Annotated in this window: 71 protein-coding genes, 1 rRNA gene and 2 pseudogenes (1 of these 74 running past the window's edge); 45 read left to right on the forward strand and 29 right to left on the reverse strand. The window is 60.2% G+C overall.

The window, feature by feature from the left end; all coding sequences use genetic code 11:
• Positions 1–192 precede the first annotated feature (192 nt).
• Positions 193–308, forward strand: a 5S ribosomal RNA gene (gene rrf / locus FBY01_RS18355).
• Positions 309–422: 114 nt separating this feature from the next.
• Here rrf and FBY01_RS18360 read toward each other — a convergent pair.
• A complete protein-coding gene (locus FBY01_RS18360; RefSeq protein ID WP_010458390.1) occupies positions 423–1346 on the reverse strand; it encodes a TIGR03571 family LLM class oxidoreductase in 924 nt (307 codons plus the stop codon).
• Positions 1347–1619: 273 nt separating this feature from the next.
• Here FBY01_RS18360 and mrdA point away from each other — a divergent pair, with 273 nt between their 5' ends.
• The 6 genes and pseudogenes from mrdA to FBY01_RS18390 all read left to right on the forward strand — a co-directional run bounded on the left by mrdA (position 1620) and on the right by FBY01_RS18390 (position 9684).
• Positions 1620–3512, forward strand: a complete 1893-nt coding sequence (gene mrdA, locus FBY01_RS18365) for a penicillin-binding protein 2 (RefSeq protein WP_145308869.1) — start codon at positions 1620–1622, stop codon at positions 3510–3512.
• Positions 3513–3655: 143 nt separating this feature from the next.
• Positions 3656–3862, forward strand: a pseudogene (locus FBY01_RS18370) (histone deacetylase family protein); the annotation flags it as partial.
• A gap of 246 nt (positions 3863–4108) precedes the next feature.
• Entirely contained in the window at positions 4109–6013 is a 1905-nt protein-coding gene (locus tag FBY01_RS18375; RefSeq protein WP_145308871.1) for a sigma-54-dependent Fis family transcriptional regulator, read from the forward strand.
• Positions 6013–7731, forward strand: a complete 1719-nt coding sequence (locus tag FBY01_RS18380) for an ABC transporter ATP-binding protein (protein WP_010458394.1) — start codon at positions 6013–6015, stop codon at positions 7729–7731. Before FBY01_RS18375 ends, FBY01_RS18380 begins: the two co-directional genes overlap by 1 nt.
• Positions 7721–8398, forward strand: a complete 678-nt coding sequence (locus tag FBY01_RS18385; protein ID WP_010458395.1) for a S8 family serine peptidase — start codon at positions 7721–7723, stop codon at positions 8396–8398. Before FBY01_RS18380 ends, FBY01_RS18385 begins: the two co-directional genes overlap by 11 nt.
• On the forward strand, positions 8395–9684 hold the full coding sequence (locus FBY01_RS18390) for an NAD(P)/FAD-dependent oxidoreductase (RefSeq protein ID WP_010458396.1): 1290 nt from the start codon (positions 8395–8397) through the stop codon (positions 9682–9684). The genes FBY01_RS18385 and FBY01_RS18390 overlap by 4 nt, the downstream gene beginning before the upstream one ends.
• A 50-nt stretch (positions 9685–9734) precedes the next feature.
• Here the strand turns inward: FBY01_RS18390 and FBY01_RS18395 are convergent, their stop codons facing one another.
• Positions 9735–11225 carry an aldehyde dehydrogenase gene (locus tag FBY01_RS18395; protein ID WP_145308873.1) on the reverse strand — a complete coding sequence of 497 codons (1491 nt, stop codon included), beginning with the start codon at positions 11223–11225 and terminating at the stop codon, positions 9735–9737.
• Between the two features lie 274 nt (positions 11226–11499).
• Here FBY01_RS18395 and FBY01_RS18400 point away from each other — a divergent pair, with 274 nt between their 5' ends.
• Positions 11500–11754: a DUF1652 domain-containing protein gene (locus tag FBY01_RS18400; protein WP_077748918.1), complete on the forward strand. Its 255-nt coding sequence runs from the start codon at positions 11500–11502 to the stop codon at positions 11752–11754.
• Between the two features lie 45 nt (positions 11755–11799).
• Here FBY01_RS18400 and FBY01_RS18405 read toward each other — a convergent pair whose 3' ends face one another.
• Positions 11800–12156 (reverse strand): hypothetical protein, encoded by a 357-nt coding sequence (locus FBY01_RS18405; RefSeq protein ID WP_083374665.1) that lies wholly within the window; start codon positions 12154–12156, stop codon positions 11800–11802.
• A 345-nt stretch (positions 12157–12501) separates the two neighbouring features.
• Between FBY01_RS18405 and peaA the strand changes: the two genes are divergently transcribed.
• From peaA to peaD, 4 genes are all read left to right on the forward strand, one after another.
• On the forward strand, positions 12502–14082 hold the full coding sequence (peaA, locus tag FBY01_RS18410) for a quinohemoprotein amine dehydrogenase subunit alpha (RefSeq protein WP_145308875.1): 1581 nt from the start codon (positions 12502–12504) through the stop codon (positions 14080–14082).
• Positions 14083–14163: 81 nt separating this feature from the next.
• Complete coding sequence (gene peaB, locus FBY01_RS18415) at positions 14164–15594, forward strand: quinohemoprotein amine dehydrogenase maturation protein (protein ID WP_010458403.1); 1431 nt, start codon at positions 14164–14166, stop codon at positions 15592–15594.
• 1 nt (position 15595) lies between these two features.
• Positions 15596–15919 carry a quinohemoprotein amine dehydrogenase subunit gamma gene (gene qhpC, locus FBY01_RS18420; protein WP_008027961.1) on the forward strand — a complete coding sequence of 108 codons (324 nt, stop codon included), beginning with the start codon at positions 15596–15598 and terminating at the stop codon, positions 15917–15919.
• Positions 15920–15943: 24 nt separating this feature from the next.
• Positions 15944–17062, forward strand: a complete 1119-nt coding sequence (gene peaD / locus FBY01_RS18425; protein ID WP_145308877.1) for a quinohemoprotein amine dehydrogenase subunit beta — start codon at positions 15944–15946, stop codon at positions 17060–17062.
• 135 nt (positions 17063–17197) lie between these two features.
• Here the strand turns inward: peaD and FBY01_RS18430 are convergent, their stop codons facing one another.
• Complete coding sequence (locus FBY01_RS18430) at positions 17198–17599, reverse strand: lysozyme inhibitor LprI family protein (protein ID WP_145308879.1); 402 nt, start codon at positions 17597–17599, stop codon at positions 17198–17200.
• Positions 17600–17872: 273 nt separating this feature from the next.
• On the opposite strand from FBY01_RS18430, the gene FBY01_RS18435 reads away from it, so the two are divergent.
• Positions 17873–18361, forward strand: coding sequence for an SRPBCC family protein (locus FBY01_RS18435; protein WP_077748914.1), 489 nt, complete (start codon positions 17873–17875; stop codon positions 18359–18361).
• 7 nt (positions 18362–18368) lie between these two features.
• Complete coding sequence (locus FBY01_RS18440; RefSeq protein ID WP_145308881.1) at positions 18369–19169, forward strand: aminoglycoside phosphotransferase family protein; 801 nt, start codon at positions 18369–18371, stop codon at positions 19167–19169.
• A 468-nt stretch (positions 19170–19637) separates the two neighbouring features.
• On the opposite strand, the gene inhA is transcribed toward FBY01_RS18440, so the two are convergent.
• Positions 19638–20315 (reverse strand): isonitrile hydratase, encoded by a 678-nt coding sequence (gene inhA / locus FBY01_RS18445; protein WP_145308882.1) that lies wholly within the window; start codon positions 20313–20315, stop codon positions 19638–19640.
• An 88-nt stretch (positions 20316–20403) separates the two neighbouring features.
• Here inhA and FBY01_RS18450 point away from each other — a divergent pair, with 88 nt between their 5' ends.
• Positions 20404–21387: a GlxA family transcriptional regulator gene (locus FBY01_RS18450; protein ID WP_145308884.1), complete on the forward strand. Its 984-nt coding sequence runs from the start codon at positions 20404–20406 to the stop codon at positions 21385–21387.
• On the opposite strand, the gene FBY01_RS18455 is transcribed toward FBY01_RS18450, so the two are convergent.
• The 4 genes from FBY01_RS18455 to FBY01_RS18470 all read right to left on the reverse strand — a co-directional run bounded on the left by FBY01_RS18455 (position 21356) and on the right by FBY01_RS18470 (position 25640).
• The gene (locus tag FBY01_RS18455) at positions 21356–22258 is read right to left on the reverse strand and encodes an alpha/beta fold hydrolase (RefSeq protein ID WP_145308886.1); all 903 of its coding nucleotides are present in this window, start codon (positions 22256–22258) and stop codon (positions 21356–21358) included. The two genes, FBY01_RS18450 and FBY01_RS18455, sit on opposite strands and share 32 nt — an antisense overlap.
• Before the next feature lie 58 nt (positions 22259–22316).
• The gene (locus tag FBY01_RS18460) at positions 22317–22706 is read right to left on the reverse strand and encodes a hypothetical protein (RefSeq protein ID WP_145308888.1); all 390 of its coding nucleotides are present in this window, start codon (positions 22704–22706) and stop codon (positions 22317–22319) included.
• Between the two features lie 326 nt (positions 22707–23032).
• Positions 23033–24859, reverse strand: a complete 1827-nt coding sequence (locus FBY01_RS18465; protein WP_145308890.1) for a glycoside hydrolase family 15 protein — start codon at positions 24857–24859, stop codon at positions 23033–23035.
• Positions 24852–25640, reverse strand: coding sequence for a glucose 1-dehydrogenase (locus FBY01_RS18470; protein ID WP_145308892.1), 789 nt, complete (start codon positions 25638–25640; stop codon positions 24852–24854). Before FBY01_RS18470 ends, FBY01_RS18465 begins: the two co-directional genes overlap by 8 nt.
• 232 nt (positions 25641–25872) lie before the next feature.
• Here FBY01_RS18470 and FBY01_RS18475 point away from each other — a divergent pair, with 232 nt between their 5' ends.
• From FBY01_RS18475 to FBY01_RS18500, 5 genes are all read left to right on the forward strand, one after another.
• Positions 25873–27045: an MFS transporter gene (locus FBY01_RS18475; protein WP_145308894.1), complete on the forward strand. Its 1173-nt coding sequence runs from the start codon at positions 25873–25875 to the stop codon at positions 27043–27045.
• A gap of 206 nt (positions 27046–27251) precedes the next feature.
• Positions 27252–27986: a thioesterase II family protein gene (locus FBY01_RS18485; protein WP_083374655.1), complete on the forward strand. Its 735-nt coding sequence runs from the start codon at positions 27252–27254 to the stop codon at positions 27984–27986.
• A 189-nt stretch (positions 27987–28175) separates the two neighbouring features.
• Positions 28176–39155, forward strand: a complete 10980-nt coding sequence (locus FBY01_RS18490) for a non-ribosomal peptide synthetase (RefSeq protein WP_145308896.1) — start codon at positions 28176–28178, stop codon at positions 39153–39155.
• Positions 39155–50917: a non-ribosomal peptide synthase/polyketide synthase gene (locus FBY01_RS18495; RefSeq protein WP_145308898.1), complete on the forward strand. Its 11763-nt coding sequence runs from the start codon at positions 39155–39157 to the stop codon at positions 50915–50917. The genes FBY01_RS18490 and FBY01_RS18495 overlap by 1 nt, the downstream gene beginning before the upstream one ends.
• Before the next feature lie 128 nt (positions 50918–51045).
• Positions 51046–52002 (forward strand): alpha/beta hydrolase, encoded by a 957-nt coding sequence (locus FBY01_RS18500; RefSeq protein ID WP_145308900.1) that lies wholly within the window; start codon positions 51046–51048, stop codon positions 52000–52002.
• Between the two features lie 257 nt (positions 52003–52259).
• Here the strand turns inward: FBY01_RS18500 and FBY01_RS18505 are convergent, their stop codons facing one another.
• From FBY01_RS18505 to pvdM, 5 genes are all read right to left on the reverse strand, one after another.
• Entirely contained in the window at positions 52260–54725 is a 2466-nt protein-coding gene (locus tag FBY01_RS18505) for a TonB-dependent siderophore receptor (protein ID WP_145308902.1), read from the reverse strand.
• 260 nt (positions 54726–54985) lie between these two features.
• A complete protein-coding gene (locus tag FBY01_RS18515) occupies positions 54986–56635 on the reverse strand; it encodes a cyclic peptide export ABC transporter (protein WP_083374651.1) in 1650 nt (549 codons plus the stop codon).
• Between the two features lie 234 nt (positions 56636–56869).
• Positions 56870–57748 (reverse strand): formylglycine-generating enzyme family protein, encoded by an 879-nt coding sequence (locus FBY01_RS18520; RefSeq protein ID WP_145308907.1) that lies wholly within the window; start codon positions 57746–57748, stop codon positions 56870–56872.
• A 73-nt stretch (positions 57749–57821) separates the two neighbouring features.
• Positions 57822–59102 (reverse strand): aminotransferase class V-fold PLP-dependent enzyme, encoded by a 1281-nt coding sequence (locus tag FBY01_RS18525; protein ID WP_145308909.1) that lies wholly within the window; start codon positions 59100–59102, stop codon positions 57822–57824.
• A gap of 30 nt (positions 59103–59132) precedes the next feature.
• Positions 59133–60482 (reverse strand): pyoverdine-tailoring dipeptidase-like protein PvdM, encoded by a 1350-nt coding sequence (pvdM, locus tag FBY01_RS18530; RefSeq protein ID WP_145308911.1) that lies wholly within the window; start codon positions 60480–60482, stop codon positions 59133–59135.
• A 242-nt stretch (positions 60483–60724) separates the two neighbouring features.
• On the opposite strand from pvdM, the gene FBY01_RS18535 reads away from it, so the two are divergent.
• On the forward strand, positions 60725–62353 hold the full coding sequence (locus FBY01_RS18535; protein ID WP_083374647.1) for a PvdJ/PvdD/PvdP-like protein: 1629 nt from the start codon (positions 60725–60727) through the stop codon (positions 62351–62353).
• A gap of 113 nt (positions 62354–62466) precedes the next feature.
• Here the strand turns inward: FBY01_RS18535 and FBY01_RS18540 are convergent, their stop codons facing one another.
• From FBY01_RS18540 to FBY01_RS18550, 3 genes are read right to left on the reverse strand one after another with little or no spacing between them, the layout of a single operon-like run.
• Positions 62467–63861 carry an efflux transporter outer membrane subunit gene (locus FBY01_RS18540; RefSeq protein ID WP_145308913.1) on the reverse strand — a complete coding sequence of 465 codons (1395 nt, stop codon included), beginning with the start codon at positions 63859–63861 and terminating at the stop codon, positions 62467–62469.
• 7 nt (positions 63862–63868) lie between these two features.
• Positions 63869–65842, reverse strand: a complete 1974-nt coding sequence (locus FBY01_RS18545; RefSeq protein WP_145308915.1) for a MacB family efflux pump subunit — start codon at positions 65840–65842, stop codon at positions 63869–63871.
• Positions 65843–67015 carry an efflux RND transporter periplasmic adaptor subunit gene (locus FBY01_RS18550; protein ID WP_010458456.1) on the reverse strand — a complete coding sequence of 391 codons (1173 nt, stop codon included), beginning with the start codon at positions 67013–67015 and terminating at the stop codon, positions 65843–65845.
• A gap of 321 nt (positions 67016–67336) precedes the next feature.
• On the opposite strand from FBY01_RS18550, the gene FBY01_RS18555 reads away from it, so the two are divergent.
• The 6 genes and pseudogenes from FBY01_RS18555 to FBY01_RS18585 all read left to right on the forward strand — a co-directional run bounded on the left by FBY01_RS18555 (position 67337) and on the right by FBY01_RS18585 (position 74489).
• Positions 67337–67819 (forward strand): sigma-70 family RNA polymerase sigma factor, encoded by a 483-nt coding sequence (locus FBY01_RS18555; RefSeq protein ID WP_042932216.1) that lies wholly within the window; start codon positions 67337–67339, stop codon positions 67817–67819.
• 122 nt (positions 67820–67941) lie between these two features.
• The gene (locus tag FBY01_RS18560) at positions 67942–69279 is read left to right on the forward strand and encodes a lysine N(6)-hydroxylase/L-ornithine N(5)-oxygenase family protein (protein ID WP_010458465.1); all 1338 of its coding nucleotides are present in this window, start codon (positions 67942–67944) and stop codon (positions 69277–69279) included.
• A 378-nt stretch (positions 69280–69657) separates the two neighbouring features.
• A pseudogene (locus FBY01_RS18570) lies at positions 69658–69993 on the forward strand (cation transporting ATPase C-terminal domain-containing protein); the annotation flags it as partial.
• A 103-nt stretch (positions 69994–70096) separates the two neighbouring features.
• Positions 70097–70507, forward strand: coding sequence for a chemotaxis protein CheY (locus FBY01_RS18575; RefSeq protein ID WP_077748891.1), 411 nt, complete (start codon positions 70097–70099; stop codon positions 70505–70507).
• A 142-nt stretch (positions 70508–70649) separates the two neighbouring features.
• On the forward strand, positions 70650–71270 hold the full coding sequence (locus tag FBY01_RS18580; protein WP_042932214.1) for a response regulator transcription factor: 621 nt from the start codon (positions 70650–70652) through the stop codon (positions 71268–71270).
• Positions 71271–71306: 36 nt separating this feature from the next.
• Positions 71307–74489, forward strand: a complete 3183-nt coding sequence (locus tag FBY01_RS18585; RefSeq protein ID WP_256664425.1) for a transporter substrate-binding domain-containing protein — start codon at positions 71307–71309, stop codon at positions 74487–74489.
• A gap of 3 nt (positions 74490–74492) precedes the next feature.
• Here the strand turns inward: FBY01_RS18585 and dkgB are convergent, their stop codons facing one another.
• Entirely contained in the window at positions 74493–75296 is an 804-nt protein-coding gene (dkgB, locus tag FBY01_RS18590) for a 2,5-didehydrogluconate reductase DkgB (RefSeq protein WP_145308921.1), read from the reverse strand.
• Between the two features lie 233 nt (positions 75297–75529).
• Positions 75530–76069, reverse strand: coding sequence for a PaaI family thioesterase (locus tag FBY01_RS18595; protein WP_145308923.1), 540 nt, complete (start codon positions 76067–76069; stop codon positions 75530–75532).
• 262 nt (positions 76070–76331) lie between these two features.
• Here FBY01_RS18595 and FBY01_RS18600 point away from each other — a divergent pair, with 262 nt between their 5' ends.
• From FBY01_RS18600 to FBY01_RS18650, 10 genes are all read left to right on the forward strand, one after another.
• On the forward strand, positions 76332–77198 hold the full coding sequence (locus tag FBY01_RS18600; protein ID WP_145308926.1) for a pirin family protein: 867 nt from the start codon (positions 76332–76334) through the stop codon (positions 77196–77198).
• Positions 77199–77313: 115 nt separating this feature from the next.
• Positions 77314–78756, forward strand: coding sequence for a mechanosensitive ion channel domain-containing protein (locus FBY01_RS18605; RefSeq protein ID WP_010458478.1), 1443 nt, complete (start codon positions 77314–77316; stop codon positions 78754–78756).
• 173 nt (positions 78757–78929) lie between these two features.
• Positions 78930–79370: a carboxymuconolactone decarboxylase family protein gene (locus FBY01_RS18610; protein ID WP_010458479.1), complete on the forward strand. Its 441-nt coding sequence runs from the start codon at positions 78930–78932 to the stop codon at positions 79368–79370.
• A gap of 197 nt (positions 79371–79567) precedes the next feature.
• Positions 79568–81430, forward strand: coding sequence for a DUF3857 and transglutaminase domain-containing protein (locus tag FBY01_RS18615; protein WP_145308928.1), 1863 nt, complete (start codon positions 79568–79570; stop codon positions 81428–81430).
• A 921-nt stretch (positions 81431–82351) separates the two neighbouring features.
• On the forward strand, positions 82352–84094 hold the full coding sequence (locus tag FBY01_RS18625; RefSeq protein WP_145308932.1) for a hypothetical protein: 1743 nt from the start codon (positions 82352–82354) through the stop codon (positions 84092–84094).
• On the forward strand, positions 84084–84575 hold the full coding sequence (locus tag FBY01_RS18630) for a toxin-activating lysine-acyltransferase (protein ID WP_178113270.1): 492 nt from the start codon (positions 84084–84086) through the stop codon (positions 84573–84575). The genes FBY01_RS18625 and FBY01_RS18630 overlap by 11 nt, the downstream gene beginning before the upstream one ends.
• 160 nt (positions 84576–84735) lie before the next feature.
• Positions 84736–85950 carry an HlyD family secretion protein gene (locus FBY01_RS18635; protein ID WP_145309043.1) on the forward strand — a complete coding sequence of 405 codons (1215 nt, stop codon included), beginning with the start codon at positions 84736–84738 and terminating at the stop codon, positions 85948–85950.
• Between the two features lie 8 nt (positions 85951–85958).
• The gene (locus tag FBY01_RS18640) at positions 85959–88133 is read left to right on the forward strand and encodes a peptidase domain-containing ABC transporter (RefSeq protein ID WP_145308936.1); all 2175 of its coding nucleotides are present in this window, start codon (positions 85959–85961) and stop codon (positions 88131–88133) included.
• Positions 88134–88138: 5 nt separating this feature from the next.
• Complete coding sequence (locus tag FBY01_RS18645) at positions 88139–89551, forward strand: TolC family protein (protein WP_145309045.1); 1413 nt, start codon at positions 88139–88141, stop codon at positions 89549–89551.
• A gap of 214 nt (positions 89552–89765) precedes the next feature.
• Positions 89766–90818 (forward strand): ABC transporter ATP-binding protein/permease, encoded by a 1053-nt coding sequence (locus tag FBY01_RS18650; protein ID WP_178113271.1) that lies wholly within the window; start codon positions 89766–89768, stop codon positions 90816–90818.
• Between the two features lie 56 nt (positions 90819–90874).
• Here the strand turns inward: FBY01_RS18650 and FBY01_RS18655 are convergent, their stop codons facing one another.
• Together FBY01_RS18655 and FBY01_RS18660 are read right to left on the reverse strand one after the other, a co-directional pair.
• Positions 90875–92467 carry a DHA2 family efflux MFS transporter permease subunit gene (locus FBY01_RS18655; RefSeq protein WP_083374640.1) on the reverse strand — a complete coding sequence of 531 codons (1593 nt, stop codon included), beginning with the start codon at positions 92465–92467 and terminating at the stop codon, positions 90875–90877.
• Positions 92464–93585 carry an HlyD family secretion protein gene (locus FBY01_RS18660; protein WP_145308940.1) on the reverse strand — a complete coding sequence of 374 codons (1122 nt, stop codon included), beginning with the start codon at positions 93583–93585 and terminating at the stop codon, positions 92464–92466. The genes FBY01_RS18655 and FBY01_RS18660 overlap by 4 nt, the downstream gene beginning before the upstream one ends.
• 252 nt (positions 93586–93837) lie before the next feature.
• Between FBY01_RS18660 and FBY01_RS18665 the strand changes: the two genes are divergently transcribed.
• On the forward strand, positions 93838–95565 hold the full coding sequence (locus tag FBY01_RS18665; protein ID WP_145308942.1) for a ShlB/FhaC/HecB family hemolysin secretion/activation protein: 1728 nt from the start codon (positions 93838–93840) through the stop codon (positions 95563–95565).
• 105 nt (positions 95566–95670) lie between these two features.
• A complete protein-coding gene (locus FBY01_RS18670; protein WP_145308944.1) occupies positions 95671–100182 on the forward strand; it encodes a hemagglutinin repeat-containing protein in 4512 nt (1503 codons plus the stop codon).
• A 49-nt stretch (positions 100183–100231) separates the two neighbouring features.
• Here FBY01_RS18670 and FBY01_RS18675 read toward each other — a convergent pair whose 3' ends face one another.
• From FBY01_RS18675 to FBY01_RS18700, 6 genes are all read right to left on the reverse strand, one after another.
• A complete protein-coding gene (locus FBY01_RS18675) occupies positions 100232–100993 on the reverse strand; it encodes an SDR family NAD(P)-dependent oxidoreductase (RefSeq protein ID WP_010458484.1) in 762 nt (253 codons plus the stop codon).
• A gap of 3 nt (positions 100994–100996) precedes the next feature.
• Positions 100997–101818 (reverse strand): ABC transporter permease, encoded by an 822-nt coding sequence (locus FBY01_RS18680; RefSeq protein WP_010458485.1) that lies wholly within the window; start codon positions 101816–101818, stop codon positions 100997–100999.
• A gap of 10 nt (positions 101819–101828) precedes the next feature.
• Positions 101829–103094, reverse strand: coding sequence for an ABC transporter permease (locus FBY01_RS18685; protein WP_010458486.1), 1266 nt, complete (start codon positions 103092–103094; stop codon positions 101829–101831).
• Between the two features lie 72 nt (positions 103095–103166).
• A complete protein-coding gene (locus tag FBY01_RS18690; RefSeq protein WP_010458487.1) occupies positions 103167–104207 on the reverse strand; it encodes an ABC transporter substrate-binding protein in 1041 nt (346 codons plus the stop codon).
• A 170-nt stretch (positions 104208–104377) separates the two neighbouring features.
• On the reverse strand, positions 104378–105484 hold the full coding sequence (locus FBY01_RS18695; RefSeq protein WP_145308946.1) for an ABC transporter ATP-binding protein: 1107 nt from the start codon (positions 105482–105484) through the stop codon (positions 104378–104380).
• On the reverse strand, positions 105481–106869 hold the full coding sequence (locus FBY01_RS18700) for an aminotransferase (RefSeq protein ID WP_077748926.1): 1389 nt from the start codon (positions 106867–106869) through the stop codon (positions 105481–105483). The genes FBY01_RS18695 and FBY01_RS18700 overlap by 4 nt, the downstream gene beginning before the upstream one ends.
• 193 nt (positions 106870–107062) lie before the next feature.
• On the opposite strand from FBY01_RS18700, the gene FBY01_RS18705 reads away from it, so the two are divergent.
• From FBY01_RS18705 to FBY01_RS18720, 4 genes are all read left to right on the forward strand, one after another.
• Positions 107063–107950, forward strand: coding sequence for a transketolase (locus FBY01_RS18705; RefSeq protein WP_010458491.1), 888 nt, complete (start codon positions 107063–107065; stop codon positions 107948–107950).
• On the forward strand, positions 107947–108945 hold the full coding sequence (locus FBY01_RS18710) for a transketolase family protein (protein ID WP_010458493.1): 999 nt from the start codon (positions 107947–107949) through the stop codon (positions 108943–108945). Before FBY01_RS18705 ends, FBY01_RS18710 begins: the two co-directional genes overlap by 4 nt.
• The gene (locus tag FBY01_RS18715) at positions 108935–110227 is read left to right on the forward strand and encodes an aspartate aminotransferase family protein (protein WP_145308948.1); all 1293 of its coding nucleotides are present in this window, start codon (positions 108935–108937) and stop codon (positions 110225–110227) included. The genes FBY01_RS18710 and FBY01_RS18715 overlap by 11 nt, the downstream gene beginning before the upstream one ends.
• 170 nt (positions 110228–110397) lie before the next feature.
• The gene (locus FBY01_RS18720) at positions 110398–111066 is read left to right on the forward strand and encodes a GntR family transcriptional regulator (RefSeq protein WP_010458497.1); all 669 of its coding nucleotides are present in this window, start codon (positions 110398–110400) and stop codon (positions 111064–111066) included.
• A gap of 196 nt (positions 111067–111262) precedes the next feature.
• Here the strand turns inward: FBY01_RS18720 and FBY01_RS18725 are convergent, their stop codons facing one another.
• Positions 111263–112444, reverse strand: coding sequence for an acetyl-CoA C-acyltransferase family protein (locus FBY01_RS18725; RefSeq protein WP_010458498.1), 1182 nt, complete (start codon positions 112442–112444; stop codon positions 111263–111265).
• A complete protein-coding gene (locus FBY01_RS18730; protein ID WP_010458500.1) occupies positions 112441–113223 on the reverse strand; it encodes an enoyl-CoA hydratase in 783 nt (260 codons plus the stop codon). The genes FBY01_RS18725 and FBY01_RS18730 overlap by 4 nt, the downstream gene beginning before the upstream one ends.
• Positions 113224–113451: 228 nt before the next feature.
• On the opposite strand from FBY01_RS18730, the gene FBY01_RS18735 reads away from it, so the two are divergent.
• Together FBY01_RS18735 and FBY01_RS18740 are read left to right on the forward strand one after the other, a co-directional pair.
• Positions 113452–114555 carry a polyamine ABC transporter substrate-binding protein gene (locus FBY01_RS18735; protein WP_010458502.1) on the forward strand — a complete coding sequence of 368 codons (1104 nt, stop codon included), beginning with the start codon at positions 113452–113454 and terminating at the stop codon, positions 114553–114555.
• A gap of 31 nt (positions 114556–114586) precedes the next feature.
• A protein-coding gene (locus tag FBY01_RS18740; protein WP_145308950.1) for an aminotransferase crosses the window boundary here: on the forward strand, positions 114587–115343 show its 5' portion. 662 nt of this gene lie beyond the right edge of the window; the window shows 757 of its 1419 coding nt (coding positions 1–757); its start codon is at positions 114587–114589; its stop codon lies off the right edge, out of view.

Raw genomic sequence — 115343 nt, forward strand, 5'->3', positions numbered from 1 at the left:
TAACCAATACTAATTGCCCGTGAGGCTTGACCATATAACACCCAAGCAATTTGCTGACCTGAAAGGGCACCAGATTGCGGTGTGTGAAGACGAAATGAACCGAAAGTTCGATTGTTCACAAACACCGAGATCTATCACATACCCATTCGCTGGAGCGTGTGCCGTAAGGCAAACGACCTGGCTACCGAATTTCTTGACGACCATAGAGCATTGGAACCACCTGATCCCATCCCGAACTCAGCAGTGAAACGATGCATCGCCGATGGTAGTGTGGGGTTTCCCCATGTGAGAGTAGGTCATCGTCAAGATTAAATTCCGAAACCCCTATCTGCGTATGCAGGTAGGGGTTTTGTTTTGTCCGCAGGAAAGTGGTGTGACAAAAAAGGATAGCCGACGGGCTATCCCAGGTTTCAGCAGCATCGTTAGTGAAACTTCGGCAGAACGTATTCAGCTATCTCTTCAATAACCTCTGCCACAGGGCGTTCGCTACGACGCATGTGCAAGCCGACATGCTGCACACCAGCCTCACGTAACGCCTGAAGCTCATCAATCAAGGCCAGCCGTCCACAACTGCCACCGAAGCGCACACGTCGCATGGGGGTATGAGGATTAGCAGTCAGGTCCAAGTGTACGAAGCTGATATAAGGCTTATCGCCTCCAACTTCCCGCCACAGCCCCACTCGACGTCGGTGCTCATCCGGCGTACCAGGGTAGGCGAGCCAACCATCCATATGCTCACCAATCCAGGCCGGTGATTGTTGACCAAGACCTGCAACCAGCAGTGGCATAGGCTGATCTCGCTCCGGCAACAGGCGAGCGCCCTCAGGTAAACGACCTTCTCCCTGGCTGCGGATCAATTCAACCGTATCGCGAAAGATCTCCCCGCGCTGATCGTAATCCACCCCAAACAACGGATACTCCATCGGCCGGTCACCACTGGCCACCCCAAGGAGCAGACGCCCGTCACTCAGTTCATCAACACTGTTGGCGGCCTTGAGCGTTAGCCAAGGCTGACGCAATGGCAGCACAACCGCTGCTGTACCGAGCATGATGTTCTCCGTAATCCCGGCCAAATACCCAAGGTAAGAAAAGGTCTCAAAGACCTGTGCAGCGTCGCCAAAGTTGGGGTCGTAAACCGGCACATCACGTACCCAAAGTGCGCGAAAACCGGCGTTGTCAGCCAAACGTGCCATCGCCGCGTGCTGCTTCAAGTCGGGGACGCCAAAAGGCCGATCCTGAGCGATCCGCAGCCGCTGTCCATCACTGGACCAATCGTTATCCAGCGGCAGTTCCAGTCCGATGGAAAATCCATTCGAGCCGAGTAATCGTTGAAATCGTGGATGCATGAAAAGACTCCCAAACAACAAAATGGAATGACATGCACCCAGTATCTACAGGCTCATCTACAAGAAAAATGCATGAATCGGAATATCAATCTTGAGCAAAACGCACAAGTCAAAGAAAAAGCCGACCGTTGTTTTGACCCTCAAGGACAACCATTCGAGAAAATCCCACTAAAGTGACTGCACAGTTTTTGGTATGGTGCAGCTCGTTTTTTAACGGATTGATTTGCAGGCCTAAGGATCGCCCTCTTTTTTAGTCATAGAGCCGCTACAGAAATGCCCGAACCGATACCCATCAAGGACCACGAAAAAGAGACGCGTCTGGTCAACAAGCGGCTGATCGCCTGCGCCTTGTTCGTCGCCGCCATTTCCTGCGCGCTTGTGGTGCGCATGTATGTCCTGCAAGTGGTCGAATACGACTATCACTCGACCATCTCCGAAAACAACCGCGTCCATGTCCTGCCGATCACCCCGACCCGCGGGCTGATCTACGACCGCAACGGCGTAGTCCTCGCGGATAACCGTCCCAGTTTCAACCTCACCATCACCCGCGAGCGCGCCTCCGATGTCAAAGAGGAGCTCGATGAGGTGGTCAACCTCCTGCACTTGCCAGCCGAAGACCGGACACTGTTCGACAAGGCCATGAAACAGGCGCGCCACCCGTTCGTGCCGGTTACTCTGTTCTACGAGCTCAGTGAACAGCAAATCGCGGTTCTCGCGGTCAATGAGTTCCGTCTGCCGGGGATCGATGTCGAGCCCCAGTTCGTGCGCCATTACCCGTTTGGCGCACACTTTGCGCACTCGATCGGTTACGTTGGTCGTATCAACGAAAAAGAATCCCAAGCCCTCGACACGGTGGAGTATCGCGGCACCCAATCCATCGGCAAGACCGGCATTGAAAAATTCTACGAGTCGCAATTGCACGGCCAGGTGGGTTACGAAGAAGTCGAAACCAATGCCCAGGGCCGCGTACTGCGAGTGCTCAAGCACACCGATCCGATCCCCGGCAAAAACATTGTCCTGAGCCTGGACGTCAAACTTCAGGAAGCGGCCGAGGAAGCCTTGGGTGATCGTCGTGGTTCGGTGGTGGCGCTCGATCCGTCGACCGGTGAAGTACTGGCCATGGTCAGCAAGCCCAGTTTCGACCCGAACCTGTTCGTCACCGGCATCAGCTTCAAGGAATACGCGGCGCTGCACGACTCCATCGATCGGCCGCTGTTCAACCGCGTTCTGCGCGGCCTCTACGCGCCAGGTTCGACCATCAAACCCGAGGTGGCCATTGCCGGCCTCGACGCTGGCGTCGTCACCCCTCAGACCCGCGTCTTTGACCCCGGTTATTACCAGCTCCCGGACTTTGATCACAAATACCGTAACTGGAACCACAGCGGCGACGGCTGGGTCGACATGGACGCGGCGATCATGCGCTCCAACGACACCTACTTCTATGACCTGGCCCACAAGCTGGGCATCGATCGCCTGCACGACTACATGGCCATGTTCGGCCTCGGCGAAAAAGTCTCGCTGGACATGTTCGAAGAGTCTGCCGGCTTGATGCCGTCGCAAGCGTGGAAGCGTGCCACGCGCCGTCAGGCCTGGTTCCCGGGCGAAACCGTGATCCTTGGCATCGGCCAGGGTTATATGCAGGTCACGCCGCTGCAGCTGGCCCAGGCCACCGCGCTGATTGCCAACAAAGGTGTGTGGAACCGACCGCACCTGGCAAAGACCGTGGATGGCGTAGCGCCGGTGGACGAGCACCCTATGCCGAACATCCTGCTCAAGGATCCGCGTGACTGGGAGCAGGTCAACCATGGCATGCAGATGGTGATGCACGACGCCCGCGGGATTGCCAGAGCCGCCGCGCAGGGCGCTCAGTACCGCATTGCCGGCAAGAGTGGTACCGCGCAAGTCGTCGCGATCAAGCAAGGCGAGCGCTACAACCGGGCGAAAACCCTGGAGCGCAACCGCGACAATGCCTTGTTCGTCGGCTTCGCCCCGGCCGAGCACCCGAAGATCGTCATCTCGGTGATGATTGAAAACGGTGAGGCCGGTGGTCGCGTCGCCGGCCCTGTGGTGCGGCAGATCATGGACGCCTGGTTACTCGATCAGGACGGCCATCTCAAGCCGCAATACGCCACGCCGAGCAAAGCTCCGGGCGACCCTCACGTCTAAGCGCTCAAAGCTTCACAGCACAGTCTCGCGAATACTGAGCATGTGCTGTGAAGCTCGAGGAAGACCGTTTCGGCTTGACTCATCTCCTGCTCGCGGGTTCACAACAGCTGAATATCGAAACCCACCACCCCATCCTCCGGCGGCTGGTGCTGTCCCAGGGGTTCGATATTTTCGAACAGGACCCGCAGCGCAAAGTGGCAGTGACCCGTGAAGGGTTTGCGGTGTTGGGCGAACGGATTCGTAGCCTTGGGTTGCCGTGTCTGATTGTGCAGGAGGGCGGGTATCACCTGGAGAGTCTTGAGGACAATGCCCGGGCGTTTTTTGTGAATGCCGAGGTGTGGCAGCTCTGAGATCATTGGGGCCAGGTACGTCGCCTTCGCGGGCAAGCCTCGCTCCTACAGGTTTTTTGCCTGGAGGGAAATTTTGGTTCGCCTCAACCCTGTAGGAGCGAGGCTTGCCCGCGAAGAACGATGACTCGGTCCACCTGACAGAACACAAGTGCTGTAAGGCACTTGCCATCGCCCTGACGTTAACGTAAAGATTGCGGCAGGGCGCTGAACTTGAAAGGCGCAAAGCGGACCGATCCGGAGCGCTTGATGACGCTAATAAAAACACCTTCTCCCAAGCTGCACCGCGAAGCCCGGCTGGCCCGGGAAAAACTCCATCTGGAGGGCGAAGTCCCCGATGGTGTTCTGCGGGCAGAAATCGATGCGTCGTGGCGGCGAAGCCTCAGCCATGGCGTGCATTTCAACGCCAAGCACGAACTGGCGCTGGAATCGAGCGCCAGCCTCGACGTGCTGTTGGCAAGCAATCGCCTGCTGATCGACGCCGCATTACCGGCCATCGACTACCTGGCTGAACGCCAAGGCAAGGAAGGCCTGATCATCCTCGCCAACTCCGACGCCACCATCCTCGCCGTCGAAGGACGCGCCGACCGCCTCAAGAACAGCGGCCTGCAAGACATCACCCTGGGCGCCTGCTGGAGCGAAGCCGCTCGTGGTACCAACGCACTGGGCACCGCACTGGTGGAAGCCCGGCCGACGATGATCGATTGCGGCGAGCATTACCTCGATCGTCTCAGCGATTTCTCCTGCACATCGGTGCCGATCCATTGCCCCCAAGGCGACATCCTCGGCGTCCTTGACCTGACCCGCGAAGGCCCCCTCGGCCGCGTTCATGACAGCACCGCGTTGCTGGCCATGGCCGTCAGCCAGATTGAAAGCCGCGTGTTCAACGCCAGTTACCCGGACGAAATCGTCCTCGCGTTCCACAGCCGTCGGCAATACCTTGAATCCCCTTGGCAGGGCCTGCTGGCGGTGAGTCTCGGCGGACAGATCCTGGCGGTCAGCGCGCAAGCCTGTCAGTTGCTGCGTGCCGAGCGTTCGGCCCTGGTCGGTCGGCGTTGCGAAGAGTTTCTCGGTGTCGATGGCCTGCAATTGCTGTCCCGTCTGCATCAAGGTGGCGTCGGCAGTTTGCAGACCGCCAAAGGCGAATTCTTCTACAAAACCCTGCGGGCGCCGCAACGTTCCATCAACGTCAGCACACCGCCGCGCAGCCCCGCGAAAACCGCCAAGCCACAACCGGATCTCGAATCCCTGGCCGGCAGTAACGTGCGTTATGCCCGGGCCTTGCGCATGGCCCGCCAAGGGCTGGCCAATGAATTGCCGGTGTTGCTGCTCGGTGAAACCGGCACCGGTAAAGAAGTCATCGCCCGTGCGCTGCACATGGCCGGAACCCGCTGTGACAAACCTTTCGTTGCGGTGAACTGCGCGGCAATCCCTGAAGGCCTGATCGAGTCGGAACTGTTCGGCTACCGCGAAGGCGCCTTCACCGGCTCCCGTCGTGGCGGCATGATCGGACGACTGCAACAGGCCCACGGCGGCACCTTGTTCCTCGACGAAATCGGTGACATGCCGCTGGCCTTGCAGGCCCGTCTGCTGCGGGTGTTGCAGGACCGTAAAGTGGCGCCGCTGGGCGCGGGCGAAGAACAAGACATCGATGTCGCGCTGATCTGCGCCACCCACCGAGACCTCAAGCGTCTGGTCGAAGAAAAGCACTTCCGTGAAGACCTGTTCTACCGGGTCAACGGCATCAGCGTGATGCTCCCGGCCCTGCGCGAGCGCGAGGATTTCAGCAGTTTGGTTGCTCGTCTGCTGGCCAAACTTGATGCCCCGACGATGGTCCTGCATGACGATCTGAGCCACTTGCTCGACGGCTATCATTGGCCGGGCAACATTCGCCAACTGGAAATGGTCCTGCGCACCGCGCTGGCCATGCGCGAACCCGGGGACACGGTGCTCACCCTCGACCACCTGCCCGACAGCATGCTCGACGAACTGACCGCCACTCAACGCCCGGCATCGGGCAGCATTCGCGAAAACGAACTGGAGCTGATCCGCCAGGCCCTGGACAGCCATCAGGGCAACGTCTCGGCCGCCGCCGACGCCTTGGGCATCAGCCGCGCGACCCTGTATCGCAAGCTCAAACAGTTGCGTTCGTGATGCAGCGCTTGATCGTTCGGCTGATCGACAGCCAGAACCCCGAAGCCCTGCAAGCGGCGTTGCGTTGGCTCTACAGTTTTGTGCGCCCGCATCGATTGGCGATTGCCGGGCTGCTCGGCTTGTCGGTCTGCGCTTCGTCGCTGGTGCTGGTGCAGCCGTGGCTGACCAAACTGTTGATCGACGATGGCTTGCTGGCGAAAAACTTCCCCATGCTGGTATTGATTGCCGGATTGATGATTCTCGCCGGGCTGCTCGGCACAGCGCTGTCGGGGATCAATCGCTACCTGCACACGCGACTGTCCGGGCGGATTCTGTTCTCGCTGCGCGACGACCTTTATCGACATCTGCAAACCCTGTCACCGAGCTTCTATGGACAGCGGCGCATCGGTGATCTGATGTCGCGCCTGGATGGCGACGTCGCGGAGATCCAGCGCTTCGCTGTGGATTCGCTGTTCTCGGCGGTATCGAGCGTGGTTGGCCTGGTGGTGGCGGTGGCGATGCTGCTGACCCTGTCGTGGAAACTTTCACTGCTGGCATTGGTGCTGATTCCCCTCGACATCCTCTGGCTGCGCTGGATGCGGCGTAAAGTCGAGCGCGATGTACGGCAGTTGCGCGAGCGCTCGGCGGACATGTCCTCGTTCATGGTCGAGACCTTGCCGGTAATGAAATTCATCCAGTCTGCCGGCCAGCAACAACGTGAATCGCGCCGTCTGGAGTCGCTTGGTCAAGGCTATATGAGCCAGCTGCTGCGCCTGCAAGTCACCGAGTTTTTTACCCAGGCGGTGCCCGGCACGCTGACGTCATTGTCCCGGGCCTGTGCGTTTTTGATTGGCGGTTATTGGGTGGTGCAGGGGACCTGGCAACTGGGCGCGCTGATCGCGTTTTCCACGTACCTGGGGATGGCGGTCGGACCGGTTCAGAGCCTGCTCGGGCTCTATGTGGCGATTCAGCGGATGACCGTCAGCCTCGGCCGGGTCATGGAACTGCGCGGTGAAGAACCGACCGTGCTAACACCGGTTGAACCCAAGCCGATGCCGACCTCTGGCGAGTTGCGTTTCGACGACGTGCACTTCAGCCATCCCGGTCGTCCGACGACCTTGCGCGGCATCGAAGCGCGAATTCCCTATGGCTTGAAAGTCGCCCTGAGCGGCGGCTCCGGCGTCGGTAAATCAACGCTGATCGATCTGCTGCAACGCCATCACGATCCGCAAGCTGGCCGGGTGCTGCTGGGCGAGGTCGATCTGCGTGAACTGGACCTGTTCCAGCTGCGTCGGCGGATAGCCGTGGTCAGTCAGGACATCGTACTGTTTCGCGGCAGCCTGGCCGACAACCTCGCTTACGCGGTGCCGGACGCCAGCCGTGAAGCGATTGCCGAAGTCGCAAGGCTGGCGCAACTCGACAGCCTGATCGAATCGTTGCCCGAAGGTCTCGACAGTCCGTTGGGCGAACGCGGCCAGCAGTTGTCCGGCGGGCAGAAACAGCGGATCGCCATCGCCCGGGCGTTGTTGCAGGATCCGCTGATTCTGGTGTTGGATGAAGCGACCTCGGCGGTGGATGAAGCCACCGAGCGCGAAGTCATCGAGGCCATCGACCGACTGTTTGCCGGGCGCACGCGGATCCTGATCAGCCATCGTCCTTCCACGCTGGCTGATGCTGATGTGCGTTTTGAATTGCTCGACGGCGTACTCATTTCAAAAGCGGTGCTGCATGAAGCCTGAGCTAAGGATTGGCGTAGTCGACAGCGGACATTCGGCGGCGCAACGGGTGCAGGTGATCGCCGGACGGCGCTTTTCGCTGCTGGAAGATGGCCTGGCCGAAAGCGACTTGCGTGACGACCCGCTGGGCCACGGCAGCGCGGTGATCGAAGCCATCGGGCGGCGAGCCCCTGCGGCGGTGTTTTGCGTGGGGCAGGTGTTTGACCAGCGCGGCGTCACCAGCGCCTTGCAGATTGCCAGCGCTATCGACTGGCTGGTGGCGCAGGATGTTCGCTTGATTAATTTGAGCCTTGGATTACGCCAGGATCGCAGCCTGTTGCGCGAAGCCTGCGCAGCGGCGGTGGCGCGGGGCATTTTGTTGTGTGCCTCCAGCCCGGCCCAGGGCGAGGGTGTGTATCCGGCGAATTATCCACAGGTGCTGCGCGTCACCGGCGATGCGCGTTGCGCCGAGCATGAATGGTCGTGGCTCAACAGTGCCCAGGCCGATTTCGCGGCGTGCGTGCATGGGACCTATCCGGGACAGTCCGGTGCGAGCCTTGGGTGTGCGGCGTTGAGCGGACATATTGCGAGTTTCCTGGTTGCCCATCCCGACGCGAGTAACGAGCACGTCATCGAGTGGCTGCGCGAGAACGCCCGCTATCGCGGCCCTGAACGGCGCTTCGGCGCATGATTGTGATTCTTGGCGCTGGACCCGCCGGGGCGGCAGTCGCCCTGGGTTTGCGGCGACTCGGTTATGCGGTGACCCTGGTCAGCGAGTGGCGCCGGTTTGCGGCACTGGAAGGCGTTTCGCTTCGGGTGCTGGAGGCCCTGCGCGGCGCGGGCCTGCAGCAGGCGTTGGCGGATGCGGCGTTGCCCTCCCAGCGGCAGGTGTCGTGGAACGGTCAGCAACATGCGCAGAACATCGAATTTCTGTTGGATCGCCCGAGTTTCGACCGAGGTTTGCGCGAAGACCTGCGTCTGGCAGGTGTTGAGCTGATCGAAGGGCGGGTGCTGAGCGTTCAGGCCTCGGCGGTGGGGCATCGGGTCGAGATTGAAGGGCGCCAGGCGCTGTTTGCGGATTTTCTGGTAGAAGCCCGCGGACGCCAGGCGCCCGCACTGGGCAAAGGCCTGCGCGGGCCGGAGACGGTCAGCCTGCTCAATCGTTGGCAAGGCACGCCGGGCAGCACCGCCAGCGCGGTGGAAAGCCTTGAGGACGGCTGGGCGTGGATGGCGCGGCGGGCCGACGGTCAGTGTTATTGGCAATGGACGGTGGACGTGACCAGCGCGCAATTGCCGGGCAAGGCGACGTTGCTGGATTACTGCCGCGCACGGCGTCAGGGTTCTGCATGGGCGCGTGAGTTTTTCGGCGCCGGGCCTGAGACCGATCTCCAACTGCATGCGCGCAGCAGCACGGCGATTTTGAGTCCGCAGGTCTGTGGTGATCACTGGATCCGGGTCGGCGATGCCGCGATGGCGGTGGATCCGCTGTCGGGCAATGGCATTTTCCAGTCCTTGTCTTCAGCGTTACAGGCGCCCACGGTGATCAACACGTTAGTGCGTAAACCGGAGCGGGCGGCGCTGGCCCAACGGTTTCATCAGCAGCGGGTGGAGCAGCTTTTTTTGCGCTTTGCGCGGATCGGTCGCGACTTTTACGCCGATGAGCAGAGGTGGCTGGAGCAGCCGTTCTGGCAGGCACGGCGGCAGTGGCCGGATGCTGAAGTTGCCCATGCCGAGGCGGATTTTGCGGCGTTGAGGATTGAGCGGGCGCCGGTGTTGAAAGATGGGTTTGTCGATGACGCCGAGGTGGTGATCACGGCGGATCAGCCGCTGGGGATCTGGCATGTGCAGGGGGTTGAACTGGCGCCGTTGGTGCGGCGGTTGCGGACCGAACCGGCCGAGCAGGTGCTGGCGGGGTTGACGGTGGAGCAGGGGCGGATGGTTCGGAGTTGGTTACTGTCGCAAGGCTTCAAACCCTAACCGATCGTTCCCGCGCAGAGCGTGGGAACGATCAGCGAAGAACGGCGCTATTACAACTTGATCAACACCGACTTCAACTCGGTGTAATGCTCAATCGCCGCATACCCCATCTCCCGCCCGACCCCGGACATTTTGTACCCGCCAAACGGCAACGCCGGATCGAGCGCGCTGTGGCAGTTGACCCACACCGACCCCGATTTGATTCGCGGAATCATCCGGTGCACCGCCGCCAGGTCGTTCGACCAGATACTCGCGCCCAGCCCATAAGGACTGTCATTGGCCATGCGCAACACATCGGCTTCATCATCGAACGGAATCGCCACCAGCACCGGGCCGAAGATCTCTTCCTGCACTAGCGAGTGCTTCTGGTCGACATCGACAATCACCGTCGGCTTGACGAAAAACCCTGGCCCGAACTGCTCGCCGCCGCAGGCGATGGTCGCGCCACTTTCCCGGCCTTTTTCGATGTACCCGTACACCCGTTCCTGCTGGCGAGCGGAAATCAGCGGCCCCATCTCGACGCTTGGGTCCAGACCGTTGCCGAGTTTCATGGCATTGGCGATGTCGGCGATGTCCGCCACCACATTGTCGAGATGCTTGCGCTGCACATACAGCCTGGAACCGGCGCAGCACACCTGGCCCTGATTGAAGAAAATTGCGCTGGCGGCCCCGGCTGCGGCTGTTTTCAGGTCGGCATCGGCCATGACGATGGTTGGTGATTTGCCGCCCAGTTCAAGCGTGACACGGGTCATGGACTCCATGGCGATCTTGCCGATCTGCTTGCCCACGGCGGTGGAGCCGGTGAAGGTCAGCTTGTCCACCAGAGGGTTGTGGGTCAGCGCCGAGCCGGCGGTGATGCCGGTGCCGGTGACCACGTTGAACACGCCCTCGGGGTACCCGGCTTCCAGCACCAGTTCGGCCAGTTTCAGCGCGGTCAGCGGGGTTTCGTCGGCGGGTTTGAGCACCACGGTGCAGCCGGTGGCCAGGGCCGGGCCGAGTTTCCAGCAAGCCAGCAGCAGCGGGAAGTTCCAGGCAACGATGGCACCCACCACACCTACCGCTTCGCGGCGGATGAAACTGTGGAACTGATCGTTGGGCATCAGCGGCAACGACACTTCAACGCTCGAGCCTTCGATCTTGGTCGCCCAGCCCGCCATGTAGCGCAGGAAGTCGATGGATAACTGCACGTCCATCACCTGGGCCACCGCTGCGCTTTTGCCGTTGTTCAGGCATTCCAGTTGCGCCAGCAGTTCGGCGTCGCGTTCCATCAGGTCGGCGAGTTTCCACAACAGGTTCTGCCGCTCTCGTGGGCGGGTGCGGGTCCAGGTCGAATCATCGAAGGCCTGACGAGCGGCCAGCACGGCGCGGTCGACGTCCTCGGGCGTTGCCCTTGGCACGACGCACAGCACTTCCCCGGTGGCCGGGTTGTGCAGGGGCATGGTCTGGCCGTCGGCAGCCTCGACCCAGTCACCGCCGATAAGCATGCGCGGGGCGCGCTGGATGAACGCCGAGGTGGCGGGAAGCAAATAAGGGAGGGGCATGGCGAGACCTCTTGTTGTTCGTGAGAACGGAGGCTTTCGCAATGGCTGTGCCAAGTGCCAAGAAAGGCAGGGACGCCCTTGGTCGGCGGGGTTTTGGCGGCTCATGGGAACAGCGGACACAGAGGGGGTTGTTGCAAATTGCGACAACTATGAGACGACGAGCGACCTGCTGCGACCTTGAGACACCCACTTTAGGAGACTAGAATTTTCTGGCTCGGTGGATGAAGCGATGGTCCGTTCATCCGGCCAACCATCTGGCGTGAGGGAGGTAACGATGTTCCTTTCAACCCTGGAAATTCAAAACATCATTGAACACAGTATGTTGCCCGCTGTGTGCACATGCGTTATGGAGGCAGACCAGTCCCTGACGATCCGGGTCTGTGACTGCATGACAGGAAAAGTGGAACTGATCGCCACTAACGTCCCCATATGGAACTTGAACAGTCCCCATGACATTGCTGTACTTGTGGCGGATATTCAGCAAAAAATCGAGGCTCATAAAAGCATTTCCTCGACATTGGCCAGTTGAACCGGCGTTCCCCGCAACACGCAAGTGTTGCGGGGACGTGGCGGATCAGGAATGTATCTTCCGCGAAATCTCTTCAAACGTGGCGCCATCTACGGCAGCCAACAGCTTTTTGTCATCATTGAGCGTCGCCAGAAAGGTCACTTCGGTCTCCTTGCCGGCCAACATGAACCCGGCGAGGGCGCCGATGGGCCCCAGCAACATCGCGCCCGCCACGCCGAAGCCGATGGCGTCCTTGATGTTGTTGATCGATTCCTGGTTAGCGACTTCCACACGCTTGAACGCTGAGAGCGGGAGGGTGATGCCGGGCCACGGGTGAAGCGACGTTCTAAGGGTAAAAACGCCGTCTCTGTACTCTCCATCACCCTGCAGAAAGTCCCCCGCCAGGACAGTGATGCTTGCCATTTTGTTTTCCCCTGACTGGCAATCGGTGAATCACCATTTCGCACCCGCCTGCATTGGCCGTCAATCGTCGGGCGATGAACTGTTCCGGCCGGGGCATCTATGCTTGTCTCAGGTTGCAACACCTGTCGCGATATTAGACGCAGGCGAACCCGCCCAGCCTCGATTCGCGGGCCTTGTCTTCGTGTAACTGCTTGATAAGAAAGGCTATCGGCAAGCTGGCACGCTCCGTGTATTGCTCATTGCAGACGTTTCTCTTGCCTCCGTCAGCGGTGCGCCGCCGACGGCAGAAACCATAAAAACGATAAGCCACAAAAATAAGAAAGCACTGTGCGAGGTTCGACGTTGATGAAGAGAAGACTCCGATCAGGCCTGAGCGCCAGTCTGCTGGCCGTGGCCGCGTGTGTGGCGCTGCATTCGCCATACAGCCTGGCAGCCCGCGACGCCCAGACCATCCTCAAGGAAACCTGTCAGGGCTGTCACACCCCCGAAGCTGACAATGCCCTGAGCCGCATCAGCCACCAGCGAAAAACCCCGGAAGGCTGGCTGATGAGCATCGCCCGGATGCAGACCATGCACGGTTTGCAGATCAGCGATGACGACCGCCGCACTCTGGTCAAATACCTGGCCGACACCCAAGGCCTGGCGCCGAGTGAAACCGATGGCGTGCGCTATGCGCTGGAGCGCCGACTCAATACCGTCGAGAAGTTCGACGACCAGACCAGCCAGATGTGCGGCCGCTGCCACTCCGGTGCGCGAGTCGCTTTGCAACGGCGTCCGGCCCAGGAATGGGAGCGCCTGGTGAACTTCCACCTCGGCCAATGGCCGTCACTGGAATATCAGGCGCTGTCTCGTGACCGCGACTGGTTCGACCTGGCTCGAAAAGACATGGTGCCGCTGTTGGCCAAGCGTTACCCGCTGGACAACCCGGCCTGGAAAAAATGGCTGAGCAGCGCACCGAAAGCCGAAGCGCTGGTCGGCGACTGGAGCTTCAGCGGTCACTTGCCGGGCAAGGGTGAATTGGCCGGGGTGATGAGCGTCTCGGCCGATGGCAGCGACACCTTCAAGGTCGGCGTCAAAGGCCGATACGCCGACGGCAGCCCGTTCAACGGCGAGGGCAGCGCGATTCTCTACACCGGTTACGAATGGCGCGGCAACGTGACCATCGACGGCGTGACCATGCGCCAGGTGTTCGCGGCCCAGGGCAATGCCATGCAGGGGCGGATGTTCGAGGCCGAGCACGATGAGCGCGGTCTGGACTTCGTCGCCACCAAACACGGCAGCAGTCGTTTGCTGGCGGTGCAGCCGGGTTATTTGAAGGCAGGTACCGAAACGGAAGTGACCCTGATCGGCAGCGGTCTCACCGGTAAACCGAACTTCGGCAAAGGCGTGGACGTGGTGGAAGTCGTCGAGCAAAGCCCTGATCGCATCAAGGTCAAACTCAAGGCGGCCGCCAGCGCCCAGCCGGGGCTGCGCAACGTCACCGTTGGCACGCTGAAAGGTCCGACCCTGTCGGTCTACAGCAAGATCAACCAAGTCAAAGTCGTGCCCGAGTTCTCGGTGGCACGGATCGGCGAGGGCGGTGGTTCGACGCCGAAAGTCCAGGGCCGTTTCGATGCCGAAGCCTGGGGCAAGGGTGCAGATGGCAAGCCGTATCGCATCGGCGTGTTCCCGGCGCAGTGGTCGGTCGAAGCCTTCGACGATCGCGCCAAGGAAGACGAAGACGTCAAGTTCGCCGGCACCATGCAGGCCGACAGCGGCGTGTTCACACCGGGCGATGCCGGGCCGAACCCGCAACGCAAGATGTCCACCAACAATGCCGGCAACCTCAAGGTGATCGCCGCCGTCGACGACGCAGGGAAATCCCTGACCGGCGAAGGCCACATGATCGTCACCGTGCAACGCTGGAACAATCCACCCATTCCATGAGTTCGCTGATCCCTAAGGCTTCAGACACTTTTTTGGAATGACCGCAGGCCCCGTCAACCGGGGTTTGCACAGGAGGTTGCAATGGGCGCTATTTTGAATCTGGTCGAACGGAACCTGCACGAAGTGCACGTCGATGCCGACCGCATGCTGTTTCATATCCCCAGCAGTTCGCTGTTCGCCAGCGATGAGCTGACGGGCACCATCATCGATACCTTGCGCGGTCCCGGCTGTTCGTCGGAGGACCTGATCCAGCGCTTGGCATCGCGTTTCAACGGCGAGGAAATCACTGAGACCCTGCGCGAGCTGATGTCCCTGGAACTGGTCAGCGACGGCTCGCCGCTGACCCCGGACATCGGCACCAAACGGGTCGAGCGCACGGCGATCAATACCGTGGTGCTTAACGTCAACACCGGCTGCAATCTGAGCTGCACCTACTGCTACAAGGAAGACCTCGACAAGCCCTCGGCCGGCAAGAAAATGGACGTCGAAACAGCCGTCGCGTCGGTGGAAATGCTGCTGCGCGAATCGCCGGATGAAGAGCGCTTCACCGTGGTGTTTTTCGGTGGCGAGCCGCTGAGTAATCGCAAGCTGATCGAGTACATGGTCGACTATTGCGAGAAGCGCTTCCGCGAGGCGGGCAAGTTCGTCGAGTTCGTCATGACCACCAACGCGACGCTGCTCACCGAAGAGACCGTGGACTACCTGAATGCCCACCGCTTTGGCCTGTCAGTCAGTATCGACGGACCGAAAACCGTGCACGACCGCAACCGAATCACCGTGGGCGGGCAGGGCACTTACGACGTGGTGCGGCGCAAGGCCGAGATGCTGCTGTCGCGCTACAACAGTCGTCCGGTGGGTGCCCGGGTCACGTTGACCACCGGCGTCACCGACGTCGAAACCATCTGGGATCACCTGTTCAACGAACTGGGTTTTGCCGAGGTCGGCTTCGCCCCGGTGACCTCCGGTGACATCAGCACCTTCAACCTGTCCAGCGACGAGCTGATCGAAGTCTTCGCCAGTATGAAGAGACTTGGTCGGCGTTACCTGGAAGCGGCTCTGGAACACCGCAACATCGGTTTCTCCAATCTGCACCAGCTGATCACCGACATCCACGAAGGTCACAAAAAAGCCCTGCCTTGCGGCGCGGGCCTGAAGATGTTGGCAGTGGATCACAAGGGCGAATTGAACCTGTGTCATCGCTTTACCGGGTCGAGCCTGCCGACCTTCGGCAACGTCCACAGCGGTGTAAAACAGGTGGAGTTGAATGACTTCCTGTCCCAGCGCCTGGACCGTACCAACACCGGCTGCGAAGACTGCCAGATCCGCAACCTGTGCTCCGGCGGCTGCTACCACGAGAGTTACGCCCGGTACGGCGACCCGACCCACCCGACCTATCACTACTGCGAACTGATGCGTGACTGGGTCGACTTCGGCATCGAGGTCTACACCCGGATCATGGCCCACAACCCTGCGTTTATCAGCAGCTACATCACTCCGCGCAAGGCTCACTGATATGAAACATCTCAAGGCAATCAATAACAAAGCGTTGAAACTGGATGAGGCCGCGGCCGAAAACCGTATCGAAGAAGTGGTGGCGATGAGCTCTGTCGCGGGCTGTGCCTCGACCACTGACCCAGGTTGGGAAATCGATGCGTTTGGCGGGGTGTCGTCGCTGTGCCAGCCGATGGAAGCCGACCTGTATGGCTGCTCCGACCCTTGCTGGTGGCCTGCCCAGGTGCCCGACATGATGAGCACCTACCCGGACTGGAACAAGGATGCCCAGGCGTCCAACGACAACTGGCGCAACCTCGGCACTGTCTTCCCGAAAGACAAGTGATCGGACATGAAGAAGGATTCCAGCATGCATCGCATTAAAGCCTGCGGCCTGGCCGCGTTCGCCGTCCTGAGCGTCTGTTCAATCAACGTTCTGGCCGATGGAAACACTGCATTACAAGCGGGTCACGAGTACATGGTGACCACCAATTACCCGAACAATCTGCACGTGCTCGACCTGGCGACGGACACCTTGTTCAAGACCTGCAAGATGCCGGACGCCTTCGGTCCGGGCACTGTGCAGTTATCGCCGGATCGCAAGACCGCTTACGTGTTGAACAATCACTACGCGGATGTCTACGGCGTCGAGCTGGACAGCTGCAAGCAAGTGTTCCACGCCAGCATCACCCAGAAACCCGGGGAGAAAGCGAAGTCGATGTTCGCCTTTACCCTTAGCCACGACGGCAAGGAACTGTTTGCCATCGCCAACCCGACGTTGATGCTCAACGACCGCTACGAAGTGCAGCAACCGCGGCTCGATGTCTACGCCACCGACGCCGGCCTGGACGCCAAGCCCGTGCGCAGTTTCCCGGCGCCACGGCAGCTGACCATCATGCAGAGCGGTGACGACGGCACGCTGTACGTGGCGGGGGCGGATGTCTATAAGGTCGACGTGAAGACCGGCAAGTTCGACGTGCTGATCCCCAGTCGTCATTGGAAACGGGCGAACTACAGCGCGCCGGACGTGCTTTACGTGTGGAACCAGCAGACCTATCGCCATGATTTCTCGCTGCTCTACACCGCCGCGAAATTCAAGGACAAGAAACAGGATCCGGCCACCGCTGAATACCTCTACGGGCTGTTCAGCATCGACCTGAAAACCGGCAAGACCGAAACCACCGACTTCGGCCCTCTGACGGAAATCTACTTCAGCGGCATGCGCTCGCCCAAGGATCCGAACCTGATGTTCGGCGTGCTCAACCGCCTGGCCAAGTACGACATCAAGGAGAAGAAAATGCTCCAGGCGGCAACGCTGGATCATTCCTACTACTGCATTTCCTTCAACAAGGACGGCAGCAAGATCTACCTGGCGGGGACGTTTAATGATGTGGCGATCTTTGATCCGGAGAGCATGAAACAGATCGGCAACATCAAGTTGCCGGGGGGGGACATGGCGATCACGACGGCGCAGATATTTGTCCGGTAACGTGTGGCGTCTGAACTGACGCCTTCGCGGGCAAGCCTCGCTCCTACACGGTCGCCTCGCACCCAATAGTGCGATCACTGCGAACCTGTAGGAGCGAGGCGTGCCCGCGAAGAGGCCCTCAGCGTCACCGAAGTGTTACACCCCAGGTACCGGGCAACCCATATCCCCTTCCTGACACTTCAGATAATTCTTGAAAGTCTCCACCCGCGCCTTGGTCAATTCATTCACGCAGTTGCTGTAGATCAGCGGATACACACTCCCGCCTTCCACCCCGGCACTCGCGAACTTGCACTCGGCATCCCGAAACGCAATCCACGAACGCTGTGCCCCGAGCAGCAGCTTTTTGCTGTCCGGGTTGCTCTTCAAGCGCTGGGTGATCTGCTGGTAAAGCGCATTCAACTCTTTGTCCGCCGCCTTGTGCTGCTGCGCCGCGCATTGATTCATCGTGGCCTGGTCGGTGGCGTTGTCACAGTCCGCCGCGTGGGCGACGGTGGTGAACAGCAAAGGGGTCAGGGCCAGGAGGAAGCGTGGGTGCATAGTGATTCTCGCTGTGATGGGTAAACGTTGAGATGCAGTGTAGCGAAGAGGGTGGTCAACCAATAACGAAGTCAGGTGTAACCTCTTTAGCCAAGGGGCTAGCCTGCGTCAACGGTCCGCGTACTGTGCCAGGCATTCGGCTGCGAGCCAGAACTTCCCACTGGAAATGCAGCCGAATATTTCAGACATGCTTGATAACAACGCCCCCTTGATACAACTTTAAGGTTGGTCTTGTGGTCTTACAGGCCTACTGTTCAGTACAGGAGGTGACTTATGAACCCAGCATCAGATCGCATCGAAAGGAAAATCCTGCTCAAAGTACCGCGCTCGCAGGTGTGGCGCGTGCTGGCCAATGCCGAGGCCTTCGGGCAGTGGTTTGGCGTGGCGCTGGAGGGCAAGCGCTTTGTCGCCGGTGAATGGACGCAGGGGCAGATTACTTACCCGGGTTATGAGTACCTGCTGTGGAATGTGCTGGTGGAGCGGGTCGAGCCGGAGCGGGTGTTTTCGTTTCGCTGGCATCCCTATGCGGTGGAGCCGGACACCGATTATTCCCAGGAACCCACCACGCTGGTGAAGTTCGAGCTCGAAGACATGGATGAGGGCACGTTGCTGAAGGTCACCGAGTCCGGTTTTGATCACATCCCGCAGACGCGCAGGCTCAAGGCGTTCCGTATGGACAGCCGTGGCTGGGATGAGCAGATGAGCAATATCGAAGAATTTCTGAAAACCGGCGCCAAGGCTCGCGAGCGTCAGGAAGAGTAAAGGCTGCATGTTTGAAACCTGGTTGAAACGCTGGGCCCTGGCGCCGGACGGCGAACCGATCATCACGCCCGGCAGTCGTTTGCTGCCGGTACGGATGGGGGATTTGCCGGCCATGTTGAAGGTCGCCGTCGATGCCGAGGAAAAGTTCGGCAATCTACTGATGACCTGGTGGGACGGCGAGGGCGCCGCGCGGGTTTACGCTCATCATGGCGATGCGTTGGTGCTGGAACGTGCCGAGGGCGATCGATCGCTGATGCACATGGCGCTCAACGGCCAGGATGACGAGGCCAGCCGGATACTGTGCACAACGCTGGCTCGTTTACACGCCCCGCGTTCATCATCGCCGCCGCCCCTGATTCCCTTATGGTCATGGTTCGCTTCCTTGCGCATGGCCGCCGAACAGCAGGGCGGCACTTACTTGCTCAGTCTGAAAGCCGCCGAAGCGCTGCTCGCCGAGCCGCAGGATGTGGTGGTTTTGCACGGCGATATGCATCACGACAATGTTCTGGATTTCGGCCCGCGAGGCTGGCTCGCTATCGATCCGAAGCGGGTGATCGGCGAGCGCGGGTTCGACTACGCCAACCTGATCTGCAATCCCGATTTGCCGACGGCTAATGATCCGCAGCGCTTCAAAAAACAGATCGAGGTCGTGGCCCAGGCCGCGGGGCTGGAGCGTCAACGGCTGCTGCAATGGGTGTTGGGGTTTGCCGGGTTGTCGGCGGCCTGGTTTCTCGAGGATAAGGATGAGCTTGCGGCGCAAGGTCAGCTGCAGGCCGCTGAACTCGCGGCTTTCATGCTGATTGGCTGACGCGTCTAAGGGTTTTCGGAAGGGCGGGTATAGCGAATGTCTTACACGCGATGGTAGCTATGTCGTCTATTGCACATTGGATCCGAAGCGTAATCTAGCTTCATCAACTGAAGCACAGGAAGTGCTCCAGGATCACGGATGATCGACCATTAGCAAGGATTCGCTGCCGACAGGGAGTCGATATGGTCTTGGGAAAACCCGCTTCGGCGGGTTTTTTTTCGCCTTTTGAAAACTGTAGTGTTCGTGTGGATTTTTGATCTTATGGTCAAAGGCTTACACCGGCTGACGGGTATGTCGTCTTTTGGTGCTTCACCATTGCGCTTATTCTGGATCCATCAACTGAAGCACAGGGAGTGCTCAGGATCAGGGATGATCGACCATTGGCCAGGATGGCTGCCGACAGGATGTCGAAAATGGTCTTGAGAAACCCGCCGAGGCGGGTTTTTTTTCGCCTGTCGAAAAGTACTGCTACAGCCTGGCCGCCGCCCGTCCAGTGATCTGCGCCCTTTGCTGCAGGGATGGCGCCGCCCGCCGATGCGCTTCTGCCAATACGCTCGGCGGCGCTGTTTCAGGGCTGCCGGACTGGAACGGCGGTGCCGGCGCGTATTCCAGCTGCAACTGCACCAGCTCGGCCGTGTCCTTATCGAACAACTCGGCCGCCAGGGTCAGGGCAAAATCGATCCCTGCGGTAATCCCGCCACCGGTCAGCAGATTTCCGTCACGCACGACGCGATCCTTCACCGGTATTGCCCCCAAAGGCCCCAGCAATTCGTGATAAGCCCAGTGCGTGGTCGCGCGTTTGCCTTTCAGCAGACCGGCCGCGCCGAGCACCAGCGCGCCGGTGCACACCGACGTGACATAACGCGCGTTAGCCGCTTGGGCCTTGATAAACGCCAATGTCTGCTCATCCTCCATCAACGGCCCGACGCCGCTGCCCCCGGGAATGCAGATCACATCGAGTGGCGGGCAATCATCGAAGGTCGTGGTCGACTTCAGCACCAGCCCGGTGCTCGAAGTAACCGGCACCAGGTCCTTCCAGATCAGATGCACCTTCACGTCCGGCAGCGAGGCCAGCACGTCGTAAGGGCCGGTGAGGTCCAGTTGTTGAACCTGTGGAAACAACAGAAAACCGATCTGCAACGTCATGGTGTTTTCTCATGAAGTGGGTGGACGGCTTCACTCTAGGCTCGTAGGATCTGGCGTATACGCCAATAACCCCACGAATTACGCCAATATGCCAAAAACCATTCATGTGCTCGCGTTCGCCAATGTGCAATTGCTCGACGTCACCGGGCCGTTGCAGGTGTTTGCGTCGGCCAACGACATCGCCCGTCAACAAGGCTTGCCGGCGCCCTACGCGCCGACGGTAATTGCCAGCGGTGGCGGGGTGGTGATGTCGTCGGCGGGGCTGGCGCTGTTAGCCGAGCCGTTGCCCGAGCAAGGCAGCGACACCTTGATCATCGCCGGTGGTTGGGGTGTTTACGCGGCGGCGGAGGATGAGTCGCTGGTGGCCTGGGTGCGTGAACAGGCGACGGCATGTCGGCGGGTTTCATCGGTGTGCACCGGGGCGTTCTTGCTGGCGGCCAGTGGTTGGCTTGACGGGCGGCGTGTGGTGACGCACTGGACCCGTTGCGAGCAATTGGCGCAGAAACATCCCCGGTTGCGGGTCGAGCCCAACCCGATCTTTATCAATGACGGCCCGGTCTGGACCTCGGCCGGCGTTACGGCCGGCATCGATCTTTCATTGGCGATGGTCGAAGAGGATCTCGGTCGCACCATGGCCCTGGACGTCGCTCGGCAACTGGTGGTGTTCCTCAAGCGCCCGGGCGGTCAGTCGCAGTTCAGCGTGACCTTGTCTCTGCAAAAGGAAGGCAGCCGGTTCGACGAACTTCATGCCTGGATCAGCGAAAATCTCACCATGGACCTGGGCATTCCGACACTCGCCTTGCAGGCCGGCATGAGCGAACGCAGCTTCGTTCGCCATTACCGCGCCGACACCGGCCAGACGCCGGCGCGGGCCATCGAGCTGATCCGGGTCGAGACCGCGCGACGCTTGCTCAGTGATACCGGTCTGCCGATCAAACGGGTGGCGGTGCAGTGCGGGTTCGGCAGTGAAGAAACGCTTCGCCGCAGTTTTCTGCGGGCCATGGGCGTAACGCCGCAAGCCTATCGCGAGCGGTTTTCTGTCAGCGCTGAAGCAGATCCAGTAATGCCTTGAGCGTCGCTTCGGGTGCTTCTTCGGGAATGTTGTGGCCGACGCCCGCCAGCACTCGCCGCTCATAAAACCCAGAGAAATGTTCAATGTCCTCATCAATCTCCTCGGCCGGTCCGACGCCATCGTCGGCACCACACAGGGAAATCGTCGGGACGCTGATCGACGGTTGCCGGGTCAGCGCTTCTTCCATCCACGCCAGTGCCGGGTCCCCTGGCGCATACATGAAGCGGTGACGGTACGAGTGAATCACCACCTCGACGAAATCCGGGTTGTCGAAGGCTGGCGCGCTCAGTGGGTAGCGCTCAGGACCTTTGGCCCAGGTCGGTGACCATAATTTCCAGAGCAATTCGCACAAGTCCCGGCGATTTTTCGTCAGGCCCTCGACACCGCGCGGGGTGTGAAAGTAATACTGATACCAGAGGCGATGCTCGGTTTCCGGGGCCTGTGGCTGGGTGGAGCCGGGAATATTCTGCAGGTTGTAGCCATCGCCCGTCACCAGACAGCGAACCCGCTCCGGCCAAAGCGCCGCGACGATGCATGCCGCCCGACCGCCCCAGTCGTAGCCGCAAAGGGCGGCCTTCGGGAGGGCCAGCGCGTCCATCAAGTCCAGCAGATCCTGGGCGAAGGCGGCTTGCTGGCCGGAGCGCAGGGTGTCGGGGCTGTTGAAGCGGGTCGGGCCGTAGCCGCGCAGGTACGGAACGATAACGCGGTAGCCCCGAGCGGCGAGGGCCGGGGCGATTTCGTCGTAGCCGCGTGGAGAGTAAGGGAAGCCGTGAAGGAGGAGGATCGGGTCGCCGGCGGCAGGGCCGTGTTCTTCGTAGGCGACCGTCAACGTCGGGGTCTTGATGTTCTGGATCAACGCTTCAGTGTTCATCGGACACTCCAGAGGTGTTTGTCAGACGGATGATGCAAAGAGACCAGGTTCCGCCAACTCAGACTTCGACTTCGGCCACCTGATTGAAGTACTTCGACCGGTCCGGCGTAAACGTCACCACCATCCTCGTCCGCGAACACGTCAGAGGCCGCTCTTCACTCAGATCAACATCCAGATCCTCCCCACGCAAACCCTGCCACTGGGCCAGGTATTTGAGGGATCCGTACTTTTCGAGTTTCTTCAGGCTGCGGCTGACGCCACCTTTCCAGCCCAGCACCGGCAACTTACCGACGAGGCAGCGTTGGGCGAGTTCGGGGAAACGGGCGGCGCGTTGGCGGCCGATTTCCCAGCATTTGATCAGGCCTTTGTCGTGGGCCTCCCACAGTTCATCGCGGTTCAGGCCTGAACGCAGAGGGGTGTCGATGGGGCGGTGGATACGCTGGCTCATTCTGGTTCCTTGAATTCGGGTTTTATCGGGCAGCTCCGCTGCACCCGTTGACGGACGATGGTAGGGGGGGATGTAACGGCTGGCAACAAACGTTTTCGGGCCGTTGGAATGAGCGGTTTCGGGTGATTGGGCAGGTTTGTTTAATGGTTGTAGGAGTCTGGACCCTACCGCTCACTTTTTCCGCGGGTATTCAGCCAGTCCTGTGCGATGGCTGATGACGTCTTCGCGAGCAGGCTCGCTCCCACAGGTTTGGTGTCGTTCACAAATAGCGTGTTTGACACAAATTCTGTGGGAGCGAGCCTGCTCGCGATAGGGGCAACGCGGACTCAAGGCTGCCAGTAATTTTTCTCCCCACTCAATTTCCGATCCAGAAAGCTGGCCGCGCTGATCAGCGCCAGGTGCGTCAACGCTTGCGGCGTGTTGCCCAGGTGTCGCCCATGGCTGTCGAACTCTTCGGCGTATAAGCCCAGCGGGTTGGCGTACCTGAGCAATTGTTCAAACTCCAGGTGCGCCTTTTCCACCTGGCCTGCCCGGGCCAGGCATTCGACGTACCAGAACGAACACGCAGCAAAGGCGCCTTCGGTGCCGTTGAGGCCGTCGATCTGGCTGTCTTCGTTGCGATAGCGGTAGACCATGCCGTCGCGCACCAGGGTTTTCTGGATGGCTTCGAGGGTCGATAACCAGCGCGGGTCCTTGGCGCTGACGAAGCGCACCAGCGGCATCAGCAACATCGAACCATCCAGCGTGGTGCCGCCGATGTGCTGCACGAAATGCCCGCGTTCTTCGTTCCAGAAGTTGTCCCAGATGTCGGCGTAGATCGCTTGACGGGTCTGATCCCAGCGGGAAAACGGCGCGGGCAGGGAGCGTTTGGAGGCGAGTCGAATGGCCCGGTCCAGGGCCACCCAGCACATCAGTCGCGAGTGCAGGAAGTGATGCTGTTCGCCGCGCATTTCCCAGATGCCCACATCCTCTTGCTGCCAGGTTTCACAGACTTGGTCCACCACGCCCACGGCGTGTTTCCAGCCTTCATGGGAGATCGCGTCGCCGTATTTGTTGACCAGGTACACCGCGTCCATCAGCTCGCCGAAGATGTCGAGCTGGACCTGGTCATACGCTTGATTGCCAATGCGCACTGGCGTCGCGCCGCCATGGCCGGACAGATGCGAGAGCTCGGTTTCCGGCAGTTCCTGGCGCCCGTCGATGGCGTAGAGGATGTTGAGTTTCATCGGTTTGCCGTGGCAATCGCTGACCCGCCCGCGCAGCCAGCGCATGTAATCGTTGGCTTCCTGAACGAAGCCCAGGCGCATGAACGCATAGACGGTGAACGAGGCATCGCGGATCCAGGTGTAGCGGTAGTCCCAGTTGCGTTCGCCGCCGGGTGTTTCCGGCAGGCCGAACGTGGCCGCCGCGAGGATCGCGCCGTGTTTGCGCGAGGTCAGCAGCTTCAGGGCCAGGGCTGAGCGGTTGACCATTTCCCGCCAGCGACCACGGTAGTTGGACTGACCGCTCCAGTCGCGCCAGAACTTCAGCGTGCGTTCCAGGCACAACCCGGCCGCGCCTTCGTTGAAACGTGGGTCGTCGATGCCGCCGAGCAGGAATTCCGCGCTCTGATCCTGTTTGAGGGTGAATTCAGCGACGGCCGCGTTGCCGTCGATACGCAAGGTCTGATCCGATGCCAGGCGCAGAGAGGGCTGATCATCGGCCTCGAATGCCACGTCTTTGGCATCCATGCGTGCGTGGGTCCTGGCGCGAGCGTAGTCATGCCGCACGGCGCAGCGCATGTGAAACGTTGCCTGGCCGCTGACCACCCGGACCCGGCGCATCAGCACCGGCAGATCATCTTCGCTGTCGCCGATGGGCAGCAGGTCGGTGACCTCGACCACGGCGCGCTCGCTCAGCCAGCGGGTTTGCAGCACGTTGGTGTCGGGCAGGTAAATCTGTTCGCGGCGCGCATCAGGCAAGTCCGGCGATAGCTGGAAAATGCCTGCCTCGGGCGTGTCCAGCAGCGAGCAGAAGATCGACGGGCTGTCGAATTCCGGCCAGCAGAAAAAGTCGACGCTGCCCTTGTCATTGACCAGCGCCGCGCTGCGCATGTCGCCGATGATGCCGTGGGCGTCGATGTTGCTTTGTCGCTCGGGATGATGATCAGCCATTGCCGCGAAACTCCGGATAGAGGCTCATGCCGCCGTCGATGAACAGGGTGGTGCCGACGATGTAGTCCGACGCATCGGAGGCGAGGAAGACCAGCGCGTTGGCGATGTCCTCGACTTCACCGACCCGACCGTAAGGAATAAGTTTGAGCAGTTGCTCCTCGTTGGCATCGCGATTGATGTCTGTACGAATCGCCCCCGGTGCGATGCCATTGATGCGGATGCGCTGGTGGCTGACTTCCTGGGCGAGGGTTTGCATCAGCATGTCGACGCCGCCCTTGGACGCGGCGTAATTGACGTGGCCGGCCCAGGGAATGCGCTGGTGCACCGAGCTCATATGAATAATCTTGCCGGCGGCCCGGGACACGCCTTCGCGAATACCCTGACGGTTGAAAATACGCAGGGCGGCGCGGGCGCAGAGGAACTGTCCGGTGAGGTTGACGCCGATCACCTGGTTCCAGTCGGCGAGGGTCATGTCCACCGCCTTGGCGTCTTTTTGCATACCCGAATTGGCCACCAGAATGTCCAGCGAACCGAACGCCTTGAGGGTTTGCGCGAACAGCCGTTCGACGTCTTCTTCTTTGGAAACGTCGGCACCGATGGCGATAGCCCGACCGCCTTCAGCGTTGATCTGCCGGGCCAGTTCTTCGGCGGGTTCAGCCTGGGAATGGTAGTTGATCACCACCGCGGCCCCGGCGGCGGCCAATGCCTTGGCGGCGCCTGCGCCGATGCCTGAGCTGGCACCGGTGATGAGGGCGACTTGTTGGTCGAGGGAAATCTGCATCAGCGTGAGCGCCTTGAGTGTGAGGGCTTAATTAGCTGACTGACGGGGGCTGGCGAGAGTTCACGTCGAACCATGAAAGTTTCGTCACCTGACCGCGTGACACCTGATCGTTCCCACGCCGAGCGGGGGGAACGATCAACGTGTGAGGCCTTCACATTCAACCAACAATTGCCTGCTTTCCCCTCGGTTCGCCTTATGGCAACTTGCTCGCCCTGACTGAGACTCGCACCCCATGACCAACCCCTACCGCGACCTGTTCAAAGCCCCTGGCAGCCGAGCGTTCGTGCTGGCCGGGATGATCGCGCGCATGCCCATTTCCATGACTGGCATCGGCCTGATCACCATGCTCTCGCAACTGCAAGGCGGCTACGGTCTGGCCGGTGCGGTGGCGGCGACGTTTGCCCTGGCCACGGCGTTTTGTGCACCGCAAGTCTCGCGGCTGGTGGATCGCTTTGGTCAAGGCCGGGTTCTGCCGGTTTCGGCGTTGATCGGTGGTGGGGCGTTGTTGCTGGTGTTGATTTGCACCCGCTTGCAGGCGCCGATCTGGACGTTGTTTGTGTGCGCCGCGCTGGCCGGTTGCATGCCGAGCATGTCGGCGATGGTCCGTGCGCGCTGGACCGAGGTGTATCGCGGCCAGCCGGAGCTGCAAACCGCTTACGCGCTGGAATCAGTGCTGGACGAAGTCTGCTTTATTGTCGGGCCGCCGCTGTCGGTGGGGTTGTGCGTGGTGGCGTTTCCCGAGGCCGGTCCGTTGGCGGCGTTGCTGATGCTGGCGATCGGGGTGACGGCGTTTGTCCTGCAACGGGACACCGAGCCGGCGGTGCATCCCCATGAAGAACACCATCAGGGCTCGATTATCCGTTCGCTCGACATTCAATTGCTGATGCTGTTGATGGTCGCCATGGGCACCATCGTTGGCGTGGTGGATGTGGTCAGCGTGGCCTTCGCCCAGCAGCAGGGCCAGCCGGCAGCAGCGAGCATTGTGTTGTCGGTGTATGCCATTGGTTCCTGCCTGGCGGGATTGGCGTTCGGGGTGTTGCGCTCGAAAGTGCCGCTGCCGCGATTGTTCTTGTATGGCGGGGTGGCGACGGCGGTTACCACGCTGCCGTTGCTGCTGGCGACGAACATTCTCGGGCTGTCGCTGGCGGTGTTTGTCGCCGGTCTGTTCTTTGCGCCGACGCTGATTGTGGCAATGGCGTTGGTGGAGCGCATCGTGCCGCCAGCCAAACTGACTGAAGGCCTGACCTGGCTGGTCACCGGGTTGAGTATTGGCGTGGCAATCGGTGCGGCCGGTTCGGGTTGGCTGATCGATGCATTTGGGGCCCGTAGTGGATTCTGGCTGGCAATTGCTGCCGGTGCGGTGATTCTCGGTTCCGCAGTCCAAAGCTATCGCCACCTGAGATAAGCGAAACACAGAACCTGTGGCGAGGGAGCTCGCTCCCGCTGGGTCGTGAAGCGGCCCCAAAAAACCCGTTTTACGACTGCTGCGCAGCCGAGCGGGAGCAAGCTCTCTCGCCACGATGTCAGTGTTCGGCACTTCTACAACCTTGGGACTAATTCAAGGCCGGCCTCATCCGTTCCCTTGATAGACAACTTTTCGAGGTAAGCCCGGTGACCCAGCTGACATTGCTGTGCCTGCCCTATTCAGGCGCGAGCGCCATGGTCTACAGCCGCTGGCGGCGCAAGCTGCCGGAATGGCTCACGCTGCAGCCGGTGGAACTGCCGGGGCGTGGCGCACGGTATGGCGAGCCGTTGCACACCGACATGCGACGCCTGGCGCTGCAACTCGCCCAGGAACAAAAAGCCACGCTCAAGGCGCCATACGCATTGTTCGGTCATAGCCTGGGCGCGTTGCTGGCCTGTGAAATGGCCCATGCGTTTCGCTCGCTGGGGTGCCCGGAGCCGGTGGCCCTGTTCGCCTCGGGCACGGCTGCACCCACCATGCGGGCCGACTACGATCGCGGCTTCGCCCAGCCCAGGACCGATGCCGAATTGATCGATCAACTGCGCACCCTCAATGGCACCAGCGAAGAAGTGCTGGCCAATAAAGAGCTGATGAGCCTGACACTGCCGGTCCTGCGCGCGGACTTCCTGCTGTGCGGGCGCTTCGAACCGCAGCAGCGTCCCTTGCTCAAGTGCCCGGTGCATGTGCTCGGTGGTAAGGATGATCGGGCCACCACCGAGCAGTTGATCGGCTGGAGCAAGGAAACCCACGGTAGTTTTTCGGTGGACATGCTCGCGGGCGGGCACTTCTTTATCCATGAGCACGAAGCCAAGGTGTTGCGGGTGATCAAGGATCAGCTTGAGGTTCACCATCGGCGGCACGCCATGGCTGCCAGCGCCTGACGCAATCCCGGGCGTCGCTCAATCCCTGTGGGAGCAAGCTCGCTCCCACAATGATTCTTATCCCTCTGACACCCCGCGTTTTACCTCCTGCCTGATACTTGTTCTCATTCGCTAATTTTTCCGGTCTGCATTCGTTTTATAGGGACGACGTGCCTTTGTGCTTCCCGCCACTGATCCGGATGCTTAGAAATGAATGCTGAAGACTCCTTGAAACTTGCTCGCCGGTTTATCGGGTTGCCCCTGGAAAAGCGCCAGATGTTCCTTGCGGCCTTGCAAAAGGAAGGCGTTGATTTCGCCCGGTTCCCCATTCCAGCCGGCGTCGGCGCCGAAGATCGCCAGGCGCTGTCGTATGCCCAGCAACGCATGTGGTTTCTCTGGCAACTGGACCCACAAAGCGGCGCCTACAACCTGCCCGGTGCGGTGCGCCTGACCGGGCGTTTGAGCCTGCCGGCGCTGGAGCAAGCCTTCGCCAGCCTGGTGGCGCGTCACGAAACCCTGCGCACGGTGTTCCAGCGCCAGGCCGACGACACGTTGCTGCAAGTGCCGGCCAGCGCGCCGCTGGTCATCGATCATGTGGATTTCAGCGCCTTGCCAGCCACGGAGCGCGAAGTGGCAGTCGCCAAGGCAGCCGAGCAGCAATCGGTGTTGCCGTTTGATCTGTCAGTCGGCCCGCTGCTGCGCGTCACCTTGCTCAGGCTCGCCGAGGAAGAACACGTCCTGCTGCTGACCCTGCACCACATCGTGTCCGACGGCTGGTCGATGAACGTGCTGATCGACGAATTCATCCGCTGCTACGACGCCTTTGAGGCGGGCGCGCAACCGCAAATCGCGCCATTGCCGATCCAGTACAGCGACTACGCGTTGTGGCAACGCCGCTGGCTCGAGGCGGGCGAACAGGCGCGTCAACTCGACTACTGGCAAGCGCAACTGGGTGATGAGCACCCGGTGCTGGAACTGCCCACCGATCACCCGCGCCCGGCGATGCCGAGCTATCGCGGCACCCGTTACGAGTTTGCGGTCGACCCGCAACTGGCCGAGCAACTGCGGGCCACGGCGCAGAAACACAGCGTCACCCTGTTCATGCTGTTGCTCGGCGCCTTCAACGCGCTGCTGCATCGCTATACCGGGCAGACCGACATCCGCGTCGGCGTGCCGATTGCCAACCGTAACCGCGCCGAGATCGAAGGCCTGATCGGCTTCTTCGTCAACACCCAGGTGTTGCGCACGAAGCTCGATGGTCAGACCCGCGTCGACGAGTTGCTGCGCGCCATCAAGGAAACCGCCCTTGGCGCCCAGGCCCATCAGGACCTGCCATTCGAGCGCCTGGTCGAGGCGCTGAAACTGGAACGCAGCCTCAGCCACACGCCGCTGTTCCAGGTGATGTACAACCACCAGCCGCAGGTCGCGGACATTTCCACGGTCAGCACCGCCTCCGGCCTGGCGCTGGGCGTAATCGAGTGGGAAGGGCGCACCACGCAGTTCGACCTGACCCTCGATACGTATGAAAAGGGCGGCAAACTGCACGCGGCGCTGACCTACGCCAACGACCTGTTCGACGCCGCGACCATCGCGCGCATGGCGCAGCACTGGACGCATCTATTGCAGGGCATGGTCAGCGATTCGCAGCAGCGCATCAGCGATCTGCCGCTGCTGGAAAGCACTGAATACCAGCGCATCGTGCATGACTGGAATCGCGCTGACGAAAGCTTCGCGCAGGATTTGTGCATTCATGAACTGATCAGCCAGCAAGTCGCGGCCAGGACGGACGCGTTGGCGGTGACCTTCGCCACCCAGCATCTGACCTACGCCGAACTCGACGCTCAGGCCAATCGCCTGGCCCACCGGCTGATCGAACTGGGGGTCGGCCCGGAAGTCCGGGTCGGCGTGGCGATGCAGCGTTCCGACAGCTTGCTGGTCGCGCTGCTTGCCGTCCTCAAGGCCGGTGGCGCCTACGTGCCACTGGACCCGGATTACCCGGCCGAACGCGTCGCCTACATGCTCGAAGACAGCCGCGCCCTGGTGCTGCTGACCGAGCATTCGGTCGCCGCGACATTGGCCGTGGCAGCCGATACCCAGGTGTTGCTGATGGACGATATGACCTGGGCCGCTTACCCGAGCAGCGCGCCGGTCACCCGCGTCACGCCGGACAACCTGGCCTACGTGATTTACACCTCCGGCTCCACCGGAAAACCCAAGGGCGTGTCCATCGCCCATCGCAACGTGCTGGCGCTGATCGACTGGTCTAAATCGGTGTACAGCCGCGAAGACATCCAGGGCGTGCTGGCCTCGACCTCGGTGTGCTTCGACCTGTCGGTATGGGAATTGTTTGTGACCCTGGCCAACGGCGGCTCGGTGATCATCGCCCGCAACGCCCTGGAGTTGCCGCAGCTGCCGGCCCGGGATCAGGTGCGCCTGATCAACACCGTGCCGTCGGCAATCAACGCCTTGCAGCGCGACGGACAGATCCCGCCGAGCGTGCGCATCATCAACCTCGCCGGCGAGCCGCTGAAGCAGAGCCTGGTGGACGCGTTGTATGAGCAGTCGACCGTCGCACACGTCTACGATCTGTACGGGCCGTCGGAGGACACCACCTATTCGACCTGGACCCGCCGTGCAGCGGGCGGTCGCGCGAACATCGGCCGTCCCCTCAAGCACACCGCCAGCTATTTGCTGGACGCCGACCTGCAACCGGTGCCCCAAGGCGTGTCCGCCGAGCTGTACCTGGCGGGCGCCGGCATCACCCGCGGTTACCTCGCACGCCCAGGCATGACTGCCGAAAAATACGTGCCGAACCCGTTCGCCAGCAACGGCGAGCGCTTGTACCGCACCGGCGACTTGACCCGTTATCAGGTCGACGGTTCGTTGCAATACGTCGGGCGCATTGACCATCAGGTCAAGGTCCGTGGCTTCCGTATCGAGCTGGGCGAAATCGAAGCACGGCTGTTGCAGCAAGCGGACGTGCGTGAACTGGCTGTGTTGGCGCAGGACGGCGTCAACGGGCAGCAACTGGTGGCCTACATCGTGCCGACCGATCCGGCGTTGGTCGATGACGCCGATGCGCAAGCCACCCTGCGTGAAACCCTGAAAGCGGCATTGCGCCTACACCTGCCGGACTACATGGTCCCGGCGTTCCTGCTGTTCCTCGCGCAGCTGCCGCTGACCCCCAACGGCAAACTCGACCGCAAGGCCTTGCCGGCGATTGACGGCGCGCAGCAACAGCGCGAGCACGTCGCTCCGCGCACAACGATGGAAAAAGCCCTCGCCGCGATCTGGCAGGACGTGCTGGCCATCGACAACGTCGGCCTTGAAGACAACTTCTTCGAACTGGGCGGCGACTCCATCGTCTCGATGCAAGTGGTCAGCCGTGCGCGCCAGGCCGGGATCGTGTTGAGCCCCAAGGACCTGTTCCAGCACCAGACCGTCCGCAGCCTGGCCCAGGCTGCCCGCAGCGGCGAGCACGCGTTGATCGATCAAGGTCCGGCGACTGGCGCGGTGGCGCTGGCGCCGGTGCAACAGGGGTTCTTCGAGCAAGCAATTCCCGAGCGTCAGCACTGGAACCAATCGCTGTTGCTGGTGCCGCGCGAGGCGTTGAACGTCGAGGCGCTGGACCGCGCGCTTGAGCAGTTGCTGACCCATCACGACAGCTTGCGCCTGCGTTACGAGCAGACCGCTGAAGGCTGGCAGCAGGTCTATGCGGCGCCGACCACCGAGTCAGTGTTGTGGCAGCGTCAGGCGCAATCGGTCGAAGCACTCAATGCGCTGTGCGACGAAGCCCAGCGCAGCCTCGATCTGCAAAATGGCCCGTTGATCCGGGCGCTGCTGGTGGCGATGGCGGACGGTTCTCAGCGTTTACTGCTGGTCATCCATCACCTGGCGGTGGACGGTGTTTCCTGGCGCGTGTTGCTGGAAGATTTACAGCAGTTCTACAGCGGCAGCCCCGTGAAGAGGGCGAAAACCAGCACTTATCAGCGCTGGGTCGCCCGACTGCAAGAACATTTGCCCGCGTTTGAAAACAGCCTCGGTCACTGGCAGGCCCAGCTGCGCGACGCACCGACCGATTTGCCGTGTGACCGTCCGAACGGCGCGCTGCAAAACCGCTTCGAACACAAACTCGAGATCAAACTCGATGCCGAGCAAACCCGCAAACTGCTGCAACAGGCTCCGGCGGCATATCGCACCCAGGTCAACGACCTGCTGCTGACCGCACTGGCACGGGTGGTGTGCCGCTGGAGCGGGCAGGGCAGCACGCTGATTCAGCTCGAAGGCCATGGTCGTGAAGACCTGTTTGACGACATCGATCTGACCCGCACCGTCGGCTGGTTCACCAGCCTGTTCCCGGTCAACCTGATGCCGTCGAGTGACCTCGGTGCGTCGATCAAGACCATCAAGGAACAACTGCGTGCCGTGCCGGACAAAGGCCTCGGCTACGGCGCGCTGCGTTACCTCGGCGACCCGGCGATGCGCGCCGATCTGGCCGCGTTGCCGCAACCGCGCATCACCTTTAACTACCTCGGGCAGTTCGACCGCCAGTTCGACGGCGCCGCGCTGTTCGTGCCGTCCACCGAAGGCAATGGCGTGGCCCAGGATCCGTCGGCGCCGCTGGGCAACTGGCTGACGGTCGAAGGCCAGGTCTACGGTGGCGAGTTGGCGCTGAGCTGGGGTTTCAGTCGCGAGATGTTCAACACCGCGACCATCCAGCGTCTGGCAGACGATTACGCCCAAGAACTCAACGCGCTGATCGAACACTGCTGCGGCGTTGAAGTGCCTCAGGCCACGCCGTCGGATTTCCCGTTGGCACGCATCAGTCAGGTGCAACTCGACGAATTGTCGGTCGCGCCCCTTAAAGACCTGTATCCCCTGTCGCCAATGCAGCAGGGCATGCTGTTCCACACGCTGTACGAACCGCAAGTCGGCGCCTACATCAGTCAGTTACGTCTGGACATTCAGGGCCTCGATCCGCAGCGATTCGCTCAGGCCTGGCAAACCGCGCTGGAGCGTCACGACATCCTGCGCAGCCGCTTCCACTGGCAAGGCCTCGACACCGCGCATCAGGCGATTGTCCGCCACGTCGCGTTGCCGCTTGAAGTGCTGGACGCCACCGACACCGACACCGACACCGATGCGCTGGCCGACGCCGAACGTGCCCAAGGTTTTGAATTGGGCAGTGCGCCGCTGTTTCGCTTGACGCTGGTGCGCATGGGCGCCAATGACTGGCACCTGATCTACACCAGCCACCATATTTTGATGGACGGCTGGAGCAACGCGCAGTTGCTCGCCGAAGTGATCCAGCATTACGCCGCTGGCCAGGCGCTGCCGGCACCGACCGGGCAATACCGTGATTATCTGGGCTGGTTGCAGCAGCAATCGGCTGCCGAAGGCGAGCAGTTCTGGAAAGCCGTTTTGGCACCGCTGGAAGCGCCGACGTTGCTGGCCGAAGCCTTGCGCCCGCCAGTGGGCGCCGAGGGCAGCGAGGAATTCCGCGTCGCCCTTGATAGCCGCGCCACCCAGCGTCTGATCGAGTTTGCCCGCCAGCAGAAAGTCACTCTCAACACCGTGCTGCAAGGGGCGTGGAGCCTGTTGCTGCATCGTTGCACCGGCCAGGATTGCGTGGTGTTTGGGGCCACGGTTGCCGGGCGTTCCGCGCCGTTGCCGGGGATCGAAGCGCAACTCGGCTTATTCATCAATACGTTGCCGCTGGTCTGTGCGATGAAGCCGGATTGCACCGTCAGCCAATGGCTGGGCGAGCTGCAAGGGCTGAACCTGGCCATGCGCGAGTTCGAGCACGTGCCGCTTTACGACATTCAGGGCTGGGCGGGGCAGCAGGGGGCGGCGCTGTTCGACAGCCTGTTGGTGTTCGAAAACTTCCCGGTGGCCGAAGCGTTGAAACAGGGCGCACCGGCCGGGTTGTCGTTCGGCAATTTGCACAATCACGAGCGCACCCACTATCCGCTGACGTTGGGCATCGAGTTGGGCGAAGGCCTGAGCCTGGACTTCAGCTACGACGCAGCGCGTTTCAGCGCGGCGCAAGTTGCCGGCTTGTCGGCCAATTTGCAGCACCTGCTCATGCAACTTGTCACCCAGCCGGACGCCGCACTTGGCGCGCTGGAACTGCTCGACGTCGACGGCAAAAACGCGCTGCTCGCGATCAGCCAACCGCCGACAATCGAGTTGTCCACAACACTTCTGGCCCACGAGCAGATCGCCGCGCAGGCCGCCGCGACCCCGGACGCGCTGGCGTTGCAGGTTGACGGCCAGTCCCTGAGCTACGCGCAATTGAACACCCAGGCCAACCGTCTGGCCCATCGTCTGATGGCCAACGGTGCCGGTCCGGGCAAGCGTGTCGGCCTGGCGCTGCACCGTGGTCCGCAGCTGATCGTCAGCCTGCTGGCGGTGCTCAAAAGTGGCGCCGCCTACGTGCCGCTCGATCCGAAATACCCGAACGAACGCCTGGCCTACATGATCGATGACAGCCGTCTCGACGTGCTGCTGTGCGAATCCGGTCTGCTGGAGGAGGTGCCGGGCGTGCGCCGTCTCAGCCTTGAGGACGGCACCGACTACCCCGACAGCAATCCGCACCACCACGCGGTCGCCGACGATCTGGCCTACATCATCTATACCTCCGGCTCCACCGGCCAACCCAAAGGCGTGGCCATCGCCCATGCCGCGTTGCGCGAGTTCTGCCAGAGCGCCGCCGACTATTCGGTGCTGTCGGCGTCGGACCGGGTGTTGCAATTCGCGACCTTCAGCTTCGACGGTTTCGTCGAGCAATGTTTCCCGGCGTTGTGCGTCGGCGCGGCGTTGATCATGCGCGGCGATGACGTGTGGGACGCCGGTCGCCTCGCCGCCGAAATCGTCCAGCACGGCGTGACCGTGGCGGACTTGCCGGCCGCTTACTGGTACTTGCTCGCTCGCGAATGCGCGAGCGGCGTGGTCAGCGGTCTCGGTGCTTTGCGCCAGGTCCACGTCGGAGGCGAAGCGATGTCGGTCGAAGGTTTGCGCCTGTGGCATCAGGCCGGATTGAGCCACATGCGACTGCTCAACACCTATGGCCCGACCGAAGCGACCGTGGTGTCCAGCGTGCATGAGTGCCGTCTCGACGATGCCAGCGATGCGTTTGGCATTCCGATTGGTCGTGCCATCGCCGGCCGTGCGCTGTATGTGCTGGATGCGGCGGGTCAGTTGCTGCCGTCCGGCGGTGTCGGCGAACTGTGCATCGGCGCTCCGGCCTGCCTCGCGCAAAGCTACTTCAATCGTCCGGCGCTGACCGCTGAACGTTTCCTGCCGGACCCGTTTGCCCGTGAACCGGGCGCGCGTCTGTACCGCAGCGGCGATCTGGCGCGCTACAACGCTCAAGGGCAGCTGGAATACGTCGGCCGCATCGACCATCAAGTGAAGATCCGCGGTTTCCGCATCGAAATGGGCGAGATCGAAGCCTGCCTGCAAGCCCGTGAAGACGTGCGTGAAGCGGCGGTCATCGCCCAGGACGGCACGCAACTGGTGGCGTACATCGTGGCCGGCGATTCGCTGTCGTCCGAAGTTGATTATCTGGAAGGCCTGAAAGCCGCTCTGCATCAGTCGCTGCCGGAATACATGGTGCCGAATCACTTGGTCCTGCTGCCGAAGCTGCCGCTCAACAACAACGGCAAACTGGATCGCAAAGCCTTGCCGCGTGCTGAAGCTGGCGATGCCCAGCGTGACTTCGTGGCCCCGGTCGAAGGGCTGGAAACGCAACTCGCGCTGATCTGGCAGGACGTGTTGCAGGTCGGGCAAGTTGGCCGCAACGACAACTTCTTCGCGCTCGGCGGGCACTCGTTGCTGGTGCTTCAGGTGATCTCGCGGGTGCGGCAGCAGTTGCAGCTCGAACTGTCGGTGAGCAGCCTGTTCTCCGCCGCGAACCTGGCAGAATTTGCCGGGCGTGCCGCGCTGGGAAATATCAGCGGTCAACCTTTGCTACAACGTGCCGTGATCGATCAGCCGCAGGTTTTGTCTTTTGCCCAACAGCGCCAATGGATTCTCTGGCAACTGGACCCGCAAAGCCCGGCCTACAACATTCCTGCCGCACTGCGCCTCATAGGCCCGCTGAACCGCGAAGCCCTGCGCGAAGCCTTCGCCCGGTTGCAGGCCCGTCACCAAACCCTGCGCACGACCTTCGAACAAGATGGTCTGCAGGCACGCCCGGTGCTGCACGACAATCTGGCGTTGCAACTGGAGGAACGCACACTCGATCAGGTGTCGGTCGACACGGCCGTGGCCGAAGAAATCGCTCGTCCGTTCGACCTGCACAACGGTCCGCTATGGCGCATGTTGCTGTTGCAAGTGAACACTGACGAGCACGTGCTGGTCCTCACCGTCCATCACATCGCTGCCGACGGCTGGTCGATGCAGGTCATGGTCGATGAGTTCAGCTCCTTGTATCAGGCGGCTGCCTGCGGGCGCGCCGCCGGTTTGGCTGACCTGCCGGTGAACTACAGCGACTACGCCCGCTGGCAGCGCGACTGGCTGGAAGCGGGCGAGGGTGCACGCCAACTGACGTGGTGGCGTGAGCAACTGGCCGGCAGCCAGGCGCCGCTGGAATTGCCCAGCGAACTGACCCGTCCGGCCCGCCGCAGCGAGCGCGGTGCCAGCCTGATGCTCAACGTGGATCGCGAGTTGCTCGCCGGTTTACGTCAACGTGCCCAGGAACAGCAAGTGACGTTGTTCATGCTGTTGCTGGCGAGTTTCCAGACCTTGCTGCATCGCCAGAGCGGGCGGTCGCGCATCAACGTTGGCGTGCCGAGCGCCGGTCGTTCGCGTCTCGAAACCGAAGGCCTGATCGGCTTCTTCATCAACACCCAGGTGCTGCGTGCCGAGATCGATGGGCAGCAGCCGTTCAGCACCTTGTTGCAACAGGTCAAACAGGTTGCATTGGGCGCGCAAGCGAATCAGGACTTGCCGTTCGAGCAGCTGGTCGACGCCTTGCAACCGGACCGCAGCCTCAATCACAGCCCGTTGTTCCAGGTGCTCTACAACCATCAGCAGCCGTTGGGCGCGAGTGTCGAACGCACGGTTGCCGACCTGAACGTCGAGCGTCTGCACTGGCAGCAACACACCACGCAGTTCGATCTGGTCCTCGATACTCAGGAGCAGGGCGAAGCACTGGATGCCAGCCTGACCTACGCCACGGATGTGTATGACGAAGCGTCGATGCAGCGCCTTGGCGAGCAGTGGCTGAACCTGCTGCGCGCGGTAGTCAGCGATCCGCAGCAACGCGTCGCCGAACTGCCCCTGATTGACGGGGCGCAGCAAGAGGCTTTGGTGCAGCACTGGAACCCCGCATTCCAGGCGCAACCGACGTCGCCGACCTTGCATCAGTTGTTCGAAGCGCAAGCCGCACAACGGCCGAATGCCGTCGCCCTGGTCTACGAAGGCGAGCAATTGACCTACGCCGCACTCAACGCCCAGGCCAACCGCTTGGCGCGCACACTGCGCGAGCAGGGCGTCGGGCCAGAAGTGCGCGTGGGCATCGCCACCGAGCGGGCGATGCCATTGGTGATCGGGTTGCTGGCGATTCTCAAGGCCGGCGGCGCCTACGTGCCGCTCGACCCGCATTACCCGGCCGAACGCCTGAGCTACATGATCGAAGACAGCGGCATCACGCTGCTACTGACCCAGCAACACTTGATCGACAGTCTGCCGGCCCGAGACGGCGTGCAGGTGCTGAGCCTGGAATCGTTGCAGCTGGATGGGGTCAGTGACGCCAACCTGCCAGCGCTGGCGACCCCGGACAACCTCGCCTACGTGATCTACACCTCCGGTTCCACCGGTCGTCCTAAAGGCGCATTGCTCAGCCATGGCAACGTCGGGCGTCTGCTCACGGCCACGGCTGGCGAGTTTGGCTTCGGTCCGGACGATGTCTGGACGCTGTTCCATTCCTACGCCTTCGACTTCTCGGTGTGGGAGCTGTTTGGTTCGCTGTGCACCGGCGGGCGTCTGGTGATCGTGCCGTATGACATCAGCCGCGAGCCGCAGCAATTCCATCGCTTGCTCTGTGATGAGGGCGTGACGGTGTTGAACCAGACGCCGAGCGCGTTCCGCCAGTTGTTGCCGATTGCCTGTGCCAGCCCACGAAGCATGGCGTTGCGTCAGGTGATTTTCGGCGGCGAAGCCCTCGAAGTCGCGAGCCTGCGTCCGTGGTTCGAGCGCTTCGGCGACCAACAGCCAACCCTGGTCAACATGTACGGCATCACCGAAACCACGGTGCACGTGACCTACCGTGCGATCCGCCTGGCCGACCTCGACGGCAAGGCCCAAAGCCCGATCGGCCTGCCGATCCGCGACCTGCGCTGGTACTTGCTCGACAGTCAGCTGCAACCGGTGCCGGTGGGTGTGGCGGGCGAGTTGTACATCGCCGGCGCCGGTCTGGCGCGGGGTTATCACGGCCGTTTCGGCCTGACCGCCGAGCGTTTTGTGCCGAGCCCGTTCGAGGCTTCGCAGCGTCTTTATCGCAGCGGCGATCTGGCGCGTCAGCGTGCCGATGGCAGCATCGACTACCTCGGCCGGATCGACCAGCAAGTAAAAATCCGCGGTTTCCGCATCGAATTGGGTGAAATCGAAGCTGCGCTGCTGGCCCAACCGGGCGTGCGCCAAGCGGTGTTGAGCGTGCATGCCTGCGACGGCGGGCCGCAGCTGTGCGCCTACGTCGTGGCCGAGCAAACCCCGCATGACCCGATCGCCTGGCGCGACAACCTACGCACCGCGCTCAAGGTGGATCTGCCGGACTACATGGTGCCGAGCCACTGGTTGCTGCTGGATGCCTTGCCATTGACCGGCAACGGCAAGCTCGACCGCAAGGCGCTGCCGGTGCCCGATGCCCAGGAATGGCAACGGCCGTTCGAAGCCCCCGAGGGCGACCTCGAACAGCAACTGGCCGCGATCTGGGCCGACGTGCTGGGCGTGGCGCAGATAGGCCGACGCGACAACTTCTTTGAATTGGGCGGGCATTCATTGCTCGCGGCCCAGGCCAGTGCCCGTGTGGAACTGGAACTGGGCATCGAGCTGCCGCTGCGCGCGCTGTTCGAATCCACCGACCTTCAGGCTTATGCCGCCATGGCCGGGCAACACGCCCCGGCTGACAACGATGCACGTCTTGATGCGCTTGAGTCGCTTCTCGACGAGATGGAGATCAACTGATGGAACACACCACTGCCCAGCGTATCGCCAGCCGCTTCGCCGGCCTGCCGGCTGATAAGCGCCGCGAGTTTCTGCAACGCATGCAAGAGCAGGGCGTGAGCTTCGGCCAGTTGCCGATTCCGCCGGCTGCGGAGCTGCAAGCAACGTTCGAATTGTCATACGCGCAGCAGCGCCAATGGTTCCTCTGGCAACTTGATCCACACAGTTCGGCGTACAACATTCCGGCCGCGCTGCGTTTGCACGGGCCGCTGAACGTTGCTGCGTTGCAGCAGAGTTTCGATGGGCTGCTGCAGCGGCATCAGAGTTTGCGCAGCCGGTTCGTCGAGGACGACGGGCAAGTGGTGCAGACGCTGGCCGAGTTCACCTCGCTGCCCATCGAGCAGATCGACCTGCGCGGCGAACCTCAGGATCAGCGCTTCGATCAGGCGATGAACAGCGTCGAACAGGACATCGCCCGGCCGTTCGATCTGCAACACGGTCCGCTGTTGCGGGTCAGCCTGTTGCAACTTGATGCCGAAGACCACGTGCTGTTGCTGACCTTGCACCACATCGTCACCGATGGCTGGTCGATGGGCGTGCTGGTGGAAGAGTTTTCCCGGCTCTACGCCGCGCATTGCCAAGGTCAGAACACGGTGCTGGAGGCACTGCCGATCCAGTATTCAGACTATGCGATGTGGCAACGACGCTGGATGGAGGCGGGCGAGCTGGAACGTCAACTCAACTGGTGGCGCGACCGCCTGGGCAGCGAACAACCGCTGCTCGAATTACCGACCGACCGTCCGCGCCCGGCGCAACCGAGCCAGCGCGGTGCGCGTCTGGATTTCGCCCTCGATGCCACGTTGGCCAGCGGTCTGATGAGCCTGGCCAAGCAGCGCGGTGTCACGCCGTTCATGCTGTTGCTGGCGAGCTTCCAGGCCTTGCTCTATCGCTACAGCGGCCAGGCCGACGTGCGTGTCGGTGTGCCGATTGCCAACCGTAATCGCGCGGAAACCCGTGGCTTGATCGGGTTCTTCGTCAACACCCAGGTGATGCGTGCGGAACTGGACGGACGTCTGCCGTTCAGCCAATTGCTCGACCAGACCCGCGCCGCCTCGCTGGATGCCCAGGATTATCAGGACTTGCCGTTCGAGCGTCTGGTGCAGGCGCTGCAAGGTGAACGCAGCCTCAGTCACAGCCCGCTGTTCCAGGTGATGTTCAACCACCAGCAAGCCACACCGGCGGCGGTCAGCGGCTTGCTCGCCGGCCTGCGCGTCGAGGCATTGAACGCCACGGCGCACACCACCCAGTTCGACCTGCAACTGGACACCCAGGAGGAGGGCGACAAGCTGTTCGCCAGCCTGACTTACGCCACCGATCTGTTCGACGCTGAACGCATCGAACACCTCGCGCGGCACTGGCGCAATTTGTTGGCCGGTGTTCTGGCCAACCCGCAATGCCCGCTCGCCGAGTTACCGTTGCTGGACGCCGATGAGCGTCTGCGCATCCTCGACGAGCTCAACGACACCGCTCAGGCCTATCCGGGCGAAGTCTGCGTGCAGCGCCATTTCGAAGAACGCGTAGTTGAACACCCAGAGGCGACGGCGCTGGTGTTCCAGGGCCAGTCCCTGAGTTACGCCGAGCTGAACCGGCGCGCCAACCGTTTGGCCCACCACTTGCGTGCCCAGGGTGTCGGCCCGGACGTGCTGGTGGGGATTGCCTGCGACCGTTCGTTTGAAATGGTTGTCGGCCTGCTGGCGATTCTCAAGGCGGGCGGTGCATATGTGCCGCTGGACCCGGAGTACCCGGTTGATCGCCTGAGCTACATGATCGAAGACAGCGGCATTACGTTGTTGCTGACCCAGGAATATCTGCTGGCGCAACTGCCGACCCCGGACAACGTGCGCACCTTGTGCCTGCACGCCGACGCCGATTGGCTGAACGACTTGCCGGGCACTGACCTGCCCAACCTTGCGGTCGCGGAAAACCTCGCTTATGTGATTTACACCTCCGGCTCCACCGGCAAACCCAAGGGGGCCGGTAACCGCCATGTGGCGCTGCATAACCGTCTGGCGTGGATGCAGCAAGCCTACAACTTGCAGCCGAGCGACCGCGTGCTGCAAAAGACGCCGTTCAGTTTCGACGTGTCGGTGTGGGAATTTTTCTGGCCGCTGATGAAGGGCGCCACCCTGGTGCTCGCCGCGCCGGGCGAGCACCGTGATCCGCAACGCCTGGCCGCGTTGATCGTCGAGCAGGCGATCACCACGCTGCACTTCGTGCCGTCGATGCTCTCGGCGTTCATCGCTGCCGACGAAGCGCTGGCCTGCACCTCGTTGCAGCGGATCATTTGCAGCGGTGAAGCGCTGCCGATGGAACTGCAACGCCAGACCTTGCGCAGCCTGCCGCAAGCCAATCTCTACAACCTCTATGGTCCGACCGAAGCGGCCATCGACGTGACCCACTGGACCTGCGTGGAAGAAGGGCGTGACAGCGTGCCGATTGGCCGGCCGATTGCCAACTTGCGCACCTGCATCCTCGACAGCGAACTGCAACCGTTGCCACTGGGCGCGGTGGGCGAGTTGTACCTGGGCGGCGTCGGCCTGGCGCGCGGTTACCACCGTCGTGGCGCGCTGACCGCCGAGCGTTTCGTGGTCGACCCGTTTGGCAGCGGCGAGCGTCTGTACCGCACCGGTGACCTGGCACGCTATCGCACGGACGGTGCCATCGACTACTGCGGGCGCATCGACCACCAAGTGAAGATTCGCGGTTTGCGCATCGAACTGGGCGAAATCGAAGCGCGCCTGCAAGAGCATGCAGACGTGCAGGAAGCCGTAGTGTTGGCCCTCGATGGCCCGGGCGGCAAGCAGTTGGTCGCGTACATCGTGCCGCAGGACCGAGCCTTGGTCAGCGCCGATGCCGAGCAACAAGGCGCGTGGCGTGAAACCCTGAAAAGCCATTTGCTGGCGAGCCTGCCGGATTACATGGTGCCGGCGCAGACCGTGCTGATCGAGCAAATGCCCCTGAGCCCCAACGGCAAACTCGAGCGCAAACGCCTGCCCGCGCCGACCGCACAGGTCAGCCAACGCGCCTTCGAAGCGCCACGCAGCGAACATGAACAGGTGCTGGCGCAGATCTGGCAGGACGTGCTGGGCGTGGAGCAGGTCGGGCGTCAGGACAATTTCTTTGAACTGGGCGGCGACTCGATCATTTCGATTCAGGTGGTCAGCCGTGCGCGCCGCGCCGGCCTGAGCCTGCAACCCCGCGACCTGTTCCAGCAGCAAACCTTGCAAGCCCTGGCCGCCGTGGTCAAGGAACAGGCCGCCCCGCTGGCGCAGCAAGGGCCGGTGGAAGGCCTGCAAAAACTCACGCCGATCCAGCGCTGGTTCTTCGACGAGCCGATCCCGCAACGCGCGCACTGGAACCAGGCGGTGCTGCTGACGCCACGCGAAACCCTTGAATTGCCACGCCTGCAAGCCGCGCTGCAACGTTTGCTCAAGCAGCATGATGCCCTGCGTCTGCGCTTCAGTCAGGTCGATGGCCAATGGTCGGCGCGTTATGTCGGGGCTGACAGCTGCGATGTGATCGACATGCTCTGGACCGCCCGCGTGGCCAACGATGCTTCGCTGGAATCGGTGTGCGACGAGGCGCAGCGCAGCCTCAGTCTGCAAGACGGTCCGCTGCTGCGCATCGCGTTGATCGCTCAGGCGGATGGTTCGCAGCGGTTGCTGTTGGTGATCCATCACCTGGCGGTGGACGGGGTATCGTGGCGGGTGTTGCTGGAAGATTTGCAAGCCGCTTATCAAGGGCAAGACCTGCCACCGAAGACCAGCGCTTTCCAGGCCTGGGCCGACAAACTTGACGCCTACGCCCGCTCCGAAGCCGCTGCCAGCGAACTGGACTGGTGGCAAGCGCAGCTGAGCGTCGCCAATGATTCGCTGCCCTCCGCCAATGCCCAAGCCAGTCAGGCCGGGCATCTGCGCCAAGGCGTGAGCATCGGCCTGGACCGCGATCAAACCACCAGGCTGCTGCAACAGGCGCCAGCGATTTACCGCACACAGGTCAACGACCTGCTGCTGACCGCGCTGGCCCGAACCCTCAGCCGCTGGACCGGTGACGCTTCGGCGCTGATTCAACTCGAAGGCCATGGTCGCGAAGAGCTGTTCGACGACATCGACCTGACCCGCACCGTCGGCTGGTTCTCCAGTCTGTTTCCGGTGCGCCTGACGCCGACCGCCGACCTGGCGGGCTCGATCAAGGCCATCAAGCAGCAACTGCGCGAAATCCCCGGAAAAGGCCTGGGCTACGGCCTGCTGCGCTACCTGGGCGATGCCTCGACCCAAGCGGCGTTGGCCGGTTTGCCGCAAGCACGCGTGACGTTCAACTACCTCGGGCAGTTCGACCAGAGCTTCGCCGAAGACGCCCTGTTCACCCCGGCCAAGGAGTCCAGCGGCGCCGCGCAATCGGCGGACGCACCGTTGCCGAACTGGCTGTCGGTGGACGGCCAGGTGTATGGCGGCGAACTGAAACTCGACTGGACCTTCAGCCGCGAATGCTTCGACACACGTGAAATCGAAGCGCTGGCCGCCGATTACCAACGTGAATTGCTGGGGCTGATCGACCATTGCCTGAGCGACGGTGCGGGAGGCGTGACCCTGGCAGACTTCCCGCTGGCGCGCCTGACCCAGGCGCAACTCGATGGCTTGCCGGTGCCGCCGGCGCAGATCGAAGACCTGTATCCGCTGTCGCCGATGCAGGCCGGTCTGTTGTTCCACAGCCTCTATGAATCGGCGTCTGGCGCCTACGTCAATCAGCTCAGCGTCCAAGCCCGTGGCCTCGACGCCGAGCGTCTTGGCCGCGCCTGGCAAGCGGTGCTCGACACCCATCCGATCCTGCGCAGCAGCTTCCACTTCCCCGACGGTTTCGAAGCGCCGGTGCAAGTGGTCCATCGTCATCTGCAACTGCCGATGACGTGTCTCGACTGGTGTGGCCGCAGCGATCAGGCCGACGCATTGATTGAACTGATCGACAACGAGCGCCTGCAACTCGATTCGACCCGGGCGCCATTGATGCGCCTGACCCTGGTGCGGCTGGACGATGAGCGTCAGCAATTGATCTACACCCACCATCACCTGTTGCTGGATGGCTGGAGTAATTCGCTGCTGCTGAGCGAAGTCTTGCAGCGTTATGCCGGGCAGGATGTGCAGGCGCCGACCGGGCGTTTCGCCGATTACATCGGCTGGCTGCAACGTCAGGATGCCCACGCCGACGAGGTCTTCTGGCGCGAGCAGCTGGCGACCCTCGACAACCCGACGTTACTGGCGCAGAGCCTGGCCCATGGCGACGGTAAAAATCAGCCGGCCGTAGAATTTGCCGACCATCGCCAGACCTTCGATGTCGCCACCAGCCAGCGTTTCAGCGAGTTTGCCCGTCAGCAAAAAGTCACCCTCAACACCTTGGTGCAAGGCGCCTGGGCACTGTTGCTGCAACGCTACAGCGGCCAGCGCAGTGTCGCGTTCGGCGCGACTGTGGCGGGGCGGCCGGTGGATTTGCCGGGTGCCGAAAGCCAGCTGGGCCTGTTCATTAACACGTTGCCGGTGATCAGCAGCCCGGACGCGGTGGAAAGCGTCGGCCAGTGGCTGACCCGGTTGCAGGCACAAAACCTCGAACTGCGTGAGCATGAATTCACCGCATTGGGGGACATTCAGCGCTGGGCCGGGCGTGCCGGTGAGCCGCTGTTCGACAGCCTGCTGGTGTTCGAAAACTTCCCGGTGGCCGAAGCGCTGCAACAAGGCGCGCCGGCCGGTTTGAGCTTCTCGGTTCCGCAGAACCATGAACGCACTAACTTCCCGCTGACCCTGGCGGCCACCGCCGAAAGCCAGTTGAGCCTGAACTGGAGTTACCAGTGCGCCCATTTCAGCGGCGAAGCGATTGTTCGGATGAGCGAGCATCTGGCCGCGCTGCTGGCGGCGATGGTCGCCGCGCCAAACGCGGCATTGAGTGAACTGGACCTGCTGACCGCGCCGGAACGCGCGCAACAGTTGGTCGAATGGAACCCGGCATTCACGGCCGCGCAAAACCCGCTCTGTGTGCATCAGTTGATCGAGGCCCAAGCGGTCATTCGCCCGGACGCCACCGCGCTGATCTTCAACGATCTGCAATTGAGCTTCGATCAGCTCAACCGTCGCGCCAACCAATTGGCCCATCGTCTTCGCGCACTGGGCATTGGTCCGGAAGTGCGGGTTGGCCTGGCGATGCAGCGCTCACCGGAAATGATCGTCGGCCTGCTGGCGATCCTCAAGGCCGGCGGCGCCTACGTGCCGCTGGACCCGGCTTACCCGACGGAACGCCTGTGCTACCTGATGGAAGACAGCGGCATTTCGCTGATGATCAGCCAGTCGTGGCTGCGGGAAAAACTGCCGTTGCCCGAAGGCCTGCCGGTGCTGGAAATCGACCGCGAGCCGCTGGCGTCCATGGCGGACACCAACCCGATCAACCTGACCTGCGGCGAAAACCTCGCGTACCTGATTTACACCTCAGGCTCCACCGGGCGGCCCAAAGGCGTCAGTGTGGCCCACGGTCCGCTGGCCATGCATTGCCTGTCGATCGGCGAGTTGTACGGCATGACCCCGGACGACCGCGAGTTGCAATTCGCCTCGATCAGTTTCGACGGCGCCCACGAACGCTGGCTGACGCCGCTGGTGTTCGGTTCGGCAGTCATGCCCCGCGATGACGAGTTGTGGAGCGTGGAGCGCACCTGCGCCGAGATCGAAAAACACGGCATCACCATTGCCTGTTTTACCCCGACTTATCTGTCGCAGATCGCCGACTTCATGGGCGAAGCGGGGCGTGATTTGCCGATCCGTTCGTACACCCCGTGCGGCGAGGGCATGGCCAAGCACGCGTTCGATGAAGTCCAGCAAGTGCTGCAACCCAAGCGCTTGATCAACGGCTACGGCCCGACCGAGACGGTGATCACGCCACTGATCTGGCTGGCGTACCCGGATACCGGGTTCGACTCGGCGTTCATGCCGATTGGCCGGCCGGTGGGCAACCGCAGCGCCTACATTCTGGACGGCGGCTTGCAGCCGCTGCCGGTTGGCGTCGCGGGCGAGTTGTACCTGGGCGGCGAGGGCGTCGCCCGGGGTTACCATCAACGTCCGAACCTGACCGCTGAACGCTTCGTGCCGGATCCATTCGTGCCGGGTGCGCGTTTGTACCGCAGCGGCGACCTCGCACGGTTCCGCGCCGATGGCGTCGTTGAATACCTCGGCCGTATCGATCAGCAAGTGAAGATTCGCGGGTTCCGTATCGAACTCGGCGAAATCGAAGCCTGCCTGCTGGAACACGAAGGCGTGCGTGAATCGTTCGTGATCGACCGTGAAGGTCCGGTGAGCCGCCAGTTGGTCGGTTACGTGGTGCCCCGTGATCCGCTTGCCGATGAGCAGGCTCTGCGTGAAGCGCTGACGGCTCATCTGCGCAGCCGATTGCCGGCGCACATGTTGCCGGCGCACTTGATGTGCCTGGCCGCGTTGCCGCTGACGCCGAACGGTAAGCTTGATCGCCAAGGCCTGCCGGCGCCGGAAGCCACTCGGCAGAACCACGATCACGTGGCCGCCGCAACACCGGCCGAAGTGTTGCTGGTTGAGATCTGGCAGGAACTGCTGGGGCTGGAGTCGGTGGGCGTCACCGAGAACTTCTTTGAGCTGGGCGGTGATTCGATCATTTCGCTGCAAGCGGTGAGCCGTGCCGGGCAGCGTGGGCTGGTGTTCAGTCCGAAGCAGCTGTTCGAGCAGCAGACCATTCGTGCTTTGGCCTCCGTGGCCAGCAGCCGTGAAGCAAGATTGATCGAAGCGCCAAACGTCGAAGCTTTCTCACTGGTGCCGCACATCGACATCGCTGCCCGTGAAGGTCTGCAAGACTTGTATCCGCTGTCGCCGATGCAGCAAGGCATGCTGTTCCATTGCCTGGATTCACCGGAGCTCAACCCCTACGTCAACCAGTTGAGCGTGGCAGTCGACGGCTTGCAGGTGCCGCGTTTCCGCGCGGCCTGGCAGACGCTGGTCGAGCGGCATGAAGTGCTGCGCGCCGCGTTCCGCTGGCGCGATGGCTTGGCCGATCCGCTGAAAGCGGTGTTCGCCGACGTCGAGTTGCCGATCGAAGAACTCGACTGGCGTGACCGCTCCGACACCGAGCAGGCGCTGGGCGAACTGGCCGCAGCGGAACAGGCCAAGGGCTTCGACCTGAGTTGCCCGCCGTTGATGCGTTTCATCCTGGTGCGCCTGGGTGATGACCGTTACCAGATGATCTGGATCTACCATCACCTCTTGCTCGACGGCTGGAGCGCTTCGCGTCTGTTGGGCGACATGCTGCGCCTGTACCACAACGACAGCCTGCCGAGCCTGACCGGGCGCTACGCCGACTACATCGCCTGGCTGCAACGCCAGGACGGCGCGCAAGCCGAAGGCTTCTGGCGTGAGCGCCTGGCGCTGCTCGAAGAACCGACCATTCTGGCCAAAGCTTCCGGTGCCGAAGGTTCCGGCCACGGCGTGATGTACAGCCACCTCGACGCCGAGGCGACGCGCAAACTGCACAGCTTCGCCAAGCGTCAACGCGTGACACTGAACACGCTGGTGCAAGGCGCGTGGCTGTTGCTGCTGCAACGCCACAGCGGCCAGCGCAGTGTCGCGTTCGGCGCCACGGTGGCGGGGCGCCCGACCGGGTTGGCCGGTGCGCAGGACATGCTCGGTCTGTTCATCAACACCTTGCCGGTGATTCAGACCCTTGATCCGCAGCAGCCGGTGGGCGAGTGGCTGCGCGACTTGCAGGATTACAACCTGATGGTGCGTGACTACGAACACACGCCGTTGTCGGACATTCAGCGCTGGGCCGGGCAGGGTGGCCAGGGTTTGTTCGACAGCATCATCGTGTTCGAAAACCATCCGGTGGACCGCGCCCTGAAAGGCGGCGAGGAAGGCGAGCTACGCTTTGCCGAAGTCGGCAGTGGCGGGGTGACCAACTTCCCGATGGACTTGATGGTCAGCGCCAACGAAGAAGGCCTGGAAGTTGAGTACCTGTTCCTGCGTGATCGCTTCAGTGACGTGGAAGTCGAGCGGATTCGTGCGCAATTGGAAGGATTGCTGCGTGCGTTGCCGGAGGATGCTACGCGTCTGCTTGGCAATATTGGCTTGCCTGAGGCGCGTTTGAGCCTGCCGCAGGTGTCAGATGACAGCGCTGATTTGCTTCACGCGTTTAATCAACACGTCAAAGCGCAGCCGCAGAGAATCGCCTTGATCTGCGAAGGTCGGCACGTCAGTTATGCACAGCTTGAGGCGCAGGCCAATGGGTTGGCGCAGCAACTGATCGGTCGCGGCATCGGCCCGGAAAGTCTGGTGGCGGTGGCGTTACCGCGTTCCGAACGCACCATCGTTGCGTTCCTCGCGGTGCTTAAAGCAGGGGCGGCGTATCTGCCTTTGGACCTCGCGTACCCGGCCGAGCGGCTGGCTTATATGTTGAGCGATTCGGCGGCCAGCCTGTTGCTCTGTGACAGCAATCTGGGGGATCGACTGACCCTGGCCGACAGCCCGCCACGTCTGCTGCTCGACCAGTTGAGCGTTGCCGACCACGCTGAATGCCCGGTTTCCCAGCCGTTGCCGGGGCACTTGGCGTATTTGATTTACACCTCCGGTTCCACGGGCCAGCCCAAAGGCGTGGCGGTGGCACGTGGGCCGATTGCCCGGCATTGCCGCGGCATCATCGAGCTCTACGAACTGGCACCGCGCAGCCGTGAGCTGCACTTCATGTCGTTCGCCTTCGACGGTGCGCAGGAGCGTTGGCTGAGTGTGATGCTGGCCGGTGGCAGCCTGGTGATCCGCGAGGACAGTTTATGGACCCCGGAGCAAACCCTCGAAGTGATGCAGCGTCATGGCGTCACCGTCGCCTGCTTCCCGCCGGCCTACTTGCAACAGATGGCCGAAGTGGCCGAACGCCTTGGCAATCCACCGGCGGTCGAGGTGTATTGCTTTGGCGGTGATGCGGTGCCGGAGGCGAGCTTCGAGCAGGTCAAGCGCGCCTTGCGTCCGCAGCGTCTGGTCAACGGTTATGGCCCGACCGAAACCGTGGTCACGCCGCTGCTGTGGCGTGCCGAGGCCAGCGAAACCTGCGACGCGGCGTATGCGCCGATTGGGCGTGGCGTGGCCGGGCGTGGTGTGTATGTGCTGGACGCCGACCTCAATCCGCTGCCGGTCGGTGTCAGCGGCGAGTTGTACCTGGGCGGCGAATGCCTGGCGCGCGGTTACCACCAGCATCCCGGCATGAGCGCCGAGCGTTTCATCCCCGATCCGTTCGAGGCCGGTGGCCGCATGTACCGCACCGGCGACCTGGTGCGCCAGCGCGAGTGCGGGTTGATCGACTATCTGGGGCGTCTTGACCAGCAGGTGAAGATCCGTGGTTTCCGCATCGAGCCGGGCGAGATCGAAGCGCGTCTGCGCGAATGCGTTGGGGTGCAGGATGCCGCCGTGGTGGTACACGACACGCCGACCGGCAAGCAATTGGTCGGTTATGTGGTGGCGGCCGGTGCTGTCGGGCTGGATCGTCGCTTGAAATCTGAGCTGCAAGCGCAACTGCCTGACTACATGGTGCCGCCACGGATCCTGGTGCTGGAACGCTTTCCGCTGTCGGCCAACGGCAAGCTCGACCGTCGCGCACTGCCAATGCCTGAATGGGCGCTCGGTGGTTATCGCGCGCCGCGCAACGATCTGGAAAAGGCGCTGACCGCGATCTGGCAAGAGGTGCTCGGCGTGCCGCAAGTGGGCATCGACGACAACTTCTTCGAACTGGGTGGCGACTCGTTGCAGGTGCTCAAAGTCATCTCGCGGGTGCGCAGTCAGCCGCAACTGGGCTTCGAGTTGAAGCTGCGGGATCTGATGCAGAAACCGTGCATTGCCGAACTCAGTGGTTATCAGGTGACCGAACCCACGTCTGCGCCGGACCCTTTGCTGGCGCTGAATGCGCGGATCCCGAATGTGCCGGCGCTGTTTTGCCTGCACGCCGGTTTCGGCACGGTGTTCGACTACGAACCGTTGGCGCGGCGTCTGGAAGGACGGCGCACGGTGTACGGCGTGCAATGCCGCATGCTGCTTGACCCGCACTGGCAGGACGAATCGCTGCTCGCCATGGCGCAAGCCTATGCGCAGCGGATTCGCAGTCAACAGGCCAAAGGACCGTATTACTTGCTGGGCTGGTCGTTGGGCGGCGCGTTGACGCAGTTGGTTGCGCATGAACTGGAAGCGCAAGGTGAGACCGTGACGTTTGCCGGGTTGGTCGACAGCTACGTGGCCGGCACCGCAGAGGCGGGGGACTGGCGCGAGGACCTCGGTGATTTCCTGAAGTTTGTGCTCGGTTTGCCCGCCGATGAGGCTCAGGCGTTGATTGCGCGCAAAGCCGCTGGCTTGAGTGAACGCGAGGGCTCCACCGCCGTGATTGAAGCCGCCTTGCACGGTTCCAATGAACAGGCCGCATTGGGCGCGGGGGAGCTCACGCAGATCTTTGCCACCGGCTCACGCCTCAAGCAACTGGCGCTGGCGCATCGGCAACTGCCGACGATCAAGGCCTCGGCCCATCGTTGGTGGGTGGCCGGGCGCGACGACGAACGTCGGGTGTTCGAGGGCCAGGTCGGCAGTCATGGCGTTGATCGCCTGTTGGCCGGCGGGCACTACGAGCTGTTGCGTGGTGATGAGTTGCTTGATGAGCTTGAGGACTTACTGGAACGCCGTTTGGCCATTGCGTAACTCATTTTTGTAGGAGCGAGTCTTGCCCGCGAAGGCGATCTCAAGGACGCCTTCGCGGGCAAGCCTCGCTCCTACAGATCACGGCTTTTCTCGCATTTTTTTACTTGTTTATTTAAAGGATTCGTCCCATGGCCGTGTTGCCAGAACTTGAAGCATTTCTCGAACTCGCCGAGTTCGGCCGGATGACCGGTAAAAGTCGCGCGATGCATGAACAATCGCCGCAACAGGCACGGATCGATTTTGAAGCCTCCTCGGGGTTTCTCGATGTGCCGCTGGACAGCGTGGCCTGCGAGGACTTCACCATTGCCGCGCGGGATGGCCACAGTCTGTCGGCAAGGGTGTATCGCGATGGGCAAGCGGTCGACGGCTTGCAGCCGGTGTTGCTGTATTTTCATGGCGGCGGCTATGTGGTCGGCAGCCTCGATTCCCATGATGCGCTGTGCCGGCGACTGGCCTCGCAAGGCGGGTTTGCGTTGTTGACCGTGGATTACCGACTGGCGCCACAATGGCGTTTCCCGACGCCGGTGCAGGACGCTTGCGATGCGGGCAACTGGCTGGTGCGCGAGGGCGCTGCGCGTGGGCTGGATGCGAACCGGGTGGCGCTGGTCGGTGACAGCGTGGGCGCGACATTGGCCACGGTGTTGTCGATCATGGCAGTGCGTGAACCAGAGGAACTGGCGTTGAAACCCAAGGCCCAGGTGTTGCTGTATCCGGTGACGGATGCGACGACGAAACGCGCCTCGCACCGGGATTTTGCCGAGGGCTATTTGCTGGAGACGCCGACGCTGGACTGGTTCTACGCGCATTACGGGCGCACGCCGGATGACCTGGCGGATTGGCGTTGCTCGCCGTTGCTGGCGGCGGATTTATCAGGCTTGGCACCGGCGCTGGTGTACTTGGCCGGGCACGATCCGCTGCATGATGAAGGGCTGGCGTATGCCGAGCGGTTGCGTGCGGCGGGGAATGAAGTGACATTGCTGGAACAGCCGGGGATGACCCATGACTTCATGCGCATGGCCGGGTTGCTGGGGGAAGTGGAAGGGATTCACTCGGAAGTGGCGGGGTGGGTGCGTTCGCGGATCTGAATTGCCATGAAAAAAACCGCCATGCCTGGATCAGGGGTGGCGGCTTTTTTTGTGTCCGGTTCAGGGGATTTCTGGTGGGCGACAATTGCCTTCGCGGGCAAGCCTCGCTCCTACAGGTTGGCACCATGCCACAACTCGACGCAAACCTGTAGGAGCGAGGCTTGCCCGCGAAGGCGGACTCCCATTCACCACAAAATCCCTGGCCAAAAAAATGCCCGCATCTGACGACACGGGCATTTTTCATTTCAGCTCACGACTCAGAAATCATACTTCGCGGTGACCTGCACGTTACGCGGCTCGCCGTAGAACGTGGTGTCGAAGTTGCCCAGGCCCGTCAGGTAGTTCTTGTCGAAGACGTTGTTGGCATTGACGGTGAAGCTCAGGTGGTCGTCGTACTGGTAACGGGTCATCAGGTCCACGAGGGTGTAGCCACCTTGCTTGATCTGGGTGTAGTCGCCCGCGCTGGCGCTGTAGATCTTGCCGTAGAACGCGCTCTGCCAGCTCACGCCGCCACCGACGGTGAACTGGTTCATCACGCCCGGCAGTCGATAGGTGGTGAAGGTACGCACAACGTGTTCAGGGCGCGTGGTGGACAGCGGGTAGCCGAAGATCCGTTGCTCGTCCTGGTCACGGGTCCGGGCGTAGGTGTAGCCCGCGGACAGGTTCCAGCCCTCGGCCAGTTCACCGGCCAGTTCCAGTTCCACACCCTTGGTGGTCGCGCCGTCGATGGCTTTGTAGATACCTTCGTTGGTGACCGGGTTGGTGCCGATCGATTCAGCGACGTTGTCCTGTTCGATGCGGAAGAAGGCCAGGCTGGCGTTCAGTTTGCCTTCGAAGTAGGCCGCTTTCAGACCGGTCTCGTAGGCGTTGCCTTCAACCGGCTGCAGGGTCGAGCCGTTGGCGTCCTTGTAGATTTGCGGCTGGTAGATATTGGTGTAGCTGGCGTACGCGGAGTACGTGTCGTTGAGGTCGTAAACCACACCGGCATACGGGGTGACGACGCCGTGTTCCTTGTAGCTGGCGTGGGTGTCGGTCTGGTTGGCGCCCGGGTTGTAGTTGTAGTCTTCGTTGTACTTGAAGGTGCTCAGGCGGGTGCCGAGGATGAACGACAGGTCATCGGTCGGGCGCAGGCGCGTGGCCAGGTAAACGCCGTTCTGGCTCTGGGTACGTTCGTATTTGCCGTTCTTCGGGAATTCCTGTTTCGGCAGTTCGCCGTTCCAGTCATAGATGCTGCCTGGTACTTGGCCGGACGCACTGGTGTCATAAGTCGAACCGGTCTGGCGCGAGTGGGACGCCATGACACCGGCGACCAGTTCGTGCTCGCGACCGCCCAGGCTGAAGGGGCCGGAGACGTTCACGTCAGCGGTGTTCTGAACGCGATGACCTTCCCAGCGACCCCAGTAAAGGAACATGCCTTCACCGGTGGCGCGGTCCGGGTTGCCGCCGCTGGCCGAGGCCAGTTGGGTGTCGTGATCGGTGGTTTTCTGGTCCAGGCTGACTTTGAGTTTCCAGTCATTGGCCAGCGCTTGCTCCAGCGATGCGAAGTAGGTAGTGCTGTCGAAATCACGACGGCTCCAGTCGGCAGCCGGGTTGAAGTGACGCGGGAACTCGGTACGACCGCCATCGGCGAAGTACGTCGGGTTGCCGGTCCACGACGAACCGCGCGGGGTGGCGCTGGATTTGTCGATGCCGAAGGTCAGCAGGGTGTCGTCGGTAAGGTCGGCTTCGAGTACGCCGTAAAACAGGTCTTTCTTCTGGCTGTAGTGATCCAGGTAGGAGTTGGCGTCCTGGTATGTGGTGACGAAGCGACCGCGGACGTTGCCGGAATCAGTCAGCGAACCGGAAATATCACCTTCAGCACGGTACTTGTCCCAGCGGCCGGCGGTGGCGCTGACCGAGGCCTTGAATTCCTTGGTCGGCTTCTTGCGGATCAGGTTGACCGTGGCGGACGGATCGCCGGTGCCGGTCATCAGGCCGGTAGCGCCTTTGATGACTTCGATGTGGTCGAGGCTGGCCGAGTCGTCGCTGTTGTTCGGGTTTTCACCGTAGACACCGTCGTAGATGGTGTTGACGCCATCGTACTGGAAGTTGGTGATGGCCTGGCCACGGGCGGAAAATTCGGTACGGTCACTGTCGTACTTCTGCGACGTGATGCCGGGGGTGTTGCGCAAGGCGTCGGCAACGCTGGTGACGCCGCGATCGTCCATCTGCTGGCGGGTGACCACGGTTACCGATTGCGGTGTTTCGCGAAGGGTCAGCGGCAGCTTGGTCGCGGTGGTGGTGGCGCCAGTGGTGTAGGAGCCGGTGTCTTCAGTGGTCAGGCCCAGGGCCTGGCCGGAAATCGTGGTCGCGCCCAGTTGCAGGCCCGAACCGCCGCCGGAGACCAGCGTGACGCTGTTGCCGTTGATCTGGAACGAAATGCCGGTGCCTTTGAGCAGGGCGCTCAGGGCTTCGGACGGCTCCAGCGAACCTGACACTGCACGGGACTTGATACCCGCCACCTGATCCGGGCTGTAGAGGATCTGCAGGTTGGTCTGCATGCCCAGCTCGGTCAGCGCGTTGGAAAGCGGCTGGACGGCAATGTTCACTTTTACAGGTGCAGCATTGGCCATCGAGCTCCCCAGCAAGGTGGCGGTCAGCAGCACGCTGGTAAACAGGGTGCGATGCAATGTCGGGCGCTGTACGGCCAGCGCGAGAGGTGTGCGGCGTGGTAGAGGTCGCATTACTTACCTGAGCTCCTGAAAAGTGAGGTGCAGAGTTTTTGTTAATAAGAATGATTATTAGACGCGGCGCGAAGCAAAAACCGGAAAGAAAGACGTCAATTAATTTTCAGAAAGAAGAAACCGTGGCGAGGGGTTCGCCCAAATGTCGGCCAGTTAAGAGAAACAACGGTGGGAGCGAGCCTGCTCGCGATGGGGGTATTTCATTCACCATTGAAGGTGACTGATCCACCGCTATCGCGAGCAGGCTCGCTCCCGCAGGGTCAGGCCGGTGCCAGCTCGGTGACGACCCGGCCGCTCTCCATGCGCACCAACTGGTCGGCCACGTCGAAGTAACGGTCATCGTGGGAGATCACGATGATGGTTTTGCCCAGGCGCTTGAGGTCCGGCAGCAGCTCGGTGTAGAAAATCCGGCGGAAGGTCGGGTCCTGGTCGGCCGCCCATTCATCGAACACCAGTACCGGGCGTTCTTCGAGCCAGGCATTGACCAGCGCCAGGCGCTTGCGCTGGCCGGTGGAAAGGTCGGTGGTGGTGAAATTGCCGTCCTTGACGCTGACCTTGTGCGCGATTTCCAGGCGTTGCAGGTATTTGTTGGCGTCTTCGGGGATGTGCGTGTCGCCCTGGACCACGTCATCGAACAGGTAATAATCAGCGAAGATCGTGGTGAACAACTGGCGATAGTCATCACGATTTTGCGCATCAATCGCCTCGCCGTTGACCCGGATCTCGCCCTGTTGCGGCGTGTACAAACCCAGCAGTAACTTGATCAGCGTGGTCTTGCCGCAACCGTTCTCACCGACAATAAACGTGATGTCGCCTTGCTTGATCGTCAGGTTGACCGGGCCCAACTGGAAGGGTGCAGCGCCTTCGACAGCCGGAAAGGCGAAACGCACATCGGCCAGTTTCAGTTCGTGCACGGCTTGCTTGACGTTGCCCTGATCGCTGAGCAGCAAGTGCGGCTCAGGGGTGGAAAACTGCTCGGACAACTCGGCGATCCGGCGGAAGGCGATCTGCGCACGGCTGACAATCGGCAACGTGCTGATCAAATGCTCCAGCGGGCCTTTCATATACAACAGCACCAGCACGAAGCCGCTCATCACGGTCTTGTCGGCGCTTGGCCAGAAGGATTGCAGCGCCAGCACCAGGCCGATGACCACGAAGAACAGCATCGAGCCGAAGGTCTTGGCGATCACGAAGGTGTTGACCGAGCGCACCTGGGTCTTGCAGATGAAATCGGCTGTCGCCTTGATCCCCGACACGAACATGCGTTGGCGACGCGGACGGTGGATTCGTAGTTCCTTGGCGCCATCGGCAATCGCGTTGTAGTGCTTTTGCAGCTCGTCTTCAGCGTCACGGGCGGCCATGAAACCCTGCACACCCTTGCTCTGGGCATAAGCCTGGATCGCGGTGCCGATCAGGATCGCGGCGACCATGATCAGGAACATCGGCCACGACAGGATGGCCAGGTAACCCATGCAACCGAGGGTCACGGTGAGGGAAATCGCCAGGGGGGCGAAGGCGAAGGCGAAGTCGCTGATGGTATCGACGTCGTGGGTCAGGACCGGAATCAAGCGGTGGCTGCGATAGCGTTCGATCTGCTCGATGGGGGCCGACAGGACTTTTTCACCGAGCTGTTTGCGCAGCCTGGCAATGATGTGCTGGCCGACGTAGTTGGTGCCGATGTCCGAGCAGATCGAGCTCAACAGCGCCAGCAGGCACAGGCCGGCAAACAAGGCGACTACGCCTTGGGTCAGGCCGGTGTCCGAATGCAGGGCGTTGTTGATGGTCGCCAGCAGTACCGTGACACTCAAGCCGCCGACCATGCCCAGGAAAATGGACGCGGCGACGATGAGTCGAAACGGTTTCAACAGGGCGAACAACTCGCCGATGGCGCCACGGGGAGGCTGGGTCATGGAAGACAGTTCCTTGGGTATAAAGGCAGATACCCAGTAGAACGTCTGATCGAGGGGTTAATTTACAGGGTCGCCGACTGGCGGCGTTCGCCGGGCATAGCGAAAATACCTGACACCACACTAAACCTTGTGGGAGCGAGCCTGCTCGCGAAAGCGGTGAGTCAGCTGACATCAATGTCGACTGTTAAACAGCCTTCGCGAGCAGGCTCGCTCCCACAGGATCGGGATTATGGTTTAGAGATCACGCACGATACGGAAACCTATCCAGTCGCCACGCTCTTGCGGGTACTGGCTGTTGCGGTTGCCGGAGCGGGAGAACACTGGCGCTTCACCCCAGTCGTTGCCGCGAATGCGCACCGCTTCGCAGTTGGGTTCTACCCAGGCACTGCCATCGGTGGGCGCGCCGACGTAGTTGGGGTGTTCGCAGTCTTCGACCCATTCGTAGACATTGCCGTGCATGTCGTACAGGCCGAACGCATTCGGTGCATAGCTGCCGACCGGCGAGCTGTAGCTGTAACCGTCCGCCGGGCCGTAGGTGTTGGCGTGTTGGCTGATGCTGTATTCCTTGCCTTCATCGAACGGGAAGGGGAACGGACCCTTGGTGCCGCCGCGCGCGGCGTATTCGCGTTGAGCTTCGCTGACCATGTGGTACTTCTGCCCGGTCTTCTTCGAGAGCCAGGTGATGTAGTTCTTCACGTCATCGAAATTCATGCACACCGCCGGCTGACGCGGGCCTTGCGGGTAACGCGGTTTGCTGGCGACGCACTCGCGACCCGGTCGGGTATCCCCATTGGCGATGGTCACGCCACTCTCGCGCACGTAGCTGTCCCATTCACCGGCGGTGACCTGGAAGCGGCTCATGGCGAAGGGTTTGGCGAAGGTCACCTCGTGCATCGGGCTTTCGTCGGGCTCGCGACCGACTTCATCGTCCGGCGTACCCATGGTGAACGTACCGGCGGGCAGCACGACCATTTCCGGGCAATCGCGGCAGTCCTTGAATACTTTGCCGGGTTGCGGGGTGGTGGCCGCCTGGGCGGTGGTTGGCAGCAGACCGGCGAGGAGGGCGGACAAGGCGAGGGCCTTGAGAGGCACGGTTAATAGATCTCGGTTCATTTGTCGTCTCGATTCAAAGAAAACTGGCGTCTCTGTGGCGAGGGAGCAAGCTCCCTCGCCACAAGGGGCCGCATCAGACGGTTTTGCTCAGCAAGGCCATGACGCGGTCGATATGGTTTTCGGTGTTGAGCAGGCCGGGCGCGATTCGGATCACCGGGCCGACGTCGCGGTCCACCGAGTCGCAAACCACGCGGTTTTTCATCAACTGGACTGCGATTTTTTCGCAGTCGCGGTCCTTGACCCGGAAGAAGGTGAACCCGGCCGACAGGTCCGGGCTCCTGGGCGTGACCAATTCAATCTGCGGGTGTTCCAACAGCCGGTTTTTCGCATAGGTATTGAGGGCGTGAATGCGCGCCTGGACCTCGGCCTTGCCCAGTTCCAGGTGCAGCTTGAACGCCTCGTCCAGGGCCCAGCGATGTTCGAAGCTGTGATAACCGCCGGGGGTCATGATGGTCGAGAACGTGGTCGCTTCGGAGAAGGTCGGAATCGTCGGCGTCACATCCTTGAGCTCGGCTGAACGGGCGCAGATGATCCCGGTGCCGCGCGGGCCGAACATCCATTTGTGGGTGCCAGCGATGAAAAAGTCGCAGTGCATGTCTGGGAAGTCGAGCTCTTCGACGCCGAAACCGTGCACGCCATCGACCACATACAGGATGCGGTCCTTTTCCTCACGATTGCGATTGCGTTCCGCCACCAGCTTGCCGATCTCACCAATCGGCAGCTTCACGCCGCTGCCGGACTGCACCCAGGTCATTCCCAGCACGCGGGTCTCAGGGCGAATGCCTTTGGCAATCGAACCCAGCACCTCATCCGCCGACACGGTTTGGCTGTTCTCGAACAGCTTGAGCTTGCGCACCTTGACCCCGTCCTTTTGCTGGCGATAGCCCAGAGCGTAATTGGTGGCGTAGTGTTCGTGCTCGCTGGTGAGGATTTCCTGATCCGGGCGCACATGGATGCCGCCGTAGATCAGCGACAGACCTTCTGTGGTGCTGCCGGTCAGTGCGATTTGCTCAGGCTTGGCCTTGAGGTAACGACCGGCCCAGACGCGCACCGCGTGCTCGCGTTTTTCGGTTTCGCCCAGGTCCCAATCCATTGCCAGCCCCGGGTTGCGGTCGAGGTTGGCGCGGTGGCGTTCAATCGCCTCACGCACCGGACGTGGGTGGGACGTCACCAGGAAATTGGCGAAGTGCAGGTAGTCCGGATCCTGGTCGAACAATGAACGCAATTGCGTCCATTTGTCCTTGGACAGCGGCGGTGGATTGGCAGCCAGTGCCGGCAGATTCACGGCAGCACTCAGGGGCAGGCCAGCCGCGAGAATACCGGCCTGCTTGAGAAATGAACGGCGGTTAGTCATGAGCTCGGTTCGCTTTTGCAAAAGAGGACATCAGTTTTTTGCCACCGGTCTGGACGACTTCTGCACCTGGTCCCAGACCCGCAGGAAATTCCCGCCCCAAAGCTTGGCGATATCGGCCTCGCTGTAGCCGCGACTGATCAGCTCGGCCGTCACGTTGCGAGTTTCGCTGACATCCTTCCAGCCCTCCAGACCGCCGCCGTCGTTGAAATCGGAACTGATGCCGACGTGGTCGATACCGATTTTTTTCACCGCGTAATCAATCGCGTCGCCGTAGTCCTTGAGGGTGGCTTTCGGTTCTTCGTCGACGATGGCGTAGAGCTGGCTGGCGTACTCGCCGAAACGTTGTTCGGACCAGACGGTGATCACCGGGTCGCCCGGCATCAGCGCCATCTCCAGGCCTTGCAGCGGTTGCAGGTCGAAGCGTGCGCGCAGGGCGTTGAGTTTGTCTTGGGTGGCCTGGCTCAGCGGACGGATGTAGGTCGGGAAGCCGACAATCTGCACCACGCCGCCGCTGTTCTTGATCAGCTGCATTTCCTGGTCGCTGAGGTTGCGCGGGATGTCCACCAGGGCGCGCGGTGCCGAGTGCGAGGCGACCATCGGCGTGCGGGTCAACTGGGCGACTTGCTCCAGGGCTTTGGTCGACATCTGCGACACGTCGATGATCACGCCCAGATCGTTGAGACGATGCACCGCTTGTTTGCCGATCTCCGACAGGCCCCCAAGGGCGTCGCGCGAATCATTGAAGAACGGCAGCGGTCGGGACGAATCCGCCCAGGCGTTGTTACCCACGTAACTGAAACCGAACATGCGCATGCCACGAGCGGCCCAGGTGTCCAGCGCGGTCAGGTCGTTGCCCAGCGGGTAGGCGTTGAGCATGCTCATGAAGATCGCGAACTTGCCTTCGCCGTGCAGGCGACGGAAATCGTCCGGGGTGTAGGCAATGGCAACCTGGTTGGGGAAGTCGCGAACCATCGTGCTGATGATTTTGTAGCGGGTTTCCTGCTCGAACCGGGCTTCGTCGACGAAGCCGGCGGTGGGGCGATGCGGGGCGTTGGCGCCGTTCCAGATTTCCGGCCAGCCGAAAATCGTCAGGGCCGCGCCGGACAAGCGACCGCGGCCGGTCTTGACCAGGTCGAATTGCCCGGTGCCGTCCTTGTCCGCTTCATTGCCGGCGGTGCCGAAGTCCAGCGGTACGGTGACGTGGCTGTCGAACGAGAGGATGCGCTCTTGCAACTCATCGGCCTGTTTCATCACCTTGGCCGGGTAGCCTGGATTGTCCTTGAACCAGTAATCCCAGGCCGCATAGCCTGCCCCGGCACTGATCGCCAGGGCCAGCGGCAGGCCGATGTAGAGAGCCTTTTTCGAACGTGGTTTTGTCATTGCCATCTCAGTCAGGTTCGTCGCCCCGGTGCGGGCGCAGGGGCCTTTGCTATCTGGGAAGAACGAGTGGCCCGGTTGGAAATTTAGTGGGACTGAAGGCCTCTTCGCGGGCAAGCCTCGCTCCTACGGGTTAATGCCGGACCTGTAGGAGCGAGGCTCGCCCGCGAAGCTTTTAAATTTTTGCAGGCAACAAACGTTCTAGCTTGGATAAAGCCTGCTTCATGGCTGACACAGGTAGGGCAATGACGATTTCTCGACGATGGTTCATGGCAGGCCTGGCGCTCACCGGCGCCGCCGTGCCTGCGGCTTTTTATGGGCATCGCGAATGGACGAAACCGGATCCGACGATCACCCCCGGCGAAGCTTCATTCGATGTGGCGGATGTCGCCGGCCAGCAGTTGGCGAACACCTTGCGTGGCGTCTGGCAGATTCGTTTCGAAGGGCGTGACGCCGGTATCGAAGGCTTGCCACGGGACGGGCTGGAAGTGTTTCTCGACGTCGGCCACAAAGGTCGCGGCCTGATCGGATTCCTCGACACCGCCCAGCGTTTACGCTCCAGCGATGAGCCGCGCTACCGGGTGCTGGGCGATCTGGCAGACGCCAAACCGGCCGAGCTGAGCTGGCGGCTGGTCAGTGCCACCGCCGCCAGCGGCACGCCAGATTACGAATTCAGCATGTCGCTGGACGAAGTCTGGGCCGGTTTCGGCAACGCCGGCAGCGGCACCCTCAGTGGCCGGGTGTTGAACCTCGATCGCCCGTTGATGATGACCGCGCAAGACAATCGCTTCATCGCGGTCAAGCGGGTGTTTCCCGAAGCTCGCGAGCGAACCGGTCTCAACGCGCCGCTGCTGGCGTGGCTGGTGTCCGCCGAACATCGGCTGTTTCACCAGCTCTGGCATGCCTCCCGGGACAAGTGGCACACCCTCTCCGAAGACAAGCGCAACGCCCTGCGCGGTATCGGCTGGCAGCCCGGCCCGCGGGACAAGGAGCGTGATGCCCGTGGCGCGCGAAAGGATCGCAACGGTTCGGGCGTGGACTTTTTCTTCATGCATCGGCACATGCTGGGCACGGCGCGTTCGATGCAGGATTTGCCGTCATGGCAGCATTTTCCACTGCCGCAGCCGGAACTGGCCCGGGATCGCATCGGTTTCGCCAATTACTGCGACAACCATGACGGCACCGCGTTGCCACCGACCTGGCAGGCCGACGACGATGCCGAATATTCGCAATGGGTCAGCGACATCAAGACGGCCGAGACGTATCACAGCAACTTCCAGGTCTGGGAGTCACGCTATCGGGATCCGCGTTATCTGTCGAAACTCACCCTTGGGCAGTTTGGTTCAGAGGTCGAGCTGGGGCTGCACGACTGGCTGCACATGCGCTGGGCGTCGGTGCCGCGAGATCCGTCCAATGGCCAGCCGGTGCCGTTCGCGAGGGATCCGGCGGACTTTTCCGCGCGCTGGTATGCGCCGGAAAACGACTTCCTCGGCGACCCGTTTTCATCCCACGTGAACCCGGTGTTCTGGCATTTTCACGGCTGGATCGACGATCGCCTGGAAGACTGGTTTCGCGCCCACGAGCGTTTTCATCCGGGGGAGGTGAGTCGGCTGGAGGTCAACGGTGTGGCGTGGTTTGCGCCGGGGCGCTGGGTCGAGGTGGCTGATCCGTGGCTGGGGCCGAGCACCCATGGTTGCAGCACGACGCCGGGGTTGCAGATGGGCAAGTCGGTCGAGATGGACCCGGAAACCATGAAACTGGCGTTGCGCATCACCTTTGGTGAAGACGATAAAAAGCTGGCGGACCTGTTCCGCAAAGTGCCGCAGCGGCCTTGGTATGCGCGGCATTTGAAGGCCAGGCCGATTACCAGCTAAACCGATAGACCGGGTTATCGTTCTTCGCGGGCAAGCCTCGCTCCTACAAGGGCATCATATGTACCTGTAGGAGCGAGGCTTGCCCGCGAAGAGGCCCTCACTGGCAACTCAAATCACAGAACCTGCCACCCGCCACCCAACGCCTTGTACAGCGCAATACTGGCCTGCAACCGCGACAACCGCAGCTGCACATTCAGATCCTGCGCCGCATACAGCGTGCGCTGGGTCTCCAGCACGGTCAGCAAATCCTCGGCTCCGGCCTGATAACGGCTTTGCGCGAAATTGAAGGCGGTCTGCGCCTGGCTCAGTTCTTCGCTTTGCCACTGTCGCTGTGTATCCAGCCCGCGAATGCTGTTGAGGGCTTTTTCCACGTCGGCGAAACCGTTGATGATCGCCCCGCGATAGGTTTCCAGCAGTTCTTCCTGGCGGGCCGTGGCTTTGTCGCGCTCGGCGCCCAAGCGACCATTGTTGAAGATCGGCGCAAGCAATCCGGCGGTGAGGTTGTAGAAAGGACTGCGCAGAATATCTGCCGCCCGGTTCGCCCCCGACCCCAGTTCGGCACTCAACGTCACCTTCGGCAGCATCGCCGCGCGGGCGACGGTGACGTCGGCTTGTGCGGCGGCCAGTTGCGCTTCGGCGCGGGCGATGTCCGGGCGGCGGGTGAGCAGTTCGCTGGGGGCGCCGGCCGCGATGGTCGGCCATGACAGCTGATCAAAGCGCTCCTGACCCAGCGCCAGTTGCTGAACCGGCCGGCCGAGCAGGGCGGCCAGACCGATCAGCGCGTCTTGAGCCTGTTGCTGCACCAGCGGCAACTGCCGTTGTTGCGCGGCCACCAGGCTCTTCTGCTGCGCCAGCTCAAGTGCCGTTGCGGACCCTGAATCGAATCGCGTCTGCACCAGTTTCAATACGTTCTGCGCGTTGGCCAGGTTCAGCTCGGCGATGCGGCTTTGCTCGCGCAGCGACAAGGCCTGCGCGTAGGTGTTGGCGACGCCGCTGAGCAGCGTCAATTCCACGGTGGCCTGATCAAACTCGCTGGCCTGCAAAGCGAATTGCGCGCTGTCACGGGAGGCCCGTTGACCGCCCCAGAAATCGATTTCGTAAGTGGCGCTGAGGCTGGCGTTGAAGTAATCGACGGCCTTGTTTTCGCTGTCGGCGTCGAGCTGGCTGTAACCGTTGCCGCGCAGCAGTTTTTGCCGATTGGCGTTGAGGCCAGCCTTGACCTCCGGCAGCAGCGAGCCACCGGCAACCACCGTCTCGGCCTGCGCCTGGCGCACCCGCGCGATGGCCGCGGCCAGGTCGTAACTGCCGACCCGCGCCTGTTCGATCAGTTGATCCAGCTGCGGGCTGCCAAACTGCTTCCACCATTGCAGGTGGTTGCGGGTGGCGTCTTGCGTGTGCGGCGATTGCCAGGCGTCGGGCGGCTGGAGGCCGCTGTCCGGGCGCTGGGCGGGCGTGCCGCAGGCGCCGAGCAACAGGCAGAGGGTCAGTAAACTCAGTTGCGGCTTCATGGAGAGATCATTCACTGGTAAGGGCCGTGACCGGGTCGAGTCGGGCAGCTTTGCGGGCCGGCATGAAGCCGAAGACAACACCGGTGACCAGGGCGCAGGCGAAGGCGCCGAGCACCGCTATCAAAGAGAACGCGACCGCGACTTCGCTGAGAATCAGCACGCCGCCGACGATCAGCGCCAGGGCAATCCCGGCGAGACCGCCGACCACCGAAAGCATCACCGCTTCCGTCAGGAACTGGCGCAGGATGTCGCGCTGACGGGCGCCGGTGGCCATGCGGATACCGATCTCCCGCGTGCGCTCGCGCACGGTCATCAGCATGATGTTCATCACCCCGATGCCGCCGACCAGCAGCGAGATGGCGGCAATCGAGCCCAGCATCAGTGACAAGGTGTTTTGCGTGCGCGCTTCGGCCTGGATCATCGCGGCGTTGTTGGTCAGTTCGAAATCCTTCTTGCCGTTGTGCAGGCGCAGCATCAATTGCTCGATGGCGATTTCGGTCTCCTTGACCTTGCGTGCGTCGGCAGCGGCGATAGCCACGTATTCGGGATTATGCGTGCCGAACAGCCGCACACTGGCGGCGGAGTAGGGGATGGCGATGCGGTCGTCGCTGTCGGAGTCGCCGGAGCTGGCGCCTTTTTCGGCGAGCACGCCGACCACCTGGAACGGCACGTTTTCGATCAGGATGTACTGGCCGATCGGGTTGGCCACGTCCTTGAGCAACTTGGTCCGCACCTTGTGGCCAATCACTGCCACTGCGGCGGCGTTACGTTCATCGTCCTGGGTGAAATAGCTGCCTTGCACCACCGGCCAGTTGAAGATGGCCGGGAAATTGGTGTCGTTGCCGCCGACGTAGCTCAAGTGGTCGAGGTTGCCGAAACGCACCCCGGCCTCCTGGCCGTTGACCGGCATGATCCGCGTCACCTGCGGCAGGCTTCCCACCGCCGCGACGTCATCGAGGGTGACGATGCCTCGCGGTGTTCGCGGGTTGGGTGATGAGCCACCTAAATAAATGATGTTGGAGCCGAAGGCGCCCATTTGCGCCATGACCTGGCGTTTGCTGCCTTCGCCGACGGCCAGCATGACCACCACCGACGCCACGCCGATGATGATGCCGAGCAGCGTCAGCGCGGTGCGAAAGCGGTTGATCCACATCACCCGCCACGCCGCTTGTACGGCGTCGATCAGTTCGCCTTTCCAGGCCCCGGTCGCTTCGGCGCCTTCGGTCAGGCGCTTGCGCAGATCCACCGCTTGCAGCGCACCGGGGTTGGCCGAGGTTTGTGCTTGAGGGTTGTCCACCGCGCTGTCGCTGATGATCAGCCCGTCGCGGATTTCGATGATGCGCTTGGCCCGGGCCGCGACTTCGCGGTCGTGGGTGATGAGGATGACCACGTGGCCCTGGCTCGCCAGTTCGTCGAGCAGGGTCATGACCTCGGCGCCGCTGTGGCTGTCGAGGGCGCCGGTGGGTTCGTCGGCGAGGATGATGTGGCCGCCGTTCATCAAGGCGCGGGCAATCGACACCCGTTGTTGCTGGCCGCCGGAGAGCTGGTGCGGGCGGTTGCCGGTGCGCGACGCCAGACCCAGGCGGTCGAGCAGGGCGGCGGCGCGGGCATGGCGTTCGGCGGCGGGCAGGCCTGCGTAGATGGCTGGCATCTCGACGTTTTCCTGGGCCGAGCCGGACGGGATCAGGTGATAACCCTGGAACACAAAGCCAAAGGCTTCGCGGCGCAGCCAGGCCAGCTCGTCGCTGTCGAGGGCGGCGACGTTTTGCCCGGCGAAACGGTATTCGCCCGAGGTCGGGCGGTCGAGGCAACCGAGGATGTTCATCAGCGTCGATTTGCCGGAGCCGGACGCGCCGACAATCGCCACGAATTCCCCGGCGTGAATCGACAGGTCGATGCCGCGCAACACGTGAACTTGCGGTGAATCGCCGCCGCCGTAGGCTTTGCGGATGTCCTGCAGGTCGATCAGAGGCGTCTGCATTCAGCCGCCACTCCCGTCGGCCGTGCCGATCAGCAGGTGATCGCCTTCCTGCAAACCGTCGAGGATCTGCACCCGCAGACGATCGCTGATGCCGGTGCGCACGTCGCGCTGCTGGATACTGCCGTTTTCAGCGACGACCTGGGCAATTTGCCTATTCGCTTCAGTGCCGGCCTGCAGCGCCGCGACCGGCGCGGTCAGGGTGTTTTTTGCCTGATCCGAAACGAAGAACACCTGGGTGGTCATTTCCGCCATCAGCGCGTTGTCGGCGTTATCGACGTCCAGCAACACCGTATACAGCACCACGCGCGCGCTGCCGCTTTTGCTCGAACTGGCCGGGCTGCCGCCGCCCTGGCTAGTCTGGTCCAGTGGCTTGGGCGGCACCGGCAGAATCTGCCGCACGGTGCTGCTCCAACGCCGGTTGCCGCTGCTGAGGGTGGTGAACCAGGCGGTCATGCCGGGTTTGACGTGGCCGATGTCGGCTTCCGAAACTTCGGCCCACACCGTCATGGGCGACAACTTGGCGATGCGCAGAATCAACGGTGTTTGCTGCTGGGCGTTGAGGGTCTGGCCGACCCGGGCGTCGAGGGCGACCACGGTGCCGGCCATCGGTGCGTAAATCCGCGTGTAACCGAGTTCGGCCTGATCGCTGCGCAGGCTGGCCTGGGCCTGACGGATCTGCGCCTGGAACATGTCGATGCGCGCCTGGGTGGCACGCAGTTCGGCCTGGGCGGTTTGCACGTCTTCCTCGCGGGTCGCGCCGCCGGCCTTGAGGTTCTGCTGGCGCTGGAATTTCTGCCGGGCCAGTTCATGCTGGGCTCGTTGTTCCTGGAGCTGCGCCTTGAGGTTCTCGATGGAGAACCGGCCGGCGTCGAGCTTGGCCTGCTGGGTGGACGGATCGATCTCCACCAGCAGCTGGCCTTCCTTGACCACGTCGCCGACCTCCACATGAATCTTCTGGATCTGCCCGGACGCCTGCGCACCCACGTCGACATAACGCCGGGGCTGCAGGGTGCCCAACGCGGTGACGCTGCTTTCAATGTCGCCACGACTGACTTGCACGGTGGCGAATTTATCCCGGCCCGGTGGGATCACTTGCCAGGCGGCGATGGCGATAACGGGGATCAGACAAAGTGCTACAAGCAGGGCGCGTCGGGTCTGTCGGGGACGTTTCATGCAGGGTTCCGGCCAATGGGTATCGGCCCGTCGTTCATCCTGCGCACGAAAAGCGGCGGCAGGCGAACGCTGTCGGGGAGCCGACAGACACGGGGAGCTGTCCTGTAAACGAGGAATGTCGCGGGGAATTTAGTTGCAGACACATACCGTTACAGGTGTAGCGCATGACTATTTATCAGGTAAGTCAAAGCAACACTTTAAATCTATATGAGAATTACTATAAATTACGCGACTCGAACTGCCACCATCTTGCCACTGCCCATTTGTGCGGTCGCGGAAGTGGCTCAAGGATAGAAACCGCACCCTGTGCGGCCGGGAGTCATGTTGGAAAACTACTATCGCGAGCTGGTGTGTTTCCTGAACGCCAGGCTAGGCAACCGTCAGGTGGCCGAAGATGTGGTGCATGACGCTTATCTGCGGGTGCTGGAGCGTTCCAGTGACACACCGATCGAGCAGCCCCGGGCCTTCCTTTATCGCACCGCGCTGAACCTGGTGATCGACGATCATCGCCGCAACGCCTTGCGCCAGGTTGAATCGCTGGACGTGCTCGACAACGAAGAGCGCTACTTCACCCCGTCCCCGCACAACTGCCTCGATCATGGCCAGCGCCTGGAAATGCTCCAGCGTGCCCTGGCGGAATTGCCGCGGCTGTGTCGCGAAAGTTTTCTGCTGCGCAAGATCGACGGCCTGTCGCACCCGGAAATTGCAGAGCACCTCGGTATCTCGCGCGCGCTGGTGGAGAAGCACATCGTCAATGCCATGAAGCATTGCCGCGTGCGGATGCGACAGTGGGACGCCCATTGATCCCTTCTCTCTAAATTTTTTTTCATTGTCCTCGTTCCTACTCAACAGACGACCTGCTGTCCTGCATCAGGTCACTTAGGCTTATTCCCCTTGTTGAGGGGTTCATCCAGAGGACACTGGAAATGACACAGGCAATTGCATCGCCCATCGTTCACGACCTGATCGGCGTCGGTTTCGGCCCTTCGAACCTGGCGCTGGCCATCGCTCTGCAAGAGCGCGGGCCGAGCCAGGGCGAGCTGGATGTTCTGTTTCTCGACAAGCAGGCGGACTATCGCTGGCACGGCAACACCCTGGTGACCCAGAGCGAGTTGCAGATCTCCTTCCTCAAGGACCTGGTGACCCTGCGCAACCCGACCAGCCCGTATTCGTTCGTTAACTACCTTAAGCATCACGGGCGTCTGGTGGACTTCATCAACCTCGGCACCTTCTACCCGTGCCGCATGGAGTACAACGACTACCTGCGCTGGGTCGCCGGCCAGTTTGAAGCCCAGAGCCGCTATGGCGAAGAAGTGCTGACCATCGAGCCGGTGCTGCACAACCAGCAGGTCGAGGCGCTGCGGGTGATCTCTCGCGATACCCAAGGGCAGCAACACGTGCGCACCGCCCGTTCGGTGGTGGTCAGTGCCGGCGGTACGCCGCGCATTCCCGAAGCGTTCAAGGCGCTCAAGGATGACGGCCGCGTGTTCCACCACTCGCAGTACCTGGCGCAGATGGCCAAACAGCCTTGCGTGAACAATCAGCCGATGAGCATCGCAATCATCGGCGGCGGCCAGAGCGCGGCGGAAGCCTTCATCGATTTGAACGACAGCTTCCCGTCGGTGCAGGTCGACATGATCCTGCGTGGCTCGGCGCTGAAGCCGGCGGATGACAGCCCGTTCGTCAACGAAGTGTTCTCGCCGGAGTTCACCGACCTGGTGTTCCAGCAGGCGAGCAGCGAGCGTGAGCGTCTGGTCAACGAGTACCACAACACCAACTATTCGGTGGTGGACATTGACCTGATCGAACGCATCTACGGCATCTTCTATCGCCAGAAAGTCTCGGGTATCGCGCGTCACACCTTCCGTACGCTGACCACCATCGAAAAAGCCACCGCCACCGAGCGCGGCATCGAGCTGGCGGTGCGCAACAATGCCACCGGTGAAGTCTCGGTTCGTCTGTACGATGCCGTGGTATTGGCCACCGGTTACGAGCGCCAGATGCACCGCAAACTGCTGGCGCCGCTGGAGCAATACCTGGGTGATTTCGAGGTGGATCGCAACTACAAGCTGATCACCGACGAGCGCTGCAAGGCCGGCATCTATATGCAGGGCTTCTGCCAGGCGAGCCACGGTTTGAGCGACACGCTGTTGTCGATCCTGCCGATACGCGCGGATGAGATTGCCGGTTCGTTGTATGACCATGGCAAGCACCGTGGGCATAGCCGGTCGGTGGTGGATTTGTTGTTGGCCACTGCCAGCTAAATCTTCTGTGTCTGTTGACCCGTCATCGCGAGCAGGCTCGCTCCCACAATGGACCTGTGTTTGCGGGCCTGTTGCGGGAGCGAGCCTGCTCGCGATGGGCCCTGAAGAACACCACAAATACTGAAAGCTGAACCCTTCCTGAAGAACCCCGCAATTCCCCCACCCGCCGCCGTTCCTTCGTTTACTCTCCAGAAATCGGGGCGTAAGCATCGCGCGTTTTCATCAATAGCGGAGACCCTCAGTGGGGACTTGTTCGAGTGACAGTAGTCGGCCGGTTTCGATAACCGGCACCTTCCCGGCAAGATAACGCGCAGCCTGTTGCCGTTGTCTCGCCGATAAGCGAGCAGCGGAAATCCCGATCGCGGCCAGCCTTGGACCTGGTACGTATTCGACGCCAATACCCCGGTCCATCAAACGCTCTTCCAGTCCGGCTGGTTCGTGGTCGGGCTGCTGACCCAGACCTTGATCGTGCACATGATCCGCACGCCGAAAATCCCGTTCCTGAAAAGCCGCGCGGCCATGCCGTTGATGGTCATGACCGGGGTCATCATGGCCGTGGGGATATTCCTGCCGATGGGGCCGTTGGCGCACTACTTCAAGCTTCAGGCGTTGCCGTCGCTGTATTTCGTGTTCCTGCCGCTGATTCTGCTGGCGTACATGGGGCTGACTCAGGCAGTGAAGGGTTTCTACATTCGGCGGTTTGGATGGCAGTAATGGCCGGAAACTGCGGTCTTTTAGGAAAAGTCCTACAGAAACATCTGTGCGCCTCCCGTAGCCTCGCCGCTTCAAAAATCAGCTATTCACACATGAGGCTACGATGCCGAATAAAGCCTTGCGCATCTTGATCGCCGACGAGCAACACTTTCACCGGATGCTGATCGAGCGGCTGTTCAATCAGCTCGATTATTACCGCGTGGCGCCGGTGCAGGACCTTGCTTCAATGCTGACTCTGGTCGAGTACGGTTGCGAGCCGTTCGACCTGGTGGTCGTCAATGCCGCGCTGGCGGCAGGCGAACTGGATTTGCTCAGCTATTTTCTCGATAACCGGCAGGTTCGCCACGCACTGATTTTCGACGGCCAACGGGCACAGTTGCCGACGATCCCGGCCAACTCGCAACCCAAGGTTCAGGTGAGTCACGCGGCGCTGCCTGATCTGCGTTGTATTCAGACGTTGCTGGCGATCATTGATCCATCGTCGCAGGAGCGTAATCAGCGGTACGCCGGGTGATTGCCGCATACCGTTCGTCGGTACTGTCATTTCTGACAGGTAGATTCTGCCTTTCTCCCATGCAACAGTCCTGGCGCAGCCGTTGCGTCTGCCCCGGCGTTATCCGACGGGCATTCGTTGAGTTTTTGCACAGGGAGTTGCCATGAAGAGAGCGATGATTGTGGACGATCATCCGGTGGTTCGCGCCGCAGTGAAACTTGTACTTGGGCGGGAAGGCTTCAAGCAGATTCATGAGGCGGCCAGCGTTGGGGAAGCGTTGACCACACTCCGTGAGCAACAAGTGGATCTGCTGATCCTGGATCTGGTGATGCCCGGCGGCAACGGCCTGGACCTGCTGGAGCGAATCAAGGCCTGCGACTGGAAATGCGTAGTGCTGGTGTTCACCTCGCTCGATCCACTGTTTTTCCAGGAGCGATGCATGCGCGGCGGCGCGTTGGCGTATGTCTCAAAAAACAACAGCCTGGAGCAATTGCAAAAGGCTGTGCACGCGTTGATGGCGGGCTACACCTACTTTTCGCAGTTGCTGTCCAGACCGATGAACCCGCTGCAACACAGCGAAAAAAAGTTGATCGATACACTGTCCAACCGCGAGTTGACCATCTTGCAATACCTTGCCCGAGGCTTTTCCAACAAAGCGATCGCCGAAGCCATGAACCTGAGCCACAAAACCGTCAGCACCTACAAAACACGCTTGGTCATAAAACTGGGGGTTGTGGCGGCAGTGCATCTGCGGGACTTCGCCATACGCAATAACCTGATCTGAGTGCGCCTGACCGTGCGTGTATGTCTGCTGAGCCTCATGTTGTGTCTCGTGCCGGCGGTATCGGCTATCGCCGGCGAGCCTGAGCGCTTGCAGTTGCTGGGGCGTTCCACGGTGGAGGGCTACGCGGTCGATCTGGATGAACAAGACCGGCAATGGCTGCGCAACAAGCGTGTGTTGCGCCTCGGGGTGAGCGGACCGGACTACCCGCCGTTCGAAGTGACGCGCAATCACGACGAGCTGGAAGGCATCACCGCCGATTACGCCATACTCGTTGCGCAACTGCTGAACGTACAGATCGAAGTGCTGCGTTATGTCACCCGAGAAGCGGCCATGGAGGCGCTTAGATTCGGCGAACTGGATCTGCTGGGCACTTCGAACAACTTTGAACTGGCCGACCCCGAGCTGATCCTGTCCAGCGCTTATGCTGAAGACCAGCCGATGCTGGTCACCCGACGGGACGAGCACATGCCCGTGGATCTGGCGGGTAAGCGCATTGCCATGGCCGATGATTACCTGCCGGCGCAGACCGTTGAATCGTTCTATCCCCAGGCCAGCCTGCAACGCTATCCTTCGACGCTCGATGCGCTCGGGGCGGTGGCGTATGGGCAGGTTGACGTATCCCTCGTAGACATCTTCAGCGCCAATTACCTGATCAACAATAACTACCTCAATGACATTCAACTGATGGGGCCGGCCAGCCTCGACGCTAACCCGTTCGGCTTCGCGCTGGCTCGGGACAACCTGGCGCTGAAGGACCTCATCGACAAGGCGCTGGTGGCGATCCCCATGGAGCAGCGCTCGATCATCGAGCAGCGCTGGAGCGCCGGCAGGGCGAAAGTGGCGGGACAGCAGCGCGTGGACCTGAGTGAGAGTGAACAGCGCTGGCTGGATCAGCATCCGACGGTCAATGTGGGGGTTGTGGAGAATTTTGCGCCCTTGACGTTCTACGATCCCGAGGGCCGATTCAGCGGGTTGGCGGCGCAAATGCTGACGCTCATCAGCCAGCGCAGCGGTTTGAATTTCAACGTGTTGCGAGGCCAATCCCTGGACCAGCAGATCCAGAGACTCAAGGCCGGTGAGATTGACATCTTGCCCGCCATCATTCCCACGACCGAAGGCGTATCCGGGCTGCACTTTACCCGGTCCTATGCAGTCAATCCCTACACGCTGGTCAGTGCGACCACCTCCGGTAGTCCACAGACGCTGGGCGATCTGGCCGGTAAACGCCTGGCGATTTATCCCCGTCACCCCATGCGCGCGTTCATTCAGGTGCGGTCACCGCAGGTGCAGATGGTGGACGTACAAAACCCGGCCGAAGGTCTGGAGTCGGTGGCGAAGGGACAGGCCGATGCCGCGCTCAGTTCGTTGTTCATGACCCGTTACCTGATTGCCCGGTATTACCAGGGACGTTTACGCATCAGCAGTACCGTGGGCGATGAACCGGCGCGCATCTCGATGGCAACCGGCCGTGATGAATCGGTGTTGAACTCGATTTTGAACAAGGCCTTGCTGAGCATTTCGCCCGAGGAAATGGACGATCTGGTCGCCCGCTGGAGCAGTGATGCGGTGGTCGATGACAGTTATTGGCTGCGCCATCGGCGAGCTATTTTGCAGGGGTTTGCGGCGGCCGGGGCGTTGTTGTTGCTGGCCTTGGGATGGATCGCCTGGCAGCGTCGGCAAATTCGCCAACGCCAGCAGTGGCTGCAGCAGTTGCAGCAGGCCAAGGACGTTGCGGACGATGCCAACCGTGCCAAAACCACTTTTTTGGCAACCATGAGCCATGAAATCCGCACACCGATGAGTGCCCTGATCGGGTTTTTGGAAATGGCCTGGAAGCGGGCAGAAGAGGGCGTTGCCGATCGCCGATCCCTTGAGGTCGCCGCTACGGCTGCTCAGCAGTTGCTGGCGTTGATCGGCGACATTCTGGATATCGCGCGCATTGAGTCCGGGCGTTTATCGCTGACGCCCGAACGTGCCAATTTGCGTGATCTGGTGGCGTCGATCTGTCGGGTCTTTGAAGGACTTGCCCGGGAAAGGCACTTGGCGTGGCGCGTCGATCTGGACCCGCGCAGCGACCGTGAGGTGCTGATCGACCCCACGCGCTTCAAGCAGGTGCTGTCCAACCTGTTGAGCAACGCGATCAAGTTCACCCGTGAGGGTGAGGTGAGTTTGACGTTAAGTGTGGTGCCCGGATTGTCAGGGCATCTGGGGGTCAATGTGCGCATTGAAGACACCGGCATCGGCATCAGCGCAGCTGACCAGAAACGCTTGTTCAGTCCGTTCGTTCAGGCCGGTAACAGCCAGCAATCCGCAAGCATGGGGTCCGGGCTGGGGTTGGTGATCAGTCAGGCGTTGTGCGAAATGATGGGGGGGCGGCTGGTGCTGCGCAGCGTCCTCGGCCAAGGCTCGCAAGTCGACATCAGCCTTTCGCTGATGGCGTTGAAGCCGTTACCACCCTGTGCATCAGTCGACAGCGGATCACCGATACCCACGCGGCCACTGACCATTCTGGTGATTGACGATTACCCGGCCAATCGCCTGTTGCTCTCAAGCCAGCTGAGCTACCTGGGGCATCGCGTGATGGAGGCCGAAGAGGGAGAGCGAGGGCTGGAACTGTGGCGTACACACGAGTTTGATGTGGTCATCACTGACTGCAATATGCCGAAGCTCAGCGGTTATGAATTGACCGGTGAGATACGCGATGAAGAGCGCGCGTATGGCCTGCTGCCGACGCTGATCCTGGGTTTTACCGCCAATGCGCAGCCTGAGGAAAAGGTCCGGTGCCTGGAAGCTGGCATGGACGATTGTCTGTTCAAGCCGATTCGGCTGGCGGATCTGAGTAGTTGGTTGGCCGACCGGTTTGCAGAGACGACGAACGAACAACCCCCATCATCCGAGATCGATTTGAGCGAGCTGGAGCAATACGTCGGAGAAGACCGGACGTTGATCAATCAATTGCTGCGTGAACTGGCAATAACCAATCGCAACGACCGCGAACATCTGCTTCAAGCACACGCCGACAACAATCTCCCGGGGCTGCGAGACCTGGCGCACCGTATCAAGGGCGGTGCGCGCATGGTCCGTGCCCAACGGTTGATCGAAAGGTGCAAGGCGCTGGAACGTGCCTGCGCCGAAGGTCGTGCGACATCGATCGACGAAGCCGTCGATCAATTGCAGGACGCCATGCGAAGTCTCGATCAGAGCCTTGAGACGGGCTGACACTTAATCCCAGTGCGGCGCGATACCTTTGGGGCTGGTCAATCGATGGCCGCGATCCAGGCTGGCGATCAACGCCATGTCGGCTTCGCTCAACGGCAGGTCACAGGCTTTCAGATTGCTTTGCAGGTTGGCGCGTTTGGTGGAAGAGGGGATAACCGCGTACCCCGACTGCATGGCCCAGGCCAGCGTGACTTGGGCCGGAGTAGCCTGAAGACGAGCGGCGATTTGCTGGATGACCGGGTCTTTCAACACTTCGCCGTAGGCCAGGGTCATGTAGGACGTGATCTGGATGCCCTGGCGCCGGGCAAACTCAACGACCTTGCGGTTCTGCAGGTACGGGTGCAGCTCGATCTGGTTGGTCGCGATGTTCTCGGCACCGACCGCTGCAATCGCTTTTTGCATCAGCTCGACGGTGAAGTTGGAGACGCCGATCTGCCGGGTCAGGCCCAGTCGCTTGGCTTCGAGCAAGGCGCCCATGAACTCTTCGACCGGCACTTGATCGTCCGGGGACGGCCAGTGGATCAGCGTCAGGTCCAGGTAATCGGTCTGCAGTTTGCGCAGGCTTTCTTTGAGGCTGTCGATCAACCGGTCTTTGGCGAAATTGGCGATCCAGATTTTACTGGTGATGAACAATTCTTCACGGGCGATACCGCTGGCGGCGATGGCCTCGCCGACCTCGGCTTCGTTTTCGTAGATTTGCGCGGTGTCGATCACTCGGTAACCCAGCGCGAGGCCGGTGCTCACCGAATCGATGACCACTTGGCCTTGCAAGCGAAAGGTACCAAGACCGAAGGCGGGAATAGACATCAATGACTCCAAGGGTTGCAGTGGGAATGGACAGGAGTATCCCCGGCTGCCTCCCTGGGAAAAACCGCTGGATGGGCAAAGCAATGTTTACCGCAAGTCATGAATCGGGGGGCCGCCTGGAGGATTGAGGGTGTCTGGTCTGCCTTCTTCGCGGGCAAGCCTCGCTCCTACAGGGCGGCGTTGCGTTTGTAGGCGCGAGCCTGCTCGCGATGGCCACAACTCGGTCTCGGAATTTACCCCCGAGCCTCAAGAATCATGCAAGTCGTCGACCCCGTCGCATACAACCGCCCATCCACATCATAAATCCGCCCCTCAGCCAGCGCGGTGGAGCGGCCCAGATGCACAATTTTCCCTTCGGCCCGGACCGGTCCGCTGGCGCCGGTCAACGCCCGGACGTAGCTGATGCGCAAGTCCAGCGTCGTATACCCCTGGCCCTTCTTGAGCTGTGTATGAATCGCACAGCCCATGCACGAATCCAGCAAGGTCGCCGCGTAGCCGCCATGCACGCTGCCCAGCGGGTTGTAGTGCCGCGAATCCGGCGTGCCCTGGAAAATGAACAGCCCGGCCGACCATTCGATGGGGATGAAATCCATCAAGGCGCCGATGGGCGGTGAAGGCAGTGCGCCGTCGCCGATACCCTGGAAAAACTCGGCGGGTGACAGCGCGCTGACCTCAGCCATGGACAGGCTGCCCGGTCCGGCCAGACGCGAGCGCATGGCCTGTTCCTGGGCGATCCATTGGGCGAGGGTGGCGTCGCGGTTGGGGCTTTGCATGATGAGTTCCTCGAACGAGAGCGGATATTATGGTTGTAATCCTGATCGATATTATGTCCGAAATAAAAACTCCGCCAGCCCCGCGTGTCGAGTCGTCACACGCTATCGCCCAGGCGCAATTCCTCGCCGATTACCGGCCCTGTCGAAACCTTTGCCATCGTTCTCCAGGTAGAACGCTCAGGCTGATTTTTGCCGTCTAGTGGATTGAAGCGTTCGGTCTTAAGCTGAGTCCATTGCGTCAAACAACGAATTTGGAGGCAGGATGAAAAACATCATCGGTATTTACACCAGCCCGCGCACCCACTGGGTCGGCGACGGTTTCCCGGTTCGCACACTGTTTTCCTATGACAACCTGGCCAAACACATCAGCCCGTTTTTGCTGCTCGATCATGCTGGCCCCGCCGAATTCACCCCGACCACCGAGCGTCGTGGCGTGGGTCAGCATCCGCACCGCGGTTTCGAAACCGTGACCATCGTTTACAAGGGCGAAGTGGAGCACCGCGACTCCACCGGCAGCGGCGGCAGGATTGGCCCCGGCGATGTGCAATGGATGACCGCGGCGTCGGGGATTCTCCACGAGGAATTTCACTCCGAAGAGTTCGCCAGGACCGGCGGCACCCTGGAAATGGTGCAGCTGTGGGTCAACCTGCCGGCCAGGGACAAAATGGCCGATGCCGGTTATCAGACGATTCTCGATGGCGACATCCCGAACCTCCCGCTCAAGGACAAGGCTGGCAGCTTGCGCTTGATCGCGGGCGAGTTTGAGGGGCACACCGGTCCGGCGCGCACGTTCACGTCGATCGACGTCTGGGACCTGCGCCTCAACGGCGGCAAGTTGTTGACCCTCGACCTGCATGAAGGCCGTAACACCGCGCTGGTGGTGTTGCGCGGCACGGTTGAGGTCAACGGCCTGGAACTTATACGCGAAGGGCAGTTGGCGTTGTTCGAACGCGATGGCCATCAGCTCAGCCTGGAAGCCAATGATGACGCCGTGGTGTTGCTGCTCAGCGGCGAGCCGATCGACGAACCGATTGTCGGTCACGGCCCGTTCGTGATGAACAGCGAGCAAGAGATTCATCAGGCCTTTGCTGACTTCCAGTCGGGCCGTTTCGGCCAGATGAGCGATTGAGCTCATTGTCTTGACGCTGGGCTGTGCCAACACTTATCCCGCAGTTTTTTGAGGTGTTATCAGATCCGCATTTACTCCTACACTGTGCCCATCCGTACATGGCTGGAGTTGTTTGATGCTGTCACTGCTTACCAATCACCCCTTGATTAGCGCGCTGGTCCTGATCCTGATTGATCTCGGCTTGTGGCGCTTGATCAGTGCCAACGGCAGCAACTGGAAACTGGTCGTGCGGCTGGTGATTTTTGCGCTGTTCAGTGTCTTGTTGTTCAACGAAGGCATGAACCCGCTGGAGCCGGCACCCTGGGCCGATAACGTACCGCTGCACCTGGCGGCCACGGGGTTGCAGATCGGCTGGTGGCTGTTCGGCGCGCGCACACTGACGGTGTTGATCGGTGCAGTGATGATGCAACGGGTCGGGCACACGGGGCGGTTGCTGCAGGATCTGCTCGGTGCGGTGATCTTTCTGATCGCCGTCATCGCCGCCCTGGCCTATGTGCTCGAACTGCCGGTCAAAGGCGTGCTCGCGACCTCCGGTGCGTTGGCGATCATCGTCGGCCTGGCCTTGCAAAGCACCCTCAGCGACGTGTTCTCCGGGATCGTCCTCAACACCACCAAACCCTATCAACTGGATGACTGGATCTCCATCGACGGCACCGAAGGCCGGGTCACCGACATCGATTGGCGCGCCACGCGCCTGCAAACGTCCCAGGGCAGCATGGTGGTGATTCCCAACTCGCTGGCGGCCAAGGCCAAGATCATCAATTTCAGCCGGCCGAGCGATATGTTCGGCGTCTCGATCAGCCTGCAACTGAGCCCGCACGCGCGCCCGCAAACGGTGCTCGACGCGTTGGAGCGGGCGATGCAGGGTTGCCGTTATCTGCTGAGCAAACCGGCACCAAGTGTGGCGTTGAAAGGCTCGAGCGCCAGTGGCGTGGAGTACGAAATCAGTGGCTTCGTGGTCTCCATGGATCAGAAACGCATGGTGCGCAATCTGCTGTTCGACCTGGCGTACCGGCACTTGCAGGCGTCTGGTGTCAGCCTGTTGTCGAGCGTCGAATCCAACGCGCCTGCCGTCCTGTCACGGCCACGGGCGTTGCTGGACAGTTCGAACATTTTCTCGACCCTGCGTCAGGAAGAGAAAGACACCTTCAGCCAGAACATGACCCTGCAAACCTTCCGCGCCGGTGACATGATCCTGCCGGCGGGTGAGGTCAGCGATCACCTGTTCATCATCGAATCGGGTGTGGTCTCGGTGCAGTTGAGCCGGGGCGGGGTCAAGTTCGAATCCGGGCGCATGGGCCCGGGCGAGGTGATCGGCGAGGGCGGGATTTTGTCCGATACCGCGCTGCCGGCGGAGTTCAGCGCCAAGACCGCCTGCAGCTTGTATCGCATCGAGAAGGACTACCTCAAACCGTGCCTGGATGCGCGTCATGACATCAGCGAAGCGATGACGGCGTTGCTGGATTTCCGCTTGCACAAGGCGCAGGCCCTGACCCAGGAAGTGCCGAAGGTGGTGGAGAAGAAAGGGTTTTTGCGCTGGTTGCGCAGTCGGGCGTAGGGATCTTCGGGGATGAGCACTGCGCGGTTCGTGAGCAGGCAAACCACGTTTCAGCTCGCCAATCCATCATCGGCACATCCAATGGTCTCCTTGACTTTGGTGATATTGGTTATTTGTGAGAGGGGTGTGGGGGATTAACTTAGCTCCACCCCCACTTGCTCCTGGAGTCCACCATGAAACCACGCATCGATTTCTACACTGCGTCCCCTGACGCACTCAAAGCCATGATCGCGCTGGAAGGCGCGGTTTCGAAGCTGCCGCTGGAAAAGACCCTGATCGAACTGGTCAAGCTGCGCACCTCGCAAATCAACGGCTGCGCCTTCTGCCTGGACATGCACAGCGCCGATGCGCGCAAGGGCGGTGAAGACGAGCGCCGTCTGTACACACTGTCGGCCTGGCGGGAAACGCCGTTCTTCACCCCGCGTGAACGTGCGGCGCTGGCGTGGACCGAGTCCCTGACGCTGCTGAGTCAGACTCACGCGCCGGATGAGGACTACGAACTGGCGGCGTCCGAGTTCAGCCCTAAGGAATTGGTCGACCTGACCGTGGCCATTACCACCATCAACGCCTGGAATCGCCTGGCGGTGGGTTTCCGCAAAATGCCTCAAGCCTGATCAGTGAGCGTCTGCTGACGGCGCGGCCGGTGGCTGCACCTTGCGCATCAAGGGCACCATCGCCGTGGCGGGGAGAAAGCAGACTCATCATTAAGGCCCTGAGCGATGAACCTGTTGCTGAGTGTTTCAAAATTGATACAAATGATGGCTTATTGCTGTATATTGCGAACGTGTCTCATTTATAAAGATGGATCTTTATGCGGTTCGCAGTTTATTTCCCTGTACGGTTGGCTGGCTCGATAGCAGTATTTGTTTTTGCGTTGAACGCGGCGCTCGCCAAGGATGAGGGTACCGATTCCTCAATCACGATCGAGAAAGACGTTCGAACCCATGTCATCAACGCAGACGGCAGCTTTGTCGCCACTAATGACATCGTGGTACTGATCAATGAAGAACGCGCCATCAACGCGTATTCGCAACGTCCGTTGAGCTACAACCGGACACTGGAAAGCCTGGATGTCGTCGAGGCTTACACCCAGAAGCCGGATGGCCGGAGAATATCGGTCAATGCTGATCAGATCAAAGAACAACAGGAGCGCGGCTCATCCGATGCGCCAATGTTCCAGGACACACGGGTCAAGGTCGTCATCTTTCCTGAAGTCGCTGTCGGCGATCGCTTAATCATTCAATTCAAAACACATCGCACCACTGCATTGTTCCCGCAGCAGTTCGAGGCGTTGTCGCAACCCACATTTCATCCTACCGAGCAGTACACCCTTATTTATGACTTGCCGCAAAGCATGCCGTTGCATGCCGATGGTCGAGGCTTCAAAGCCAGCGAGCCTGTGGTTGCGGCGGGACGCAAAATATACCGTTGGAACTATGTTCCCGGCAAAATAGATCGTATTGAAAGTGGCTCCGTCTCCTACCAGGACTACGGTCAATATCTGGCCGTTTCGACGTTCACTGACTTCAAAGTCTTTGCCCAAGCCTACGACTCTCGGGCGAAGAGCCGTGTGACGGCAGAAATCAGCGAGCTGGCAAAAACGATAACAGCCAATCTTGATAACCCTCGGGACAAGGCAATTGCCTTGAGCGACTGGGTCCGAAAGAACATCCGCTATGTTGCAGTCTATGTGGGGGCGGGTGGTGTAGTTCCAAATGCTGTCGACAGCATTCTGGCCAATCGCTATGGGGACTGTAAGGATCACGTAGTGTTATTGCAGTCATTGCTCGACGCCGTAGCTATAGAAAGCACGCCTGCGCTTATCAACTCTGGTAATGCCTATACCTTACCCAAGGTCCCGACGCTGGGAGTGCTCGATCACGTCATCACCTACATCCCGAATCTGGACCTGTATCTGGACTCCACAGCAGAGGGAATTGCAGGCGGTTATCTGCCCATTTTTGACCTGGATAAACCCGTCGTTTTCAGCAAGTCAGGAACGCAGGGACGTACACCCTCTACCCAGGAAGGAAAAGTAGAGAACAATACGGTGTTCAAGGTGAGCGCCAATGGTGATGCCGACTTCACTCATTCATCCCGAATCACAGGCTGGGCGGCAGAATCCAATCGTTACGCCATTAAGTCCATGAACCCTGTTGATCGAAACCAGTTGGTGCAAAAAGTTCTGGCGAGCTACGGCCAGACGGGTAAAGGAGAGTTCAGCGCGACCGAACTTGAGGCGAGCGATAACGAACTCGCAATACGAATGGTCGGTCGGTCGGAGAAGCTGGTCGGATTTCCAGGGCCTACGGGCGTTTCCACGATGAGCAGCTTCGCGGGTGGTATTGCGCAAAACGTCTTTGCTTTCGCAGCGGAGAGCGATCGTGTTCAAGCCTTCACCTGTATCTCGGGAATCACAGAAGAGCAGGCGCGCTTTGAGTTTGCCAAAGAGGTCAATATTGTCGCGGTGCCTAAGTCGATGACGTTGCGCCATGAAAAATTCGAATATACGTCTAGCTACTTCAAAGAGCCTGACGCTGTGGTGGTCCGTCGATATTTGAAGTTTAACAACCCCAGTGCGTTGTGCAGTCCTGATGATTTCAAAGGTATGAGTTCGGTTATTGGCTCAATGGTAAGTGATTTGAGGTCACAGATTGTGGTTCAAACTCAATAGCGACTAGTAAGTTAAAAGGCAGGATCTTTAAACTCTTGGTTTAAGTGGCCAGGAGTTGGATTCGTTTGTCCGAAATTTTTTGCTTGTATATAAGTTGTTGTTTTACGTGAATTGTATTGACTGTTGATACCTTTTGTATTTTAAAATAGTCAGGCTGATTTGGAATTAGCATATTTTGGCTTTTACAATGGAAAGGAAGTAGTGTTATGCGCGAGTTAACTCGAAATGAAGTTGAGGCTGTTAGTGGTGCTATCGGTCCTCCTGGTGCGATAGCGGGCGCTGCTGGCGGAGTTATGGCATATGTTGGAACTCAAGCAGGTGCTGGGCAGACCGCAACTTGGTCTGGTGCGGGCCAGGCTGCAGTAGGCGGGGCGGTATTAGGATTCTTTACGCCTGCAACAACTGCTCAAGCTGTAGGGGCCGGTATCGCCGGGTTCTACGGCGGTTTTGCTGGCGGTCTTGTATCGCGTGGCACTGATGCCGGACGCTAAACGTCAACAAGGGCTCGCCCATTAATAAATAGATGGGTAAATATGTCGGTCGGGCCTCAATCTTGGATGGAGGCTCGATTGAAAAGTCATTATTGCTACATTCTTGGTAGTAGTCCAAAGAGAAGAGTATGGAGTCATTTAGTTGGTTTGAGTTTTACACAAGGCTTGGTTGTGTGCTGGTGGTGTGGGGGCTGACGTTTCTAGTTGCATATTCCTTAAAAAGGTTCTTTGGTTTTGATTTTCCGCAACCTGTCAAAGCATTTCTTGTTCCCTTTGTGATGATTGTTTCATTTTTTGCCTACTCATTGCTGGGTTTTTAGATTTGCAGGCGGAGCGGAAGGTAAAGCTGATTCTGCGTATGGCGATAAGTGGTGTGTTTGTTTGATGCGGCATTGACAAGTTTAAGATGTTTTATTTAAAGGAGGCGAGGGTGGTACAGGAAGGTAAATTATCTGACTTTCCAGAAGTGTTGGTGGAGTTTGCTGCAAGCAAAGTGTTGGGGGCTCAGGTCGTATTGTTTCATCAGAAGCTGGCCAAGGGGGGGGATCAGGATCAAATACTACGTGATTATAGTTATCTCATAGATCGGGCTGACTCAACGATAGAAGATAGCGATACTTCAAAAAAGTTTTTTTTTGCTGAGCGCTATGGCGGTGACTTCATTTCACGAAATGGCGGCGGCGGTCGGTGTGGCTATGATGGTTTATTTCAGCTGAAGGGAATTGGACGAACGCCACTGGTGGGCGCACACAAAGACGCCATTCATTCCAATGGAATGCTCGATTTAGAATCCGCAATCCATGAGGCCATTTGGGGGGAGGTTATCCAGATAGCCTTACCTTATGGCGCAGCCCGAACAGTGGCTGTGATAAGGCTGAACGAAAGCTTTGTACTTGACGGTACAACTCATACCAGGGCTTTGCTTGTTAGAGAGGCGGTTGTAAGACCTGCTCATTTCGAGCGTGCAACTCTGTTTAAAGAAGACGTACCCTTGGGGGCGCCATTAAGCAATGATGCGCTGCGGGTGCGGCGAGCCATGCAGCGTATTCATGAGTTCCTACCTCAATCGGGTGATTCTGATTTTACGAATGTATCCGACCGGACTTCAATTGATTCATTTCGATGCGGAATAGTCGAACTGGCAAAACGTTATGCGAAGCAGTTTGCAGTTGCAAGATGTAAGAACATTATGCACATGATGATGTCATCTTCAAATTTGACGATAGCCGGTGGTTGGCTAGACCTAAATAGCGTGACGGTTGTGTCGCCGATCTCGGTCAGAGAAAAGCGACTTTTTCAACGGTTCGAGGCTGAACATCTTTCAGCAATTAAAAGCATTGAAAATATTTGCTACTACGCAAAAAAATATTTGGTGTTATCTGACGAATATGCGAGTGAGGTTTTTCACAGCGCAATGGTTGAGTTTCAGCAGTGCTATGAGTTGGCGCTGAGGAAAAACTCGCTGATACGTGCTGGGTTTCCACATTGTGTAGTCGAAGCAATGGCAGGGACGCAAGAGTTTATGCACTTCTCAGATGTACTGATAATGTTGATTAAACAACAAACGTACGAGCTGGGCAATGAACAAGCTTTCGGTGGGGTGCGTTTTTTTTCAGTGCAAGAGCGTCCTTGTGTTAGAAGTGTCTCCGTCGATAAAGCTGCATCAAACATCAGCATAGACTGGCGCGTTTCCAATCGTCACTTGAGTGATCAACTGGACAAGGCGTTTGAGTTTTTTTTTGCGGCGGCTATGCAAAAAACAGATATTTCCATGATCAATTTAATACGTGTTTTGAGCATCAATTTAACCAGGTTCTCTGTAACGCCTGTGCTTTTACAAAATGTTAAGTTGTATGATTTTATTAAAGAGTCGATTCGTAACGCGAAAACCGATTTGGACTTTAGAGAGCAGATAAACGATTTGGCGGATGAATCTAAGGATGCAGCGGACATATGCCTGAAGACAGATATAAAGTTCGCAGCGTTAATGTGGAAAAGCGGATGCAATTTCATTGAGTACGATGGGGTTCTTGATGCGTTTCTAGTGATGCATGAGGGGACTCAACAGTTGACAACCTGGACGCAACTCGTCGCGCTGTCAAAAGAACTTCCGATGGCAAGAAATGTTGTTGATTTTTATGGTGCGGTGCAGGGGGCTTTACTTGAAGTATGACATCGCGACTGAGTGTACAAATGCAAACACTAAAGAACGAGCGACTTTGATAGGTTATGCTGTAATGGTGCTTCTGCAATCAAAGAAGTATTCGCTCTTTCAAGTGTTGACCATTCGGTGTTGGATAGAGCAAGCCATTACGCTGGGTCAGATAAAATTTTTCTTTGATTGGGATGGCACTCCGATTGGTTACGTTACATGGGCATATCTTGCAGAAGATGTAGAGAGTAGGTTGCTGGGTGATAATAATTTCTCATTGCATTTTTCGGAATGGAATGAAGGTGGTAATTTATGGGTGATTGACTTTTGTATGCCGACGGGAAGCGTAAAGGAGGCGGCGCGTTACTTTCTTGAAGAGATACGATCGTTTTACGTTGGACGATTATCCTGGGTCCGCAGGGATCCAAATTACAGCGTAAAAAAAATATGTCGGTACGAAATTGGTAGTAGCACCTTTGTATCTGAGAATTTAAGGCGTTAACGCTGTGCCCAGGAAACTTTAATGGGCAAGCATTTTCTATTTAAACGTTGCAGGGCATGGTCGGGGTTTCAGGTGTGTATTGTTCTTAAGGGGTGAGTTTTTGAATCGTCAATCCTCACTTTTTCGTGCGGAAGCACTTGAGTCGCGGAAGGTAAAGTGGATGGGGGAGGTCGTGTTGGTTCCTCCGTTGTCGTTTACTTGTCTCACTGCCGTTGCCGTTGTTCTGGCCTTATCGGTGATCATGTTTTTTGTTTGGGGAAGTTATACAAAGCGCAGCACGATTATTGGGCAATTACTACCTTCATCCGGGCAAGTGAAAGTACGAGTGCCTCAATACGGTGTTGTGTTGGAAAAGTTTGTGCAAGAGGGGCAGTTCGTCGAAAAGGGGGCGCGCTTGCTTAGTATTTCCAGTGAACGATATGGTTCAGATGCTCAGCCTGTGCAGGCGGAAGTCAGTGTTCAACTCCGCTTGCGACGGCACTCAGTGCTTGAGGCACTTGGAAAGCAAAAACGTCTCCAGTTCGACGAGCGCAAAAGTTTAGCCAGCAAAGTTGTCAGTTTGCAGGGTGAACTATCGATTTTAGTCCGGCAAACCGCAAGCCAGCAAGAATTGGTGGCTCTGGCTACCGACGCCGCAAGTCGTTATAGCGGTTTAATGGAAAAAGGTTACATTTCCATGGATCAGCTTCAGCAGCGCCAGAGTGAGCTGCTGGGGCAGCGACAATCCCTCCAGTCTTTAGAGCGGGAGCGGACTGCGCTGCAGCAGCAGTTGGTAGAGCGTCGCAATGAACTATCGAGCCTGGATTCCCGGCATGCCAATGAGTTATCCAATCTGGAGCGTTCCTTGTCTCTTATTGATCAGGAAGTGGCGGAGAGCGAAGCTAAACGCATGTTGCTTATCACCGCTCCCGAGTCGGGGATTGTCACGGCGGTCATGGCGGAGGTGGGCCAGACACTGGATGGTTCACGTGCCGTTATGAGCATTGTTCCGGCCAACAGCAAATTGATTGCAGAGCTCTATGCCCCGAGCAAATCAATTGGCTTTATCAAGGTTGGGGATCCGGTCCTTGTTCGTTATCAAGCTTATCCATATCAAAAATTTGGCCAGCACCATGGGCAGATACAGTCAATTTCACGGGTGACTATTTCGTCTGCCGAGCTGGCAAATATGAGCAATAGCATTCCTGGGCTTGGTAAAGATGGCGAACAATTTTATCGCATTCAAGTCAGTCTGAAGGAGCAGGGCGTTTTAGCGTATGGGGAGTTACGGGCGCTGCAGAATGGGATGTTACTTGAGGCGGATGTCCTTCAGGAAACTCGCCACCTTTATGAGTGGGTGCTCGAGCCACTCTATAGTCTTACCGGCAAACTATAGGACTATTGATGATAGTTTTTGATTCAATCAACCTGAGGTTTGGAAAGCGCTTGCCCCTGGTTCTCCAGACCGAGGCGACCGAGTGTGGGCTTGCTTGTCTTGCCATGATTGCTGCTTATCACGGTTATCATTCAAGCTTGATGGAGTTGCGGCAGCGATTCACGATTTCACTCAAGGGCACAACGCTGCAGCAGATTGTCCAAATTGCTCAGCAAATTGAGTTGGGATCTCGAGCGGTAAGAGTGGATCTGGAGGAATTGGGTAAACTAAAGCTGCCGTGTATTTTGCATTGGGATTTCAACCATTTCGTGGTGTTGGAGTCGGTGAGTGGACAACGTGCCACGCTATTCGATCCCGCGCATGGCACACGTGTTTTGTGTATGGATGATATCTCTCGTTCATTTACCGGCGTCGCACTGGAGCTTTGGCCTGAACATAATTTTGCCGTTCAATCAGAGCCTCCTCGCGTCAAACTAATGGGGATGTTAGGGCGCGTGAGCGGCCTGTATCAATCCCTTACGCAGGTTCTGTTGTTGACGTTGGCACTTGAAGTGTTTTCGTTGGTCAGTCCATTTCTTCTTCAATGGACTATCGATAACGTCCTTGTTAGCGAGGACAGAGATTTACTGACAACACTCGTCATTGGCTTCGGTGTCCTGATGCTGATGCAGCAGTTGGTCGGGGCGGTCCGTGCATGGGTCATGATGCACATGAGTACACTGCTCAGTGTTCAATGGCGATCCAACGTATTCAGCCATCTGCTGCGTTTACCGACGCAGTACTTTGAAAAGCGCCATCTAGGCGATGTCGTATCGCGATTCGGCGCGGTCGACACTATTCAGCATACGCTGACCGCCTCCTTTTTTTCGACTGTTGTCGATGGTTTGATGACCATCGCCACGTTAGCCATGATGTTTCTGTACAGTCCTGCGCTGGCGAGTATTACTGTGGTTGCCATGCTTTTATATGGATTGGGTCGTTGGGTCTGGTATCACCCACTGCGTAACGCAACCGCGGAGCAGATTATCCATACAGCGAGGCAGGAGAGCCATTTCCTTGAGACTGTTCGCGGTATTCGACCGCTCAAGTTATTCCAGCGTCTGCACGTACGCCAACAGACGTGGCTTGGTCTTCTGATTGAGCAAATAAATGCCGGGCTTCGGGCTCAGAAGTTGCAACTGCTGTACGTTCAACTCAATGGTTTGCTGTTTGGTGTGGAGAACCTGCTGACTCTCTGGATCGGTGCTCAGATGGTAATGGGTGGTCAGTTTACCGTGGGAGTGCTAATGGCATTTGTCGCCTATAAAACACAATTTGTCAGCCGTGTAGGCAGCCTCATTGATAATCTGTTTGAACTGCACATGTTGCAACTGCAGGGGGAGCGGCTGGCCGACATCGTCATGCATCCACCTGAGGAAAATACCGCGAATGTTGACAGTGAGGCACTTCAAAAGCGAGAAGCACATATCGATATAAGGGGGTTGAAATACCGCTATTCAGATCAAGAGCCTTTTGTTTTGAATGGCGTGGATTTGCACATTAAAGAAGGTGAGTCAGTTGCGATCACTGGTGCGTCGGGGAGCGGTAAAAGTACTTTGGTCAGTCTGTTGCTAGGTGTTTTCCCGCCCAGTGATGGAGAAATTAGCGTGGCGGGTTTGCCTCTTTCCCAACTGGGGACGGATGGACTCCGTGAGCTTGTCGGAACGGTCATGCAGGACGACGTGTTGTTTGCTGGGTCGCTCGCGGAAAATATCAGCTTCTTCGATTCTCAAGCGAATATGCGCAGCATTATCGAGTGTGCGCAAATGGCGGCCATCCATGATGATATTCAGGCGATGCCAATGGCGTACAACACTCTTGTGGGGGATATGGGGACCATTCTATCCGGCGGACAGAAGCAGCGTGTATTACTGGCGCGGGCACTTTATAAAAAACCCCGAATTCTTCTTCTGGATGAAGCAACCAGTCATCTTGATGTCGCGTGTGAGGAGCGAGTGAACCAAGCAATTCGTTCTCTCAAGATAACGCGGATTATTATCGCGCACCGTCCCGACACCATCGCTTCTGCCGATCGCGTGGTGATGCTGGATGCCGGAAAGATTGCGTGGGATGAACCGGCTAGCAGTATCAGAGAATGGTCGACCGTTGCGCAGTCGAATGTTGTGGTGGCGGAGGCTCCATGAACTGCATGTCTCGTGGTTTTTTGAGTGCAGCGATGTTGTTCGGTTCGTCGTACTCGTACGCTTTTGAACACGATATCTTTGCCACAACTAAGAGTGTCTCTAGCCAGCGTGTTCAAGATCTTAATGGGGTAGGTGCTCCATGCCTGTTTGCTCCATTGCCGGAGCAGCTTTCGCTTGAAGAAACAATTGAGCGGATTCTTTGCCACGACCCGCAAACGCGTCTTGCCTGGGCAGAAGCCAAAGCACAGGCTGCCAAGGTGGGTATTGGTAAGTCAGCTTACTTGCCTAGATTGGATGGCAGTATCAGTCGTCATCAAGGTAATACTAAAACAAGGTATGACGATTACCCTGATCTTGCCAGTGACGGCAATACGCTGAGCAGTACCAACCGACTTGGTTTGAATTGGGTTTTGTTCGACTTTGGTCGTCGAGGTGCTGCACTGCGCAATGCTCAGGAGCTCTTGCAGGCGGCTAATGCCCATCAGAACGCAACGCTCCAAAACACGTTTGTGCTGGCTGCGCAGATCTATTATGAAGCGCTGGCCGCACAACAAAATTTAAATATCTCTACGTCTGTCGCAGAGCTGGCCGCAGAAAACCTGAAGGCGGCCGATGCCAAATATAAATCAGGTGCGACCGCGCTCTCTGATCGGCTCCAGGCTCAGACCGCTTTTTCTCAAGCGCGCCTGCGTCAACTGAGGGATGCCGGTAACCTTAGAAAGACCATGGGGCTGATCGCGTTATATATGGGGTTAGCGCCGGAAACGACGTTGCGGTTGAATGGGGACCTGACTCAGTTACCTGACGTTCACTTCGTGAAGTCGGTGGACGAATTGCTCCTGCTTGCACGTAGAGAACATCCAGCGTTACTCGCCGCCCAGTCACGCGTTCATGCTGCGCAGGCGTTAGTTGATGAGCGTCGTGCAGAGGGCCGGCCGACGCTTGCTCTAACTGCAAACCTTTCAAATGCTCGTATTGACCAGTCAGGTGGTCTCTATGGGGATACTCGTGAGCAGGGGCGAAGTATCGGTATTGAGCTGAAAATTCCGTTGTTCGAAGGCTTCGAGCGAAGCTATCAGGTACGCAATGCACGGGCTCGAGTAGAGGCGGAGCAAGCGAAACTTGCTAATACTGAAGAGCAAGTTTCCCTTGAGGTTTGGGGAAGCTATCAATCCTTGAGTGTCGAAACTAAAAGTCTGGAGCAAATAGGCGAATTGGTGAGGCAGTCTCGACAGTCACTGGAAGTGGTGCAAGGTCGTTATCGTGCGGGTGTGGGCAGTATGTTGGAGCTGCTTAATGCGCTGACGGCTTATGCTGCTGCAGAGGATCAGCATATTCAGTCTTTGAACGCCTGGCAGATTGCGCGATTGAAATTGGCCGCAAGTCTTGGTCGATTGGGATTTTGGGCTGTGAAATAACGACGTTGAACCCAACGGGGATAGAAACCTGAGATACAAGCAGTTTGAACTGAGTTCTGGTTGTGAAAGATGAAGGCTTTATATAAAAAGCCACCGCTTTATGACGGTGCGACAGTGAAATAAATTAACCATTTGGGCATTGAGGCTGGCGATGGATTGTAAGTGTTCAGGAGGGATACCGCCCCAAAAAAGCGGTAGCTCCATCAAGGAAATCTTGTCCGTTTTGTTTTTATACTGGAAAAGCGAAGAAAGGGTCTTCGCATGGGTTTCTGTAATTGCGCTAGTGATCATATCGCTGCTGGGTGTCGTAACAGCTCTAGTAATCAATGATTGGTATAATCACTTTTATAATTCGATCCAAGAACTGGATATGAAGAGGTTTTACTCGCTGATATTGATTTTTTTTGCCGTGATGATGTTTTCCGTCTTGCGCTCCGTATTGGTGACCTACCTCATTGATATTATGGCGGTGCGCTGGCGGAAATGGTTGACCAATTACTATCTTAACGCGTGGATGGTAAATTATGCGTGTCGTGGAAAGATTGAGAGCAATGTGGATAATCCGGATCAACGCATTGCGGAAGATATCAATAAGTTTACGTATGAGACACTTGATCTTGGCAGTGGCCTGATTTACGCGGTGACGAGTATTGTTTCGTTTGGGGTTGTATTGATTAGTATATCGGGGGATTTAACCGTATTTGGAGTAGTTGTTCCATTTTATATGTTTTGGGCGGCTGTTTTTTACGCGCTGGGAGGAACCTGCGCGATTCAAAAAATAGGTGCGAAGTTGGCTTCTCTGAGTAACAAGCAGCAGTGTTCAGAGGCCGACTTCCGGTATTTTCTGGTCAGGTTTCGCGATCGATCGAGTGTCGTTCCACTGTGCTCTGGAGGTGGCTTGGAAAAAGATCGTATCAGCGGCAAACTTGATGTGAGCCTGGCGAACATGCGAGAGATAATTAGTGTCAAGGTTCGACTCTCTTTGTTCACCGAATGTTATAGCCAGCTTTCACTTGTTTTTAGTAGTTTACTGGCGGCACCGCGTTTTTTTTCAGGAAGTATTTCTTTTGGTGATCTGATGCAAATCAATTCGGCTTTTGGCAATCTCTACGAGAATTTGAGTTGGTTTGTCAATGTCTATCCAAGGCTTGCTGACTGGAAGGCGACAACGGATAGGCTGACATCATTTCATCTATCCCTTAAACAACTCCCCAGGTTCGAATCCCATAATGCCGAGATAAGAGAGCGCGTCGAAGTTAATAGTTGATTGGAGGATGCGCGGCCTCCAGTCGTATGAGTCGAACGTATAGACCAAGAGTTTGCTCAATGAGCGTCTGCTGACGGCGCGGCCGGTGGCTGCACCTTGCGCATCAAGGGCACCATCGCCGTGGCTATGATGAAGCACACCATGATCATCAGAAACGCGTCGCCGTAGGTCTGGGTCTGGGCTTCGCGGTAGGTCAGCAGCCAGAGTTGATGCAGGCTGGCGGTGACGCCGGCGTCGCCGCTCTGGCCGAGGGCGGCGAAGTTATTGCCGACCTGGGACAGCCATTGGTTCAGCGCTTCGTTGGTGCTGTTGAGGTTTTCCGCCAACCGGGTGAAGTGCAGGTTGGTGCGGTCGTTGAGGATGGTCGCACACGCGGCAATGCCGATGGCGCCCCCCAGGTTTCGCATCAGGTTGAACAGCCCCGAGGCATGTTTGAGCCGTGCCGGCGCCAGTCCGCCGAGGGTTAATGTCACCGCTGGCGGCACGGCCAGTTGCTGGGCGATTCCGCGCAAGGCTTGCGGCAGCATCAATTCTTTGGCCCCCCAGTCATGGGTGATCGGGCTGAAATCCCACATCGACAGCGCGAACAGACCAAGGCCGCTCATCATGATCCAGCGCAGGTCGATGCGATTGGCCAGAAAGGCGTACAGCGGAATCGCCATGATCTGGAACACTCCGGTGGAGAAAACTGCCAGACCAATGTCCAGCGCACCGTAGCCGCGCACCCGGCCGAGGAACAGCGGCGTCAGGTAAATGGTGGCAAACAGACCGATCCCGGTGACGAACGAGAAGAAACAACCGAGGGCGAAGTTGCGGTCCTTCAAGGCGCGCAAATCGACGATCGGGTTGGCCACATGCAAGGTTCGCCCGATGAAAGCCAGGCCGGCCAGGCCACTGATCCATGCCGTGGTCAAAATTGTGCTGTCGCTGAACCAGTTCCAGCGCGGACCTTCTTCGAGGGTGTATTCCAGGCAACCGAGAAACAGCGCCATGAACACCATGCTCAAGTAGTCGGCGCCCTTGAGCAGCGACAGTTCCGGCTGGTCGATTTTCACCAGCATCGGCACCGCCACCGCGACGAAAATTCCCGGCACCAGGTTGATGTAGAACAGCCAGTGCCAGGATGAAATGTCGGTGATCCAGCCACCAATCACCGGCCCCAGGGTCGGTGCCAGCGAAGCCACTGCGCCGATGGTCGCGGCCGCGATCACCCGTTGTTTGCCGGTGAAGAAAAAGAACGCGGTGGTGAATACCAGCGGGATCATCGAACCACCGAGAAAGCCTTGCAGGGCACGGAAGGCGATCATGCTCTGGATGTTCCAGGCCGCGCCGCAGAGCAGGCTGGCCAAGGTGAATCCCACCGCAGAAGCGCAAAACAGCCAGCGCGTCGAGAACACCCGCGACAGCCAGCCCGACAGCGGGATCACGATGATTTCGGCAATCAGGTAACTGGTTTGCACCCACGCCGTTTCATCGGTGCCGGCCGAGAGTCCGCCGCCGATGTCACGCAGCGAAGCGGAGACGATCTGGATATCCAGCAGCGCGATGAACATGCCGATACACATGGAGGCAAAGGCGAAAACCTTGGTCGCCGTCGCCATGTTCGCGGCATTGAACGGTTGCGCGGGGGCGGCGAGGGCGCGGCTCATGGCGCGCGGGCCACGGCCGGGGTTGCAGATTCCTTGCGAGTGTCCACTTCGGCGGTGACCGACAGGCCCGGACGCAGGTGGCCGAGCACGCCATCGGCTGGATCAAGCACGATGCGCACCGGCACCCGCTGAACGATTTTAGTGAAGTTGCCGGTGGCGTTTTCCGGCGGCAGCACGCTGAACTGTGAGCCACTGGCCGGCGCGAGGCTGTCCAGATGACCATGAAACGCCTGCCCGGAAAGCACGTCGGCATGAATGACCACCCGCTGCCCCGGATTCATGCGCGCCAGTTGATCTTCCTTGAAGTTGGCATCGACCCACAGACCACTGGACGGTACCACCGACAGCAGTTGCGAACCGGCCTGGGCATAAGCGCCGACCCGCGCCCGACGATTGCCGATTACGCCGTCCACTGGGGCCTTCAGTTCGGTGTAATCCACGTTCAGTTGCGCCAGATCACGTTCGGCGTGGGCCTGCATCAGCGCGGCACGGGCCTGCTGCTTTTGCGTTGCGATCACGTTGAGCTGCCGCTGCGCCGCCAGCAGTTCGGCCTGGGCCCTCGAACTGAGGGCCTGAGCCGTTTTGAACGTCGCGTCGGCGCGTTGGGCGCTTTCCACCGAGACCGCATTACTGCCAACCAGTTTTTTGTAGCGCGCATTGTCGTCCCGTGAGCGAGCGGTTTCGGCGCCAGCGGCATCGATGCCGGCGCGGGCCTGGCCGATCACCGCGTGTTGCAGTTGTTCGGTGGCGTCGAGGTTGGCCAGCAACGCTTCTTCGGCGGCCACCGCGCCGTCGGCCCTGGCCAGGTTGGCGCGGTAGTCACGGGCGTCGAGGCGGATCAGCACGTCGCCGGCCTTGACCTTCTGATTGTCGGTGACCAGCACTTCTTCGATGTACCCCGCGACTTTCGGGCCGATCACTGTCACGTCGCCGCCAATATAGGCATCGTCGGTTTCTTCAATGAAACGCCCGGTGGTCCACCAATGCGTCGCGTACAGCCCGGCAAAAACCAGGGCAGCGATGGCCGCCGTCAGCAAGATCAACCGTTTGAGCAGGGGAGACTTGGGTGTGCTCACCGGGACAGCGACGTCGGGTTCGAGGCTGGGCATGCTGGTCATTGAGTGAATACCTATGGGAAGCGGGTCTTTATTACGAATGTAATATGACGTAGGTAATATTTCGTGGCAAATTATTTCTGTTGCCAGTCGTCAGGGCGATGACAGCGGGCACGAGCAGGAACGACAAGGAAACCAATTGTTTAAGAAATGTAAGCGTTGTAGGGCGCGTCTTGCATTTGTGTAGGAACGATCTGACTATCACTCGCATTGATGGGGTGGCATTAAGCCATTTGATGATGACAGGGATGTTGAGTGCCGTATTCGTTTCGCGTTGTGCCTCGCCGTTGTTGCTCGCCTTGCACGCTGTTGTTGGCTTCGTTGTTGAGCCTGAGTGCTTCTGCACTCCAGGCGGCAGAGCCCTCCGCCCCAGGCCAGGAAGTGCTGCGCCAGCAACAACAGCAACAGCGCGATCTGCAACAGCTGCAACTGGAGCAGCGTCGCCGGCAACTGGAGCGCGGCAGCTTTGGTCCTGCGCCGGTCGCGCCGGCCGTCCCCGCCAGTGTGCCCGCCGATGAACGCTGCTGGCCCCTAAATGGCACGCGTGTCGGTGGCGTCACCCTGATCAGCAGCAAGACCCTCGACGAGCGGATCAAGCCGCAACTGTCGTCGTGCATGGGCGTCGGCCAGATCAACCATCTGCTGGCGACCATCACCGGCCTGTATGTGGACGCGGGGTACATCGCCAGTCGGCCGTACCTGCGCAGCGCTCCGGTCGCCGGGCAATCGCTGGATATCGTGGTCGATGAAGGTTACGTCGAGTCCATCGAACTGGCCGACCAGCGCCTGCCGGTGTCCCTCGGTGGCGCCTTCCCCGGAATGCTCGGCAAGCCGCTGTACCTGCGCGATCTTGAGCAAGGCCTGGATCAGTTGAACCGCTTGCGTTCGCTTGACCTGACGGCCGACATAGCCCCCGGCTCGCAGCCCGGCGCCTCGCGGATCATCCTGCGTTCGCGCACCAGCGGCCAGTCTCGCTGGGCGTTGGGGTTGGGCGTCGACAACCTCGGCAGCGCCAGCACCGGGCGTGATCGCGACACCCTGAGCCTGAGCCTCGACAGTCCGCTGGAGCTCAATGACGCGCTCAACGTGAGTGCCAGTGACACCCCCAATCGCGATGATCGCTACAGCCGCAACGCCAGCCTTTACTACGCCATTCCCTACGGTTACTGGACCTACAGCGTATTCGCCAGCCATGCCGAATACCGCGCGCCGTTCAAGCTCAGCACCCTGAAATTCCACAGCAGCGGCATCACCGACCAGCTCAGCGTGCGCGCCGACCGGGTGTTGTGGCGCGATCAGAGCCATCAGTTCAGCGCCAACCTGCAACTGGCCCACAAGGACGTCGACAGTTATCTGGAGAACATTCGCCTCGGTATCCAGAGCCCGACCCTGACCGTGGCCGAAGCCGGTTTGAACCTGTTCTGGCTCAACAGCGCCGTGTGGAACCTGGACGTCAATTACGCCCAGGGCCTGCGCTGGTTCGGTGCCGATGACGATGCCCAGCGCCAGGTCAACGACCTGCCCAAGGCGCAGTTTCGCAAGTACCGCGCCGGTCTCAGCCAATGGCGAAACGGCCAGTTTGGTCAGCAGACATGGCAGTGGCAAAGCCAGTTGAACATTCAGTACAGCCCCGATCCGCTGCCGGCCATCGAACAACTGCTCGGCACCGATGATTCCGCCGTGCGCGGTTACCGGGTCAACAGTGCGTCCGGTGCCAGCGGCGCGATCTGGCGCAACACCTTGCGCCTGCCGTTGCGCAGCGATTGGCCGGTGCAAGTCACCCCGCGCCTGGGGCTGGACACCGGCTGGATCAAGGCCGACCACGGCACCCAGGAGCAACGCCTGAGCGGGGCCAGCGCCGGGGCCAACCTGAGCTGGAAAAACCTGCAAGTGGACGTCGATTACCAACGCAGCCTAAACACCCCCAGCGGTTTAAGGCATGAGCCAGAGACCTGGCTGATGCGCGTGGGGGTGCAGATATGACCACCGACTCACCCGACACACATTCAGCCGTCGGACCTGTGCGCGACAGCCTCGGCAATCATCCCAACGCGCAACGTGATGCCGCACTTTTATTGAGAGGTTCCTATGCCTGAACAAACATTTGCGTTCCATCTTTCCCCTCGGGGAAAACTGCGCTGGGCGATTGCCAGCCTGTTCCTGTTTGCCCATCTGCCAAACGCCCTCGCGGGTGGCGTGGTGGTCGCACCGGGCCCCGGCGGCACCGCACAACTGCAAACCCAGGGCGGCGTGCCGATCGTCAATATCGTTGCACCCAACGGCTCGGGCCTGTCGCATAACCAGTTCCTCGATTACAACGTCGATCGCCAGGGCCTGGTGTTGAACAACGCCTTGCAGGCCGGGCAATCCCAACTCGCCGGGCAACTGGCCGCCAACCCGCAGCTCCAGGGCCAGGCCGCGAGCGTGATCCTCAACGAAGTGGTCAGCCGCAACGCCTCGGCCATCAACGGTGCCCAGGAAATCTTCGGCCGCGCCGCCGATTATGTGTTGGCCAACCCCAACGGCATCTCGGTGAACGGCGGCAGTTTCATCAACACACCGAACGCCAATCTCGTGGTCGGCCGTCCCGAATTGAACGACGGCAAGCTGCAAGCCCTGAGCACCCGTGAGGCCACCGGGACGTTGCAGATTCAGGGCGCGGGCCTGCAAAACCGTGAGGGCTCGATCAACCTGATCGCCCCGCGCATCGACAGCCAGGGCAGCCTCAACGCTCGAGATCAACTGAACCTCACCGTCGGCCGCAATCAGGTGGATTACGCCTCGGGCCAGGTGAAAACCGTGGACCCGGCCGGCAACACCACCGACCACCGCATCGACGCCAGCCTGTTTGGCGCCATGCAAGCGGGGCGCATCAACATCGTCAGCACCGCTGAAGGCGCCGGCGTGCGGGTCGGGCCGGTGCAGGTCGCGGGTCGCGAGGACGTGCAGATTCGCTCGGCAGGGGATTTGAGCATCAGTGGCCAAGCCGTTCCCGACAGCCTCGAAGTGGTCCGGGCAGGCGTTCGCAGCAGCCAGGGTGACGTCCGCTTGCACAGCGGCAAGGACCTGACCCTGGCCGCCGCCGACGTCAGTGGCCGCGACGTCAAACTCGACGCCGGACGCAACTTGACCTTGAGCACCGTCGAAAGCCGCCGTCTCCAGGAGAAGCGCGAAAACTGGAACAACAGCACCATCGGCATCACTTGGGAAACCTACGACCGCACGCAGACCGACAGCGATTCACGCCAGCACGGCAGCCAGATTCTCGCCAGCCGCGACGCGCAATTGTCGTCCGCGGGTGACACTGAACTGAAAGCGGCCAAGGTCAAAGCGGCGAGCAATCTGAGCGTGCAAAGCGGCGGCGATTTACGCCTGAGCGCCGCCACCGAAAGCCACACCCAGACCGATCAGGGCAACCACCGTAAACACTTGTGGAAAGCCGATTGGAACACCAGCAGCGAAGAGCAGCGCAGCATCACCAGCCACTTGGAGGGCGGCAACATCGCCCTGCAGACCGCCGCGTTATTGCGTTCCGAAGGGGCTGAGTTGAGCAGCGCCGCTGACATCCACCTCGCGGGCAAACAGGTGGAAATCACCAGTGCGAGCCGCACTCAGCGCACCAGCGACAACCGTTACTCGGGCGATCTGGTGGGCGGCGGTTTCTTTGGCAAGACCGGCGACGCCGATCAGGGCAAGACCCAGAACCAGGGCAGCAAAATCAACGCGGCCGGCAAGTTGATCGTCAAGGCGGACGACGTGCGGATCAGCGGCAGCCAGGTGCGCGGCGGCACCGAATCGAGCGTCATCAGCGACAAGGGTTCGCTGGTGATCGATGGCGTACAGGACACTTCTCACACCAACAGCCACGACAAGGACAGCAAGTTCTTCGGCATCACCAAGGACGAAACCCGGCAGAACGCCAAGGACAGCAGCACAGTGCGCAGCGAGCTGACCTCGGACAGCAACCTTGGGCTCAAGAGCGCCAAGGACATTGAGGTGGCCGGTTCCACGGTCAAGGCTGGCGGCAACCTGAGTGCTGACGCGGCGGGGGATGTGAAGGTGCATTCCGCGCAAGACACTCGCGACAGCAGCACAACCACCGAGACGCGTGGCTTCGATGCCTACGCCAGGGAAAACAGCCCGGACGCCGGGCAGTATCGTGCCGGTGTGCATTACGAAGACAAGCAGAAAACCGTGACCGGCAACGACATCAAGCAGCAGGGCTCAAGCCTCAGCGGCGGCACTGTGCAACTGGCGGCGGGCGGCGACCTGACGCTCAAAGGCGCCGAGGTCAACGCCACACACGGCGACGCGACGCTGACCGGCAAGAACGTCTCGCTGCTGGCCGAGCAGAACAGCCACAGCACCTCGACCGATAAAACCGGCACCAGCGGCGGCTTCTACTACACCGGCGGCCTCGACCGCGCCGGCAGTGGCATCGATTTCGCGCACACCTCCTCGCAAGACACCACTGGCACAACCACCGCGCAAACCAGCAGCGTGCAGAGCAGCGGCAACCTGAACATCAACACCGGCAAACTGACCACCGAAGGCGCGCGTCTGGATGCCGGCAAAGGCCTGAATGTCGCTGCCGTCGAGGTAGACAATCGCGCTGCGCACAACACCGACAGCAGCACCCACAAAGACAGCAACTGGTCAGCGGACATCGGCGCCAACGTCGAGTACAAGGACATCGCCCGGCCGATCGCCGGAGCGGTCAAGGATGTGCTGGCCGGCAAGGTGCCGGACAAGGATGCGCTGGCCAACCTCGGTCAACCCAACGTCGGCATCGGCGTTGCGATCGGTCATCAGAACGCCAGCCACACCGAGCAAACCAGCACCGCCGTGGTCAGCCAGTTCAAGGGCGGCACCGTGGAGATGAACGTGGCCGGGACGTTGCAGGACCAGGGCACTCAGTACCAAGCGAGCACGGGCAAGGTCAACATCAACGCCGATACCTTGGTGGCGACCGCCGCGAATAACACCCACCGCAGGACCGATCAGGCGCTGGACGCCAAGGCTGATGTGCGGGTCTACACCAAGACCGGTGAGGACGTGAACGTCGCCGGCAGCGGTGCGGGTGGCAGCAGCCAGACGCGCAAGGACACGTCCACTGCTGTCGTCGGCAGCTATGCCGGCAGCAAAGGGGTGACCATCAATCTGCGTGGCGATGGCCAGTTCGAAGGCAGCCATTTCGATGGCGGGCAGGGCGGTGTCTCGATCAAGACCGGCGGTGACCTGGCGCTGAATCAGGCCACTGACCGCCAGAGCAACGACACCTCCAGCCTACGCGGCAACGGCTCGTTGAACGTCGGCACTGCACCGGGCACCAACGGCACCAATGTCGATCTGGGTGCGGGTTTCCAGCTCGATCACACCGGCAAACAAACCCGGGACAGCCAGGCGCAGGTGTCGAGTATTCAGGGTAAAGGTCCGGTGCTGTTGAGCAGCGGTGGCGATCAGATCCTGCAAGGGACGAAGGTCGACACGCGGGGCGGCATTGACCTGAAGGCTGGCGGCCAACTCGATCTGCAAGCGGCAACCGACACCCACACCGCGACCGGCAGCAACCTCGGCGGCGGCCTCAAGGTGGGCGGCAGCAAAACCAGCACGGAGATAAGTGCTGACCAGGGCGGCAACGTGAGCGGCAATTTCAACATCGGTCGGGTCAACGAAACGACACGGACTTTGACCGGTGGACAGCTCAACAGCCAGGGCAACATCGCCCTCGGTGGTGACGCGATCCACCTGCAAGGCACCCAGGTCAGCGCCCCGAGCGTCAGCCTCGATGCGCAGAGCGGCGGCATCCTCCAGGCGTCGGCCGAGTCCACACAGAACCGCACAAACTGGAATGTGGCACTGAATGCCGGCGGCAACCTGAGCAACAGCACACCGGTCGTCGCGGATGAAAAGCACGTCGCCACAAGTGATCACGGCTTCAATGCCGGGGCCAAGGTCGGCGTGGATTACCTGCAAGGCACGATCCAGCAGAACAGCCAGATCAAGGCTGACAACGTGGTGTTGAACAGCGTGGGTGATACTCGTCTGGCGGGTGCGCGGATTGATGCGACGACCGTCAGCGGCAAGGTCGGCGGTGACCTGAGCGTGGAAAGTCGCCAGGACAGCCAGACTAGCGCCAAGGTTGATGTTGACCTCGGCCTGACAGGCAAGAAGGCTGCACCAGCCGACAAGGACAAAGTGGCCGAGAACACCAAACCGGGCGGGACTGACTACAAGCCGACAATGAAACTAGATGGCGGTTACGCGCATAAGGACAGCGTCGGCCAGGCTTCCGGTATCAGTGGCAGCCAGGGTGTGAATCTGAAGGTGGGCGGCGCCACGCAACTGAGCGGTGCACGGATTGCATCGACTGACGGCCGCGTGGGTCTCGGTGGTTCCAAAGTCACCACTGCCACCGTGAGCAACCGTGATTACGGGGTCAACGCCGGTCTGGATTTGCCTGAAAAGGCAGCGGGTGAAGCCGGTAAACCGGTCGTTACAACCCCGGGTGAGCACAGCGTCAAACTCGGTCCGGTCACCCTGGGCGGTCATTACGACAGCCAATCGTTACAAGCTGGGATCGACGAGAAAAACATCTAGGCTCCGCCTTCCCTGTGGGAGCGAGCACGCTCGCTTCCCCATTTGATTGTTAGCGGGAAACTTGCGGTGCGTGACTCGGAGGGGTTCTCAGCCCTGCCGTTTCACCACCGTCCACCGTCAACACCGTACCGTTGACGTAGCTGGACGCTGGCGACAGCAACCAGCAAATCGCCTGGGCCACTTCTTCGGGCGCGGCCAGGCGGCCTACGGGAATCCTTGCGGTCAGGGCAGCCAGACGAGGTGCGTCCTTCATGATCGCGTCCATCATGCGCGTGGCGATCTGACCGGGGCACACCGCGTTGAACCGTACGCTTGCGCCATATTCCAGGGCCAGCGCCTGCGTCATGCCAATCAAGGCCGCCTTGCTGGCGCAGTAAGTGGCCAGTCCCTCTTCGCCGGTCTTGCCGGCGATCGACGACACATTCACCACCGCTCCATGACCCGCCTGCAAGCCGGGCAAGGCGTGCTTGATGAAGAAAAATGCCGAGCGGGTGTTGACCTCGAACATCGTGTCCCATTCCAGTTGTGAGGTCTGTGTGAGCGCCTTGCGCCCGGCCATGCCGGCGTTGTTGACCAGACCTTGCAAGGAGCCGTTACCCAGTTCCAGTGCGCGGTAGACGACGCGTTGACAGTCGGCCTCTTGCCGCACGTCGCCCGCCACGAACGTGCTGCCCGGCAGGCGCTGGGACAGCTGCTCTCCCGCATCGACGTCACGTCCAGTGAACACCACTGACATGCCCTGGCCGATTAACTGCTCTACGGTGACGGCACCGATGCCCTGGGTGCCGCCGGTCACGATGTACATGCTCATAGGTTATTGCTCCTTGAGTTGGCGGGCGTTGCGTTGTGCTCGCAAGGTCAGCCAGGTAGTGGTCATCAGCCCGACAATGCCCACCAGTAGCAACAATGTCGACATGGCGAGAATCGAGGGGTCGATGGTGTCGCGTATGCCATCGAACATTTGCCGGGGCAAGGTCCGTTGGCTGGGGCCGCCGATGAACAGCACCACGACGATTTCATCGAACGATGTCATGAAGGCGAAGAGTGCGCCCGATATCACACCAGGTGCGATGATTGGCAAAGCAATACCCGCGAAGGCCCGAACAGGTGAGGCGCCGGACATGGCGGCGGCCTTGAGCAAGGTCATGTCGAAACCCTGCAGGCTGGCGGCAACACTGATCAGGACGAAAGGCGTGGCCAGGACGGTGTGGGCCAGAATCAGACCGAACAAAGTACCTGTCAGGCCCAGTTTGCCGAAGAGAAAATACATGCCCAGCCCGGAGATCACAGGTGGGAAAATCATCGGTGAAATCAGCAGGCCGAGCATTCCGCTGGCGGCTGGCAGGTTGCGGCGTGCAAAGGCCAGCGCGGCCAGCGTTCCGAGCAATGTCGCCAGCAGTGTCGAGGCGATGCCGACCCACAGGCTGTTGCTCAGCGCTTGCATCCAGGGACCGCTGGTGAATACCCGTTCATACCATTGCAGGGAGAGTCCCGGGAGCGGGTAGGAGAGGAACGTGCCACTGCTGAATGAAATCGGTACCACCGCCAACAGTGGTGCGATCATGAAAATGCTCATCAATAGACCGAACAACACATGAGCCTTGCGGGCGAGGTAAGCCTGTATGAAATGGTTCATGGGAGCTCCTTCAGCGCAGGCCGGCAATCTGGCGAATACCCACCAGGCGCGCGGCCAGCAGGTAAATGACCATGACACAGGAAATCAGCACCAGCCCGAGTGCCGAGGCCATGCCCCAATTGACGGTGGTGTTGGTATAGAACGCAATGAAATAGCCAAGCATCTGTTCGCGGGCACTGCCCACCAGGGTCGGCGTCACGTAGTAACCCGCCGCGACGATGAACGTGAGCAGGGTGCCGGAACCGATCCCCGTCAAGGTCAGGGGCAAGTAGACCTGCATGAACCCGCGTATGGGATGAGCGCCGAGTGAGGCTGAGGCGCGCATGAAATGGGGCGGGATATTTTTCATCACGTTGTACAGCGGCAGCACGCTGAACGGCAGCAGGATGTGCACCATCACGATGTACACACCCGACAGGTTGAAAATCATCGGCAGCGGGTGATCGATCAGGCCGAAGCGCAGCAGTAACGTGTTGACGATGCCTTTGTCCTGCAGTACCACGATCCAGGCCGTGGTTCGTGCCAGCAACGAGGTCCAGAACGGCAGCATGACCGCCAGAAACAGCAAGACTTGCAGGGCCGGTGAAGCCTTGACCATCAACGCGGCAAACGGAAAGCCCAGCAACAGACACAACAGCGAGACTATCAGGGCGATTTTCAGGGTCTTGAAGGTCAAGTCCAGGTACACCCGCTGGCTTTCTTCGACCGGCGCGACACCTTGATCCGTTTGCTTCAAGTCCAGGGCGGCCAGCAGGTAATACGGCGTATAGGCCGGGGACGCGCGGCGAAAGTCCTCCCACACCTGTGGTGAAATCCAGCGTTCATCGATGGCGGCCAAACGCTCTCGGGCGCTCTGGCTTTCCGGGTTCGCCAGCGGCGTTCTGTAGGTCCGTGCGGTGTTCATGACCAGGAAGCGATAACCACTGTTCTCGTAGTTGAGGCGTCGTGCCGCCTCACCAATGACTGCATTGCTCGGGGCGTTGATAAAGTCTTGCTCGAGCGCATCGAACACCCGGTCAGTTGGCAGCGCCGTTGAATCCTTCGCCGGCTCGTCGACCATCGTCCTGATGGCCGTGGGGAACGCTTGTAGCAGTTCGGGATTGCTGACGGCCCGGTAGAACATCATGCCGATCGGCAGAGCGAAGAAAACACAGGTGTAAGCCAGCAGCGGCAAGAGTAGCAGCATCGAAACCCAGCGCTTGCGGCGACTGGATTGATAATGGGCGACGGCCAGCGTGTCGACGCAAGCCGGTGCATCTATTGAGGAAACGGACATAGTGAAACCCACCTTGATAAAACCATACTCGAACCGCGCCTCCGTCATCGGCGGCGCGGTCTTGAGGCCTGTTTACTGTGCGACCCAGCGGGTAAACCGGTTCATCAGGTCTTCCTCGTAGTTGACCCAGAACGGTGTATCGAGCAGCAGGGCATCTTTCATGTTGGCCGGGGCGTTGGGCAACGCGCTGGCCGTCTTCTCATCCATGGCCGCTATGGCCTTGCTGTTGACAATGCCGTAAGGAATCGCGTGGGCGAAATCGCTTTGGGCCTTGGCACCGAGGATGTAGTCGAGGAGTTGATAACTGGCGGTTTTGTTCGGGGTGTTCTTGATGATGGTCCAGTAGTCCATGCTGTACAGCTGTTGCTGCCAGATCAGTGGAAAATGGTTTCCCTGTTGATTGGCGATGGCGATCCGGCCGTTGTAGGCGGCACTCACGGCGATGTTACCGGCGGCCAGCCATTCCAGCGGCTGAGCGCCGGTTTCCCACCATTGGATGTAGGGTTTGATTTGGTCCAGTTTGGCAAATGCACGGTTCTGTCCCGCCGGGGTCGCCAGCAATTTATAGACGTCGGCCGGTGCGACACCGTCGGCCATCAAGGCAATTTCCAGGGTCATGCGTGCCTGTTTGCGCAAGCCGCGTTTGCCTGGCCATTTCTGGACGTTCCAGAAATCAGCCCAGCTTTTCGGGCCGTCGGCGCCAAATTTTTTCGGGTCGTAGGTCATCACTTCGGACCAAACAAACGCCCCCACACCGCACTCCGAAAAGGCCTCGGGATTAACCTCGGGCGCATTCTTCAATTGTTTGTGATCCAGGTCTTCGAGCAGGCCCTGTTCGCAGGCCAATTCCATTTCGTTCTGGTCCATCTGCACCAGGTCCCACGTGGGATTACCTGACTCGACCATCGCTTTCTGTTTCGCCAGGCCGCCGCCGTAGCTGTCTTGAACCACCGGTTTGGCGCTTTGCGCGGCAAACGGTTTGAACCAGGCCTTGTCGAAAGCCTCCTGCGTGGCGCCACCGAAACCGACCACCGTCAGGTCGCGGGCCTGGGCGAGGGGGCCGGTCAGTGCCAGCGTGAGTACAAGGGCCAAGCGTGTTGAATGTGAGTGCATGGTGCAACTCTCCTGCTGAAGGAAAAGCAAATAGGGATTAGCGGGTGTACCGGCAGGAAAGCGGCTCAGGTCGAGTGATCGAAACTGTGCATAGTGATGACCTTCTTATTGTTGTGGGTGTGGTGTGTTTCGGTGGTGACAAGGGTTTTGGGTCAGGCGCGGAGCGGTGCTCAACCCTGCGCGAAAACCCGCGCGTCTTCGGGGCGCCAGCTAAAACAGATGCGCTGACCGTTGTTCAAGCCCTTGATGGCCTCATCGTTGGCGGTTTTCACAATCAGCATGTCGTCGTTGTCCAGTTTCAAGTGAATGCGCAGGTGATCGCCCAGGTAGACACGGTCGGCCAGAGTTGCCTGATAGCTGTTCTGATTGATCGGGGACAGTCGGATGTTCTCCGGACGGATCAGCAGCTCGACTTTTTTCGAGGCGCCGATTGGCACCGTCACGCCCATGCCACGGGCCTCGAAACCAGCGTCAAGTGCGACCTCGACCTCATGCCCATGGCGTGCAACGAGACTCCCGCGCAATACATTGTTTTCACCGATAAACGTGGCCACGTAAGCGTTTTCAGGATGCTCGTACAGCGAAACCGGATCGCCGATCTGGGCAATATCACCTTGATGAAACACGGCTACCCGGTCGGACATGGTCAAGGCTTCGCCCTGATCGTGGGTCACGTACACCACCGTGACGCCGAGTCTTCGATGCAACTGTTTGATTTCGTACTGCATGTGCTCGCGCAGGTTCTTGTCGAGAGCGCCGAGCGGTTCGTCCATCAGGATGACCTGTGGCTCGAATACCATGGCGCGGGCAAGGGCGACGCGTTGCTGCTGGCCGCCGGACAACTCCGTGGGGCGCCGTTGCTGCATGTCATGCAACTGGACCATCTCGATCGCACGCTTGACCTTGCTCTGCACCTCGATGCGATTGAGTCCGCGCATTTTCAATGGATAAGCCAGGTTCTCGGCCACGGTCATGTGCGGAAACAGCGCGTAGTTCTGGAATACCATGCCCATGCCGCGTCGGTGTGCCGGGACGTTCTGGATCGGTTTGCCCATCATGCGTATTTCGCCGCGGGTCGGGGTTTCGAAGCCGGCAAGCATCATCAGCGTGGTGGTCTTGCCCGATCCGGACGCACCGAGCAGCGTCAGGAATTCTCCTTGCGCGATGGAGAGATTCAGGTCCTTGATGATCAGCGTCTTGCCGTCATAACTCTTTTGCACATGGTTGAGGTCGATCAACGCACCGGATGAGTCGAGGGAATGGGCGAGGCTATTCATGAGCAGTGTCCCGTGGCGTGATTGACGTCGTTCAGCGCGTCCGTCAGGCGGCTGACCAGTTCGCGCAGCTGTGTCGGTTCAATAATGAAAGGTGGCGCCAGGGCGATTGAATCGCCCATGTTGCGCACGATCAGGCCGTGCTTGCGTGCCGCCAGTTCGACCTGCGCGCCGATCGCCACCTGCGCCGAAAACGAGCGTCGCGATGACTTGTCAGCCACCAGTTCCAGACCCGCAACCAGCCCGATGCCGCGGATTTCGCCAACCAGAGGGTGGTCGAACAGTGGCGCCAGTTCGCCGTGCAGAACCTCACCCAACTGGCGGGTGCGGGCAGGGATGTCCAGCTCCTGGTAGATGGATAGCGTCTCAAGGGCGACGGCGGCGGCCACCGGGTGCCCGGAGTAGGTGAAGCCATGTCCGAAGCCGTTCAGTTGCTGGCTCTGTTCTTCAAGCACTCGGTAGACCGGGCCGCTGACCACGGTGCAGGAAATTGGCTGATAGCCCGCCGAAAGGCTTTTGGCGCAAGCCATCATGTCGGGTGCAAAGCCCATCGTCTGATGGCCGAACCACTGACCGGTACGACCAAAGCCACAAATGATTTCGTCGGCCAGCATCAGAATGTCGTAACGGGCCAGCAGTGCCTGTACCGCGGAAAAATAGCCGGATGGCGGGACGATCACGCCGCCGGCTCCCATGACAGGTTCGCTGATGAAGGCAGCGATGGTGTCTGCTCCTTCAGCCTCGATGCGTCGCTGCAAGTCGGCGACCAAGCGTTCGCAGAAGGCGGCCTCAGACTCACCGGGCAAGCCATTACGGTAGTAATGGGGGCACTCGACATGAATCACCTGGTCCAGCGGCAAGCCGAATGCAGCGTGCATGTTTGGCAACCCGGACAGCGTCGCCCCCATCACCGTGGAGCCATGAAAACCTTTCTGGTGGGCGATGATTTTGCGCTTGTGCGTATTGCCCCGCGCCCGGTGCCAGGCCCAGGACATTTTGATCATCGAGTCGTTCGCTTCCGAGCCCGAACAGGCAAAAAACACTCTCGCATCCGGTAGTGGCGCGAGGGTGGCGATGCGTTCGGCTAAGCGTGCCGTCACCGCTGGAACCCGATGATTGAAGGTGTGGTAGTAGGGCAGCACGTCGAACTGGCGTTGTGCGGCGTCGGCCAGTCGACGATTGGAAAACCCCAGACTGGCACACCAGAGACCGGACATTCCTTCAATGTATCGCTGTCCGTGTTCGTCGATGACGTGGATGCCATCTCCGCGTTCGATGACCATCGGGCCTTGTTGTTGATGGCGCCGCAGGTTGGTCTGCGAGTGCAGGTGAAAGCGTTGATCTGCCTGGGCCAGAACGCTGGCTGCGGGGGTGTTTTCGTGCGGCACGAGTGGCATCTCCGAGAGCTGAAATCAATATAATTTATAAGATCGCAAAATTCGGCCTAGTCTGGCCGGGGCATTTCTGCCTGTTGGAAAAAATAACGCCAACGGCTTGTTGTTGCAATATATATCTTATAAGTTGTAAGAAGGAGGCCGTGAGAGCGGTCGCCTTTCTAACAACCATTCAGGAAATGCAGCCATGTCGATAGCCGCTCCACCCCCCATTCCCGTTCCGGTCGAGGACCTGAGTCCCGGGCACATCGCCCACCTCAAAGAGCGCGCGCTGTTTGTACGCCTGGAAACCGTGCGCCTGATTTCCATCGCCAAGGTGGGGCACTACACCTCGGTGTTTTCCTGTGCTGAAATTTTCTCGGCGCTGTATTACGACGCCATGCGCTTGCGCCACGGCGAGCCCAAGTGGCCAGGTCGTGATCGCTTCTTGATGGGCAAGGGACATGCCGCAGTTGGGCTGTATCCGTTACTGGCGGACTGGGGCTTTTTCGACAAGGCGCTGCTCGACGGCTATACGCGCCTGGGTAATCCGTTAGGTGATCACCCGGATATGCGCAAGGTCGCGGGGGTCGATTTCAGTTCCGGTTCCATTGGTCATGCATTGTCCGGCGGACTGGGCATGGCGTTGGGTGGACGGCTGCAGAACAATCCGTTCGATGTGTATGTGCTGCTTGGCGACGGCGAAATGCATGAAGGCCAGGTCTGGGAAGCGGCAATGGCGGCTGCGCATTACAAAACATCGAACCTGATCGCGATCATCGACCGAAACGGTTACCAGCTCGACGGCAAGGTCGACGACATCATCGGAATTGAACCGCTGGGCGACAAATGGCGCGCTTTCGGCTGGGACGTGCATGAGGTCGACGGGCATGACGTCGCCGCCGTGGCTCGTCTGTTGCGCCAGCTGAAAGCCGATACGCAACGCGAAAAGCCTGTCTGCGTGATCGCCTTGACCGTCAAGGGCAAAGGCGTCGAGTACATGGAAACCGAGCCCGGCTGGCATCTTGGCTGGTTGGCCGAGGAAGACGAATTGCTCGCTATCGAAGAAATCAAATCCAAAGGAGGTGTGCAATGAGCTCGCCCGTCAGCGCCGATACCTGGCAGTACCGGCAGATCAACGCTCGCGCCCCCGGCCTGAACTATTTGTCTGATGCGTTGATCGACCTGGTTGACGCCGGTCACAAGATCGCCGTCGGCACCGCTGACCTCCAGTACTCCAACGGCTTGAGTCGCTTCGCTCAGCGCCACCCCGAACTGTTTATCCAGTTCGGTATCTCCGAGCAAAACATGGTCACCGCGGCGGCGGGCATTGCCACCACCGGGAGCATGCCGTTTGTGGCGACATTCGCTTCATTCCTGGCCTTGCTCTGCTGCGAGCAGATTCGCATGGATGTGGCCTACAGCGCACTTCCGGTGCGGCTGATCGGACACCATTCGGGAATCAGCCTCGGTTTCTATGGCACCTCGCATCACGCCACCGAAGACCTGGCAATCACCCGCAGCATCGCTGATCTGACGGTCGTCGCACCCGCCGATGGCCCACAGTTGGCGGCGGCGATACGTGCCTCGATCAACCATTCGCAACCGATTTACTTCCGTATTGGTCGGGGCCAGGAACCTAACGTTTACCCCGATGACGTGGTGTTCGAGTTTGGCAAAGCCATCGTTCATGAGCGGGGTAGTGACCTGACCCTGATCGCCACCGGCAGCATGCTTCACCCGACGCTGGAAGCCGCGCAGGCCTTGCGCGCCAGTGGTTTATCGGTCGGGGTGATCGATATGCACACCATCAAACCGCTGGATCGTGATGCGGTGCTGCATGCGGCGGGCGAAAGCGGGTTGTTGATGACCGTCGAAGAACACAACGTGCTGGGAGGGCTGGGCGGTGCTGTGGCGGAAGTGCTGGCCGACACGGGTCAAGGGACGCGTTTGCGGCGTCACGGGATCGAAGATGAATACAGCCTCATTGCCCCGCCGACCCATCTCTATCGCCATTACCGGCTGGATGCCGTGGGTATTGAAGCCGTTGCCCGGGAGGCACTTGCCCCAGGAGTCGATCATGTTGCTTGACGCCAATCAGTCCTTGCATGAACGGGCTCGGCAGGTGTTGCCGGGCGGCCATCTGAGCCCGAGCCGCAAACTCGGTCAGCCTTATGCGTTTGTTCGTGCAGAAGGTCCGTATCTGTACGACGCCAACGGCGACCGTCATACCGATTTCCACTGTGGTTTCGGCGCGCATGTGCTCGGGCACGGCAATCAGGCGATTCGTCAAAAGGTTGCACACGTCAGCGAACGCCTTGACCTGATCGGCGCCGGCATTACCGATCTGGAAGTCGAGACGGCGCAAGCGCTGGTCGAGTGCATTCCCTGCGCCGAGCAGGTCGCGTTTTGCAACAGCGGCTCCGAAGCGACTTATCACGCCTTGCGCCTGGCGCGGGCCGTCACCGGCGCCAAACGGATCATAAAATTCCAGGGCGGATATCACGGCTGGCACGACTATGTGGCGATGAACGGCCAGACATCCCGTGAGCGCATGGACAGTTTCGACCCGATGTCTGACGGTATTCTGCTGGATGCCGCGCAGTACACGATCATCCTTCCGTATAACGATGCCGAGGCGGTGGAGCGTTACCTCAAGTCCAATCCGGGGGAGGTCGCGGCGATCATCGTCGAACCGATTGCCCACAACATGGGCTCGGTGACGGCATCGACGGCATTTCTGCGGGCGCTTCGGCAATTGACCGTCGAGCACGGCGTGATTCTGATTTTCGATGAGGTCATCACCGGCTTTCGTCATGCGCTGGGCGGCTATCAGTCGATCGTCGGCGTGACACCGGATCTGGCAACCTTCGGCAAGGCGGCTTCATCAGGTTATCCCGTGGGCTTGGTCGCCGGCCGTCGGGATCTGTTGGAGCGCGTAGGGCAGTCGGGCGACCGGGGCGTGTTCATGGGCGGAACGTTCAATGGAACGCCATCGACGCTGGCGGCGGTGCTGGCGACCATCGAGGAGCTTTCTCGCGAAGGCGTCTACGAACGCCTGTTCGCCATGGGCGACTATTTGCGCGGGCAGCTCGACGGCATTATCCAGCGGCTGGGCATTCCCGCTCAAAGTGCCGGATATGGGTCGGTCTGGCTGATGTACTTTTTCGAGGGGCCGTACAGCCAGTACCGTGATTTGTTGCGCAACGATGACGCGCTGGACCTGGCGTTTCGCAAGCGTTTGATCGAGCAGCGGATGATTTTTCAGCCATTACCCCTCAAGCGCCTGTACCTGTCGACCTCGCATACCACAAAGATTCTCGATGAAAGCCTCGACGTCATCGAAAACACCCTCAAGGCGCTGATTCGCTAGGCCGAGCAACGGAGAGCGGCACGCGCAGTGCCGCTCTTTCTGCATATGATTCCCAAACCGCTGTAGAGCGAGGTTGAGTGTTACTTATAGGATATAAGACAATGTATTTCAGATTTTTGGCGCAACCCCGACAGGCTGCGCAATAAAAAGCATTATCCAGGAGTTCGACCGTGCAGATTCAACCGCTGGAACAAGGCAACCTGTCCGCCCGCGCCTATTACGCCATTCGCGAAGGACTGATCGCCGGCAACTTCCGGCCCGGCGAGCGGCTGGTCATGCAAGACCTGGCCGACAAGCTTGGCACCAGCGTCACCCCAGTCCGCGAAGCCTGCCTGAGGCTGGTCAGCGAGCGCGGTCTCGAGTTGCGTTCGGGCCGTTTTGCCATGGTTCCGGAGCTGACCATGAGCCGGTATTTGGAGGTGCGCACGATCCGCATCGCACTGGAAGGCCTGGCCGCTGAGCTCGCCACGCGCAACGTTACGCCGCAGGACCTGACTCGGCTGGAAGAACTGCATGCCAGTTTTCAACAAGCCGACCAAGCCAACGACGGTCCGCAAGCAATGCATTTCAACCGTGAGTTCCACTTCACGGTCTACCGGTTGGCGGCAATGGACATGCTGACTGCCCAGATCGAAGGGTTGTGGGTTTCCATGGGGCCGATCCTCAATCTGTTTTACACCAAGGGGCATAACACCTACATCGGTGCCGACGAGCATCTGGTACTGATCGAAGCCCTGCGCGAGAAAAAGCCGGCCAAGGCGCGCAAGGCCATTGCTGAAGACATTATGCGCGGTGGTGTCAGCATCATCGGCTTCATTACCGAAAGCGAAGGCAAGTAATCCGAGATTGAAGTAGATAACCCACCAATTCCTCGATACGGACCTGGGGAATGTTGGCCGCACGGCACGGCGACGTGTTCTGGGAGTTAATCCAGGGCGTGGGAAAGGGGCGGGATTGATGGATTGCGACCAGTTGCCGAAGGAAATCATCAAGCAGCAGCGATGCCCGGCGTTGCACCGGACATCGCGCTAACACTCAAACTCGCTCAAAAATCGCCGCAATTCCCTGACCACCGCCAATGCACATGGTCACCAACGCATATCGTCCGTTGATGCGCTGCAGTTCGTGAATGGCTTTGGTGGCAATCATTGCGCCGGTCGCGCCCACTGGGTGACCGAGGGAAATACCCGAGCCATTCGGGTTGACCTTGGCCGGGTCTAGGTCCAGTTCCTGGCTGACCGCACAGGCCTGGGCGGCGAAGGCGATGTTGGCTTCGATCACGTCCATATCAGCCACGGTCAGGCCTGCGCGTTTGAGTGCCAGGCGCGTGGCGGGAATCGGGCCCAGGCCCATCAGTTCTGGCTCAACACCGGCGTGGGCATAGCTGACCAGGCGAGCGAGCGGGCGCAGGTTGTTGACCTGCACCGCGCTGCCGGTGGCCATGACCAGTGCCGCAGCGCCGTCGTTCAGGCCCGAGGCATTGCCGGCCGTGACTGAACCGTCCTTCTTGAACGCCGGCTTCATCTGCGCGAGTTGTTCCAGGGAAGTGGAACGCGGGTGTTCGTCGATGCTGAACAGCGTCGTTTCCTTGCGGCCACGGATTTCGACCGCTGCGATCTGCTCACTGAAGTAGCCATTGGCGATGGCGAACGCCGCGCGTTTTTGATCTTCCAGGGCTAGGGCGTCTTGCATGTCGCGGGTGATGCCGTTGCGCTCGGCGATGTTTTCGGCGGTGATGCCCATATGGATGCCATGGAACGGGTCGTGCAGGATGCCCAGCATGTAGTCGATGGCCTGGACGTTGCCCATGCGCGCGCCCCAACGGGCGGACGGCATCAGGTACGGGCCGCGGCTCATGGACTCGGCACCGGCGCCGATGGCAATCTCGGCGTCGCCCAGCAACAAGGTCTGGGCCGCGCTGATAATGGCTTGCAGGCCGGAACCGCAGAGGCGGTTGACGTTGTAGGCGGGGGTTTCCTTGGGGATACCGGCGTTCATCGCGGCGACCCGGGAAATGTACGCGTCGCGGGTCTCGGTCGGGATCACGTTGCCCATCACCAGATGGCCGATTTGCGCCGGGTCCACGCCGGAGCGCTCCAGGGCGGCCTTGACGGCCGTGGTCGCCAGATCGGCCAGCGGGACATCTTTGAGCGAGCCACCAAAGGAGCCGATGGCGGTGCGTGCGGCGCTGACAACAAATACGTCTGGGGTGTTCATGAAGGCTTTCCTGTAGATGGGTTCTTTTCAGTGCTGCGATTAACCAGTGCGTTCAACGCTGCCTGCGCTTCAGGGGTGGTCAGGCGCTTGATGAACAGCAAGTTCTCCTGGCGAATGGTGGCTTGCAGTTCCGGCATCGATGTCTGCTTGAGCAGTTGCCGGGTCTGACGCAGGGATTCCTGGGGGAGCGCCAGCAGGCGACGAGCCATGCGCTCGGCGGCCGCCAGGCACTGTGGCCCGTCGTCGAACAGTTCGTTGGCCAATCCGCACGCGACGGCGGCGGCACCGTCCAGGCTGTCGCCCCACAGCAGCAAGCGCGCCGCCCGGGCATGACCGAGCAGGCGCGGCAGCAGCAGGCTGGCGCCGAACTCCGGGCACAGGCCCAGGTTCACGAACGGCATGCGCAACCGGGCATTGCGCGTGACCAGCACCTGATCGCAATGCAGCAGCAGGGTGGTGCCGATGCCGATGGCCGCTCCGCAGACCGCCGCGATCAACGGTTTTTGCAGGTGGATCACCACGCGCATCAGGCGAAACGCCGGGCTATCCAGATCGGTCGGCGGATGCTGGAGAAAGTCCGCCAGGTCGTTGCCACTGGTAAAGCAGGTGTCGCCACCGGTGACAATGATCACGCCGATTTCAGCGTCTTCATCAGCGGCCAGCAACAGATCGGCCAGCTGCGTGTACATGCGATTATTCAGCGCGTTGAGCTTGTCGGGGCGGTCAAAGGTGAGCGTCAGTACACCTTCGTTTCGTTCTTGTTTGATCAGGTCGTTCATGTACGTGCCCTGGGTGATCGCTATGAACGGCACTCTAAGCGCGGGACCGGCGCCGGATCTATGACAAAACCAGTCAACGAAACTGCCGCTTTTTGCCATGTCGGCCGTCGCGAGCGCCACAAACCGGCTCACACACCCATTCGGGGTATGGCGCGGTTGGCTGAATCGACCAATAGTGGATTCATCCGCTCATCCAGATCGGAACTCGCTTGATAAGGTGAATTTGCTATGCGCAAGGCCTTCTTGGTGATGCTTGGTGCGTTGATTGTGCCGCTGTCGGCAGCCGTCCACGGCGCCGAAGTGGACGATAGCCACACGCTGCGGCTGTATAACTGGGCGGATTACATTGGCGAAAAAACCATTGCCGACTTTCAGAAAGCCACCGGCATCCGGGTGATCTACGACACCTTTGATGCCTATGAAACGGTTCAGGCCAAGTTACTCACCGGTCACTCCGGCTATGACCTGGTGGTGTTGAACGCTTCCCTCGCACCACCGCTGATCAAAGCCAAAGTGTTCCAGCCGCTCGACAAAAAGTTGCTGCCAGGCTGGGCCAACCTGGACCCGAAAGTCTTGCAGGACTTGCAGGGGTTCGATGCAGGCACGCTGTACTCGGCGCCCTATACCTGGGGCAGCAATGGCATCACGTACAACGTCGACAAAATCAAGGAGCGCATGCCGGACGCGCCGATTGGCTCGTTGGCGATGATCTTCGACCCCAAAATCGTCTCGCGCTTCGCCGATTGCGGCGTGACCCTGGTCGATGCGCCGACGGAAGTCATTCCCCTGGCCTTGAAGTACCTGGGACGCGACCCGCGAAGCGCCGCGCCGGAGGACCTCAAGGCCGCCCAGGATTTGCTGCTGTCGGTCAGGCCGTACATCCGCAAGTTCGACTCGGTCAACTACCTGACCAGCCTGCCCAATGGCGATGTGTGCATGGCCATGACCTGGTCCGGCGATTACGCGACCGCCATGGCTCGCGCCGAAGAAGCCAAACTGAAGATCAAGCTGGCCTATTTCATTCCCAAGGAAGGTTCGCTGATCTGGTTCGACAACCTGTACATCCCCGCCGATGCGCCCCACGTGGCCAACGCCCACACGTTCCTCGATTACTTGATGCAGCCACAAGTCATGGCCGACGTGACGGACTTCATTCACTACGCCAACAGCAATGCGGCGGCCACACCGTTAGTGCACGCCGATGTGCGCAATAACCCGGCGATTTATCCCGATGACGAAACCCGCCAGCGGTTGTTTCCGCAGAAAACCCAGGATGCAAAAGAGATGCGTGCCATGACCCGGGTCTGGAGCACGGTGAAGAGCGGGATTTGATCGTTTACCCATTTTGGTTTGAGGTTTTTGTATGGCTACTCCAACTCAGAAAATGCTGTCGAGCGTCGATAACGCCCATTTGCTCAAAGCCGATAAAGCCCACTACATGCACGGCTATCACATGTTCGACGAACACGCCGAGCAGGGCGCGCTGAACATTGTGGCCGGTGACGGCGCTTATATTTACGACACCCAGGGCAACCGCTTTCTCGATGCGGTGGGCGGCATGTGGTGCACGAACATTGGGTTGGGCCGAGAGGAAATGGCGCTGGCGATTGCCGACCAGGTCCGGCAACTGGCGTACTCGAACCCGTTTTCCGACATGTCGAATAACGTCGCCATCCAGTTATGCGAGAAACTCGCCAGCCTTGCCCCCGGTGACCTCGATCACGTGTTCCTGACCACCGGCGGATCCACTGCCGTGGACACCGCTTGCCGGTTGATTCAGTACTATCAGAACTGCCGTGGCAAATCGGAAAAGAAGCACGTCATCGCCCGTTTCAACGCGTATCACGGCTCGACCACACTGACCATGTCGATCGGCAACAAGGCCGCCGACCGTGTGCCGGAATTCGATTACGCCAACGACAAGATTCACCACGTCTCCAACCCAAATCCTTACCGGGCGCCGGATGGCATGGACGAGACGCAGTTTCTCGAGTTTCTGATCAAGGAGTTCGAAGACAAGATCCTGTCCATCGGCGCAGACAAGGTCGCGGGCTTTTTTGCCGAGCCGATCATGGGCTCCGGCGGCGTGATCATTCCGCCCAAGGGTTACCTGAAACGCA

This window comes from Pseudomonas sp. SJZ077, assembly GCF_007993905.1.
Taxonomy (GTDB): domain Bacteria; phylum Pseudomonadota; class Gammaproteobacteria; order Pseudomonadales; family Pseudomonadaceae; genus Aquipseudomonas; species Aquipseudomonas mandelii.

Coding starts and splice junctions, on each gene's coding strand:
- FBY01_RS18360 (WP_010458390.1), bottom strand. CDS start 1,346: ATGCATCCACGATTTCAACGATTACTCGGCTCGAATGGATTTTCCATC.
- mrdA (WP_145308869.1), top strand. CDS start 1,620: ATGCCCGAACCGATACCCATCAAGGACCACGAAAAAGAGACGCGTCTG.
- FBY01_RS18375 (WP_145308871.1), top strand. CDS start 4,109: ATGACGCTAATAAAAACACCTTCTCCCAAGCTGCACCGCGAAGCCCGG.
- FBY01_RS18380 (WP_010458394.1), top strand. CDS start 6,013: ATGCAGCGCTTGATCGTTCGGCTGATCGACAGCCAGAACCCCGAAGCC.
- FBY01_RS18385 (WP_010458395.1), top strand. CDS start 7,721: ATGAAGCCTGAGCTAAGGATTGGCGTAGTCGACAGCGGACATTCGGCG.
- FBY01_RS18390 (WP_010458396.1), top strand. CDS start 8,395: ATGATTGTGATTCTTGGCGCTGGACCCGCCGGGGCGGCAGTCGCCCTG.
- FBY01_RS18395 (WP_145308873.1), bottom strand. CDS start 11,225: ATGCCCCTCCCTTATTTGCTTCCCGCCACCTCGGCGTTCATCCAGCGC.
- FBY01_RS18400 (WP_077748918.1), top strand. CDS start 11,500: ATGTTCCTTTCAACCCTGGAAATTCAAAACATCATTGAACACAGTATG.
- FBY01_RS18405 (WP_083374665.1), bottom strand. CDS start 12,156: ATGGCAAGCATCACTGTCCTGGCGGGGGACTTTCTGCAGGGTGATGGA.
- peaA (WP_145308875.1), top strand. CDS start 12,502: ATGAAGAGAAGACTCCGATCAGGCCTGAGCGCCAGTCTGCTGGCCGTG.
- peaB (WP_010458403.1), top strand. CDS start 14,164: ATGGGCGCTATTTTGAATCTGGTCGAACGGAACCTGCACGAAGTGCAC.
- qhpC (WP_008027961.1), top strand. CDS start 15,596: ATGAAACATCTCAAGGCAATCAATAACAAAGCGTTGAAACTGGATGAG.
- peaD (WP_145308877.1), top strand. CDS start 15,944: ATGCATCGCATTAAAGCCTGCGGCCTGGCCGCGTTCGCCGTCCTGAGC.
- FBY01_RS18430 (WP_145308879.1), bottom strand. CDS start 17,599: ATGCACCCACGCTTCCTCCTGGCCCTGACCCCTTTGCTGTTCACCACC.
- FBY01_RS18435 (WP_077748914.1), top strand. CDS start 17,873: ATGAACCCAGCATCAGATCGCATCGAAAGGAAAATCCTGCTCAAAGTA.
- FBY01_RS18440 (WP_145308881.1), top strand. CDS start 18,369: ATGTTTGAAACCTGGTTGAAACGCTGGGCCCTGGCGCCGGACGGCGAA.
- inhA (WP_145308882.1), bottom strand. CDS start 20,315: ATGACGTTGCAGATCGGTTTTCTGTTGTTTCCACAGGTTCAACAACTG.
- FBY01_RS18450 (WP_145308884.1), top strand. CDS start 20,404: ATGCCAAAAACCATTCATGTGCTCGCGTTCGCCAATGTGCAATTGCTC.
- FBY01_RS18455 (WP_145308886.1), bottom strand. CDS start 22,258: ATGAACACTGAAGCGTTGATCCAGAACATCAAGACCCCGACGTTGACG.
- FBY01_RS18460 (WP_145308888.1), bottom strand. CDS start 22,706: ATGAGCCAGCGTATCCACCGCCCCATCGACACCCCTCTGCGTTCAGGC.
- FBY01_RS18465 (WP_145308890.1), bottom strand. CDS start 24,859: ATGGCTGATCATCATCCCGAGCGACAAAGCAACATCGACGCCCACGGC.
- FBY01_RS18470 (WP_145308892.1), bottom strand. CDS start 25,640: ATGCAGATTTCCCTCGACCAACAAGTCGCCCTCATCACCGGTGCCAGC.
- FBY01_RS18475 (WP_145308894.1), top strand. CDS start 25,873: ATGACCAACCCCTACCGCGACCTGTTCAAAGCCCCTGGCAGCCGAGCG.
- FBY01_RS18490 (WP_145308896.1), top strand. CDS start 28,176: ATGAATGCTGAAGACTCCTTGAAACTTGCTCGCCGGTTTATCGGGTTG.
- FBY01_RS18495 (WP_145308898.1), top strand. CDS start 39,155: ATGGAACACACCACTGCCCAGCGTATCGCCAGCCGCTTCGCCGGCCTG.
- FBY01_RS18500 (WP_145308900.1), top strand. CDS start 51,046: ATGGCCGTGTTGCCAGAACTTGAAGCATTTCTCGAACTCGCCGAGTTC.
- FBY01_RS18505 (WP_145308902.1), bottom strand. CDS start 54,725: ATGCGACCTCTACCACGCCGCACACCTCTCGCGCTGGCCGTACAGCGC.
- FBY01_RS18515 (WP_083374651.1), bottom strand. CDS start 56,635: ATGACCCAGCCTCCCCGTGGCGCCATCGGCGAGTTGTTCGCCCTGTTG.
- FBY01_RS18520 (WP_145308907.1), bottom strand. CDS start 57,748: ATGAACCGAGATCTATTAACCGTGCCTCTCAAGGCCCTCGCCTTGTCC.
- FBY01_RS18525 (WP_145308909.1), bottom strand. CDS start 59,102: ATGACTAACCGCCGTTCATTTCTCAAGCAGGCCGGTATTCTCGCGGCT.
- pvdM (WP_145308911.1), bottom strand. CDS start 60,482: ATGACAAAACCACGTTCGAAAAAGGCTCTCTACATCGGCCTGCCGCTG.
- FBY01_RS18535 (WP_083374647.1), top strand. CDS start 60,725: ATGACGATTTCTCGACGATGGTTCATGGCAGGCCTGGCGCTCACCGGC.
- FBY01_RS18540 (WP_145308913.1), bottom strand. CDS start 63,861: ATGAAGCCGCAACTGAGTTTACTGACCCTCTGCCTGTTGCTCGGCGCC.
- FBY01_RS18545 (WP_145308915.1), bottom strand. CDS start 65,842: ATGCAGACGCCTCTGATCGACCTGCAGGACATCCGCAAAGCCTACGGC.
- FBY01_RS18550 (WP_010458456.1), bottom strand. CDS start 67,015: ATGAAACGTCCCCGACAGACCCGACGCGCCCTGCTTGTAGCACTTTGT.
- FBY01_RS18555 (WP_042932216.1), top strand. CDS start 67,337: ATGTTGGAAAACTACTATCGCGAGCTGGTGTGTTTCCTGAACGCCAGG.
- FBY01_RS18560 (WP_010458465.1), top strand. CDS start 67,942: ATGACACAGGCAATTGCATCGCCCATCGTTCACGACCTGATCGGCGTC.
- FBY01_RS18575 (WP_077748891.1), top strand. CDS start 70,097: ATGCCGAATAAAGCCTTGCGCATCTTGATCGCCGACGAGCAACACTTT.
- FBY01_RS18580 (WP_042932214.1), top strand. CDS start 70,650: ATGAAGAGAGCGATGATTGTGGACGATCATCCGGTGGTTCGCGCCGCA.
- FBY01_RS18585 (WP_256664425.1), top strand. CDS start 71,307: ATGTTGTGTCTCGTGCCGGCGGTATCGGCTATCGCCGGCGAGCCTGAG.
- dkgB (WP_145308921.1), bottom strand. CDS start 75,296: ATGTCTATTCCCGCCTTCGGTCTTGGTACCTTTCGCTTGCAAGGCCAA.
- FBY01_RS18595 (WP_145308923.1), bottom strand. CDS start 76,069: ATGCAAAGCCCCAACCGCGACGCCACCCTCGCCCAATGGATCGCCCAG.
- FBY01_RS18600 (WP_145308926.1), top strand. CDS start 76,332: ATGAAAAACATCATCGGTATTTACACCAGCCCGCGCACCCACTGGGTC.
- FBY01_RS18605 (WP_010458478.1), top strand. CDS start 77,314: ATGCTGTCACTGCTTACCAATCACCCCTTGATTAGCGCGCTGGTCCTG.
- FBY01_RS18610 (WP_010458479.1), top strand. CDS start 78,930: ATGAAACCACGCATCGATTTCTACACTGCGTCCCCTGACGCACTCAAA.
- FBY01_RS18615 (WP_145308928.1), top strand. CDS start 79,568: ATGCGGTTCGCAGTTTATTTCCCTGTACGGTTGGCTGGCTCGATAGCA.
- FBY01_RS18635 (WP_145309043.1), top strand. CDS start 84,736: ATGGGGGAGGTCGTGTTGGTTCCTCCGTTGTCGTTTACTTGTCTCACT.
- FBY01_RS18640 (WP_145308936.1), top strand. CDS start 85,959: ATGATAGTTTTTGATTCAATCAACCTGAGGTTTGGAAAGCGCTTGCCC.
- FBY01_RS18645 (WP_145309045.1), top strand. CDS start 88,139: ATGTCTCGTGGTTTTTTGAGTGCAGCGATGTTGTTCGGTTCGTCGTAC.
- FBY01_RS18655 (WP_083374640.1), bottom strand. CDS start 92,467: ATGAGCCGCGCCCTCGCCGCCCCCGCGCAACCGTTCAATGCCGCGAAC.
- FBY01_RS18660 (WP_145308940.1), bottom strand. CDS start 93,585: ATGACCAGCATGCCCAGCCTCGAACCCGACGTCGCTGTCCCGGTGAGC.
- FBY01_RS18670 (WP_145308944.1), top strand. CDS start 95,671: ATGCCTGAACAAACATTTGCGTTCCATCTTTCCCCTCGGGGAAAACTG.
- FBY01_RS18675 (WP_010458484.1), bottom strand. CDS start 100,993: ATGAGCATGTACATCGTGACCGGCGGCACCCAGGGCATCGGTGCCGTC.
- FBY01_RS18680 (WP_010458485.1), bottom strand. CDS start 101,818: ATGAACCATTTCATACAGGCTTACCTCGCCCGCAAGGCTCATGTGTTG.
- FBY01_RS18685 (WP_010458486.1), bottom strand. CDS start 103,094: ATGTCCGTTTCCTCAATAGATGCACCGGCTTGCGTCGACACGCTGGCC.
- FBY01_RS18690 (WP_010458487.1), bottom strand. CDS start 104,207: ATGCACTCACATTCAACACGCTTGGCCCTTGTACTCACGCTGGCACTG.
- FBY01_RS18695 (WP_145308946.1), bottom strand. CDS start 105,484: ATGAATAGCCTCGCCCATTCCCTCGACTCATCCGGTGCGTTGATCGAC.
- FBY01_RS18705 (WP_010458491.1), top strand. CDS start 107,063: ATGTCGATAGCCGCTCCACCCCCCATTCCCGTTCCGGTCGAGGACCTG.
- FBY01_RS18710 (WP_010458493.1), top strand. CDS start 107,947: ATGAGCTCGCCCGTCAGCGCCGATACCTGGCAGTACCGGCAGATCAAC.
- FBY01_RS18715 (WP_145308948.1), top strand. CDS start 108,935: ATGTTGCTTGACGCCAATCAGTCCTTGCATGAACGGGCTCGGCAGGTG.
- FBY01_RS18725 (WP_010458498.1), bottom strand. CDS start 112,444: ATGAACACCCCAGACGTATTTGTTGTCAGCGCCGCACGCACCGCCATC.
- FBY01_RS18730 (WP_010458500.1), bottom strand. CDS start 113,223: ATGAACGACCTGATCAAACAAGAACGAAACGAAGGTGTACTGACGCTC.
- FBY01_RS18735 (WP_010458502.1), top strand. CDS start 113,452: ATGCGCAAGGCCTTCTTGGTGATGCTTGGTGCGTTGATTGTGCCGCTG.